Raw genomic sequence first — 115,343 nt, 5'->3', positions numbered from 1 at the left:
GTTCTGCCGGCGATCCATGTAGGTTTCGATGGCTTCCCACATGCGCATGACACGGCCATCCGGTTCCACGCGGGCGAGGGAGCCTTGCTTCACCTCACCGTTAACCACGGCCATTTCGTTGATCAGCTGAGGATTGGCAAAGGTGGCGCGTTGCGCGGTCAGGTGATCCCCCCGGTGCGTTGCATAAGAGTTGAAATCCTCTTCCGGCACGCCCATTTTCGCCAGATATTCACCCGAGGCCGAGTTGGCCATGATCGCGTTCGACGGCGACAAATGATCAGTGGTGATGTTGTCCGGCAATACGGCCAACGGACGCATCCCTTTCAAGGTCCGAACGCCGGCCAGTGCGCCTTCCCAGTAAGGGGGGCGGCGGATGTAGGTGGACATAGGACGCCAGTCGTACAAGGGGCTTTTCGCCACTTCAATTTTGCCCAGATCAAACATCGGAATGTAAATCTGCCGGAACTGTTCAGGCTTGACGCAGGAAGCCACAATCGCGTCGATCGCGTCGTCGGACGGCCAGATGTCTTTCAACATGACAGGCTTACCCGACTTGTCCATACCCAGTGCATCCTGCTCGATGTCGAGGCGGATCGTACCCGCAATCGCATAAGCCACCACCAGCGGCGGGGACGCCAAAAAGGCCTGCTTCGCGTAGGGGTGAATACGACCGTCGAAGTTACGGTTGCCGGACAGCACGGCGGTGGCGTACAGGTCGCGGTCAATAATCTCCTGTTGAATCTTAGGGTCGAGTGCGCCGGACATGCCGTTACAGGTGGTACAGGCAAATCCGACGATACCGAAGCCCAGCTTTTCGAGTTCCGAGAGCAGGCCCGCTTCTTTCAGGTACAGCTCGGCAACTTTGGAGCCGGGCGCAAAGGAGGTCTTAACCCAGGGCTTGCGCAGCAACCCCAGTTCGTTGGCTTTCTTGGCAAGCAAGGCGGCGGCAACCACGTTACGCGGGTTGGAGGTGTTGGTGCAGGACGTGATGGCCGCGATGATAACGGCACCATCGGGCATCAGGCCTTGCGCCTCACTGGCACGACCGGCATCCAGCTTTGCTTCGTCAGAAATACCGCGTTCATGCAATGCAGAGGTTGGCAGACGACGGTGCGGATTGGACGGGCCCGCCATGTTGCGCACCACGGTCGACAGATCGAATTCCAGCTCGCGCTCGTATTCGGCGGCGACCATCTGATCCGCCCACAGACCGGTGGTCCTAGCGTAGTTCTCCACGAGAGCGACCTGCTCGGGCTCGCGGCCGGTCAGCTTCAAATAGGTGATGGTCTGGGCGTCGATATAGAACATCGCCGCCGTCGCACCAAATTCCGGACACATATTGGAGATGGTCGCGCGATCGCCGATAGTGAGGCTATCAGCGCCTGCGCCGAAGAATTCCACATAGGCACCCACCACACGTTCACGACGCAAAAACTCGGTCAGCGCCAGCACGATGTCGGTGGCCGTGATACCCGGCTGACGCTGACCTGTCAATTTGACGCCCGCGATATCCGGCAGACGCATCATGGAAGGTAGGCCCAGCATGACGGTTTCGGCTTCCAGACCGCCGACACCGATCGCCAGTACGCCCAGCGAGTCGACGTGCGGGGTATGTGAGTCAGTGCCGACACAGGTATCAGGAAAGGCCACGCCATCCCGCGCCTGGATCACCGGCGACATCTTTTCCAGATTGATCTGGTGCATGATGCCGTTCCCGGCGGGGATCACGTCTACATTCTTGAACGCCGTCTTGGTCCACTCGATAAAGTGGAAGCGATCTTCGTTACGCCGGTCTTCAATCTCGCGGTTTTTGCGAAAGGCATCCGGGTCGAAACCGGCCGCTTCCACAGACAAAGAGTGATCAACGATCAGCTGAGTCGGCACGACCGGGTTGACCAGGGATGGATCACCGCCCTGATCGGCGATCGCGTCACGCAGACCTGCCAAATCCACCAAGGCGGTCTGGCCTAAGATATCGTGGCAAACAACACGAGCGGGATACCAGGGAAAATCCAGATCGCGCTTGCGTTCGATTAACTGTTTCAACGCATCCGTTAGGGCTTCAGGTTCGCAGCGACGCACCAGTTGTTCTGCCAGCACTTTGGACGTGTAAGGCAGTTTGGCATAAGCACCGGACTCGATGGCGTCCACGGCCTCCCGGGTGTCGAAGTAGTCTAAGCGGCTCCCGGCTAACGGCTTACGGTATTGGGTATTCATAATGTCTTTCTAAAACTATTTGCCACAGAGCACACAGAGCGGAAAGTGACGGCTTTCAACGCGATGCTTTGAATGTTGATGCTGTTTTCTCTGTGATCTCTGTGGCTGAAATTGTTTTCAGGGTTTAACGCTTTTCAATCGGCGTCCAAGCCAGATTCTCAGGCCCGACGTAATTGGCGCTCGGACGAATGATCTTGCCGTCGATGCGCTGCTCCATGACGTGTGCACCCCAGCCTGTGACACGCGAGATCACGAACAGCGGCGTAAACATCATGGTCGGCACGCCCATCAGGTGATAGGACACGGCAGAGAACCAGTCGAGATTCGGGAACATCCTCTTGGTTTCCCACATCACGGATTCCAGACGCGCGGCGATGTCGTACAGACGCGTATCGCCCGCTTCATCGGCCAGCTGCTTGGCCACGCGTTTGATCACTTCGTTGCGCGGGTCGGCGATGGTGTAGACCGGATGACCGAAACCGATGACGATTTCTTTTCTTGCCACGCGCTCGCGGATGTCGACTTCCGCCGCATCTGCGTCTTTGTAACGGTTCTGGATGCGGAACGCTTCTTCGTTGGCGCCGCCGTGTTTAGGGCCGCGCAACGCGCCGATCGCGCCGGTAATGCAGGAATACAGATCGGAATTGGTGCCGGCAATCACGCGGGCTGTGAAGGTCGAGGCGTTAAATTCATGTTCTGCATACAGAATCAGCGAGGTATGCATCGCGCGCACCCAAGAGGCTTGCGCAGGTTTGCCGTGCAGTAGATGCAGAATATGTGCGCCTATCGTATCGTCATCGGTTTCAACGTCGATGCGTTTTCCACTGGTCGTAAAGTGATGCCAGTACAACAGCATCGAACCGAAACAGGCCAGCTGACGGTCGATCAGCTCTTTGGTGTCCGCCTCGCTGTGCGCTTGGGGTTCCTGTTCACAGGTACCCAGCACCGAGCAACCGGTGCGCATCACATCCATCGGGTGCGCATTGCCCGGAATCGCTTCGAGCACCTGTTTAACCGCATCGGGCAAACCGCGCAGCGATTTGAGTTTCGCCTTGTAGGCCGCCAGTTGCGCGGCATCGGGCAGGTTGCCGTGTATCAGCAAATGAGCGATTTCCTCGAATTCGGCTTTTTCCGCAAAATCCAGAATGTCATAGCCGCGATAATGCAGATCGTTGCCCGTGCGGCCGACCGTACAGATCGCGGTGTTGCCGGCGACCGTGCCAGATAGTGCGACTGATTTCTTGGGCTTCGGTAATGTGGTGTCTTCTGCCATGTTGATCTCCCTGAAATAAATTACTCGGCGCCTTGCTCGGCAAACAACCGATCCAGTTTCTGCTCATAGGCGTGATAGCCTAGATAATCGTAGAGTTCCATGCGCGGCTGCATCTTGTCGATCACCTGCGCTTGCGTGCCGTCCGCCAGAATGTGCTGGTAGACATTAAGCGCGGCCTGGCTCATCGCACGAAACGCCGACAGCGGGTAGAGCACAAGTTTGATGCCGACACTGGCCAGTTGTTCGGTCGTGTAGAGCGGCGTTGCGCCAAACTCGGTGATGTTAGCCAGCACAGGCACGGACACCACACGGGTAAATTCCGCGTATTGCTCCAGCGTAATCATCGCCTCGGGGAAGATCATATCTGCACCGGCTTCCACACAGGCCTGCGCGCGCTCGATCGCGGAGGACATGCCTTCGACAGCCAGCGCATCGGTACGCGCCATGATCACGAAGCTCGAATCAACCCGCGCATCCACCGCCGCTTTGATGCGATCGACCATTTCGGCCTGTGAGACGATCGCCTTGTTGGGGCGATGACCGCAACGTTTTTGCATCACCTGATCTTCGATGTGAAAACCTGCCGCACCCGCTTGCGCGATTTCACGCGTGGCGCGTGCGATATTGAAGGAACCGCCCCAACCGGTGTCGATGTCCACCAGCAGCGGCAGTGAGCTCACCGCCGTGATGCGGCGTGCGTCTTCGCAAACATCGTGCAGCGTCGTGATACCCAGATCCGGAATACCGAGCGAGGAGGCTGCCACACCACCACCGGATAAATACAGCGCCTTGTGGCCTGTTTTTTCCGCCAGAATGGCGCAATAGGCGGTTACCGCGCCCACCACCTGCAACGGCTGATTCTGTTCAACTGCGAGGCGAAATTTCTGTCCGGGTGTTGGGTGTGTCATGCTTACTCCTCCTTAGCGATCGTTTCACTGATGCTGCGCCATGCGCCCTGAATATGGCGACGCATCAGCATCTCAGCCAGCTCCGGGTCGCGCTGTGCCAGCGCTTCGACAATCTGACGGTGCTGTTGCAGTGCAGGGTAGGTACGCTGCGCGTTGCGGCTGGTGCGGAACCGGCACATACGCTGCAACTGGTATTGTTCGCTGCCCAGCATATCCATCAGCATCTCATTACGGCTGCCGCGCACAATCTGATAATGAAAATCCAGATCGCCTTCGCTCTGCGCATAAATCCCGCCGCCTTCCTGCTTAATCTGAGTTTCATGCGTATCGAGCAGACGGCTTAATTGTTCGATTTCCTGCGTGGTCATTTTCGTTGCGGCAAGGCGGCAGGCCATCCCTTCGAGCGCCTCGCGCACCGCATACAGATCGGACATAGTTTTATAATCGAGCACTACCACGCGCGCGCCGGCATTTGGTATCCGCTTGACCAGCCGCATACCTTCCAGATGGCGCAGCGCTTCGCGCAACGGACCGCGCCCCATGCCGAAGCGCTCGGCAAGTTCGGCTTCGTTGAGCTTCTGGCCTTGTGCAAATTCGCCGGTCACGATACTGTGTGCCAGACGATGCGAGGCAATATCTGCAAGCGTGCCTTGCTGTGGGGTGTTGGGCAACATCAAATAACTCCGATTGTCGACAATTTCTTGAAATATTAGCACTAATAACAGAAACATGCATAATATATTTTAATTATGTCGACAATCACCCCAAAAGACGGGGCTACACCCCCGCAAATATGACAACTTGCACTCATTCCTACCGGAAAGTTAGCGATGACCCATCTGTTCGAACCGCTCAAGCTGCGCAACCTCACCCTGAAAAACCGCATCGGAATTCCCCCCATGTGCCAGTATTCCGCACAGGACGGCATCGCGTCTGACTGGCATTTCGTCCATTACGGCAGCCTGGCTGCGGGCGGCGCGGCGCTGATGATCGTTGAGGCTACCGCCGTTTCCCCCGAGGGACGCATCAGCCCGGGCGATCTTGGATTATGGGACGACAAACAGATCGAGCCACTGGCGCGCATCGCACAATTTTCCAAGACGCAAGGCTGCGTACCCGCCCTCCAACTGGCGCATGCCGGTCGAAAAGCCAGCGTAACACTCGGCTGGCAGGCGCAGCATACGTTGACGGAAGATGAAGGCGGCTGGCCTGTCATCGCGCCCTCGCCGGTAAGCTTTGGCGACGGCTATGCCATTCCCTGCGAACTTGACGAGACGGGCATCAACCAAGTGATCGAGCAGTTTGTCGCGGCGGCACAACGCGCGCTGGCAGCAGGATTTGAAGCGGTTGAAATTCATGCCGCACACGGCTATCTACTGCATCAGTTCCTCTCACCGCTGTCCAACCTGCGCACCGATCGCTACGGCGGCAGCTTCGAGAATCGCAGCCGTCTGGTACGCGAGATTGTCAGCGCCGTTCGCCTCGTTTGGCCGGATCATCTGCCGCTGCTGGTTCGCCTGTCGGCGACAGACTGGATGGAGGGCGGCTGGAATGCGGATGAGACCGTTGCCCTATGCCAGCAGCTCAAAACACTCGGCGTTGATCTGATCGATGTCTCAACCGCAGGGCTGATACCTGCGGCAATCGTTCCGGCCGCCGCAGGGTTTCAGGTCGAATTCGCAGCCCGCGTACGCAATGAGGCCTTCATTCCCAGTGCCGCCGTCGGCCTAATCACCTCACCTGAGCAGGCCGATCAGATTATCCGCACAGGACGAGCCGATCTGGTGCTGCTCGGCCGCGAAATGTTGCGCAATCATCAGTGGCCGCTGAATGCGGCAACAGCGCTGGGACAAACGATCAGTTGGCCAGTGCAGTATCTACGCGCCGCACCACCAGGAACGATGGCGCGCTAAACAGGCACGGATAAGACCCTCCCGGTAAAGCGGGTTAAAGCGGCAAAAGCAGGAAACTAGCTGCAAAATGCCTGAGCGTTTCTCGAAATTAAGATTCTCATCAGCATACAATGCTGCACCAGCTAGTGAAAATGAATTAGCTGGCTTTTGCATGAAACATTTTTAAACCTTGAATTGTTCAACTATATCCTGTAATTCAGCAGCGATCTTGGCAACTTCATCAGCCATTCTTCCAACATGCTGAATACTCGATTCGTTCTGTTCCGAAACGGCTGAAATATCTTGGAGATTATGTGCCACATTTTCAGTAACAGATGCCTGATCTTTGGTACTTGAAACAATATTGCCCACAGATTGCGTTGCATTACTTGCCGCAGCGACAATTTTCTGCAAAACCTCTCCGGTCATCTCGCTTAAATGAACACCTTTTTTAACTTCTGATTCAATATTGTTCATGGCGACCACCGCACTATCTGTTTCAGTGCGAATTGAATTGATCACACCAGAAATTTCTTGGGTGCTGGATGAAGTCCGTTCAGCCAGTTTTCTGACTTCATCGGCAACAACAGCAAAACCACGACCCTGTTCACCCGCACGCGCGGCTTCAATCGCTGCATTGAGCGCCAAAAGATTGGTCTGATCAGCAATTTCTTTGATGACGATAGCGATTTGGCCTATTTTCTGTATAGAAGTATTGAGTTGACCAACAATACTGACTGAATCGTTCACAATATTTACCACATTCCCGATAACAGTCATATTTTCAGTAACATTTGCGTTGCCACTACGGGCTAACTCCTCGTTACGATTAACAGCATCCGCCGCACTGTTCGCCATCACAGCAACCTCTGAATTGGCAAAGGTAATTTCTTCCATGTTAGCTGCAACGGTGGTTACTTTTGCGCTGAACTGCTTATCGCTCGCGATCAGCACTTCAACCTGCTCAGACAGTGATGCTGAATGTTGCACAGCACTTTCAGCGGCTGATTTGACGCTCGCCACAATTTGTTGCAAACGACTAGCCGTTGCTTCTAGTGATTTTGCCATCTGACCAAATTCATCTTGGCTATCATAGCCGATGTGTATAAGCAGATTGCCCTGAGCGATTTGGGAAAACGCGGATTGCAGCGCATTAAAGCCGCGATTAATACTCGCCAATACTCGCCAGCCAAATAGCGTAAGAAGTAGTAGACTGATGCTGAAAATAGCAATACCCACTATCACAAGACGATTACCATCAGCCTTGCTTTTTTCATATGTCTGTTTTACCGCAAGCTGTTGTTCAGGAAGCAGCAGTGAAATGGGCTTGATCAAACCGGCATGAAATGACGGCCATTCATCTTCCAGCAAGGGCGTAATGAGTGTTTTTTGCTCATTTGCATAGGCTTCATTCAGCTTATCCAAGAAGGCCGGCAGCAAAACAATCTGCTTATCTATTTTTTCTATCTGTTTTTTAGCGTCGTCACTAAAAGCATTATCCTTTGTGCCACGCTTAAATGCAGTCCAATCATCTATTATTCTACCTCGCACTTCCTTGAGGTGAATTCGAGAACCCACCGCGGGCATTTGATCCAGCAAAACGCCAGCCATCCGGAAGCGAATCTCTTTAATCGAACTGTCCATGTCCTGCAATGCAGACGTGGGTTGCATCTGGTTAGCGTAAACATACTGCAACGCAGTATTGCTTTTAGTTACGCTATAAACGTCAACAATCATCAACACCAGTGACGAGAAAACAGCAAGCACAAAACCGGCGATCAGTTTAAATTTAAGTGTATTTGGATTCATAAAAAATTTTCAGGTACACAAGGACTTAATAATCAGCAAAAATTTACCGATTAGCAATTCATGCAGTAAACTGGCGACACTGAACGATGTCGCCAGCAGCATCTGCTCTTACTCTATCGGATATCCTTTAGCCTTCCAGTCAGGAATCCCAAGTCGCAACCAGTAAACAGCCTTGTAACCGGCTTTAACAGCAACGGTTGCCTCTTTATAACCCTTCCAGCATTCCGCGCCATTGCAGTAGAAAATAATGCCGGCATTCTTATCAACAGGCAGCTTACTCATATCCACACTGTCTTGGGTTACATCAAAATCTGCTGATTTAGCACTCTTTTCCTTGTAAGGAACACTAAGTGCGCCTTTGATATGCGCTTCGGCATACTCATTGGCAACGCGCGCATCGATTATCTTGACACCTGAATCAACTAGTGATTTTGCTTTAACCGCATCAACTACAGTCGCACCTTTCAAGCTTGCGGGAGTATCCGCAGCAAATACGGCACTGCTAAATAACAGAACTGCTGCACTTGTTAAAGTAATCCCGGTTTTTCTGACAAAACTTCCAGCATTTAAATCCATAGCAATTCTCCTGTAACAGTTCATAAAACGAAAATAGTTATTTAATCACCCAACATAAAAGCACGGTTAATTTGTGTACTTATATTCCTCCAAGAAGTTTTCCAACAAAAAACTTTTCAAATTATACGCCCGTTCTTTCGCTATTTTATCGATTGCAGACAGCCTTATATATCTTTAGTTCTGCCATCGAAAATGCTGCCTTGCCGCCGGCGGATATTAATAATATCCCTTCACTAAATAAGTCTCTCGATATTTTTCACCACTTAATATTTTTGAAAATCGAAAATAGGGTCAGACTCGATTTAACCCTCAAAAAGCTTACCGGCGAGGAGGCCGAATCAACAGTAACTGACTGATTATAGGCAATCTATCCTACATACTCAACCCATCGCTACCTATCGACACCGTCAGCTCTATTCCCGACTATTATTGTCAGCGCCTATGAAATTCAATGAATATTAAATAGCTGCCATACATTATGCGTCGCGAGGGCATTGGGCGCTATTGGGAAATTCTTATACTGACCTAGGAATATTGGCGCGATACGACATCAACTGGATTAAAAATTACCGCTTGGGGGATACTGCTTTAGTCGTCATCCCCACGATGTATCTAGCGAAGAACGTCTACTTTCTTGACTAATTCAAGCACCGACTTCACATCCATTTTGTGAAAGATAGCTGCACGGTGTGTCTTTACCGTATTGATCGAAATGCTCAGCACCATGCCAATTTCACGGTTTGTCTTTCCTCCTGCGACCAGCCAGAAGACTTGACGTTGGGCGGGCGAGAGCGACTCAAAGCGTCCGCGAGCTTCAAGCTTTTCCCCCTCCAATGCCATGCCGATTTTCAAAGATGCCTTTGACATCGTGGGGCGACTGGGGAATACATACTCGTCAAGCATTGCGACCAGTTCACCATCAAAATCGATCTTAGACGAATCGAATTTACCGAGACGAACTAGCCGAGTATCAAACGATGTGGAATGATCGCCCAGCCAATCTCCAACTATTCGCCTCATCCTAGTGCTTACCTCACGCGGATTTTCGTTGGCGACCAGCAACGAGAGCTTCTTCAGTTGCTTCGCAATTCCTTGATGGGCGGACTTGTGTGCCTTTATATGTTGAGAGCAAATGGGTGTGTCGGGCAATAATTCCATCATTTTTTCTTCGTAAGCAGCATGGCCGGTGAGAAAACCAGCCAATTGGCTTGCGATTAATACGAGCGTCACACGGCAGTGTTTTTGCTTGAAAGCATTGCACCCGTCGCACGTGGCATCCTGATTGTGCTTTGCTTCAGAACAGAAAAGCGCCAACTGCCCGACGGTACTTTCGAGCAGCTCATGCTGTTGATCTATTTCGGCGTGACCGGTGAAATTGATTGTCATCTTATCCAGAGGTGATAGTTTTTGCTAACTCATTGCATTATAGGTCGAAATTTTTTTGCATGTATCACCCCATGGGGTGATGACGAATGTGGTCGTTACCTCTAAAGTTAAGTAATGAGGAGAGATAGCAAGTGTCGAAACTTGTTTAGCCTGCCCTTCCCTTGATATTGCTACATGAAATAACTTCGATGTGCGCTTAACGACACGTCAAAGAGGATAAAAATGCAAGAGTTTGAACATCAATTACAACTTAGCGATTTAGATACTCACCATACTCTTTCAAAAAAAATATCATATATTCATGACATTGTCTGTCAAAATTACCCGCACATTGATCGCCTCGCCATTGCCAAGTATGACCGGCATGACGACATTCTGCGCACTTATGTTGGGAGCAGGAAGGGGAATAACCCTCTCACCCTTTATGAGGCAAAACTAAGCGAAGTTCCTTCACTGCTCAAATTGGCGCGCAACCGTGAGACGCGCATTATTAATGACCTGCGGGTATTTCCCGACAGCAAATCGACACACTCGAGGCGAATCCTCGACAGAGGTTTTCGTTCAAGTTATACCATTCCGTTGTATAACGATGGTCAATTCATTGGCATGCTTTTTTTTAATTCCAATCAATGCGATGCATTTAATGAATCTAACCTGACTTATCTGGACATGATTGCCCATTTGTTGACGAGTTTGTTGGCTACGGAATTGAATCAATTTATCACCCTTTATGGCGCCATGAAGACAGCCACTCAGTTCACGCACCATCGCGACCCAGAAACGGGCATGCATTTAGAGCGGATGGCTCGCTATTCACGATTGATTGCCTTTACGCTAGGCGCTGCGCACTCGATTGATGATGAGTTTGTAGAACGAATTCTCCGGCACGCACCCTTGCATGATGTCGGCAAGATATCCATCCCCGACAGAATTCTCCTTAAGCCTGGCCCTTTGACCATTGAGGAATTTAGCGAGATGAAAACTCATACAACGAAAGGTCGAAAAATCATTGATGCGATGCTGCTCAACTTCAATATTAAATGTGTCAATGACATTGAAATGATCCGCAATATCGTCGCTTACCATCACGAAAGCATGGATGGCAACGGTTACCCGGAGGGATTGGCGGGTAAAAATATTCCGCTTGAGGCTCGCATCGTTGCCGTCGCAGACGTATTTGATGCACTTACTTCAGTGCGCCCCTATAAGGCTGCGTGGAGCAATGCTCAGGCATTCGCTGAACTTGAACGTATGAGTCATTTCAAGCTAGACCCAGATTGCGTAGCAGCCCTGCTAGGCTGTCAAGGTGAGATACTGAAAATTCAGTCGGATTTTGCCGACTAAGATTAACCGCGCCACACTGTATATGTGTGCCAAATTTGTCGTGAATGTATTCAATCGAAAGGTATGAGCATTGTCGAAATTTAATATCAATTTGCATGAAGCCATTTATTCACTGTCTGATGCGCTCGACCTTGTGGGGGTGACTCACATTCATCATGGTAAGCATGTCGCCTATATGGCCGCTGAATGCGGAAAAGGAATGGGCTGGTCGGGGCAACGGATGAAAGAGCTGTTTAAAGCCGCGATGTTGCACGATTGCGGCGTTTCAAAGACAACGGTACATAGCAGACTGGCACAATTCGAATGGGAAAAAGAAAACGATCATTGCCTGATAGGTGCTTCCCTGCTATTTACCTGCCCGTTAATGGCAAATCTTGCGCCTATCGTCCGTCACCATCATACGCATTGGTCTGAGCTGAAGGAGATGGATCTTCCTCTGGAGGTTAAGCTCAGCGCGAATTGCATTTACATGGTAGATCGTGTTGATGTACTAGCGTTGGGGTTTTTGGTGGATCAGTCCAATTTACTACTTGGCAGTGAAAACATCCGAAAGAAGATTCTGGATAAACGCGGCGACTGGTTCTGCCCTGAGCTTGTCGATGCTTTTATGGATATATCAAGATCCGAGGCCTTTTGGCTTTCTCTGGAAAATGAGCATGTTCACGGATACCTGTCGAGTTGGCTGACTGAGACGACCATTCAGGAAATGGATTTTCAAGACCTTCGCAGTATCGTGAGTATTTTCTCTCATGTGGTCGATGCCAAAAGTTCCTTTACCAAGGAGCACTCCGATGGTGTCGCCAGGCTATCAAGATGCATTGGTCAGCTCCTGTCACTTTCCGAGAGGACGTGCGACATGCTGGAACTTGCTGGCTTATTACATGACATTGGTAAACTCAGGCAGCCGGACGCGTTGCTAAATAACCCCGGCAAGCTATCCGCTGAGGAAACAGCGCAAATGCATCGGCACAGCTTCGACACTTACACCATTATCAAAAATATTCATGGTTTAGAGGAAATATCTTTATGGGCAGCACAACACCATGAGCGCGTGGATGGTACTGGCTATCCCTATCATCTTGGTGATGGGGGCGTGTCGTTGGAAGCGCGAATTGTGGCTGTGGCTGACGTGTTTCAGGCTCTAGCACAGGAGCGCCCTTATCGCGGTGCGCTGCCGCCAAATGAAATTGTGAAAATATTAAATGGCATGGTCGAAGACGGAAAGTTGGACCGCACAGTGGTCATGCACGTCGATCAAAATCTGGCGATTTGTTGGAATGCCGCCGTAGGTGCATTAGATCACCCACATACATAGCTGACGCATGATGATCGAACACCATGAATGCCAATACAAAGTTAACAATGCCTAAAACCACGACTTTCTTTCCAAAAGCTGGCGAGATAACTCACCACGACGTAGTGCTAGCCCTCGGAGCGGCCACAATTGATGAGGCTGTTGCGTTAATGGAGGCCAATAATTTAAGTGATGTCATCTACAGCGTAGGTCAAGCGCATGCGATCTTTACCGTTGAAGCTTTGATGATATATCGTCATCAAGGCAGAAATATGTCAGCAAGCCTTAGTGACCTTACACATCATCAATTAATTTACGTTAATGAAGATGACAATATCCTGAATTTATTGTCCATTTTTGAGGATGATCGCTGCCGCTACCTGGGTGTAAAAAATGCTGCAGGGGATTTAGGCGGGATCATTTCTTACACCGATGTTTTAGCCTCTGTTGACCCTGTAGTCATGATGGAGCACAAAACCTTAGCCGATGTGTTAGGTACAAGTCGCGTCGAAATGGTCAATGCATCGACCAAAACGCAAGCTGTATTAGAGCAGTTAATCTATGCTGAAGATGCCATGCTCATTGTCGAAAACCGTAAGCTAATCGGCATTGTCACGGCGAAGGATGTCATCAAAATGATTTGCGACTGTGTGGATATGTCACTCCCCATTCGCAACTACATGACACAGCACGTTAAAACAATCAATCAGCGTGCGACGATTAAAGCGGCGATTGAACACCTCAAAGTGAATCACTTTAAACGTGCGATCGTAGTTGATGATCACAATGATGTGGTCGGACGCATCACACAGCGCGAACTGATTGGCATTACCTACGGACGCTGGGCTGAGTTAATGAAGCTACACGCCCATGAGCTCGGTGAACTAGTTCAAGTCTTAGAATCAAAAAATATTCAGCTGCAAGAGGAGTCCGTCACCGACCCACTCACTGGCGCGGGTAATCGTCGCTTATTCAACCAGGTAACCGAGGCAGAAATTGGTCGTTTTTATCGACATCAGATGGCTACATTTTCTGTACTTATGCTTGATATCGATTTCTTTAAAAAAATTAACGATGTTTTTGGTCACCCATTTGGCGACGAGGTACTCAAAACACTCAGTAACCGGGTAAAAAGGCGGTTGCGAACCTCAGATGTTTTTGCACGATGGGGAGGAGAGGAGTTCGTCGTTTTATTACCCACCGCAGATATCAATGCAGCGAGTGTCCTGGCAGAGAGAATTCGTGCAGAAATTGCAGATAGTCCGGTCTTTGAACATCAAGTCACTGTGAGCATAGGCGTGGCGGAATACCAGCGAGGTGAGTCGCAAGAGGCCTTGTTACAACGTGTCGACATTGCTCTTTATGAAGCAAAGAATTCTGGGCGCAACAAAGTGGTGAAAGCAGAATAATCCGTGGGCGAATGGATTGTAGTGGCCGTCAGTGTCTGTTGACGCCATTAACAAAACCAATCGTGCTTTTCTGTTAGGACATCGGTATCAAGCAAAAGAGTCCGGACGAAATCAGATTCTGTTTTACGAAGCGCAAAAGGATTGCGACTCGACGCTTAAAGTGCGTATCTAATTGATGGCTGTCACACATTGGATAGCAAAGGAATTGGTGTATGCCAGAACTGAATGATCAGCATTATTTACAGGCGGTAACCGAGCTTGGGAATACCCGCATGATCGTCGCTGATCGCGATATCTACTCACAAAACAGAATCAAGCTGATTGCATCCGGTATGCGCATCAACAGCCAACTGTATGATCGGCTAATTAAACACAAGCTGCTCGAGCTGGACAAGACATTATCCATCGACAATATGCTTAATGCTGACAGGATACGGGATGATGTGGCGTCACTGCTGCAGGAAAATGCCAAGCTGGCCAAGATGCAGGCAATTATCGGCAAGAATTTTTTATACAGCCGGGTTCTTGCCATTCAGCTACCCTCTCCGCTCGCTTTCAAGCTGACAGTGGCTAGGGATAAATACAACCACATTTATCGTCATAGCCTGATGTTGATGATTATTGTTGTATATCTTGCGCATTGCAACGGTATGAATTCGGCTGAGCAAGAATGTGCCGCCACAGCAGCACTGTTCCACGACATTGGTCTGCTGCATATTGATCCTAAACTACTCGCGCCGAGCCATGTAATGAGCGACACCGAAAGACACCACCTTTACAGTCACCCGCTGACAGCCTATCTATTGTTATGTGAATTTCCGGAACTCCCCCGGTGTATTGCAGAGGCTGTGCTCGTACATCACGAGCGAATGGACGGCAGCGGCTATCCTCGCGGTTTGCGGGGCGATAAAATTAGCCGCTACGGGCAAATTCTGGCTGTAGCAGAGATTGCCGCGAAGGCGTTTGATTCCAACCATCCCAAGGTGTCCTGGAAAAATCTGGAGGTAATGCTCAAGCTGAATTTCAGACAATACGGACAAGGCTTGATCGGTCACTTAAATATTTTTCGCGAAAATGATGCACCGACTGCCCTTTCGGACAATATGTCCCATCTTATTACAAAGGTTAATCTGATCGCACAGTTGTTCGAGAATTTCAACCAGCATGCGAATGCCATAAGCTGCGACCAGATGTTCGATCTAGCTAAAACACGAATGGTTGCGCTTAGATTGAAGCTGTTAGAAGCCGGATTCGACCCCCATGATCCGGCTCGACTGATACAGATTTTTACTGATGACCTAGAATCTAGGTCCGATTATTCACCCTTACTGAATGAGGCCCTTTGGCAATTTAAGGCGTTATTGCGGGAAATTTCACGACGCTGGCCGGAGGTATCTGTTGACGAAGCTCAGCCTAAAAGAGCGGAAAACGAATGGCTAAATAATATGAAGCGCTCATTACTTTCTGCGGATATTAACAAGTAGCATGCTGCTCGCAATGGCTGTTTTGACGAATAAACCAGTGCGCGCTCAGGATCATCAAACGCCGGTGAGTTTTCGCTGCTCCAATTGATGCGTGCAATCTAAGGCTGCCAGCTTGTAACACTCGGCCAGTGTCGGATAGTTAAAGACGTTGGCTACCAGATCGCGCACCGTGCCATTGAGATTCATCACCAGCTGGCCAATATGGACCAGTTCGCTCGCCTGCTCGCCGACAATATGCACGCCGAGCAGTTTCTCGTTGCGCGTATCAATGATCAGTTTAAGCAACCCTTGCGCATCGCCGATAATCTGCCCGCGCGCGCTATCTTTAAAATAGGCGCGACCGATCAGATAGGGGATATTTTCCTGCTGCACTTCCCGTTCGGTTTTACCGACGTAGGATATTTCAGGGATGGTATAGACCGCCATCGGCAGATTATCTGCCGTCACATGTGCCTCGCCGCCAAACGCATACAGCACCGCAGCTCGCCCCTGCTCCATGCCAGTGGACGCGAGCGCCGGGCGACCGATCAAATCGCCCACTGCAAAGATATTCGGCACGCTGGTCTGAAAATGCTGATTGACCGCGATCCAGCCATCCTTCGCGGCGATGCCGGCACGCGCCACCTGCAATCCCTCGCTGTTGGGCTCACGCCCCTGCGCATACAAAACGGCATCGGCACGGATCTGAGCTCCGCTCACCAAGGTCGTCAATGTGCCGCTGTCATCGCAACTGATTTGGGCGACGCGCTCCTGCATATAAAATTTGACGCCCATATCCAGAAAACTGTCGGCCAGCACAGCGACCACGTCTTCACTCAGATATTCGAGCAGTTGCGCATGACTGTCCACGACCGAGACCGCGACGCCCAGTGCCGCAAAAATGGAGACGAATTCGCAGGCAATCACCCCGCCGCCCACCACCAGCAGACTGTCCGGCAAATGACGCAAATTTAGGATAGAGGTCGAATCGAGGACGCTTTTTTTATTGAATGGCACGTCAGCCGGACGGCGCGGACGGGAACCTGCCGCCAGCACGATCACATCGGCAGTAATCTGGCGCGTATTTCCGGCCTGATCGGTCACGGCAATGGTATGTGCATCGACAAAACAGGCCTCGCCCGGAATCAAGGCGACACCGGAGCGCAATATCCGCTGCAATATCACCGATTCCTGCTGGGCGATCACCCCCTCTTTCCTGCGCACCGCATCCGCCAGCAGCCCGTGCCGGGAACGGCCATCATGGGCCTGACGCATGCCACCCGAGCGCGTTAGCTGATAGGCCACTTCGCGCATCGCCTTGCTGGGTATCGTACCCGTCTGCAAGCCGGCGCCTCCCAGATTGGGTTTACGCTCGATGATGGCGGCACGCTTGCCCATGCGCGCGGCCTGCCATGCAGCATGCTGTCCGGCTGGGCCTGAACCGATGATGATAACGTCGTAGTTCATGATAAATTCCTAACTGTGCAGGCCATAGCATACACGCACTTGCCCTTGGGCTGATTTAAATCAGGATACTTCCGCGCCTGCTGCTGCGGTGAGCAATGCCACATTTTCGCGCGTAAAAAACCCCTGAAAATCGCCATAGCGCTGCACGTATTCAATGATCAGCGCAGAAAATTGCGAGGCATTAGAAAACACCTGCTTTAAGCCTTCTTCACGGGAACCCACCACTTCGAGCAGAAATCCTTTGCCCTGCCCCGCAATCGCATCGACCAGAAATTCGATATTCTCTTTACCCTCACGCTCACCGTCCTTTACCGACAGCGCGATGTGATGCAACCGGGCGCCGTAATTCCTGACAAAGTTTTCTGTGGGCGAGGGTAATCTGTCCAGATGATTCACACAATACGGCAGGTTATTGGCGGTAAAAACTTTGGCCGGACTTAAAGACTCCGGAACAGGCCGTACACTTTTGCACACATTGGTTGAGGAATTCTGATCGACAATGTCATAACTGCCCCAATAGTAATAACTCGACAACGCTAAATACTCGAGGAGCGCAGCTTCCCGGTTTTGACAATAAACGCGCGTTGCCAGATGATCAACCGGCAAGATCAAGTCGGCAATATTCAACGATTGCTGCTGCAACTTGGCGTTTTCATAAGCCTTCTGAATTTTAGGCAGGATGCTGCATTTTCCGAGCGGATGATAGACACGAGGCTCGCCGATCGCGCGCTCCATGTAGCCGAGTACATTTTGCGTATAAGGCGAAGGTTTGCTGATACTGACATTGGATGGCAAATCAAGCGCGCTAAGCGCCGCAGGTGAAAAGAAGCGGAATTCTCGCTCACACTGCAGGGCCAATACGCTTTCACGATCGGTAACCCGCAATATTTCCCCTAAATAACGGCTGTGCGGACGCTTTGATCCGACAGGATGCAGATCATTTAAACTGCGGAAAATATCGTAATACTCCGGATTTTTGACCTCACGCAATAAAATATCGGGGGAATCCATATCGATGCGCAAAATATGCGTCCAGTGCCTCGGGCTCTCTAACGTCACCAGATAATGGTAAGGCGTCATCAACGCCAGCTCGGCGATATATTCAAGCGCATTGCCAGGCTCTACCGTAATCATCAGTGCTTCGATTTCACCTATCATTTCTGTCAGGCCACAGGCATCGCGCGCGTCGAGCAGCCGCTTTAAATAAATTTCAAAAAATTCTGAATTAACTTTGTCGCCATTTCGTAAAAATTCGGTGGATTTCAATTTGGTTTGGTTTTTCATAATCTCAGCATAGTAAATTTCAGTGGAATCCGGCAGCGGCTGACTCATTTGAGCCACGCCCGCTGTCAATACCTAGCAATTTAGATGCCACCACAATAAAATTTTAATCTGACGAATAATCATCAAGTTGAGTGACTATGATCGGACAACCCCGCCACTGCCGCACCGGCATCTTACGATGCTCGGGCGCGATGCACGGTTATCGTGCATGAATGAGCAACGAAGCCAATGAGCGGCACGATTTAAAGCTGGTTTGCCGATTCTCAATAACCGTGTTAATGTTTTGCTGCTAAATCACACACGCCGCTGCCATTCATATACCGCTGAAATTCAAATGACCTATTGCCTTGCCATTAACACCGAAACGGGATTTGTCCTGTGTTCCGACTCCCGCACCAATGCCGGATTTGACAACGTCTCGAGCTATTCGAAAATGCACACCTTTGCATGGCCGGGAAACCGGGTGTTTGGCCTGTTATCTGCGGGAAATCTGGCCACGACACAGCTAGTCATCAAACGACTGCAGGCGGATCTCGATAGCGGCACGATTCCCAATCTGCTCAGCGTCAGCAATATGCAGCAAGCCGTTGATTATGTTGCGACGGTCAGCACCCATGTACAAAATTTGCATGTCGTACGAGACAGCGGCAATGTCAATTTTGAAGCGAGTTTTATTCTGGCCGGACAAATCGGTAACGCACGCCACGAAACCCTGATGATCTATCCGCAGGGCAACTATATACACGAGTCAGGCGAACACCCCTTTTTACAGATTGGTGAAATCAAATACGGGAAACCGATCCTGGATCGCGTGATTAATCGCACTATCTCGCTGGAAGCCGCCGCCCGTTGCGCACTGGTGTCAATGAATTCGACCGTGCGCAGCAACCTGACCGTCGCTCCCCCCATTGAATTGCTGGTTTACAACAAAGACAGTCTTCGCATCACCCATCAACTCTGCCTCAACGAATCGGATCCTTTTTCCAAAGAATTGTCACAAGCCTGGAATCAGGGCCTGGTGATTGCACTGCAAAATTTACCCAAGTTCTACTGGGAAACTCCCGGCTTGCCGGAAATCGCAGAATTTCAATCCGCAAAATAACCACGAGCACGCCTCTTCCTGCCAGACAAACGCACCAGCCTGTCGCACCGCGCACCAATGCGGTGCTTTTTTCGTTTTGAAATGTACTTCATGCCATTGATTTTTAAATAAAATTTACATGGCATGATTCATGCTTTGATAAGTTCGAACCTTTCGAGCGAAGTCAACCATGAAAACAGCTTATAACGAGATGTATGCCACTGACGGATCGGTGCGCGAAAATTACCGCAACTATGCAGACTGGCTATCCGCCACTCCTGAGGAGGTCATCGTTCGCAAACGCGAAGCCGCAGACATCGCCTTTCATCGTGCCGGCATTACCTTCGCTGTCTATGGCGAGACAAACAGTCAGGAGCGGCTCATTCCTTTCGATATCGTGCCGCGCATTATTCCGGCGCGCGAATGGACGCGGCTTGAACAGGGCTTACGTCAGCGCGTCCGTGCGCTGAACGCTTTCCTGCACGACATTTATCACGGGCAGGAGATCCTCAAAGCCGGTCGCATCCCTGCCCGTCAGGTGCTGGGCAACAGCCAGTTCCGTCAGGAAATGGTCGGCGTAGACGTTCCGGAAAACATCTACGCGCATATCGCAGGCGTCGATCTGGTACGCGCCGACCACGGCAGCCAACTCGGCGAGTACTACGTGCTCGAAGATAATTTGCGCACCCCGTCCGGCGTATCGTATATGCTGGAAAACCGCAAAATGATGATGCGATTATTCCCCGACTTGTTTTCAGGTCAAAAGATTGCACCCGTCGAACACTATCCTGATTTGTTGCTCAACAATCTGCGCTCGGTAGCGCCAGAGGGCGTCACCAATCCGAATGTCGTTGTGCTCACACCGGGTCAATACAACAGCGCCTATTTTGAACACGCCTTTCTGGCCCAGCAAATGGGCGTTGAACTGGTCGATGGCAACGATCTGTTTGTTAAAAACGAGACCGTGTATATGCGCACCACGGAAGGGCCGTTGCGCGTGGATGTCATTTACCGTCGCATTGACGATGATTTTTTAGATCCGCTGACCTTTAACAAAACCTCCATGCTGGGAGTCCCGGGCTTATTCTCAGCTTACCGGGCAGGCAATGTCACACTGGCCAATGCCGTCGGCACAGGTATTGCGGACGACAAGGCCATTTATATACACGTGCCTGAAATGATTCGGTTTTATTGTTCAGAAGAGCCGATCTTAGCGAATGTCCCAACCTGGGAATTGAGTAAGCCTGACGACCAGGCTTATGTTCTAGCGCATCTGCCCGAACTAGTCGTCAAGGAGGTGCATGGCTCAGGCGGCTACGGCATGCTGGTCGGCCCCACCTCGACAAAAAATGAAATCAATCTGTTTCGCGACAAGATCCTGGCAAACCCAGATCACTATATCGCGCAGCCCACGCTCGCCCTTTCAACCTGCCCCACGTTTGTTGAAAGCGGCGTCGCACCGCGCCATATCGACCTGCGGCCTTATGTGCTGTCTGGCAAGGATATCACCATGGTGCCAGGCGGCCTGACACGCGTAGCGCTCAAAGAAGGCTCGCTGGTGGTCAACTCATCGCAAGGCGGCGGCACCAAAGACACCTGGGTACTCGAAGGAGACAACTAATATGCTTTCATCAACCGCAGACCACCTGTTCTGGATGGCTCGCAGCATGGAGCGTGCAGAAAATACGGCACGCATGCTGGATGTCACCTACCGCATGTCTTTACTCAAAAGGGCATTGATCGAGCCGCATCACGAATGGCGCGCCATGCTGTCCATCAGCGGGCTGCATGAAGATTTCGAGGCGCGTTACGATATGCCCTGTGCCGAGAACGTATTGCACTTCATGGCGCTGGATGAAAAAAATCCGGGCAGCATCTACAACAGTATTTTCAAAGCGCGTGAAAATGCACGTGCCGTGCGCGGCTCCATCACGTCAGAGATGTGGGAGACGCTCAACTCCACCTGGCTGGAAATGCGCCGAATACAGGGCGATGGCATCGCAGCCGATGGGGTCTCACGGTTTTTCGACTGGGTAAAAGAGCGTTCGCATTTGTCACGCGGCATCGCACACGGCACCATGCTGCGCGACAATACCTTCCGTTTTATCAGGCTGGGAAATTTCCTCGAACGCGCTGACAACACCGCACGCATACTGGATGTGAAATACCACATTTTATTGCCCAGCCCAAAGGACATCGGCGGCGCGGCAGACTATTACCAGTGGAGTTCGGTGCTTCGTTCGGTATCGGCCTTTGAATCCTATCGCCGCGTGTATCGCGACCAGATCACCCCTAAGCGCGTGGCCGAATTGCTGGTCCTGCGGCCCGACATGGCAAGATCGCTGATCACCTGCGTGGACGAAGTCAACCGATTGTTGCATGAAATCGACGGGCCGCGCGCCAACGAGCTGCTCCGTCGCTGCGGCTTGCTGCGCACCAGTTTGCATGCTGAAACCATAGACGGGATTTTCGATTACGGCCTGCATGAATACCTCTCCGAATTTCTTGAGCAGATTTATGAACTGGGCAACCTGATCAACACCGCCTATTTCTGGTCAACCGATGAATTAAGCGTGCCTGACATAATCGGCCATTGAACTACGAAAGAAGAACGCCATGACTTATTGCGTCGCGACTATGATTGATGCCGGCATCGTTTTTGCCTCGGACTCCCGCACCAATGCGGGGGTCGACAATATTTCCACTTTCCGCAAAATGAAAACCTTCGAACGAAAGGGCGACCGGGTGCTGGTGGTCGTTAACTCGGGCAATCTGGCCATCACACAGGCCACGCTCAATTATCTTGAACAGGAAATCAGGCACAGTACCGAAGCAAATTTGATGAGCGTCTGCTCAATGTACGAAGTCGCCGAATTGATCGGCTCGGCACTTCGGGAAGTACGCCATCGGGACGGCCCGTATTTGGCAGAAAATAACGTAGATTGCAGCGCAAATTTCATCGTCGGCGGGCAAATTACCGGCGAACCCCAGCGCCTGTTTCTAATTTATGCGGAAGGCAATTTTATCGAGGCCACCCCCGAAACGCCCTATTTCCAGATCGGCGAAGTGAAATACGGCAAGCCTATCATCGACCGAATTATTCGTGCAGACACCAGCATGAACGATGCTATCAAATCGGTTCTGGTCTCATTCGATTCAACGATGCGCTCCAATCTATCGGTGGGTCTGCCAATCGATATGGCCTGTTACGAACGCGATACGCTGCAACTCAATCACGTTCATCGCTTCGATGATCAAAACGACTACATGCAGCGACTGCACAAAAGCTGGGGGGATGGTGTAAGGCAAGCCTTCGCCCAACTACCGAATTTTGATTACTGAATCTATTGAAAACATTGAAAGGTTTCCCATGACCATCCGCGTTGCACTAAATCACCAGACCAGTTATGTGTTTGACCGTGCTGTGAAGCTCTGGCCGCATGAGATCCGGCTGCGTCCCGCCGCACATTGCCGCACGCCGATTTTAAGCTATTCGCTGAATGTTGAACCGGCAGGTCATTTCCTTAACTGGCAGCAGGATCCATTCGGCAACTGGGTCGCACGGCTGGTATTTCCCGACAAAGCTGAGTCGCTGAAAATCACGGTCGATCTGGTGGCCGACATGACGGTGATCAATCCCTTCGATTTTTTCATGGACGAATATGCCGAGTGTTTTCCCTTTGCTTATCCGGAATCGCTCAAGCGGGAGCTCGGCCCCTATCTTGAAGCTGACTTGCTCACGCCACTGCTGTCCGACTGGCTCGCCCGCACCCGCATCGAGCTGCTTGCAAAACCCCTGCGCACCATCGACATGCTGGTCGGCATCAACCAGCGACTAAAAGACGACATCAACTATATTGTCAGACTAGAAGCCGGTGTTCAGACGCCGGAGCAAACGCTCGAACTTAAACTGGGTTCCTGCCGCGACTCCGCCTGGCTCTTGGTGCAGACGCTGCGCCATCTGGGATTGGCAGCGCGCTTTGCCTCAGGTTACCTGATCCAGCTCAAAGCGGATGTTAAGGCGCTCGATGGGCCATCCGGTGCACTTCATGACTTCACCGATCTGCATGCCTGGGCCGAAGTGTACATTCCGGGGGCGGGCTGGATCGGTCTTGATGCGACCTCCGGCCTGTTGGCCGGTGAAGGACATATCCCGCTTGCCTGTACCGCAATGCCCTCCTCAGCGGCACCGGTCATCGGCGGCACCGAAGTCTGTGAAAGCCAATTTGAATTTTCAATGTCGGTGACGCGCATTCACGAAGATCCTCGGGTCACCCGGCCTTACAGCGAAGCCCAATGGCAAGCGATCCTCGATCTGGGTCATCAGGTCGATGTTGAGCTCGATAAAAATGACGTACGCCTGACCATGGGCGGCGAACCCACTTTTGTCTCGATCGACGATATGGAAGGACCAGAGTGGAATTTCACGGCCTTGTCGGATACGAAGCTAACCCTTGCGGGCGAGCTGCTCACGCGCATGCAGATGCAATATGCACCGGGTGCCTTGCTGCATTTCGGTCAGGGGAAGTGGTATCCGGGTGAGCCGTTACCCCGCTGGGCACTGGGCTGCTACTGGCGCACCGACGGCACACCGCTGTGGAATGACCGCAGCCTGCTCGTCAGCTCCGATGGAGAAGGAACACGCGAGACAGCCGATGCAAAGCGCTTCATGCAACGTCTAACACAAGAGTTAGCCCTGGATGAACGCTTTGTGATCACGGCCTTTGAAGATGTCGCCCAGGTGATCAACGACGAACTGCGCTGGCCGGACAATCTGGATCCGTTAACCGCCGACCTTAAAAACAGCGATGAGCGGCGGCGTCTCGCCCGTTTGCTCGAGCAGGGTCTTGGCGAACCCGCGGGCTACGTGTTGCCACTCAAGGCGCTGCCGCCCAACAAACCTGTGCTTGCCAAAAAGGGCCTGATTTCTGCCGGATTTCGCTCCAGCCCCTGGCCGCTGCGCCGCGAGCACTTGTATCTGATCGCAGGCGATTCACCATTAGGACTGCGTCTGCCCTTAGACTCCCTGCCTTGGCTGCCTCCTGAGGACCAGGACACCGATTCTGGCCGGGACCCGTTCGATTGCACCGTTGACGCACCCGACACGCCCCCTGAAAAAAAGAAATTTCAAACGCTCAAAGCGCGTTACGACCCGCGTGAAATCATCCATACAGCGCTGTGCTGTGAAGTCCGTGCCGGCGTATTGTGCCTCTTCCTGCCGCCCGTGCCTATACTCGAAGACTTCATCACGCTAATCCGTGCAATCGAAGCCACCGCGAACGCACTGAAACTGCCCGTACGTCTTGAAGGCTATACCCCGCCTGCCGACCCGCGCGTCAAAGCGTTCCGCATCACGCCCGATCCGGGCGTCATCGAAGTGAACATTCATCCGTGCTCGAGTTGGGCGCAACTGGTCGAAAACACACAAATTCTCTATGAAGCGGCTAGACTAACGCGTCTGGGCGCAGAAAAATTCATGCTCGACGGTCGTCACACCGGCACCGGCGGCGGCAATCATGTGACGCTAGGTGCCGCAACGCCGGCCGATTCACCCTGCCTGCGCCGTCCGGACATACTCGCCAGCCTGATCACTTACTGGCAACATCATCCGGCGTTGTCGTATCTGTTCTCCGGCATGTTCATCGGGCCTACCAGTCAGGCACCGCGTGTCGATGAGGCGCGTCATGAAAGCCTTTACGAATTGGAGATCGCCTTCCAGCAAATGTCCGAGCATCTCAAACCGGGCGCGGAAAGCGAGCAACCGTGGCTGGTCGATCGCCTGTTGCGCAACCTGCTGGTAGATTTGTCCGGCAACACCCACCGCGCAGAATTCTGCATCGACAAGCTCTATTCGCCTGACAGTGCGACCGGGCGCCTAGGCTTACTGGAATTCAGAGGATTTGAGATGCCACCGCATGCGCAGATGTCGCTGCTGCAGATGCTGCTGCTGCGCGCGCTGGTAGTACGCTTCTGGCAAAAACCCTATCAGGGCAGTCTGAACCGCTGGGGGACCGAACTGCATGATCGCTATATGTTGCCGCACTTCGTAGCTCAGGACATGAAAGACGTGGTGCTTGATTTGCAGCGTGCAGGTTACGCTTTTGAGTTTGAATGGTTCACACCATTCCTTGAATTTCGCTTCCCGCGCTTCGGTACAGTGGTATATCACGGCATCGAAATTGAACTGCGCCAGGCCATTGAACCCTGGCATGTGCTAGGCGAAGAAGTCGCTGCCGGCGGCACCGCACGCTATGTCGACTCCTCCATCGAACGCATGCAGGTGAAAGTGCGCAATATGAATGACAACCGGCACATCCTGACCTGCAATGGCCGGCCACTGCCGATGACAAGCACCGGCACGCGAGGGGAGTTTGTCGCTGCCGTGCGCTATCGCGCCTGGGCGCCCCCGTCCGGTCTGCATCCCACCATCGGAGTACAGGCGCCTCTCGTATTTGATTTGGTCGACAGCTGGAGCGGACGCTCAATTGGCGGGTGTACTTATCACGTTGTCCATCCGGGGGGACGCAGCTATGACACGTTCCCGGTCAATGCCAACGAAGCGGAGGCACGTCGCGTTGCGCGGTTTTGGAATCACGGTCACACACCGGGTTTACTGCATGTTCGTCGCGAGGGACGCAACCCGGATTATCCGCTGACGCTGGATCTGCGCCGCGCCCCCGAACCGGCAATGGAAGGAATGCCAGAGAGTCCGAGCGAATTGATGCAGCAAAACCAGCAGCAATGATAACGGCGGGGGTGAACTTCAACCGCCGCCCCCTTCGTCATTACACGTTAAAACTCCTGCCATTCGTCACCGGCTTTATCGACCACTTTAGCTACCTTGTTAGCAGGCTTTGCAAGGCCGGTGCTGGCAGGAATTTTCGCACGCTGCGATTCCATCTTAAAAACGCTAACGGAACGCACAAGGCTATTTGCCTCCTCTTCAAGTGATTCCGCAGCGGCTGCAGCCTCTTCCACGAGCGCTGCATTCTGCTGGGTCACTTGATCCATTTGGGTGATTGCCTGATTAACCTGCTCAATACCCTGACTTTGTTCGGTCGAGGCGGCACTAATTTCCGCCATAATATCGGTAACGCGTTTAACCGCAGTGACCACCTCTTGCATTGTTTTTCCGGCATTATCAACCAGTTTCGTCCCTGTTTCGACCTTGTCAACGGAGTCGCTGATCAATTCTTTGATCTCTTTCGCCGCGGCAGCCGACCTTTGTGCAAGCGTGCGGACTTCCGTTGCGACAACGGCAAAGCCACGCCCCTGCTCACCAGCCCGTGCGGCCTCTACCGCCGCATTTAACGCCAGAATATTGGTCTGAAACGCAATGCCATCGATCACGCTGATGATATCGACGATTTTACGAGATGACGCATTGATCGCACTCATGGTATCTACAACATCATTTACAACGCCACCTCCCTTAATAGCGATCGTACTGGCACTCAGGGCCAATTGGTTTGCTTGTCGGGCATTATCCGCATTTTGTTTCACGGTAGAGGTAATTTGCTCCATGCTGGATGCCGTTTTCTCGAGACTGGATGCCTGCTCCTCAGTACGTTGTGACAGATCCGTATTACCAGACGCAATTTCTTTAGCGGCAGTCTCAATCGAATCTACCGTCACCTTGATATCACCTACCAACGTCTTCAGGTTTTCCACGGTTGCGTTGACAGAACTCTTGGTCTGACCGAATAAGCCCGGATAATCCGCACTGATCTTATGGGTCAAATCGCCTTCGGCCAGGGCTTGAGAGACACGCATCACATCGCGCAGCCCCGTATCAGTAACAGTGGACAACTGGTTGAGCAGTTCAGCCAAGGTACGTACAAAGCCTAGCTTACCCTGCATTTGCATTTTGACGCTAAAGTCACCCTGAGCAGCGGCGGCTTCTACAACCTGTTGAATTTCTGCAACGACCTTGGTCAACGCGTCTACCGTGCTATTCACCGCATTTTTAGTCTGCCCGAACACCCCGGGATAATCACGGGTAATGGTCTGCGATAAATCGCCACTCGCCAGCGCGGTTGTCACGCGCATAAAATCATTCAATACGGTTTCGGATACATCGGATAGGTCGTTGAGCAAGGAGGATAACTCCTCGGTATAGCCGGACTTCCCGTTCAGGGTCATCTTGACACTGAAATCGCCGCGTTGCGCCGCCGCTTCCACGATATTCTTGATTTCTGCGACGATATTACGCAAGCTGTCCTGCATCATTTTCATGGAATAGAGCAGGCTGCTGGTGTCCCCAGCTTCAACAACCAATTCGACTGAAAGATCTCCGCTAGCGATTTTTTCAACCACCTCAACCGCATAGGCCGGCTCCCCCCCCAACTGCTTCAGTAAGCTTTTAGTAATCCGCAACGAAATGACGATACCCAACAATAAAAAGCCCAGAATAATCGCGGTTGCAACAATGGTTTTAAATGCGATCAGCTCTTTGGCTTGTGCTTCTTCTATACCTGCCTGAGCACTTGCTAGCCCGACCAGCTTGTCAATTGCCATTCGATGCTGCAAATATTTTTGTTCCAGTTGCGGGCGCAAACTGTCAGCCGTTTTCAGGTCGCCACCCATTAAAGCGGGAATGAGATTTGATTGCTGTAAAGTCAAAAAATCTTTACCGGACTTATAAACATCACCGCCGATCAGCGCTTTAATGTCGCCATCAGGAAGCCCCTGCTGCCAGTACTGAGAACGATCGTCAAAGTCCTTTAACAACGCGCGGCTTTTATCAATCAAAGTCGGCAAGCCCGCTTTATCCGCAACAAACATCTGCTGCGTCACCAGATAAGACTCAATCAAATATTCCGGGGGCGGCAGGATGTCTGCGAGTAAATCTTTTTGCTGCACGATACCCTGATAAATCGGGCCGTTTACCTTGACCTGATTCAGGGTAAGCAACAAAAACAAACCAGAAAGCACAAAACCCGAAGAGAAAATGCCAATCAACAAAAAGAGCTTGGATTTCATAGATAAATTATTCATATAGACCTGATTCATTTCGTTGATTAAACACCGGATACCACACTATCCCGCAGTATCATGCCATAGGGGCAATTATCAAGGAAAACTTTAAATTACGATACACTTAGTCCATCTAGCAGTGTGACCTGAAAACGGAATACACTCCCAACGCCAAGCTGGCTTTCAACCGTAATTCGGCCATGCATCATCTGTGCCAGATTACGCGCAATCACCAGCCCCAGTCCTGTTCCGCCAAAGCGCCGCGTTATAGAGTTATCAGCCTGCACGAAGGGCTGAAATAGGTTTTTGATCGTCTCAGCGCTCATACCAATGCCGGTATCCTGGATAGAAAATTCCAGCCTGACTTTTCCGTCAGGAACACGGATTTGCTTCACTTCAAGCGAAGTCTCTCCTTGCGATGTAAATTTCACGGCATTGCCGAGCAGGATGGTCAAAATTTGCCGCAAGCGCAATACATCACCCAGAAACACCCGCCCTGACTCACCTAACCGGAGCAAAGTAAACCCAAGTCCCGCCTCTTGGGCGCGCAATGCAAACGACCGCTCGATACTGCCTAACAACTCATCAAAATCAAACGAGGCCACATCGAGCATCATCCGTCCTGATTCTATTTTTGACAGATCAAGGATGTCGTTCAGTATCCCCAGCAGCATGTTTGACGACTCAAGAATTTGTGACAGAAATATCTGCTGATCCTTGGGATCGGGATTATCCAGCGCAAGCTCAGAAAAGCCGATAATGGAATTCATCGGCGTGCGAATTTCATGACTCATATTGGCCAAAAAATCGCTCTTGGCACGACTGGCGGCCTCCGCTGCGACATGGGCAAGTTGAACACTTTCGATCAACTCATTAAATATTCGTGCTGTATCCCCTGCCTCATCATCGCTGCTGACAACCAGCCGGCGTGAAAAGTCACCGCTATTTGTGATGTCTTTCATCGCCTGTTGCAGACTCTGCAACGGACCGATGACGGAACGCGAAATCAGATACGCAAGTAATACCGTCAGGCTGACCGTACAAACCAAAATAAACAGCATTAAATACGTCGCAAAATTTATTTGCTGGCTTGCTCGCGCCTCGTCTAACACAACACGATGGCTGGCAATTTTGACGGCGCGATCGATGGCCTCGCGATGTAACGCGTAGGACGATTTCATTTTTTTCATCGCCGCTACCACCGCAGGCCTGTTTTCATGCAGCAAAGCAGGCACGAACTCATCGGACACAACTGCGTAAAACCGCATAGCAGGTTCATGTGCCCCTGCCAGCAACGTCGTAGTCAACTCATCACCTAAGCGGTGTTTCTGCCAGAACTCATGTCGATTCACGTATTCACGCTGTAAATTCAGCAAGCGTTCAATCAAATGCGCTTGTTCGGATGGCTCACATTCGACAAGTTGCAAACTCACAAGATACGACTCAATGATGTACCCCGGCGGTGGCAGGATATCTGCAACGAAATCTTTTCCTTGTGCAATTTCCTTGTAGATCGGACCGTTAACCTTGAGTTCACCCAGCGTCTTAAACGACCACAGACCGTAGAGTAAAAACCCCGCCACCACGCAAAAGATCAAAATGGCAAAGCGTTGCCGAAGTTTCAAATTTACCAAGCGTTCCATATCAACTCCAAGCGTGTTTGCTCGTTAGTTTAAACCAGATTGGTCATGACCAATCCAGATCAAGACAAGCAACCAGCATCCCGCAGGGGGTATTGACCAGCGCAGAAATGGTGATGCACTGACTTTTTCCGGTCAGCGAGCGATAAGGGCGGGTGATCTGTATTTCTCCCGGATTTAAAACGGCCTGCCTGAAATAATAGCGTCTCGACCAGTTAGCCTCGGCCGCTTCGGCCAGCGGCTTATAACGAGGATCGATATACTCTGACTGCTGTTTCTGGATATTGTCGCCAATCTGATAGCCGGCCTCATCCAAAAAGTAAACGCGCATCACATTGGGCAAGGCGAGCAATTTCTCACAAGCCAACATTTGCGGAGCACACCCTGAAGTGAGGGTATGTAAAATCGCTTTGAATTCGATCAGACACTGGTCTACTGCATCGCGGTATCGTGTTCTGATCGACGCAGAAAACTCAATATGTTTACCGCGCAACTTAAGCAGCATGTTGTTCGGGTCGTCCGTTTCCACCAATTGCTCGCGGGGAAACCCAAAGTAATAGCCCTGCACCAGATCGACATTTGAATCGATCGCGATCAAGGCCTGCTGCTCAGTCTCAACCCCTTCCATCAGGGCAATGCAGCCCAGCTCCTGAATTAACCCGACTAGACTTGGCAACGCTTTACGCACGACGACACTCGATTCCGCCTGAACGATAATTGAGCGATCAAATTTCACAATATCGGGCTGAATATTCCAAATCCGGTCGAAGTTGGAATGCGATGCACCGAAATCATCGATTGCCACCAGGCAGCCCAGATTCTTGTAGTAGTTAATCGCAGCCGACAGGATCGATTCATCATAAATGCCTTTTTCCAAAATTTCGACCACCACCTGACTCGGTGAAATGCCGTTCTGATCGAGCATCTCCTTAAAAAACGAGCCATAACTTTTGCCCAGGACCGTGACCAGCGGATTGACATTCAGAAAAATCCACGACGTGTCAGAAAATCTCGAGAAATTCTGCACATGAACGGCACGGCATAAGCGGTCGAGCAGCACATTATCCGACTCATCTTTGACCTGCCCGAACAAGGCGAGCGGCGACACCGGCAGTCCATCCTTCTTTTTAGCACGACACAGGGCTTCGTAGCCGACCGGATTTCTGTGTGACAAACTGAAAATGGGCTGAAATGCACTGCCTATACTGTAATCGCGGAACTGTCCGGTGTTGCCACTGACCCGCTGGTTAACAGCGTTAAAGTTATGTGTCTTCATCTTAATTTATTGATTGTGAACATCTGTAATTTGGAACTGATTAACCAGCAGACGTAACTTTTGTGTGCCTTCACGATTGCTCGCAATGGCAAAATTCAATTCTCCCACCGCAGCACTCATCGAGTCGGCCGTACGCGCCACACCTTGCACTTTACTCCCGCTTTCAGCTGCACTCATCGATATCTGTGAAATCGTAGCAAACATCCGTTCAATAATCTCGGCAGAACCAGAATTGTCAGCAGCAGAGGCCTCTGCCAGCCGCAACCCTTCCTCCATACCGGTCGCACCGTGTTCCATAATGGCGACCGCATCACGCGCCTTGTCCTGAACGGATGCAATCATCAGATTGATTTCATGTGTCGCGCTGCTGGTGCGTTCAGCCAGTTTACGCACTTCATCGGCGACCACTGAAAAACCGCGGCCAAATTCACCTGCACGCGCGGCCTCAATGGCTGCATTCAACGCCAGTAAATTAGTCTGATCGGCAATGCCCTTGATGACCTCAGCAATCTCACCGATCTTTTCGGTACTCTCTCCCAGCGAGCGGATACGCAACGAAGACGCCTTGATCGATTCGCGGATATCCTGAGTACGGCTTTGCACCATGCTGACTTGCGCGCGAGCGCGATCGGTTGCCAGTTGCATGGCTTGCCGCATTTCGCTGGTGGTCAGATTTGCCAGGTCAATGTCACTCATCTGTTTTTCCAGCGCCTGCAAAATATCCTGCACCGCGATCAGCACTTCGCCTGTAGCGGCGGTTGCCTCTTTGTTACGCACATCCATGTGTGCCTGATTATTGACCATGCCGTCCGTGCCACGTCTGACGTTGCCGACCGTGCGGTCGATATTATCAATCAGGCTATTGATCCATTGAGACAACACCCCGGCTTCATCGCGACTGGCATCGCCCCGGTCCAGACGCTGGGACAGATTGCCATGCCCTTCCGCGACATTCCGAACCACGCTCACCATGCTGCGCAATCGTTGCCCGACAGGTTTTGCAACAAAGCGATGAAGCACGAGACCACCGGTTAAGAATAATCCGCAACAAATACTCGCCATCACCTGCGCGTCAGGTTTGAAAGCCAGTGCAATACCTGAAATGACGGCCATCATGGCAACCCACATAGCCAAATAAACAGACATCATCCTGAAGTTAAGACTGCGGAAACGATACACCTCCTCGAGGTCGGCTTCGCACATCATCCCCCAGCTATCTATGGAACCCGGCAGTGTGAATGTAATACCGCGCCCTATCACTGGAATATGGCGATAATCGGAATAGCCGGGATAGGTCACAAACGTATTCTGACCACAGCGTATCGTCTCCCGCACGCCGGGATGCAACTGACCTGTCGCAGGGTCATTGAAGATCAGCTCAAATTCCGTGTGATTCCGAACCGATACGACTCCGAAATCGGTACGCACGCCTTGCTTTAAGTTGTCGCCCATACTAAAAGTAGCATCTTCGAACCGGGAACGGGACAACGCAGTGCCCGCTTTGATTGCCGTATCAAATCCCGCTTTCACCATGAATAAATAGTTATCCCCGGACTCGTGAAAAATATGTCCGGCTTCACGCTGAATCAAGTCACCCAGCACATCGTTCGGCACCCGGCCGCAAACCGCACCGAGCAACACCCCGTCTTTTTGCAGCGGGTAGTAAAACATCAGCGTCACCGCATCGTGAAACCGCGAACTGCTCGCGCCCAGAGCACCGGTTGCAGCGTCAAGATAAGGGCCATGCAGAAATTTACCGGCAAGCCCCAGCGTGACCGCTTTTGCGTTCAGATCATTTTTTCCGACTCTGCTCCGGCAACTCGAATACAAGGTGACAGCCTGAGCGTTAATCACGAATAATTCCGTGAAGTCGCCATCGAGGCGCAGATTTTCCGCAAGTAGCTCTGCGTCAAATTTTGGCCAGTCGTGCGCAATCTGCGCCGACATACCCGAGAGCGCTGACCACTTTTGCTCGGCCCATTCAGATAAAATTCGGACCCGCGTGGTGGCAATGGAGTCGAAGATTTCTTCGAGAATAGGATATCGCCATTGATTTAGATAACAGGCCCACCCCATCGCCAAGCGGCCGCACTTGCCAAAATAGGGAAGCCAGAATCGCTCGCTGTTGCTCAAATTCATCTGTTGGCTTTTTAACATGTCAGTATCCCCTTTGTGTGTACCGAAAATTAAAGCAATAATCATGCCAATAAAAAACCCTTACAAAACCAACTGGAATTAATTGATCCGACTGCGCCATGCACCAAAATCGGGCACAGATGTACCTGCTTGCAACAGCAATGCACGAAGTTGGCAGGAGTAACGATGGAGCAGGGTTTGACCCCAAGCTGTAGCGCGAGAACCGCAGGGGGCCTCCCATGAAATATGGTCGCACTGTGTGCTTGTATTTCATGTGAAAAAAAGGGCACCATGCGGTGCCCTAAAAATGGAGCCGGAGGATGGCTCCTGGGAGGAGAAGTTAAACTTAGTAGTTGTAAGCGCGTTCGCCGTGAGATGAAGTATCCAGCCCTTCACGCTCTTCTTCTGCTGCGACACGCAGGCCGATGGTCAGGTCAACGATCTTGTAGCAGACGAAAGCCACCACACCCGACCAGATCACCGTGGTCAACACAGCCTGGGCCTGAATCCAGACCTGATCCGCAATGACCGTGTCCACAATGGTATTGTTTGCATAGTCAGCGATACCGGTGCCACCCATGCTCCAGCTGTTGAACACACCGGTGAGCAGCGCACCCAAGATACCGCCGATACCATGAATACCGAACACGTCGAGCGCATCATCTGCACCCAGCAATTTCTTGAGACCCGTTACACCCCAGAAGCACACGACGCCAGACAGCGCACCGATCACCAGACCGCCACCGATACCCACCCAACCACAGGCCGGCGTGATGGCAACCAGACCGGCAACTGCACCGGATGCAGCACCCAACAGGCTTGGCTTACCCTTAAGCAGCCATTCCGCAGCCAACCAAGTCAGTACCGCAGCAGCCGTTGCAATCAACGTATTAGCGAAAGCAAGCGTTGCTGTTCCACCCGCTTCCAGCGCAGAGCCTGCGTTGAAACCGAACCAGCCCACCCACAACAGCGCAGCGCCGATCATGGTCATCACGAGATTGTGCGGTGCCATCGGCTCTTTGCCATAACCGATACGTTTGCCAACCATAAATGCGCCGACCAGACCAGCAACCGCTGCGTTGATATGCACCACGGTACCGCCCGCAAAGTCCAACGCACCCTTTTGGAACAACCAGCCCGCTTTTACGGTTTCAACAGCCAGTGTCGCGGCATCCTTGATTGCATCGGGACCGGTCCAGAACCACACCATGTGTGCGATCGGCAAGTAAGCAAAAGTAAACCACAGACCTGAGAACAGCATCACGGCAGAAAACTTCATCCGTTCAGCAAAAGCACCGACGATCAACGCCACAGTGATGGCGGCAAAGGTAGCCTGAAACGCGACAAAGACAAACTCCGGAATCACGACACCCTTGCTAAAGGTTGCCGCATTAGCTACGGAACCCGTCATCGGATCAAAGATGCCCTTGAGGAACAGTCGATCAAAGCCACCGATGAATGCATTGCCTTCGGTAAATGCCAGCGAATAACCGTAGATCGCCCAGAGCACTGTGATCAACGCAAAGATACTGAACACCTGCATCAGGATAGACAGCATATTTTTGCTGCGTACCAAACCGCCGTAGAACAGCGCAAGGCCGGGGATTGACATCATAATCACCAGCAAGGTTGCCACCAGCATCCATGAGGTATCGCCCTTGTTAGGCACGGGTGCCACAACCGGAGCCGCCTCCACAACCGCTTCAGCCACAACAGCCATAACAGGCGCCGCTTCCGTAGCAGAAACGACAGCAGACGCAACTTCCGTAGCCGATACGACAGCGGACGCCGCCTCTTCCGCGAAGCCGGACGCCGACAGTCCGCACAACGCGGCTATCAGCATAAATGAAGCGAATATTTTTCTCATTTCGATCTCCTTAAAGCGCGTCCGAACCGGTTTCGCCGGTACGAATACGAATCACTTGTTCGATTTCCTGCACAAAAATTTTGCCATCGCCGATCTTGCCGGTTTGAGCCGCTTTTTCGATGACTTCAAGCACACTGTCCAGCTGGTCAGCAGCAATGGCCGCTTCCAGCTTAACCTTAGGCAGAAAATCCACTACATATTCCGCGCCGCGATACAACTCGGTATGCCCCTTTTGCCGGCCAAACCCTTTGACTTCAGTGACGGTGATACCCTGCACGCCAATCGCGGAGAGGGCTTCACGCACTTCGTCAAGCTTGAACGGCTTGATAATCGCTGTGACCATTTTCATCATATTCTCCTGGTGAGGGGCGGCATTTACACCGCCCCGATATCAATTAAAATGCGTGAGTCAAAGTCAGTGCAGCAGTACCTTTACCTAACTGAGAGTTAGTCGTGGCAACGGGTGTCGTATAGAACGAACTGACATTGGTACTGGTGTAAGCCAAGCCAAGTACATAACCACTGATATCCTTAGTGATGCCGACTTTGTAGTCGGAATAAGTCGGGGTACCTGTGCCTGGCGCACCCGTCGTAATGGCTGCGGCAGCATCAGCACCAGCTCCCTTGTAAGTTTGTCGACCCACGTGCGCAGTCACCGTAAATCCGCTATCAGCCAAGGGCACACTGGCATTCAGCTCAAGATAATTCGTGCCTTTCGCGCCGGGAACTGTCAGGAAGTCGCCCAGACCGTAGGAATACTTAGCCGTGAACCACTTGTAGCCGATCGCACCATAAACTTCATCGGTATCCGCTTTAGCGTAACCACCCGCCGCAGTGTAGGTACCCAGATAGTTGTAACGGACGAAACCTACGTCATAACTAAAATCTTCCGCGAAAGCATTCTTGAAACCCAAATAGGTATCGAGCTCCATCGAAGGACTACCACTGGCAGTTGCAGCCGTATCGTAAATCCAGCTCACGTTTGATCCCCACACCCCTGCGTAAAAGCCGCTTGCATGTGCATAGTCAACGCCGCCTTGTATCGCTGAGTTATGAGAGGTTTGTGAAATACCACGGAAAACGTAGTCACTCACGATCCCGACATTTGCAGAAACCGTATGCGGAGACGCTGGCGCATCTTCAGCCATTGCCACACAAGGAACAGCCATTGCAGCCAGGATAAGGGTATTCAGTAATTTGCTTTTCAACATGATGATTCCTTCATAAAGTTTAAAAAAATATTTCCCGCGCATTTCTATAAGCAGGATGCGTGCCACAATTATTTGTTTGTTTTAATTCATCACATTACAAATAAATGACTGGATTCTACACTCGCGCTGCGCACCATATGCGCACAGCATTTTCCCAATATGCACTGATTTTGTGCCTGCCTGCACCAGTTTTGCTACACTGGCAAAAATGTCGATTCAAACTGCAATAGACTTCCCTGCGCAGTGATGACGCTATGTAGCATAGTTATTGCGAAAAAGAATCAAAAAGCCATTACCCATACCAAGGAGCTCCACCATGCTGAATGCGAAAATTTTCGATGACATCTCCGCCAAGTTAAGTCAGGCGGCAGAAAGCGGCCCCGCCAAAGATATCGAGAAGAATGTGCGCGCCCTGCTCACGCAAGGGTTTAGCAAACTCGATCTGGTCACCCGCGAAGAGTTTGATATCCAGTCTCAAGTGCTTCTGCGTACCCGCGAACAACTCACCGCACTCGAAGCACGCGTAGCAGAACTGGAAGCGCAACAACCCCCTAAATAACATGAGCCTCGCGGTACTCTACAGCCGCGCACTCGAAGGGATGGAAGCCGATCTGGTGACTGTCGAGGTGCACTTGGCCAATGGATTACCCGGCTTTACCATCGTTGGACTGCCGGAAACGGAAGTCAAGGAAAGTCGTGAACGGGTGCGTGCCGCGCTGCAGAACTGCCAGTTTGACTTTCCGGCCAGACGAATCACCGTCAACTTAGCCCCCGCCGATCTGCCCAAAGAAAGCGGACGTTACGATCTGCCGATTGCACTAGGCATACTGGCTGCAACCGGACAAATCCCCGCCGACAAACTCGGCTTATATGAATATGCGGGCGAGCTCGCACTGACCGGTGAAGTACGCCCGGTACGCGGCACGCTGGCAATGACCTGTCGCGCAGTTACCTCCGGACGCGCCTTCATCCTGCCGGAAGTGAATGCCGCAGAAGCCGCGCTTGTGGAACACGCCGTGATTTATCCGGCGAAAACGCTGCTGCAAGTGGCAGCGCATCTATCAGGGCGCGAATCCATTGCACCCTTCAAGAGCCAGCCACAGACCGTTAAGCCACACTATCCCGACTTCAGCGAAGTGAAAGGTCAGGAGCAAGTCAAACGTGCGCTGGAAATTGCCGCAGCAGGCGGCCATAGTGTCCTGATGATCGGGCCGCCTGGCACCGGAAAGTCCATGCTGGCGGCGCGCTTTCCCGGCATTTTGCCGCAAATGACAGACAAGGAAGCGCTGGAGAGCGCGGCCTTGCAGTCTCTGGGCGGCAATTTCGACATCGCGAACTGGAAAACGCGCCCCTATCGAGCACCGCACCATACGGCGTCAGGCGTCGCTCTGGTTGGAGGAGGAAGCAACCCGCGCCCCGGGGAAATTTCAATGGCAATGCATGGCGTGCTATTTCTCGATGAATTGCCGGAGTTTGAGCGCAGCGTGCTCGAAGTATTGCGCGAACCGCTCGAATCCGGACACATCACCATCTCGCGCGCCGCGCGCCACGCTGAGTTTCCCGCACAGTTTCAGCTGATTGCCGCGATGAATCCCTGCCCCTGCGGCTATTTTGGCCACTACAACGGGCGATGCCACTGCACGCCTGATCAGATTGCACGCTATCGCGGCAAAATTTCCGGCCCGCTGCTCGACCGCATCGACATTCAAATTGAAGTGCCCGCCGTGCCGCAGCAAGATTTACTGAAAAAATCCGCGGGCGAATGCAGTTCAGACATTCAGGCGCGCGTGGAGGCGGCGCGCCAGCGCCAGATTGACCGGCAGCATAAACCCAATGCACAGCTCTCCGTCACGGAACTGGATGAACTGTGTACGCCCGACGCCGAAGGGCAAACACTGCTCAAACGGGCCATTACGCGACTTGACCTGTCCGCTCGCGCCTATCATCGCGTCCTTAAAATGGCACGCACCATCGCTGATCTAGCCGGCAGCGATGCCCTGCAGACAGCCCACATCGCCGAAGCCGTACAATACCGGCGCATGGATAAATAAATTTAACAAGGAGACGCCCGGTGTTCGAACAAAAACTGATCAACAGCATGAAAAACTTCAACCAGTTCATCCACGTGCTGCTGGCACTGGCACTGGGCATCGCCTGCATCATGGTGATCTGGGATTTCGGCGCGCGAGCCTTAGACGCATGGAATGCAGGCAATGCGACCAGCGGATTTTTTCATGCCTTAGGTTCACTGTTCATCCTCTGGACGCTCTCAACGCTGATTTCAGCGGAAATGCATTACCTGCAGACGGGGCGAACCTCGGTGCGCGTATTTGTCGAAGTCGCCATGATTTCGGTGATCCGCGAAATGATCGTGCAACCGGTACAAGTGATCAGCGCACCCGGCGGATCAGGCCCCATATTCAGCCCGCTGCATTACGGACTTCTGCTGGCCGCCTTACTGGTGATCGGCGTCGTATACAAACTGATCAGCTCCACCGAACCTGTCGAAACAGTTGAACACGTCACAAATAAATAACCCTATCCAAATTAAGAAGTAAATCCAACGGCTTACCGCATCGCACGCCGCGTGGTAAAATGCCCGACTCATTTTCGCAAGTTACCTGCTATGACCCGACACCTGATTGAAGACATCATCCAGCAACGCATCCTGATTCTGGACGGCGCGATGGGCACCATGATCCAGCGCTACAAACTGAACGAGGCGGATTATCGGGGCGAGCGTTTTGCTCAGTGGCCGCAGGATCTAAAAGGCAATAACGACCTGCTGGTGCTGACCAAACCCGAGGTAATCCGCGCAATACACAGCGAATATCTGGCAGCGGGTGCGGACATCGTCGAGACCAATACCTTCGGCGCGAACGCGACGACGCTCAAAGCGTACGGCATGGCAGAACTCAACTACGAGCTAAATGTCGCCGGCGCACGTCTGGCGCGCGAGGCGTGCGACGCTTACAGCACCCCTGACAAACCGCGTTTTGTCGCAGGCGTATTAGGCCCCACCGACAAGACCGCGACCATTTCACCGGACGTGAACGATCCGGCCGCGCGCAACATCAGCTTCGACCAGCTGGTAGCTGACTATTCGGACGCGACGCGCGGCTTGATGGACGGCGGCGCGGATACCATCCTGATCGAAACCATTTTCGACACCCTGAACGCCAAGGCCGCCATCTTCGCCGTGCAATCGGTATTCACCGAGCGCGGCACACGCCTGCCCATCATGATCTCGGGCACCATCACCGATGCGTCGGGACGCACGCTGACAGGGCAGGTGACTGAAGCGTTTTATAATTCGCTCGCCCATGCACAGCCTTTGTCGATCGGCCTCAACTGCGCACTGGGCGCGGAAGAGTTACGCCAGTACGTGGCTGAATTGTCGCGTGTAGCGAACTGTTACGTTTCCGCTCACCCCAACGCAGGCCTGCCCAATCCGCTGGCCGAAACAGGATATGACGACACGCCGGAGAATATGGCGGGCCACATCAAAGAATGGGCTGCCAGCGGTTTTCTGAACATCATCGGCGGCTGCTGCGGCACGTCCCCCGCCTTCATCAAGGCGATCGCCGAAACAGTCCAAGGCATCGCGCCGCGTAAAATCCCTGAAAATCCGGTCGAATGCCGCCTCTCGGGTCTGGAGCCGTTCAACATCAGCGACAGCTCGCTGTTCGTCAATGTCGGCGAGCGCGCCAACGTCACAGGTTCAGCCAAATTCAAGCGACTGATCCTGGAGGGCAAGTACGACGAAGCGCTCGAGGTTGCCAAGCAGCAGGTGGAAACCGGCGCTCAGGTGATCGACGTCAATATGGACGAGGCGATGCTGGACGGCGAAGCCGCGATGGTGCGCTTCCTCAATCTGATCGCCTCCGAACCCGATATCTCCAAAGTACCGCTGATGATCGACTCCTCCAAGTGGAGCATCATCGAAGCGGGCCTCAAATGCGTGCAGGGCAAGTCCATCGTCAATTCGATTTCGCTCAAAGAAGGCGAAGAGAACTTCATCAAGTATGCGACGCTGGTTCGAAAATACGGCGCGGCAGCAGTCGTGATGGCCTTCGATGAGGCGGGCCAGGCCGACACCTATGCCCGCAAGATCGAGATCTGCAAACGCAGCTATGACATTCTGGTGAACAAGGTCGGCTTCCCGCCTGAGGACATCATCTTCGACCCGAACATCTTCGCGATTGCGACCGGTATCGAGGAGCACAACAACTACGCGGTGGATTTCATCGAGGCCTGCAAGTGGATCAGGGCCAATCTGCCCTATGCCAAAATTTCCGGCGGCGTATCGAACGTGTCATTCTCGTTCCGCGGCAACGAGCCGGTACGTGAAGCCATACACACCGTATTTTTGTACCACGCCATTGGCGCCGGCATGAATATGGGCATCGTCAACGCAGGTCAATTGGGCGTATACGAAGAGATTCCGCGCGAGCTGCGCGATGCCGTCGAGGACGTGGTGCTCAACCGCCATCCGGATGCCGGCGAAAAACTGGTCAAAATCGCTGAGAGCGTCAAAGGCGGCGGCAAGGAAATCATCGAGGATCTCGAATGGCGTAAAGGCACGGTGCAGGAGCGTTTAACCCACGCACTGGTGCGCGGCATCACAACCTTCATCGTGGAAGACACTGAAGAGGCGCGTCTGGCAGCTAAATTCCCGGTCGAAGTCATCGAAGATTCGCTGATGAGCGGCATGAACGTGGTGGGCGATCTGTTCGGCGCAGGCAAGATGTTTTTGCCGCAGGTGGTCAAATCCGCCCGCGTGATGAAACAGGCGGTCGCGCACCTGATCCCCTACATCGAGGCGGAAAAACTGCGTTCGGGCGACACCAGCACCAAGGGTAAAATCCTGATGGCGACCGTAAAGGGCGACGTACATGACATCGGCAAGAACATCGTCACCGTAGTGTTGCAGTGCAACAACTTCGAGGTAGTGAACATGGGCGTGATGGTGCCGTGCCAGCAAATTCTGGACGCCGCACGCGAACACAAGGTCGACGTCATCGGCCTGTCCGGATTAATTACGCCCTCGCTGGAAGAAATGGCGCATGTCGCAAAAGAAATGGAACGCCAGGGCTTCAAGATTCCGCTCCTGATCGGCGGCGCGACAACTTCGCGCGTACATACGGCGGTGAAGATTGAGCCCAACTATCCTTCAGGCACGGTCATCTATGTCACCGACGCCTCGCGTGCGGTCGGCGTATGCAGCAATTTGCTCTCCGACACTTTACGTGACGACTATGTCGCATCGATCAAAGCCGACTACATTGAGGCGCGCGAAACGCATGAAGCCCGCCAATCCAAAGCCGTCTACGTTACACTTGAAGCAGCGCGTGCACACGGCATGAAAACCGACTGGAATGCCTATACGCCGCCCAAACCAAAGTTTACCGGCGTGAAAGAACTGCGCGACTACAGCTTGTCCGAGATTGCTGAATACATCGACTGGACGCCATTCTTTCAGGCGTGGGAACTGGCCGGACGCTATCCGAAGATTTTGCAGGACGAAGTAGTCGGTGAAGAGTCACGCAAACTGTTCGCCGATGCACAGGCAATGTTAAAGCAGATCATCGACGGAAAATGGCTCACCGCCAATGCGGTGTATGGACTGTTTCCGGCTAACACCATCAACGGTGATGATATCGAAATCTATACGGACGAGACGCGTTCTGAATGCGCCATGACCTGGCACAATCTGCGCCAGCAAACCAAAAAGCCTGCATCCATCCCGAACTATTGTCTGGCTGATTACATTGCGCCTAAGGGCGTGGCCGATTATATCGGTGGATTCGCGGTGACGACCGGCATCGGCATCGATGCGCGCGTGGCCGAATTTGAAGCACAGAACGACGACTACAACGCGATCATGTTAAAAGCGCTGGCCGATCGTCTGGCAGAAGCCTTCGCCGAATTGCTGCACGCACGCGTGCGCCGCGAATTCTGGGGCTATGCGAGCGACGAAGGTCTGGACAACGACGCACTGATCGCTGAGAAATATCGCGGCATCCGTCCGGCTCCCGGTTATCCGGCTTGTCCTGAACACAGCGAAAAGGGTCCGCTGTTTGCGATGCTGGATGCGACTCGCCGCGCCGGAATTTCTATCACCGACAGTTTTGCGATGCTGCCCACCGCCGCCGTTTCCGGCTTCTACTTCTCGCACCCGGAGGCAAAATACTTCGCGACCGGCAAGATAGACCGCGATCAGGTGGCAAGTTATGCCGAGCGCAAGGGCTGGGACATCGAAACCGCGGAACGCTGGCTAGCTCCCGTATTAAGCTACTAATAAGGAAACATCCGACATGACTACACTCATCAAAATCGACACAAGCTTGGGCGAAGGCGCAGAGGCTCAAGCAGGACAAACCGTGATCGTGCATTACACCGGCTGGCTGTATGACGATGCCGCACCGGACAACAAGGGCAGCAAGTTCGACAGTTCGCTCGACCGCAACGACCCGTTCGACTTTCCCTTAGGTGCCGGGCGCGTCATTCAAGGCTGGGACGAGGGTGTCGCGGGCATGAAGGAAGGCGGAACACGCACGCTGCTGATTCCTCCTGAAATGGGCTATGGCGCACAAGGCGCGGGCGACGATATTCCACCGAATGCAACGCTAGTGTTCGAAGTAAAACTGCTTAAGGTGATCAGAACCGAAATCGTGGACAATAAAGTCGGCGAAGGCGATGAGGCGCAGGCGGGACAAACGGTGACCGTCCATTACACCGGCTGGCTGTTCGATAAAAAATCTCCCGAAAACAAAGGGGTAAAATTCGATAGCTCACGCGACCGCAACGATCCATTCGAATTTCCACTCGGCATGGGTCGTGTTATTTCCGGATGGGACACGGGCGTTGCGGGCATGAAAGTGGGCGGCAGCCGCACACTGACCATTCCCCCTGAAATGGGCTACGGACGGCGCGGTGCGGGCGGGGTTATTCCTGCGAACGCGACGCTGGTGTTCGACGTCGAATTGCTTGGCCTGCGATAATCCATTTCTAATTATTTACATCGAGATATAAATGAAGCTGATTCCGAAGCTGACGATAGCCCTGCTGTTAGCAGCGGCCTTTTCAACCACCGCGTGCTCTGAACAAGCCGCACCCCCCGCACCTAAAATGGAGAAGAGCAACATGAGTGAACTGATCAAGAACGACGTCAAACTGGGCACCGGTGCAGAAGCCGTCGCCGGACAAAACGTATCCGTACATTACACAGGCTGGCTGTTTGATGAAGCCGCAGCCGACCACAAAGGCAAAAAGTTCGACAGTTCGCGCGATCGCGGCCAGCCGTTCCAATTTCCGCTCGGTGCAGGTCACGTCATTAAGGGCTGGGATGTCGGCGTCGCGGGCATGAAAGTCGGCGGTCAGCGTACATTGACCATCCCGTCCGACATGGGCTACGGTGCACGCGGCGCAGGCGGCGTCATTCCAGCGAATGCAACTTTAGTATTTGATGTGGAACTGTTGGGCGTAAACTAAACCTTTCTGCCGGAACTGGCGTAGAATTCTTCGCCAGTCAATACACAGGAGTGTCGCATGTTCCAGATTCGTGTTCACGGGCGCGGCGGACAGGGGGTCGTCACCGCTGCTGAGATGTTATCCGTCGCGGCATTCGAAGAAGGACGTCATGCACAGGCCTTCCCCAGCTTCGGCTCAGAGCGCACCGGCGCGCCGGTGGTGGCCTTCTGCCGGATTTCGGATAAAGAAATCCGCTTGCGTGAACCGATCATGGAGCCCGATGCGATCATCATTCAGGATCCCACTCTGCTGCATCAGATCGACGTGTTCGCCGGATTAAAACCCGATGGCTACGTGCTACTCAATTCGCATCACAGCATTGAAGCGCTGGGACTCGCCGAACTTGTCAAAGGCCGACAGCCTGAACGATTCTGCACCTTGCCGGCCTCTGAGCTTGGCCTCAAACATGTCGGACGCCCCATCCCTAACGTCCCCCTTTTAGCGGGATTCGCAGCCCTCTCCGGCATCATTCGCTTGGAATCGGTGATCCTCGCGATCAATGAACGGTTCACCGGCAAAATCGCTGCAGGTAACATCACCGCCGCAACGGAAGCCTATGAACGGGTACAGCAACAAATGAAGGAGCAGGCACATGCTAAAGCAGACTGAAGGCTCAAAAGCGGTCGCCGAAGCCATCGCACTGTGCCGCCCTGAAGTCATCTGCGCCTATCCGATTTCCCCGCAGACGCACATCGTCGAGGCGCTGGGCGAGAGCGTCAAATCAGGCGAACTCACCCCCTGCGAATTTATCAACGTCGAGAGTGAATTTGCCGCCATGTCGGTGGCGATAGGTGCTTCCGCTGCCGGTGCGCGCGCCTACACCGCGACCGCATCGCAAGGCCTGCTGTTCATGGCAGAGGCGGTCTACAACGCATCGGGGCTGGGGCTGCCGATTGTCATGACGGTCGCCAATCGTGCCATCGGTGCACCGATCAATATCTGGAACGATCACTCCGACTCGCTCTCGCAGCGTGAATCGGGCTGGATGCAGTTGTTTGCCGAGACCAATCAGGAAGCGGTTGATCTGCACATACAGGCGTTTCGGCTGGCCGAAGAACTCTCCATGCCGATCATGGTGTGCATGGACGGTTTCATCCTGACGCACGCCTTCGAACGCGTCGATATTCCGTCGCAAGCACAGGTAGACGCCTATCTGCCACCGTTCGAGCCGCGTCAGGTACTCGACCCTGCCGAGCCGGTTTCCATCGGCGCGATGGTCGGCCCCGAAGCCTTTATGGAGGTGCGCTATCTTGCGCACGCCAAACAGATGCAAGCCATCGAGCGCATTCCGCAACTGGCCAGCGAATTTCGCGAGATTTTCGGGCGGGACAGCGGCGGGCTAATCCGCACGTATTGCACGGAAGACGCCGACACCATCATTATCGCCATGGGCTCGGTGCTCGGCACCATCAAAGACACGGTGGATGAAATGCGTGCAGAAGGCCACAAAATCGGCGTGCTGGGCATTATCAGTTATCGCCCCTTCCCGCTGGAACAGGTCAAGGCGGCGCTGATCAACTGCCGTCGCTTTGTCGTACTCGAAAAAAGTCTGGCGGTCGGCATGGGCGGCATCGTGGCGACCGATGTGCGCATGGCAGTGACCGGCACCGGCCTCAAAGGTTTTACCGCGATCGCGGGTCTGGGGGGGCGCCCCATCACAAAAGCCTCGCTGCACAAACTGTTCAGAGAGGCCGAAGCCGAAACGCTGCCGCCGGTGACCTTCCTCGATCTGGACTGGGATGCGGTTAACAAACAGCTGGCGCGGGAGAAACAAACCCGCCGCTCCGGGCCTGTCGCCGAAAACATCCTGCACGACAAAGGCATCGTTTCAGCAAAGTTCGGTTAAGGAGATCAGCGTGGGATTTCAACCAGTAAAATTCTATCAGACCGGCACCTACACCGTCGGCAACCGTCTGCTCTCCGACACGGAGCGCAGCGTGCAAGCCGGCGAGTTACGCAGCAATTCAATCAACTCCGGTCACCGCGCTTGTCAAGGGTGCGGCGAAGCGCTCGGTGCACGCTACGCGATTGATGCTGCGATGGCCGGGAGTAACAATCAACTCATTGCCGTGAATGCCACTGGCTGTCTGGAGGTTTTCTCAACGCCCTACCCTGAATCCTCATGGCAGGTGCCGTGGATCCATTCGCTGTTCGGCAATGCGCCGGCGGTTGCAACCGGGGTCGCCGCAGCAATGAAAGTAAAGGGGCGCACTGAGGTGCGCGTGGTGGCGCAAGGTGGTGATGGCAGCACGACGGACATCGGTTTTGGCTGTCTGTCCGGGATGTTCGAGCGCAACGACGATGTGCTGTATATCTGCTACGACAACGAGGCCTACATGAACACCGGTGTGCAACGATCGAGCGCGACGCCACCTGCCGCCCGCACCGCCACCACCATGCCGGTAGGCGCAGAACCCGGCAACCTCTTCGGACAGGGCAAGAACCTGCCTGAAATCGCGATGGCGCACGGTATTCCTTATGTTGCCACCGCCACCGTCGCTGACTTGCGCGATCTGGAATACAAAGTGCGACGCGCCATGACCATACGTGGCGCGCGCTACATTCATCTGTCCGTGCCCTGTCCTTTAGGCTGGGGCACCGCCTCTGCCGACACCATCCGCATCGCGCGACTGGCCAAAGAGTGCGGCCTGTTCCCGGTGTTCGAAGCCGAACATGGCGAGGTCACGGGCGTATCGAAAATCCGCCATCAGGTTGCCGTGGAAGACTATCTAAAGCCGCAAAAGCGTTTTGCACATTTGTTCGGCAAGACGCCACACCCCGAAACCGTGGCACGTATTCAGGCGATTGCCGACCGCAACATCCGCAAGTACGGATTGCTCGAAGAAGGAGGGAACTGACATGTCCAACCGACCTTTTGCAATCACCTTAAAACCCGGCACTTCGCTTGCCAACCTGACCGGCACCTGGCGCACCGAGCGCCCTGTCTATCTTAACCGCCTGCCACCCTGCAACAACGCGTGTCCTGCGGGCGAAAACATTCAGGGCTGGCTGTTCCACGCCGAATCAGGCGACTACGAACAGGCCTGGCGCGTGCTGGTGCAAGACAATCCGCTTCCCGCCGTCATGGGACGCGTGTGCTACCACCCTTGCGAGAATGCGTGCAATCGCGGCCAGCTCGACAGTTCAGTCGGCATCAATTCCGTAGAACGTTTTTTGGGGGACGAAGCGATCAAGCAGGGCTGGAAATTCGACGCACCTCAGGCCGCAACAGGTAAACGCGTACTGGTTGTAGGAGCCGGGCCCTCCGGTTTGTCAGCGGCCTACCATCTGACGCGCGCGGGACATTGCGTGGAAATCCACGAAGCCGGCCCGCAGGCTGGCGGCATGATGCGTTTCGGGATCCCGAAATACCGGCTGCCAAGGTTCGTACTGGACGCCGAAGTTCAGCGCATACTCGATTTGGGCGTAACGTTAAAACTGAACACCCGCATCGAAAATATCGAACAAAGCATGCAAGACGGCCATTTCGATGCGGCATTTTTAGCGGTCGGGGCACATATCGCCAAACGCACCTATATCCCGTCCGGGGATGCCGCGCACATCGTCGATGCCGTCTCAGTGCTGCGTTCAATGGAAGGTGAAGACAAACCGATGCTAGGTCGCCGCGTGGTGGTATATGGCGGCGGCAACACCGCGATTGACGTGGCGCGCACCGCGAAGCGTCTTGGAGCGACAGAAGCCATCATCGTCTATCGCCGCACCCGCGAGAAAATGCCCGCACATGATTTCGAAGTGGAAGAAGCGCTGCAAGAAGGCGTGATGATCAAGTGGCTGTCCACAATCAAACAGGCCGAGGTAGGCAGTCTGACCGTTGAAAAAATGGAGCTGGACGAACAGGGCGTGCCGCAGCCGACCGGAGAATTCGAGACCATGGAAGCCGATTCACTGGTGCTCGCGCTGGGTCAGGACGTCGATCTATCCTTGCTTGAAGGCGTATCCGGCCTTGAGATCATCAACGGCACGGTGCAGGTTTCAAACAACATGATGACCGGTCACCCCGGCATCTTCGCGGGCGGTGACATGGTGCCGTCCGAGCGCACCGTCACCGTGGCAGTAGGACATGGCAAAAAGGCTGCGCGCCACATTGATGCCTGGCTACATGGCGCGAGTTTCACCCCCGCCCCCAAGCCTGAGATCGCTACCTTCGACAAGCTCAACCCGTGGTATTACTCCGATGCTGACAAGACCGTACGGCCGATGCTCGATATCATCCGTCGCCAGACCAGTTTCGATGAGGTTCAAGGCGGACTTAACGAGACCAATGCCTTGTTCGAAGCGCGCCGCTGTCTATCGTGCGGCAACTGTTTCGAATGCGACAACTGCTACGGCGTCTGCCCCGATAACGCGGTGATTAAACTCGGGCCCGGCAAAGGATTTCAGTTTAACTACGACTACTGCAAGGGCTGCGGCTTGTGCGTGGCCGAATGCCCCTGCGGTGCGATCGCGATGGTGCCTGAAGAAACCTGATGGGTCTGATTTCTCAACCGCTGCTGGTCACCATTCTGATGCTGGCCATCTCCAACCTGTTCATGACCTTCGCGTGGTATGGCCACCTGAAGAATATGTCGGCATCGCCCTGGTATGTGGCCGCGCTGGTCAGCTGGGGCATCGCGCTGTTCGAATATCTGATACAGGTGCCGGCCAACCGTATCGGCTATAGCGAGCTTAATCTCGGCCAGTTGAAAATCCTGCAGGAAGTTATCACGCTGCTCGTATTCGTACCGTTTGCGGTACTGTATATGAACCAGCCGTTAAAATGGGACTATCTGTATGCCGCGCTTTGCATGATGGGCGCGGTTTATTTTATTTTTAGAAATTGAAAACGATGAGCAAACCAACACATATCCATATCCTCGGCATCTGCGGCACGTTCATGGGCGGCATCGCGGCGATCGCCAAACAATCGGGCTTCCGCGTCACGGGGTGCGATACCAACGTCTATCCGCCGATGAGCACGCAGCTGGAGGCGCAAGACATAGAACTGATCACAGGCTTTGGCGTGGAGCAGCTGGAACTGAACCCGGATATCTACGTCATCGGCAATGTCGTTACGCGCGGCAATCTGCTGATGGAAGAAATTCTCAACCGCAACCTGCCCTATGTCTCAGGCCCGCAGTGGCTGTCTGACACGCTGCTCAGAGATCGCTGGGTACTGGGCGTGGCGGGCACGCACGGCAAAACCACCACAGCCTCAATGCTCGCTTGGATACTGGAACATGCAGGGCTTAATCCCGGCTTTCTGATCGGCGGGGTGCCGCAGAATTTCGACATCTCGGCACGCATCACCGAATCGCCCTTTTTCGTCATCGAGGCCGACGAATACGACACGGCCTTTTTCGACAAGCGCTCCAAATTCGTGCATTACCATCCGCGCACTGCGATTTTAAACAACCTTGAATTCGATCACGCGGATATTTTTGCCGACCTCTTTGCAATCGAAACCCAGTTTCACCATCTGGTGCGCACCGTACCCGGCAACGGCCTAGTAGTCTCAAATGGACGCGAAGCGGCGTTGCAGCGCGTCATCGAGCGCGGTTGCTGGACGCCGGTAGAGGCGTTCGGCGGCGACACCGGCTGGAACATCGACACCGGCAACCAAGTAACACTGAATGGCGTTGCACAAGGCGAACTTAAATGGGAATTGCTGGGTGAACACAACAGGATGAACGCACTGGCAGCCTTGGCCGCCGCGCGCCATGCCGGCGTTCCGGTAGCCCTTGGGCTGGCGGCATTAAGCGAATTCAAAAACGTCAAGCGGCGCATGGAAGTGAAGGGCATCGTCAACGGCATCACCGTTTATGATGATTTCGCCCATCACCCGACCGCCATCGATACCACGGTTGCGGGCCTGCGTCACAAGGTGGGGGCTGCGCGCATCTTGGCCGTACTGGAACCGCGCTCAAACACGATGAAGCTGGGCGTCATGAAGGACGCATTGCCCGGCAGCTTAAAGGATGCCGATCAGGTGTTCTGCTATTCTGGAAATCTGGGCTGGGATGCCAAGAGCGCGCTGGCCGTGATGGGCGACAAGGCTGTGGTGATCGACGATCTCGACACGCTGATCGACGTCATTGCCAAATCAGCCATGCCAGGCGACCATATTCTGGTGATGAGTAACGGCGGATTCGGCGGCATACACGACAAACTGCTCAAAAAATTGGCGTAGTGCGCATACTTGAATGCCTGCTTTGCGGCAGGCATTCCTTACTCAGCAATCCCTTTTACGGCGGCGACTAATGTCCTACAATTGAACTGGGACGCATTGCATCTGACCACTATTCAAACTGCTTAAGAAGCATTTTTTTTAAATTCTCCGGCATTTCATAGGTCGTTAAATCCCACCCTTCCAGGCGCAGAACAACCTCAAGACAAGCTTCCATTGCGGCATGGCTTTGCATCACCGCATCGGCGATGCACTTATGCACGGCACGGTCAGTATCCGTCATGTTAATGCAGTTCTGCTGATAAACGTACAAAGCCCGCTGCTCGTTGATGTTTTTGCAAACCTGTGCTGGACAAGCACATTGATAAAGCATTGATTGTTCGAGAATCCTGCTAATTATTTCAGTCGAAAATTTTATTTCCATAACCAACTTCCTCCCGCTTTTTGGTAGAACTGCATACGACTCAAACAGGATGCTCACAGCCTTCACCGCAAGCTTTCCTGACCGATGCCAGCAGAACCCAGCTAAAATCAGGCTGCATAATACACGGCCTTACACCTGCACTTAAAAATTTCCCACCCGTGGTATCGTTAGGCTAACCCAGAAAGCCTGCTTGCCGACAGAAATTCGAGGGGCTGAAAAACACGAATCGAGACAAAACAGACGTACAACTAAAGGCCGGGCGCGCCTGCAACCGTAGCATTTGCGCGCTATGTTAAGCGTTTTGAGGTTTTGCACCTGGAAACCATTCAATGTGCTGGTCACCGCCACGCCCCCAATAAGTAACACGCTTGCCGCGCAAGAACGCAATGTAACCCTGAACACCTGCATTCATAGCCCGCTTGGTGAAATCGCGATAATGCTGACCATTTTGCTGGCTGTCGAAAATTGCAGCGCGAAGCTTCTCAAGATTGAACTCACTGGCAACAGACGGCAAATCGTCATAATGGATCGGGGTTTTAATAACCTCGCCGGAAGCGCTGTAATAAGTTTTTTGTAGTGCCACATAATCAACGTGGTAATACTCAACACCTGTTTCTAACAACCTGCGTACAACTTCTGAAAAAGGGATGCTTCCATCAAGGGTGGCGCGGGCAGCATCAGCAACAATTTTAGATTCCATATCGTTTCCTATTTTCTATACGGGATAAATCGTCAATAAGACTGCCGTTAACCCGCATCTGCACACCAAAAACAACCACCAAGTTATGCCTCCTGTTCGTCCAGTCCCAACTCCTGTATCTTGCGCGTCAGGGTGTTTCGTCCAATGCCAAGCAGCGTGGCAGCTTCAATCCGCCGCCCGTTGGTATGCTGCAACGCCTGCAATATCAGCGTGCGTTCGAACTGCGCGACAAAGCGATCCATAATGCTTTCATCTCCGCGTTGCAAAGCCGCCTCAACCTGACCTGCCAGCACTGAGCTCCAGTCGCCGGATTTTTCCACCGCGCTTTCATTCTCTCTCCATTCGGGCGGCAGATCGGCGATTTCGATTACCTGGGACGGCGTCATCACGGTCAGCCAGTGGCACAGGTTTTCCAGTTGACGGACGTTGCCGGGGAAGTCTTGCGCGCTCAAGTGCTGCAAAGTGGCCTCGCCAAACTGTTTACATTCCACAGCCAATTCTTGCGCACTTTTTTGCAGAAAAAATTTCGCCAGTAATGGAATATCTTCGCTGCGCTCGCGTAAGGGTGGCAGGCGCAGACGTATCACGTTCAGCCTGTGAAACAGATCCTCACGGAACAATCCCAACTTGACGCGCTCTTCGAGATTCTGGTGCGTCGCGGTGATGATGCGCACATTTGCCTTGATCGGCTGATGCCCGCCTACCCGGTAATAGTTGCCATCCGACAAAACGCGCAGCAAACGGGTTTGCAACTCCGATGGCATATCACCGATTTCATCGAGAAACAGCGTACCGCCCTCGGCCTGTTCGAAACGACCGTGCCGGACAGCGGCCGCGCCCGTAAAAGCACCGCGCTCATGCCCAAACAATTCGGACTCAAGCAAATCCTTAGGAATGGCTGCTGTATTGATCGCAATGAAGGGTTTTTCAGCACGCGGACTATGTCGGTGCAACGCGCGCGCAACCAACTCCTTGCCGGTTCCTGACTCTCCGTTGATCAGTACCGTCGCGTGAGATTGTGACAGCCGTCCAATAGCACGAAACACATCCTGCATGGCCGGTGCATGCCCCAGAATATCGGCAACAACGTCAATCTGGCCTATTTCGGCTGATTTACGACGGCTTTGTTCAAGTGCGCGACGTATCAGGTCAACCGCATGGTTGATATCGAACGGTTTGGGCAAATATTCAAATGCCCCGCCCTGAAAGGCTGAAACGGCGCTTTCCAGATCGGAATAGGCAGTCATGATGATGACCGGAATCAGCGGATGACGTTCGTGCAACGTCTGCAAAAAATCCAGCCCGGAAATGCCCGGCATGCGAATATCGCTCACCACAACTTGTGGCATGTCATGGCTCAGGGCGCGTTGCGCATCATCCGCAGATTGAAAACTCTCGAATTCAATGTTGGCCCGCGCAAGGGATTTTTCCAGCACCCAGCGTATCGAGCGATCGTCGTCAATTATCCAGACAGGTTTCATAAGGTGCTCGATCAATAGAATTATTTATTTTTCAGATGGTTACATTAGTTTACCGCTCACACTGCCGAACTTTACGGCAAGGGGAGCATCACCGTGAATCGCGTGCATCCGGGCTCACTTTCGAATTCTATCGTGCCATGATGCTGGCTGATGAAATCCTGTGCCAGCGTCAAACCCAATCCATGCCCGTCAGCTCGCCCGGACACCAACGGATAAAATATTTTATCGCGCAATTCGGGCAGTATCCCCGGGCCGTTATCGATGATCTGCACCATCACCGCCAGCCGATGGCGCTGTTTGAACAGCGTAACCTGACGCGCAATGCGGGTGCGCAAAATAATCCTGCCCTGCCCGTGCATCGCTTGTACGGCATTGCGCACGATGTTGAGGATCACCTGTATCAATTGCTCCTTGTCCCCGACCAGCGCGGGTAGACTGATGTCGTAATCGCGCTGAATCTTCAAGCCTTCCGGCACCTCGGCCATCACGACCGAACGCACACGTTCAAGCACCTCGTGAATATTCAGTGCACTGTGTTGCATCTTACCTTGCGGCGTCAGCAATTTTTCCATCAAACTGCGCAGGCGATCCGCTTCCTGAATAATGACCTGGGTATATTCGTGTAGCGCGGGTTTATCCAGCTCCTGCTCCAATAACTGGGCTGCACCGCGAATCCCACCCAGCGGATTCTTGATTTCGTGCGCCAGATTGCGCAACAGTAGACGATTGGCTTGCGTCTGATCGAGCATCTGCTCCTCACGCGCGAGCTTGAGCGGCCTGTCTACCGGGTGAAATTCCAGCAACAACTGTCCTGTCTGCAATGGAGTGACCGTACAGCGCACATACAACTTGTTGTGCGTATGTGTCACCAGCATCAAGTCATGCTCGATATAGCTGGCGTTATTTTCAAGCGCAAGCAGCATCGCCATATCGAGCCGCCCCGCATCACTGAACAGTTGTTTTAGCGGATTACCCGACATATTTTTACCGCTCACCTCAAAAAGGTTTTCCGCAGCGGGATTCAGATAAATGACGCGCGACTGATCATCCATCAGGATAATGGCTGTCGCAAGATAATCGAGTGTAAGATAATGAGAGTCAGGCATAGTGTGTATTATCTAGCAACAATCATGCCCGGATTGCCATTTATTTAAGCTTAGACAACTCAGTCTTGAGTGCGGCAATATTTCCCTGATGCAAATCAAGCTGGCGGGTCAGCCCTTTTATTTTTTCCGCATCTCTCGGACGATGCGCCTCTGCCACCTGCAGGCTTTGTTTAGCGGCCTCCATCAAGCCAACTTCCGCTTTTAATTCATCTTCAAGAATTTTGCGCCGGGATCCATCCCGCCCCTTCTGAGCTTCATCCGTCACACGGGGGAAATCATGCGGTGTAGCGCTAGCCCGAACGTGATTCGGTGTATTTTGTGTAGGCGCGGACAGCACGATCCGTTTTCCGCCCTTGATTGGTGCACTGGAATAAGTGACATGCCCGTCTGCATCGACTGATTTGTATATGTCTGCCAACACCAACGATGGGCTCAGGCACAACAGTAGAATCCAGAACTTCATATGATACTCCCGCAAAATAGCTGATCGAGTATAGGGCATGCACCTCTGCGTGACAAACAGTTACTGCCTAACTCGTGATCGCTAAACGAAAAAAACGGGGCGCTTGGCCCCGTTTTATTTTGCTGCTCAGCAAATAATTAAATGCTGTAATACATTTCAAACTCAACTGGATGAGTCGTCATGCGCAGACGGGTCACTTCTTCCATCTTCAATGCGATGTAAGCATCGAGGAAGTCGTTAGAGAACACGCCGCCACGGGTCAGGAACTCGCGATCCTTATCCAGAGCTGCCAGCGCTTCGTCCAGCGAAGTACATACGGTTGGGATCTTCGCATCTTCTTCCGGTGGCAAGTCATACAGATTCTTGTCAGCTGGATCGCCAGGGTGAATCTTGTTAGCGATACCGTCCAGACCCGCCATCATCAGTGCCGCGAAGCACAAGTATGGATTGGCAGTAGGATCAGGGAAACGAGTCTCAATACGGCGTGCCTTGTCGCTCGCAACGTGAGGAATACGGATCGAAGCAGAACGATTCTTGGCAGAATAAGCCAGCTTGGTTGGTGCCTCGTAGTGAGGAACCAGACGCTTGTAGGAGTTCGTGCCAGGATTAGTGATCGCGTTCAGCGCCTTAGCGTGCTTGATGATACCGCCGATGTAGTACAGCGCGGTTTCAGACAGGCCGGCATAGCCATTACCTGCGAACAGGTTCTTGCCGTCTTTCCAGATCGACTGATGCACGTGCATACCGGAACCGTTGTCGCCAACGATAGGCTTAGGCATGAAAGTTGCGGTCTTACCGTGCTGGTGAGCCACGTTATGAACCACGTATTTCAGCGCTTGAGTCTGATCGGCGCGACGCACCAGTGTGTCGAACTTGGTACCGATTTCGCATTGACCGGCGGTTGCCACTTCGTGGTGATGCACTTCAACTTCAATGCCGATATCTTCCAGAATCAGACACATCGCAGCGCGAATGTCGTTCAGGCTGTCAACCGGAGGAACCGGGAAGTAACCCCCCTTAACCACTGGACGGTGACCGGTATTGCCGCCGTCGTACTTCTCATCGGAAGACCATGCAGCTTCTTCGGAATTGATCTTGACCGAACAACCGGACATGTCGATCTTCCAGTTTACCGAATCAAAGATAAAGAATTCCGGCTCAGGACCGAAGTAAGCGGTATCGCCCACGCCGGAGGATTGCAGGTAAGCTTCAGCGCGCTTGGCGATAGAGCGTGGATCGCGGTCATAGCCCTTGCCATCGGTAGGTTCTACCACGTCGCAAGTGATAATCAACGTCACATCTTCAGTGAACGGATCAAGGAAAGCGGTGGCAGGATCCGGCATCAACAGCATGTCTGAGGCTTGAATACCCTTCCAGCCGGCGATTGAAGAACCGTCAAATGCATGACCTTCTTCAAACTTGTCCAGACCTACGTATTTCGCAGGAACGCCAACGTGCTGTTCTTTGCCGCGCGTATCGGTAAAACGAAAATCCACGAACTTCACGTCGTGGTCTTTAATCATTTGCAACACATCATTTGCCGACAACGACATAACTCTCTCCCAAAGTATCAATCAAACAGTGAATTACAACAAAAATTTCCGATGCAGAGGGCGTAGCTACCCTGTCTGCGTATCAAGTCAGCATTGTGCCATAAGCCTGCGCCGTTACACAAAAATAAATAGCACCAAACAGGTGCAAAGCGCGCCCCAAAGCGGTGCGCATTATTGGCGCGCTACGCCATGATTGCTGTGAACATGAATGGCGCGAAACAGAGATGAACCATTCACCAGCACGTCGCAACGCGCCTGCAGCGATTTAACCTGCTCCTCATTCAGCTCACCTGCCGTTAAATAAAGCTCCACATCCACCTGACCATCCAGATAATGAAATATCACGCGGTTGTCTTGCACAACGGGCTTGCCGAGCTGTTCGGCAAGCTGTTCCAGCAGTACGGGCCTGCTCGGCAACTTAGCATTGTGCCCCGCTTGCATATCGTCTTCAGGATCGATATGCACCATGACATCCAGCACGTGATGACTGTTTAACACCGCATGACGCGCCAGTTCAGCGATGTAATGCCCTTCGGATACGCTGATTTTCGGATCGACCAGAATATGCGCGTCGACCAGCGCGTTATCCGCCATCTTGCGTGTACGCAAGTCATGCAAGCCCAGCACGCCGTGCGTATTGAGCAAAGTCTGGCGGATCGCCTCGACTTCTTCGGCATCGAGGCCTGTATCGATCAATTCTGACAACGCTTCGAGCGCAAGCTTGCCGCCCATGTGGGAAATCATCACGCCAACCACCGCAGCGGCAACCAGATCGAGAAAGGTGTAACCCAACATATTCCCGATAATGCCGACCACCACAACCAGAGACGACGCGGCATCAGAACGGGCATGCCACGCATTGGCGACCAGCATTTGCGAACGCACCCGCATCGCGACAGCCAGCATGTAACGGAACATTCCCTCTTTAGCGAGCAGCGCGAACACCGCGATCGCCAGACCTAGCGGGCTCACCGCCTGCAAAGCGCTAGGATGCTGCAGGCGCATCGCGGCAGCCACCAGCAATCCGACGCCCAGCGCTGCCAAAAACACGCCCAGTATCAGGGTCGCCGCAGTCTCAACCCGCGCATGACCATAAGGATGATTCGCATCGGCGTGCCGGTTACCGTGCCGGTTGGCATACAACACCAGCACATCGGAGAGCAAATCCGACAGGGAGTGCAGCCCATCGGCCATCAAGGCCTGCGAGTGCGCGAAAAATCCGCCCACCACCTGAAACAAGGTCAGCAGCAAGTTAATGACAATGCTGACCCAAGTGCTTTTTTGTGCCGCCGCGTAGCGCTCCGGATGCGCGGGTTCGAAAGCTTCTTTCTCTGTGTGTGAATGATGAGTGTGATTTTTCATTTCGATTGGGCTAGTATGCTGCTGTGATGCACAGCATAACATTTGTGTACGATTCGTTGAAGAATACCCAAAATCAATATCTGACAATATTTCAAAGGAAGCGACATCATGGGAAAGATAACCTCCATACTGCAAGCGGCTCAACAACGCGCAAAAGACCAGAATCTACCCTACGAGGGCGCGCTGTATCCCGAGGAAGCTTATGAAATTCTTCAATCCGCACCCGGCGCAAAACTGGTAGATGTGCGCTGCCGCGCTGAACTAGACTGGGTAGGACGCATCCCCGATGCGGTCGAAATCGAATGGCTGACCTATCCGGGCATGAAGGCCAACCCTAATTTCGCAGCCTCCCTCACTCAGCAAGTCGACAAGGAAGCGCTGGTACTCTTCATCTGCCGCAGTGGCGCACGTTCCAACGCGGCAACAATTGCGGCCATGCAGTCGGGTTTTCGCGACTGCTACAATATTTTGCAAGGCTTTGAGGGCGACAAGGATAGCAATGAACACCGCAACACCGTCGACGGCTGGCGCGCGGCAGGCCTGCCCTGGGTACAAAGCTAAAAAGTCAGCTTATCGCGATCGATGCAACCAGGTGAAATCTTCCGCCCCCCCCGGAAATTTCTCCCGGCGGCGCGACATCCCAGCGCCATGTCTTTAATAACGTGCCGGTAAAGCGCAGGCGTGTCGAAAAATCAACTACGCTCAAAATTTCACCGCTACGCTGATAACTCGTTTGCTCATAATCCGTCAGCAAACAAACCGGTACGCCAAAGGCGGCGAGATAGTCCAGATGTTGCTGCATAATCCTGTCGCCCCACGCCTCAAGCTTCTGTTCATCGATTTTTGGAAACTGCGCCCTCAGCCAGTCCTGTGGCAATAAGGGCAACTGGGACAGCAGATTGACCGACGCCACCCAATCTATACTCGCCTCGTCAAGAAACTGCACGGGATCAGACAAATCCAGCCCACCCTCCGAAAGAACCGCCCTCTGTTCCCTAAATCCGCTGACATCGTGCTCAATGCAGCGCACATTGGTATAGCGCCGAACGGCGCGCCGCACTTCCGGCAGATGCACCAGATCGACCAGCCACACGTTTTCAAAGCGCGCGGCCAGCTCGTCGATCGGAATATCCAGCAAAACACCGGAACCCAGTACCAGCGCAGTGCGGTGACTGCGACAGGAATTAAGCGACACCCGTATGGCAGACCGGCTATTTTCCAGATGCGACTGCCATGCGCTTTGACAGCGCCGGTAGCGCGAACGGATTCCGATAGATTCCCGCAGATAGCCTGATTTGCGCGAAAAAGTACAGCAGTCGGCGGCAAGATAGGTCAACCATTCACTCAGCATGACGGCCCGTCACGAGGATGATTTACAGGCCATATTCCACAGCATTTCTTCAACACTATCGGATTGAACCGCTTGCCATTTTTCACGCGCATTGTTGCTGTAAATCAATTCGCCCTCACCCATGTTTTTGGCATAGGCCTGCATCGCGACGATCCGGGATTTTTTATCCCGGCAATGATATTCGCGCTGAATTTTCATCGACAGATAAGCCATATCACCAAAGGCGTGCGCCGCTTTTAGATCAAACAGCGCCCACATTTTGACGCGGTCTCGATCGCGATGAACAACGGAGTCGACATAAGCCGATTCATCCTTGTCACCGCCGACATGCTGCCATGCGGCCGAGGCATTGGTACAGACCAGCAGCAAAACCAGTAAATATTTAAACATAGCTACTGAGGATTCCCGGGCTGCCTGCAATTGGACTCCATAAAGGGTCCCTGATAGATTTGCCAGGTATCGCCGGGAGAATTTTGCGAACACATGATGGTTTGATCGTAGATATTTTGCCACTTATACCAAGGCGCACCCGAAGCAAATGCCAGACCGCAGACCAACATCAACAACACAGCAAATTTCATTTGAGAATCTCCGCAAAGAATCTCATTCTAGCGCAAGCGGGCCGGCGGATGTTCGGCTCAATAAAGCGAAATTCTGCTGGTCTTAATGCGCCGTATCTTTACTTTGCAGTAGTCTCGACCGTAACGCGCCGGTCAGGCTGCAAACAGGTGATCAGTCTCTCACCCCTCATTCCGCGGCAACTTACTCCGGTATTGGATACAGGATCAGGCTCTGACTCACCCTTCCCTTGAACGCTCAAGCGCTGAGCGCCCACACCCTGCTCAACCAGATAATCTCTAACCGCATTCGCCCGGCGTTCAGACAAACGCTGGTTGTAGCGTTCGCTGCCGATACGGTCCGCATGTCCGATGATCAGCAGCGGCCCGGTATCCGTATGCAGTTTCATGCCGGTGACAATTTTCTCATCCAGTACGGTCTTACCTTCGGGCTTCACTTCCGCGCGATCGAAATCAAATAGCGTTCCAGCATTTAACCGCACGATTGCGGGCGGAACTATTTTTTCCGGGATCACCGGAATCTCTTTTTGCTGCGGCACAATGGCGACTTCCTTTTTGACCAGATCAGGATCGCATTCGCTAATCGCCATCGCAGGCGTCCAATATCCGGTACGCCAGCAATCGCCATAGGCATTTCTGACCACATTGCCCGCACTATCCGTTAAATATCCCGACTTATCCGCAACTTCCTGAGCACAAACCAGAGACGATACGAAGACTGCTGTCAGCCCGAAAAGGCATATAAAAGTTTTCACGATTATTCTCCTTACAAAACTCAATGCGCCCAATTCACCCGCAAAAGATTCTCTTCAGGGTTATAGTGATATTCCAGCTCGCCCTGATAAGCGTGATGCAGCGCCTCCCCCATACCCCGCGCCAAATGGATATCGGTAGTACTCACCAGCGTTTCACCCGGTTTTTCTTCAATGGCGATGATCCGCTTGAGCGGATGTTCCGCACGTTCATGCTTTTCGTGGTGATGCAACAACTGCATGATTTCATCACGATGCGAACTGAAAAAGGATCCTTTCAGGCTGAGATATCCGGCCGGATAATGATCGCGAATACGGTGACAGGCAGGGCAGGTTTCCTGATGCGCATCGGCTGGCGCTTGCAGCCATTGCCAGCGCCCTGCATGAAAGACTGCACCGCACTCTGAACACACCGAAGGCTCGTGTAATTTACCCCGACTCTTGTAGGCATCATGCACACGCTCCTGAAAGAGGTTGTCGTGCCGAGAAATTTTACTGAATCCTGAATAGCTCACAATATTCCCCTCTCACCTAATCTGAATATTTTCCGGTACTCAGCCAGCGTCAATGCCAGCCCCCGTTGTGATAGACAACTTTGACGCCAGAGGAATATACGTGAAATATTTTGCCGTCCATATATGCCTGATAGCCTATATATTTCGGCCTAATATATTGATTACAATCCTTGTGTAGACTTGTAAAATTATCAATTTCAGCCGGCCTGAAGAACATGCAGATACGAAAAAATCAAACTGATTCAGACCGTAGGGAATCGTCAAAGATAGTCGATGATCAGGGGCGCGTGGTCGGAAAAACGCTGTTCCTTGTAGATGGAAGCGGATGTCGCACGGCCGGCAATAGCGGGGGTCGCGATCTGATAGTCGATACGCCAGCCGACGTTTTTAGCCCAGGCCTGACCGCGATTTGACCACCAGGTGTAGGCTTCCAGTTCAGGGTGCACACGGCGGAACACATCAACAAAACCGACCTCATCAAACAATTGTGTCAGCCATGCCCGTTCTTCGGGAAGAAACCCTGAGTTTTTCTTGTTGCCGCGCCAGTTTTTCAGATCAATCTCTTTATGCGCAATATTCCAGTCGCCACAGACGATAACTTCCCGGCCGCTTGCGCGAAGCTCGCGTAAATGCGGCAAAAATGCCTCCATAAAGCTGAACTTGACCCCCTGCCTCTCCTCGCCGCTGGACCCCGACGGCAAGTACAACGACACCACGCTGTAATCGGCAAAATCTGCGCAAAGGTAACGCCCCTCCGCATCAAACTGTTCAATGCCCAGCCCGACAATCACGTTTTTCGGTAATTCACGGCAATAGATGCCGACGCCGCTGTAGCCTTTTTTTTCCGCGTAATGGAAATAGCCGTGATACCCCAAAGGAGTGAGCATGTGTTCCGTCATGTCGGCGGCCTGCGCCTTGAGTTCCTGAAGACAGATCACATCCGCATCCTGTTGTGCCAGCCACTCATAAAAACCTTTGCTGCTGGCCGAACGTATGCCATTTAAATTGACAGAGATAATGCGCATGAAATATCCAATGTGTGAGGGCGTTTGATTATAATGTTTATCTCTGTGATCTCCCAACCCGTGCCTACGCCATGTTCAATTTCAGACAAGATTTCATCCGTTTCGCCGTCCAAAAACAAGTGCTGCGCTTCGGCGAGTTTCAAACCAAAGCCGGACGCCTGTCCCCGTATTTTTTCAATGCCGGACTGTTCAACGATGGCGACTCGATGCGCAATCTGTCGCAGTTTTACGCGCAGGCCATCATCGCATCCGACATTCCCTTCGACATGATTTTCGGCCCCGCGTACAAGGGAATCCCGCTGGCGACAGGCGCGGCAATCGCGCTATCTGAACAAGGCCGCAATGTGCCGTACAGCTACAACCGCAAGGAAGCCAAAGACCACGGCGAAGGCGGCACAACCGTCGGCGCGACGCTACAGGGGCGCGTGCTGATTATCGACGATGTGATTTCTGCCGGCACCTCGGTCAGAGAATCCATTGAACTGATACGGGCCGCCGGTGCCGAGCCTTGTGCCGTTGTCATTGCGCTTGATCGCATGGAGCGAGGCTTAGGCGATTTATCCGCCGTGCAGGAAGTGCGCGAGAACTACGGCATTCCGGTGATCGCGATTGCGACGCTCAACGACCTGCTCGGTTTCTTGCAAAACGAGCCGGAAATGATAGCCAATTTGGATGCGGTGCGTGCTTACCGTGATCTTTTCGGAGTCGAAAATGACTAAAAAAATATTGTTGTTAGCACTGATTGCCTGCTGCTCGCAGCAGGTTATGGCAAAAACCTACAAATGGGTCGATGACAAGGGGGTCACCCATATGGGAGACACCATTCCGCCCGAGTATGCCGGCAAAGATCGCGCAGAGCTTAACAAATCCGGGCGTACGGTCAGCACAAAAGACATACTGACCATTGAAGAGCGCCGCGCAAAAGAAGCCGAACAGCTAAAAGCAAGCGTGCAAGAAACATCCGCCCGCGATCAAAAACTGCACGACAAGTCGCTCACTGACACCTACAGCAGCGTTCAGGAAATTGAGTTATCGCGCACTCGCAGCCTGCAGCAGGTCGATGCCCGAATCAACAGCATCAATTCACAGCTCAAGATGAACGGCAACAGTCTTGCCAGCCTGCAAAAGGACGCGGATAACAGGATAAAATCAAACGGCAAAATACCCGTTTCACTGCAAGAGGACATCAAGTCAGCACAGGAACGCGATCGCCGCTTGCAACATGATCTGGAAAAATATCTGGCTGAAAAATCTGCCGTCAATACGCGTTACGATGCTGACAAGGCAAGGTTTCGTGAATTGACGGGGAAATAACTACAGCGGTTCGAATTCCCCGGTCGCATCGTTGTAGCCGAGCAACTGGCCCTGTTTGATATCGAAGTACCAGCCGTGTATGCGCAAGGCTCGCTCCGCTACGCGCTGCGCAATCCACGGGAAGGTCAGCAAGTTTTTCAAAGAGACCAGAATCGCCCGCTGCTCGCATGCGCGACCGCGCACTTCTTCCGTTGCATGGACATAATCCCGCTCAACGCTCACGCGCGCAGATTCAACCAGACGCATCCAGTCATCAATAAATGAATCCGGATTCCCTGCGCCGCGTGTTTTCAACAGATTCTGTATCCCCCCGCAGTGCTCATGTCCCAACACCACGATGTGCTCGACCCCCAGATTGCATACACCATACTCAATCGCTGCCGTCGTACCGTGATGGCCGATACGTGCCTCATTGGGCGGCACGATATTGGCCACATTGCGCACGACAAATAACTCTCCAGGTGCGCAGTTAAATATGAGAGCGGGATCAACCCTTGAATCGCAGCATCCCACAATCAAAAACTTTGGCTTCTGCCCTTCTGAAAACAACCTGAGATACTCAATATCATCGCTGGGGAAATGATTGTCGCGAAAGCGCAAAAAGCCTTCAATCAAGGGCTGCGGCCACCGACGGTCTGCCGCTGCTGCGCTCGCGCGATGAGCTAAGGCAGACGAATTCATTTCATCACCCCCCTCAGACATTGTCAGCGGTTCCTTCATTCAGCCGTCAAACGCTGCAATGCTTCATGGTATTTGTCTGCTGTTTTTTGCAATACATCCTGCGGCACACGCGGCGCGGGCGCTTGCTTGTTCCAATCAGATGCCTCCAGCCAGTCACGCACGAATTGCTTGTCAAAGCTGGGTGGATTGCTACCCACCTGATAGGATTCTGCTGGCCAAAAACGCGAAGAATCCGGCGTCAATGCTTCATCGATCAGATACAGCGTACCTGCTTCATCCACGCCGAATTCAAACTTGGTATCCGCGATGATAATGCCGCGGCTCGCTGCATAATTTGCCGCTTCCACGTATAAAGCCACCGTGGCATCCCGCACCTGGGCAGCACGCGCCTCGCCCAGTAATTCAACAGCCTGCGCATACGAAATATTTTCATCATGGTCACCCACAGCAGCCTTAGTAGAAGGCGTAAACAACGGCTCGGGCAACTTCTGTGCTTCACGCAATCCGGCAGGCAGGGCAAGTCCACAGATCGTGCCTGTTTTTTGATAATCTTTCCAGCCGGAACCGACCAGATAACCGCGCACAATTGCCTCAATCGGCAACGGTTTGAGCTTCTTAGTGACAAAAGAGCGGCCACGTACCTGCGCCTGCTCCGCATCACCCTTAACCACCGATTCCGGCGCAATGCCGGAGAGATGATTCGGAATGATGTGACCCAACTTTTTAAACCAGAAATTCGACAAGGTGGTGAGCACTTCGCCCTTGCCCGGAATCGGATCATCCAGAATCACGTCGAATGCAGACAGCCGGTCGGTTTGAACGATCAGCAAATGTTGCGCATCGACTTCGTAAAGATCGCGCACCTTGCCGCGATGCAACAACGGCAGACTGGTCAAATTGGATTCGTGCAGAGCAGACATGATGTTTCCTTGTAAAGAATAAACGGCTGACAGCGGTGTCGTTAAGCTAATTCGGGTAAAGTTGTTTCGGCAATCTTGATTGCCTGTTGGGCGCGATATTCGGTTAAGCGTTCAGCTAATGCGACATCATTCAAGGCCAACATAGCAATAGCAAACAGACCGGCATTCGCGGCACCCGCCTCACCGATGGCAAACGTGGCAACCGGGATACCCTTAGGCATTTGCACGATGGATAACAATGAATCCATACCCTTAAGATACTTAGAGGGGATGGGCACGCCTAATACAGGCAAAGTCGTCTTGCCGGCAATCACGCCTGCCAGATGAGCCGCACCGCCCGCACCGGCGATAAAGCATTGCACGCCTTGCGCACTGACTTCCTTGATGTAATCGAACAGCAAATCGGGCGAACGGTGTGCAGAAATGACGCGCGCATCATACGCCACACCAAAATCTTTTAGTTGCTGTGCCGCCTGACTCATAATATCCCAGTCATTGCTGCTGCCCATGATGATGGAAACTAAAGGTTTGCTCATATTAATCCTTATGTTGCAGACGTAGCTACGCCCCCGTTACCGGGGGCGTAGCAGTGTATTACGCGCCCTTGTGGTAACCCACTACACGCTCAACTTCGTTCTTGGAACCCATGATGACAGGCACACGCTGATGCAGGCCGGTAGGTTGCAGCTCCATGATACGTTCGCGGCCTGTAGAACATACGCCGCCTGCCTGCTCAACGATGAAAGACATCGGATTAGCTTCGTACATCAGACGCAGCTTACCTGCTTTACCGGCTTCCTTGTTATCGAACGGATACAAGAAGATACCGCCGCGAGTCAGAATACGATGAATTTCTGCAACCATGGAAGCCACCCAACGCATGTTGAAGTTCTTCTCACGACCGCCGTCCTTGCCCTTCACGCACTCTTCGATGTAACGCTGAACAGGCTCTTCCCAGTAGCGACGATTCGACATGTTGATTGCAAATTCTTGCGTATCAACGGGAATCTGCATATCAGGGTGAGTCAGGAAGAAGTCGCCTACATCGCGATCCAGCGTGAAGCCGTTCACACCGTGACCAGTCGTGATGACCATCATCGTGTTCGGGCCGTACAGTGCGTAACCTGCACAAACCTGCTTGGTGCCCGGCTGCATGAAGTCAGCTGCAGTCGGATTGGTGACGCCTTCAGGACAACGCAGGATGGAGAAAATCGTACCGACTGAAATATTTACGTCGATATTCGATGAACCGTCCAATGGATCGAATGTAATCAGATACTTACCACGAGGATATTGCTTAGGAATCTCGTAGATATCATCCATTTCTTCAGAAGCCATCGCTGCCAAATGGCCGCTCCACTCGTTGGCCTTGATAAATACTTCGTTCGTGATGATGTCGAGCTTCTTTTGCGTCTCACCCTGAATATTTTCGCTACCCGCACTGCCCAGCACGCCAATCAGCGCACCTTTGTTCACGTCATGAGCAATTTGTTTGCAGGCTGATATGATGTCGCTCAGCAGACCGGTAAAATCGCCACTGGCGTTAGGAATATGACGTTGTTCTTCAATGATGAATTGAATCAGACTCTTGCTCATGTTTTCTCCTCGTTTATTAAAGTAGTACTGTTATGAAATTTTAGACTCGTGATTCTACCGCTTTTCAGGCTTACCCTGCAGCTTAATCAGGGATTTATGCTTACTTAGTCAATGAAATGAACAGCTGCGGTAATTTGGCCGGCAGATCCGCTACCTTGTCGATAATAGTGTACTGCTTGCCAAAAATATCTTTCACATACTCATCCGCCTTAGGATCCAGATTGATGCAGTAGGCGTAAATACCTTTTTGATCCAGCTCAGTGACAGCCTTTCTCGCGTCCTCAATCAGGATACGACCATCCCTGCTGTCAATATCCGCAGGCTCACCGTCCGTCAAAATCAGCATCAGCTTTTTATCGGCCTGCTGCTGCTCCAGATAGTGGGAGGCGTGACGCATCGCCGCGCCCATCCGCGTTGAATAACTCGCCTGCATTGCCGCCAGACGCCCCTTCACCTCATCATCCCATTTTTCGGAGAACCCCTTGATATGCATGAAGCGCACATCATGACGCGTGTTTGAATGAAAACCCGAAATAGCGAAAGGATCGCCGAGCTTTTCGATCGCCCAGGCCAGCAGGGACACCGCCTCCTGACTCAGTTCGAGGATCGTCTGCGTACTACCAGCCGCTTTTTCATTCAACGACTCGGATAGATCCAGCACCACGCTCACCGCAATATTACGCCCATCGTTGCGATGACTCATGTTGATACGCGGATCCGGTGACGAGCCCCCCTTGAAGTCGATTAAAGAGCGTATCGCCACATCCAGATCAAGCTCGCTACCCTCTTCCTGATAGCGTATGCGCACCTTGTCCTGTGGTTTTAAAAGATCGAGCATCTTCTTTAAGCGCTTAGCCAGTGCCGCATGCTTGGCCAGCAGATTGTCAATCACAGCCGGATTTCCACGCGGATGCAATGCTTCATACACGCTCACCCAGTCCGGGCGATAGCTTTTCGTGTTGTAGTCCCATTCGTCGTAGTGGCGAGGGGGCAACGCCTGCAATTCAACTTCCGAATTTTTGCGCTGATCGAGATGCTCGAACATTTCGTCTTCATCGCTCTCTTCGATATAAATCCACAGATGCCGGTTATCGTCGCGGTAGTCCACTTCGGTATTGTCGAAATACATATTGGCCGACAAATCGCGTTGGCCGCGTGTGCGCGCAATGAAGGCTAGGGCAACCGATGCCATCGCCGCGCTGGTTGATTGCCCCCCTGCCATCAGCTCATGGAAACGTTTTGTGAATTCCCTGACATGCTCGTTCTGGCATATGTAAGCCGGATCGAGGATGGCACGCGACAGCATGGCCAGTCTTAATCTGAATACCGAGATGCCTTGCTCTTCGAGCTGAAGGTCTTCCTCTTTTGGGATCGGATGCAGCGCAAGGAACAGTTTTCGCAGGCCCGGATATTTCTGGCAGGCCAGGTACTCCACGCGGGAGTCCTCGAAAATTTCTACGCTAGCGCGCTGAAACGGACTCCAGTTGTCCACGATCATCTTTTGCGACCAGCGACGATGTGCGGCCATATGCGCAAGCGCGGCACGATAACGATCGATGCCGGACACACCGTTAAAATCGTCATAAACATCGGGCAAGCGTATACCGTCATCAGTGTAGTAAGGCATCGGCTTGCGCTGTTCATCGAACGCAACCGAGTAGGGAATCAGATAGTCACTGTCGTTCCACAACGCGCGGATATAGGTATCCAGTTTGCGTTCATTGTTTACCAGCAAGGTGCCGTGCCGCTCGCGTTGCATGACTGCGACCGCATCGGCAGATTCCAGCCGGAAATACTCTTCCTGCCGTTCCGGGTGATGATTGTAGTACTTGATTCCGTACTCGATCCAGTTTTGCAATCCCTGCAATGACAGCACACCCAGCAACTTAGGCGCCTGCTTGAGCAGTTCTGGCAACCCCGGACTGGCAAAGGTCGTGTGATGACCATGAATCGAACCCGAGGTGCGATCCAGCATGTCGCGGATCAGCTCAATGTAGCGCCCGTACATCTTGTCGTTGTTCAAGCGGCGGGCAACTGCACCGCTATACTGCAGGAACGGCACGATTGCCTTAAAGTTGGTATGCGTAGACAGGTACTCAGAGAATTCCCTCAGCTTAATCAGCGCATGCTCCCCAATGATGCTGGCCACACCCGGCGCCTCTTCCAGATAGATCAGCAACGGCTCCGCACCACGCCCCATCTTGCCGATGATGCGAGCATTCTCGATATAGGCCTCCAGGCCCGCCTTCGAGAGCAGCGCCTGTGCTTCCTTCATGCACTCATCAAAGACGGCATCCACCCTGGCGAATCTGCAGCTCAGTTTCTCCCAGTACATCGAGAGCTCTTCCGTTCTCTGTGTCACGATCTCAGTCATCGCTCAGCCCCTTCGAAGATTTAATCGCGCGAGGTTCAGGCGAACGAAGCATCAATCGCGTGATCGAGCGTGTCGCGAATATCCGCATCGTCGGTAATCGGGCGCACCAACGCCATACGACATGCGGCCTTAGCATCGACACCGTTCTTGATTAGGATCGCCGCATAAACCAGCAGGCGCGTGGAAATACCTTCATCCAGACCGTGCCCCTTAAGATTACGAGCCGCCTGACCGATCTGCACCAGCTTGCCGCACACCTCAATATCCAGCCCTGTTTCCTTGGCCAGAATTTCCGATTCCAGGGCAGCATCCGGGTAATCGAACTCAAAACCGGTGAAACGCTGCTTGGTCGATTGCTTCAGATCCTTCATCAGGCTCTGATAGCCAGGATTGTAGGAGATGACCAATTGAAAATCAGGATGAGCCTCAATCAGTTCGCCCTTCTTATCCAATGGCAGCGTGCGCCTGTGATCGGTCAGCGGGTGGATCACCACGGTGGTGTCCTGACGCGCCTCAACGATTTCATCGAGATAGCAGATCGCACCGATGCGTGCTGCCGTGGTCAGCGGACCATCCAGCCAGCGGGTGCCGTTCGCATCCAGCAAATAACGTCCGACCAGGTCGGATGCGGTCATGTCTTCATTGCACGCAACGGTGATCAGCGGCTTATTCAGTTTCCACGCCATATATTCAATGAAGCGCGACTTACCGCAACCGGTTGGCCCTTTCACCATCACCGGCAGACGCGCCGCGTAGGCCGCTTCATAGAGAGCAACCTCATCGCCTTGCGCCTGATAGAACGGTTCTTTGCTAACGGTGTACTGGTTCTTGTTTGTCATCACTAAACTCCTAAACGCTCCCCTTACAAAGGGGAATTGAGAGGGGGGAGGACTTTTACCACCCCCGCCTAGCCCTCTTCCTGGAAGAAAGAGGGAATTGGAATCTTGGAAAAAAACACCCCCATCGTGTGGGGGCGCATTTTTGTCACTTCGATGCTGCCGTACGATGCTTACTTGTGCACGCCCAACTTTTCGCGCCAGCCAGCGAACAACTTGTCGCCATCTTTCGGGAAAGATTCGAACGCACGGGCGAATTCCTTGTGAGTCTTCGCGTATTCGATAGGATCTGAACCTGATTTCCAGCAATCGTATGCCTGACCGAGTGAAATACCACCCGCTGCCGGGCTGTCGATGTGACCGAAGGCACCGCCGCCGCAGGTATTGATCACGTTGCCGTGGCCGAGGTTCTGGAAGAAGCCAGGCAGACGCAGTGCGTTCATACCGCCGGAGATGATCGGCGTAGTCGCCTTCATGCCGTACCACTTCTGGTAGAAATAAGGACCTTGGCACTCATCGCGTTCCAGCATGTAAGCCAGCACAGTTTCCTTGCCGTGACCTTCCATCTTGCCGTAACCCATAGTACCGGTATGCATACCGGACGCACCCATCAAACGCACCAGCTTCATGTAGCACAGTGGATCCATGCCCATTGGCGACTTGTAGGAAGTAACGGCACCGTGGCCTGCGCGGTGGAAGTGCAAGAAGGTATCCGGAAACTCGCGGCGGCAAGTGGTCACACCAGCCGGGCCAGTCACGAAGCCGTCCACCAAGAAGGCGACATGGCTAGCGGAATTGTACTTGGCAAATGTTTCCAGCACGAAGTCACCGCGATGGATCATTTCCTTATAGTAATCGGCTGTGATGTTAGCTGAGAACAGCTTAGCTTGGCCGGTTTCCTGTTGAGCGCGATCCATAGCTTCTGCCACTTTCGGCATAACCACTTCCATCGGACAGAATGGTTGGTTAGCTTGCGGTTCATCGTTCTTGATGAAATCGCCACCCAACCAGAAGTCGTAGCAGGCTTTAGCGAATGGCTCAGGACGCAGACCCAACTTAGGCTTGATGATGGTACCGGCGATGTAACCACCGTCTGTTTCCGAACGACCCAGCACCTTCCACAGGTTGCTGATATTGGCGGACGGGCCATCGAATTTCCTGACCATCATTTCTGGAACCAAGAAGTCCAGCATACGCAGACCTTGATGATCGCCCATACCCTGGTTGTTGCCCAGGATCAGAGACCACATATGGGAGATGTTATAAGTGCCATCAGTCAGGTTCGGGTCGAACAATTCAACTGGATAAGCGACCTTAAACAAGCCGCCACCCTTAACAATGTCGTCACCAAACGCGGTTTCGTCTATTTCGTACACCAGGGCATCTACACCACGAGTAAAGTCGTCGGTGGTGGACACTTCCACATTGGTGCCGGTAGAAGATTCAGCTGCAACGTGAGCAGCGACTTCCAGGAATCCGTGGCCTTTGGCCGGGATCAGTTTATAAGCGACCAACAGGTGCTTGCCATTTTTAATCAAATCTTCTTCTTTGAGATTCAGATTTGCATAACGATTAGATTGATCCATAGTTTACCTCTCCTGTGTGTTAACGATAAATTCACTAACTACCAACGAAACAACGTGTAACAGGTCGCCACTATAGGGCCGCAACCCCATAAGCGATAGTCAATTATTTTTATTGGAACCATAAGAAAAACTTATAGCTGTGTATAATCGCGCAATCCTGATACCGTCTTAACCGCCACCTGACCATGCTCCACTTCACATTACGACAATTACAAGTCTTTGAGAAAGTGGCCAGTCTTTTAAATTACTCGCGAGCGGCCGAAGAACTATACCTTTCTCAACCTGCTGTGTCTATGCAAATCAAGCAACTGGAAGGACATATCGGACTGCCGCTTTTCGAGCAAATGGGCAAGAAAATTTATCTTACCGCGGCCGGCATTGAATTATTTCATTACGCACGAAACATCGCTCAGCAACTTGAAGAAATGGAAGTGGTTTTTGATGAAATGAAAGGGATGGCACGCGGCAAGCTCACCTTATCGGTTGTCAACACCGCCAACTATTTCACCCCCAAGTTACTGGCCAGATTCAGCCAGCGCTACCCGACCATCAACATGATTCTTCAGGTTGCGAATCGCGATGCCGTACTCAGCCAGCTTGCCGACAACAGCACAGATCTTGCTATCATGGGTCAACCGCCAGAGGGGCTCGATATCACCGCGCAATTATTTATGGACAATCCTCTGGTTGTCATTGCCAATCCATCTCACCCGTTTTCTGCCCTCAAGCGCATTAAGTTTTCTCAACTTGCAGGTGAGACATTTCTGTCACGTGAAAAGGGATCCGGTACGCGCAGTGCGATGGAACGGGTTTTCGCAAAACACGGGGTGCAACCCCGCATCAGCATGGAGATGGAAACCAATGAAGCCATCAAGCAAGCGGTGCAAGCGGGCATGGGATTAGGTATTTTGTCGCTGCACAGTATTGAACTGGAGCTTGAGACGCACCGACTGGTGGTGCTTGATGTTGAACACTTCCCGTTACTCCGCCACTGGTTCGTCGCCCACCGGAGCAACAAACGCTTAACCAGTGCGGCGTTGGCATTCAAGGAATTTCTATTGAACGAGGCCTGAATTGCATTCAAACAGACAATAAAAAAGCGACCCGGAAGGTCGCTTTTTTATTGTTCAGAACAACAATCGATTACTTAATGATCGCGTTCAATTCACCCTTAGCATAGCGGTTAGCCATGGCTTCAAGAGAAATTGGCTTAATTTTGGAAGCCTGACCAGCACAACCAAATGCTTCATAGCGAGCCTTGCAGATTGCCTTCATTGCAACGGTCGTTGCAGCGAGGAACTTGCGAGGATCGAAGTCTTTGGTGTTTTGCGCCAGATAGCGACGGGTCGCACCTGTTGATGCCATACGCAGATCGGTGTCGATATTCACTTTACGAACGCCGTTTTTGATCCCTTCAACGATTTCTTCAACTGGAACGCCGTAGGTTTCACCCATGGTGCCGCCGAATTCGTTGATGATCTTCAACCATTCTTGAGGCACGGAGGACGAGCCGTGCATAACAAGGTGGGTATTTGGCAGACGTTCGTGAATTTCGCGGATACGGTCAATACGCAATACAGCGCCGGTAGGAGGACGGGTGAACTTGTACGCGCCGTGTGAAGTGCCGATGGCGATAGCCAGTGCATCCACGCCGGTTTGACGAACGAATTCAGCGGCTTCTTCTGGATCTGTCAGCAATTGATCGTGACTCAAAACGCCTTCAGCGCCGTGACCGTCTTCTTTTTCACCTTCGCCAGATTCCAACGAACCCAGACAACCCAACTCACCTTCAACAGAAACGCCCACTGCGTGTGACATTTCAGCCACGCGACGGGAGATGTTTACGTTGTATTCGAATGAAGAAGGTGTCTTGCCGTCAGCCAGCAAAGAACCGTCCATCATTACGCTTGAAAAACCTGAACGGATCGCATTGATACAAACCGCTTCTGACGCGCCGTGATCCTGATGCATAACGACGGGGATATGCGGATACATTTCTACTGCTGCTTCGATCAAGTGACGCAGGAACGGTTCGCCTGCATATTTACGTGCGCCGGCAGAACCCTGCATGATGACCGGGCTGTTGCATTCGTCAGCCGCTTCCATGATCGCCTTAACCTGTTCGAGGTTATTGACGTTGAAAGCCGGCAAACCGTAGCTGTGTTCTGCTGCGTGATCGAGAAGTTGACGCAATGATACTAATGCCATTTTTATCTCCTGATGATTAGATTACAAACTTTAATCTGCTACAGATTTATTCTTAAAGACTATTTTTGTGATGATCGCCAATGCGCACGATCTTCAGTGTATTGGTATGGCCTGACTGACCGACCGATTCGCCGACGGTCACAACGATGAGATCACCGTCCTGAACACACCCCATCTCTACGAGTTTTTGTTCTGCATCGATCAGTTCCTGTGCCGTATTTTTAACATCACGACTCGGGAACAATACCGGATGCACACCGCTAAACAATGTGACTTTAGTCAAGGTGGCATGCACGGGCGTCAGCGCAAAAATGGGCACCCCGGCATTGACACGCGACATCCACAAAGCGGTTGAACCCGATTGTGTCAGAGCGACGATCGCCTTCACCTTGAAGTGAGAAGCAGCAAACAAAGCCGACATCGCAATGGATTGGTCGATGCGGGTGAACTTATGCGCTACGGCACGTTGATCAATCGCATGATCATCAACCTGCTGTTCGGCATTGATACAAATACGCGCCATTGCTTCGATCGTTTCTACCGGATAGTCACCTACGGCCGTTTCTGCTGATAGCATCACCGCATCGGTGCCATCCAATACCGCATTCGCCACGTCTGATACTTCGGCACGAGTCGGAATCGGATTAGTAATCATGGACTCCATCATCTGAGTCGCCGTAATGACCAGACGATTTTTAGCACGCGCCATCTTGATCATGCGCTTTTGCAGGCCAGGCACGGCCGCATCGCCCACTTCGACACTCAAATCGCCGCGCGCCACCATGATGGCATCGGATGCTTCGATGATGTCAGCCAGCGCAGGAATCGCTTCAGCGCGTTCGATCTTTGCCATCAGCAGGCTTTGACCACCGGCCTCATGCATCAGTTTGCGTGCGAAACGCATGTCTTCGCCGCTGCGAGGGAAGGAGATCGCCAGATAGTCAGCCTTGATCAGCGCTGCTGTCTTGATGTCTTCCATATCCTTCTCGGTCAGAGCAGGCGCAGTCAAGCCACCACCTTTACGGTTGATACCCTTGTTGTTGGACAATACACCGCCGCGTATAACCTTGCAGATAACCCTTGAACCCTGAACTTCGAGCACATCAAATTCCAGCATGCCGTCGTTGAGCAACAACACGGAGCCGGGACTTACATCATTCGGCAATTCCTTGTAGTCGAGTCCGACACACTGCTGATTACCCAAGCCTTCGAGTTCCGCATCGAGAATAAACGTATCGCCTTTTTCAAGCACAATTTTACTATTTTCGAATTTGCCAACACGAATTTTCGGGCCTTGAAGATCGGCCAGGATACCCACGGTACGACCGACTGCCGTTGCCGCGGCCCGTACGACTTCCGCACGTTTGACGTGATCGGCAGCTGAACCGTGTGAGAAATTCATACGCACCAGATCTACTCCGGCGCGGATCATTTCCTCCAGGACTTTTTGATCGCTGGAAGCAGGCCCCAGCGTTGCAACTATTTTGGTTCTACGAAGCATATGTACCTTATTTTGTTTGGCTTGTACTTTGTAGCAGAACCGGATTAACTACCGGTTCTAAACTACTCACTACTAGCTGTTTTTAGCGCGTTCTTCCAGAATCGCAACAGCCGGCAGCGTCTTGCCTTCAAGGAATTCCAAGAATGCGCCACCCGCGGTTGAAATGTAGGAAACCTTGTCGAAGATGTCATACTTTTGAATTGCCGCAATCGTGTCGCCACCACCAGCCAGCGTGAAAGCCTTGGTGCTGGCAATCGCGTTCGCAATCGCCTTGGTGCCTTCGCCAAACTGATCGAATTCGAATACGCCAACCGGGCCGTTCCATACGACTGTACCGGCATTCATGATGATATCGCAAATTTCCTGGGCTGATTTTGGACCGATGTCGAAAATCATATCTTCATCAGCCACGTCTTTGGCATCTTTCAAAATTGCCGGGGTATTTTCATTGCCCGGGATAAAAGGTGCGGCTGTTCCAACGACGACATCGGTTGCGATAGGAATGATCGCACCGCGTGCAGTCATCTTAGCGATCAACGCTTGCGCAGTTGGCACCAGATCATTCTCACACAGCGATTTACCGACAGGGTGACCGGTCGCCTTCAGGAAGGTGTTAGCGATACCGCCGCCGACAACCAACTGTTCGCATTTTTCAGACAGCGATTCCAGCACGGTGAGTTTGGTGGAAACTTTTGAACCGCCCACAATCGCTACCATCGGACGCGCAGGTGACAGCAAGGCCTTGGTCAGCGCTTCGAGTTCTTCAGTCAACAGGATACCGGCAGCGGCAACAGGCGCAAATTTTGCCACGCCGTGTGTTGAAGCTTCAGCACGGTGAGCAGTACCAAATGCATCCATCACAAAGATATCGCACAGCGCTGCGTATTTTTTAGCCAGTTCGTCGGTGCTTTTTTTCTCACCTTTGTTAAAGCGGCAATTTTCCAGCAAAACCAATTCGCCTTCTGCGACATCGAAACCGCCGTCGATCCAGTCTTTGATCAAACGAACCGGCTTGCCTAATTTATTAGCGATCGTATCGGCAACTGGTTTAAGTGAATTTTCTTCTGAATATTCACCTTCGGTCGGGCGCCCCAGATGCGAGGTAACCATGACACGAGCGCCAGCCTTGATCGCCGCGTTGATTGTTGACATCGATGCAGTGATACGCGCATCGGACGTCACTTTGCCGTCTTTGACAGGCACATTCAAATCGGAACGGATCAGGACGCGTTTGCCCTTGAGATCCAGATCGGTCATTTTAATTACGGACATTTTTTTCCCTTTGATTTTAACTTTAAAGGCAAAAGGGCTGGCACCAGCCAGCCCCTTGTCGAACGTATTACGCGATATGACGAACCATACGCATCAGGTTGCAGGTGTAACCGTATTCATTGTCATACCAGGCCACAACCTTAACGAAGGTAGGATCCAGTGCGATACCGGCTTCAGCATCAAACACGGACGGGCAGGTATAACCACGGAAATCAGTAGAAACCACTTTCTCTGCGGTGAAACCCAACACACCCTTCAGCGGACCGCTTTCAGATGCAGCCTTCATCGCAGCTACGATTTCAGCGTAAGTCGCTTCCTTGTTCAATTCAACGGTCAGATCCACAACAGACACGTCAGAAGTAGGTACGCGGAAAGCCATACCTGTCAGCTTACCCTTCAGTTCCGGCAATACCACGCCCACCGCCTTGGCAGCGCCAGTCGAAGAAGGAATGATGTTTTCCAGAATACCGCGACCGCCGCGCCAGTCTTTGTTAGATGGGCCGTCAACCGTCTTTTGAGTCGCTGTTGCAGCATGCACCGTAGTCATCAGACCGCGCTTGATACCGAACGTATCGTTCAGTACTTTAGCAACCGGTGCCAAAGCGTTCGTTGTGCAAGACGCTGCCGATACGATCGCTTCGCCCTTGTAAGTCTCGTGATTCACGCCGTAGACGAACATCGGTGAGGTATCTTTGCAAGGCGCTGACATGACCACTTTTTTCGCGCCAGCTTGAATATGCTTCTGACAGCTTTCCTGATCAAGGAAGAAACCGGTACATTCAATAACGATGTCCACGCCTGCTTCATTCCACTTCAGGTTCGCAGGATCGCGTTCGGCTGTCAGGCGAATTTCTTTGCCGTTAACGACCAGATTACTGCCCTTCACTGCTACATCACCATTGAAACGACCGTGTACCGAGTCATATTTCAGCATGTAAGCCAGATAATCAGGCTCGAGCAAGTCATTGATTGCTACGACTTCGATTTCTGGAAAATCTTTGGTTGCTGCGCGAAATACCATACGACCAATACGACCAAAACCGTTAATGCCAACTTTAATTGCCATGTTTTTTCTCCCGTTATTAGTTATTTAAAATCGTCTTGCAATCTTGTGTTCAGCAGAGGCGGCGCGAGCCAAATACCCGCGCACACCGTGAGCGTTCCGGTTACAGAACGCCCTTAACTGCCTGAACAACATTTGCTACCGTAAAGCCGAAGTGCTTGAACAACTCAGGCGCAGGTGCTGATTCGCCGAAGCAATCCATACCTACTACCGCGCCATCCAGACCGACATACTTGTACCATCCGCCGGTCACACCCGCTTCAACCGCAACGCGATTTACGCCGCGCGGCAATACGCTGTCCTTGTAAGCTTGATCTTGTTTATCAAACACATTAGTCGAAGGCATAGAAACCACACGAACATTGATACCGGCTTCGGCCAGCGCTTTTTGCGCATCCAGTGCCAGCGTCACTTCGGAACCCGTTGCAATAATCACAGCTTGTGGCTTACCACCCGCAGCTTCTGACAAAACATACGCACCCTTACGGATATCGGCGATTTGCGCCTCAGTACGCTTCTGGAATTGCAGATTCTGACGACTGAAAATCAGACTCGACGGACCATCTTTGCGTTCAACGGCAGCAACCCACGACACGATAGATTCAACGGTGTCGCAAGGACGCCACACTTCCATATTAGGAATGTGACGCAGCGTTGCTGTTTGCTCAACAGGCTGGTGAGTCGGGCCATCTTCACCCAAACCGATGGAATCATGGGTAAATACATAAATCACGCGCTGCTTCATCAATGCGGACATACGCAATGCATTGCGAGCATATTCAGAGAACATCAGGAAGGTGCCGCCAAATGGCAGCAAACCGCCATGCAACGCCATACCGTTCATGATGTGCGACATACCGAATTCGCGTACGCCGTAGCTGATGTAATTACCCGTGGTTTTGCCGTGAACATGCTTGCAACCTGTCCAGTTAGTCAGGTTAGAACCCGTCAAGTCGGCTGATCCACCCAAAAATTCTGGCAATGCAGAAGCCAGTGCATTGATGGCATTTTGCGATGCCTTGCGTGTTGCAATGGTTTCGCCCTTAGCATTGGTCGCTGCGATGGCAGCGGCTGCGTGCGCGGCCCAACCGGATGGCAATTCGTTCTTAGTGCGGCGTGTAAATTCTGCCGCTTCTGCAGGATAAGCTGCGCTGTATTCGGCGAATTTGTTGTTCCACAACTGTTCCAGACCCGCACCCTTAGTGCGTGCATCCCATGCTTCGTACACGTGCTGCGGGATTTCGAACGGGGCGTAAGGCCAGTTGATGTGCGCACGGGTAGCCGCAACTTCGGCGTCGCCCAGTGCTGCACCGTGAACGTCATGCGTACCTTCCTTGTTAGGAGAGCCGGCACCGATAACGGTCTTGCAGCAAATCAGACTAGGCTTATCGGTAACGGCTTTAGCCGCTTCGATCGCAGCGTTAATCGCTTCAGGGTCGTGCCCTTCAACATTCGCAACAACGTGCCAGCCATACGCTTCAAAGCGCTTTGCGGTATCGTCAGTAAACCAGCCGTTGGTATGGCCATCGATCGAGATTTCATTGTCATCCCAGAATGCAGTCAGCTTGCCCAGACCCCAAGTACCAGCCAGCGCACACGCTTCGTGTGAAATCCCTTCCATCATGCAACCATCGCCCATGAATACATAGGTGCGATGATCGACAATTTCATGACCCGGCTTGTTGAATTCAGCCGCCAGCAATTTTTCAGCCATCGCCATACCGACTGCATTGGTAATCCCTTGACCGAGCGGGCCGCCAGTGGTTTCAACACCTGCGGTGTAACCGTATTCAGGATGACCCGGTGTCTTGGAGTGCATCTGGCGGAAACGCTTCAACTCGTCGATAGGCAAATCGTAACCGGACAAGTGCAATAACGCATAAACCAGCATGGAACCATGCCCGTTGGACATCATGAAACGATCACGACCTGGCCACTTAGGATTTGCCGGATTGTGACGCAGATGGTGATTCCACAGTACGTCAGCGATTTCTGCCATGCCCATAGGTGCACCCGGGTGACCCGAGTTGGCTTTTTGAACGGCGTCCACGGCCAGCATGCGAATTGCGCCGGTTATGTCGTTATATTTTGGTGGGGTAATGCTACGATCTGCTGTCATGTACTGACTCCTCCGAAACATCCCAAAGGGATGGGTTTATGTTTAACGCCTAATATTTATAATGAGAATGAAATTTTTTAATGTCGGAATTATGCCGCACACCCTGCAATACATCAACCTGCTTACCGATTTAATACATCCACTTCAGCAGATTAACCCGTCAAACTAGCAAAAAATTCGCTTACGATTCACTTTCACCGCTCTTTTTGATGACTTTTATACCCAACTGTTTCAGTTTACGATGCAAATGGGTACGCTCCACGCCGATTTTTTCAGCAACGCGCGATACATTGCCCGCTTCCATTTGCAAATGATAGTCAAAATAGATTGCATCGAAATGCTCGCGTGCTTCGCGCAGCGGCAAGTCCAACGGCAGTAAGAACTGCTTGGTTGCGCCACCAATTTCTACCGTAAATTTTTGCGACACTTCCGTTTCGGCAACGACCATCGGTGGCCTGGGCGCCCCTTCCCTGATTGCTTTCGCTACCGTATTCAGCAATTTTTGCATCGAAATCGGCTTTTCCAGAAAATCTACTGCGCCGATCAGCGTGGCTTCAACAGCCGTTTCTATTGTGCCATGGCCTGACATCATCACCACCGGCATCGTCAGCAAATCCTGTTCGACCCATTCTTTTAAAAGCGTTACACCATCTGTGTCCGGCATCCAAATGTCCAACAACACCAAATCAGGTTCGTGTTCATGGCGAAATGCCCGCGCCTGCTCTGCATTCTCGGCCAGATGGATCTGATACCCCTCGTCAAATAAAATTTCCGCCAGCAGTTCACGGATGCCAACCTCATCGTCTACAACCAAAATCTGTTTGCTCATACTTGCACCTCCTGTATCAACGGCAGGCTGATATTCACACACGCACCGCCGCTTGCATTGTTTTCGACGCGGATCTGTCCACCGTGCTCCTCAATGATTTTTTTAACAATAGCTAACCCAAGCCCCGTACCTTTGGTTTTGGTCGTCATATAAGGCTCGAACACCCGCGATAGCGCGTTTTCAGAAAAACCCGTGCCGTTATCGAGCACGCGCAAATGAATTTCTCCCTGCACGATTTGGCTGCTCAATATAATTTTCGGCTGTTCGACGCCACTAAGCGCATCTTGCGCGTTTTGCAGCAAATTGTGCAATACCTGACGCAAGCGCGTTGCATCACCGTTGACCTCAGCGCGCCCCTCGCTCAAATCCAAGGAAATCGGTACTGCATTCGCCTCATACAGACCCAACACCTCTTTAATCAATTTGTGCACATCGAGCCTCAACAATTTCAGCACCGGGCCTCGCGCGTAATCGGCAAAATCAGTCACCATATTTTTCATCGCACCCACCTGACTGACAATCGTTTGGGTTGCGCGCTGCAACAATTTCGCATCAGTCTCGTCCAGCTTGCTGCTTAACTTGTATTGCAATCGTTCTGCTGACAACTGGATCGGCGTGAGCGGATTCTTGATTTCATGAGCCAGTCGCCGCGCCACTTCGCCCCAGGCTGCTTGACGTTCAGTTTGCAGTAGATGACTGATATCGTCGAACACTACCACATAACCCGCATCCGAACCCTGCGGCAAACTAGTGCCACGCATCAGCAAAATCTGGGTGCCGTTACGGCTCAAGCGCTCAATCTGACGCTGCCACTCACCGTTTTGCGCAAAGGCTTCGGTAATAGTCTGACAAAAAGAATGCAACAGGCTGTATTTTTCGGCGATCTGCTGCAAAGGCATACGCTGCAACTCCTGCAAGGGTGCCCCCAGAATCTGAGCGGCGCTGGTATTGACCGAGCGCAGGCGAAACTCGTCATCGAGCGCCAAGACTCCAGAAGACAAATGGGTCAGCACGCTTTCCAAATAGCCCTTGGCGCTTTCGACCTCACGCTGCTGTTGCTCGCTTGCACGCCTTGCGTCAGCGAGCTGTCGCGTCATCTGATTGAACAAGCCCGTCAATGCCCCCAACTCATCACTGCTTCGAATCGGATGCTGGCCACTAAAATCTCCCTGCGCGACCGCACGCGTACCTACCGCCAGCGCCTCGAGCGAAGAGCCGATACGCTCACTGATAAAAAAAGCCGCCGATATCGCGGTCAACAGCACGACCAGCAAAGCCAGCGTCAGCGTGATGCCGTACAGCCGTTTTAATCCCAGCCTCGACAGTGTCAACTCCTGATAGTCGCGATAAACTGCCTGAACCGTTTCCGCATCGGCTGCGATTTGCTTGGGCACCAGCTGGTTAAATTGCAGCACATAGCTGGCCTTCGAATAACTATTGACGCTGACTAACGCCAGCACCCGCAGACTCAGCGCACGACTAGGTGTTGCCTCAATCGCTGAATACAGGCCTTTTTCCCGAACCTGCCGCATCAGCTTGTCGCTGGGAATGTCCGGTAACAAGGCGCTGTCGCTGGCAGAAAAAGCAATCATCTTATCGCCCGCACCAAACAATGCAGCCTCCTGAGCGACCCCTTCATCGATCAACTGATCGAGCGTATTTTTAAACTGCGCAGGATTTTTTTCGGTCAGTAACAAGGCAATAAACTGAGTTTTCTGGGTTAATTCCTTCAGGCTGTTATCGAGCCCGCTGCGCCCCAGATTCAGACCGCCCTCCAGTGCTTTTTCAACGCGCACATCAAACCAGGATTCAATGCTTTTGGACAAAAAGTTAACCGATACGGCATACACCAGAATGCCCGGCAGCACGGCAATCAGGGTAAAAAACAACACCAGTCGCAAGGTGAGTTTCGCGCCGAATATCTTGTTTTTCAGCTTCACGCGCAAGCGCCAGACCTGATAGACCACCAGACCCAACAAGCCCGCGGCCAGTAGCCCCATCAATCCGAGCAAGCCGTAATAGTTGATCGAAAAAACTTCCGTGTTCACGCTGCTGCTCGATAGCATAAACAGCAATGCGGCTCCGGCAATGACGCTCAGTATGATGAGGTATTTCACCGCTACTCCGTCTTCCCGCGCAGCGCAGCATCCTGAGAACGAATCAACCAGCGATACCAGCCCGAATCAAAATCCCAGTCACGGCTTGTCAGCACATTGACCTGCATCAATTTCGGCAATTGCTTGGTATCCAGACGCAGCCGTACCGAGGCGATGTAATTGCCATCTTTTTTCATCGCATCGATAGGAATATAACCCGAGTTTTGCCGCGCGAGTATTCTCATCAGGTCTTCCAAACTGGCAAAATTCTGGAATAAAGAACCGCGGGAAATACGATACTGGCGGGTCAGCACGTTATAGGACAATTTGACCGAATGCTCGTTTTGATAAACCTGCTCATCCAGCCAATACCAGCGTGAACGCGTGAGCGTAAATTCGCCGATGAAATAAAGCGGCACGCCCAGCGACAGCGCCTGCTGTACCACATTATTGAGGTTGACATTAAAATCGGCTGACAACTGATAACCGTCTTCGGAGGCGTGAATCTCGGCCTTGTTCACTTCGATGCCGTCCGCCCGCGCAGCAGTAGCGTATAGCCACACAGGCAAAGTCAGCAGCAGCAGAACTTTAAACAGTTTTTTGCAGCAAGGCATAGAAAAACCCGTCGTGCTCGTCATCCGGCAGCAACATCCCGCCCGGCAACCCGGTATCACGTTGTTGTGCCGCCGGTGTTTGCGCCAAGAATTTATCCACCACCTGCTGATTTTCCTGTTTGAATACCGAGCAGGTCGCATAGAGCAGCAGACCGCCCGGTGCCAGCAGCGGCCACAACGCGTTCAGTATTTCAAACTGCTGTTCGGCAAACGAGGCGAGGTCCTTTTTCCGGCGCAGCCATTTGATGTCCGGATGGCGGCGCACCACGCCCGTGGCGGAGCAGGGCACATCGGCCAGAATACGCTCGAACAGCCGACCGTCCCACCAGTCGGACGGGCTGGCGGCGTCCCCCGTCAGCAGCGCCGCATTCAGCGTCAGTCGCTGTAAATTCTCTTTGACACGCGACAACCGCGCGGCGTCTTTGTCCAGCGCGAGCAACTCAACGTCCGCGCGCTCCAGGATATGCGCAGTCTTGCCGCCGGGCGCGGCACAGGCATCGAGCACGCGCATACCCGCTTTGGCGTCCAGCAGGCGAGCCGCATACTGCGCACCCGCATCCTGCACCGACACCAGCCCATCAAAGAAACCGGGCAATTTGTCGACCGACACCGGCTTTTCCAGCTGCAACGCCTCAGCACCGATCAAGCGGGCAGGGATGTCTTGTGCCGCCAGTTGCGCCAGATAATCCGGCGTACTGCCGCGCTGTGCATTCACCCGCAGCGTCATCGGCGGATGCCCGTTGCCCGCGATCAGGATCGCATCGGCCGCATCCCCGTACTGGGCACGCAGCTCGTCTATCCACCATTGCGGATGACTGTAGTGCCCTTCGTCTTTGAGCGCGGCCTGCGTGAGCAAATCCGCCTGATTTCGCAAGAAATTACGCAAAATCGCGTTGACCAGCCCGCGAATTTTCGGATTCAGAATATCGGCCGAGCGCACCGCATGATCCACCACCGCATGCTGGGCGGCACGGCTGTATTGCAGCTGATACAGCGCCACCAGCAGCAAATACGAGATGCGATGATCGGTCATGTGCTTATGCAATAGCAATTCGAGTATGGCATTAAGCTGACCGTAAAAACGCAGTGTGCCGTAACTTAAATCCTGCAAGGCGGCGCGCTGAGCCGGCGTCCATACCGATTTTCTGCGCAACGACTCATCGAGCACCTGATTCAGGTTGCGACCGTCCTCCATGACTTGCTGGACGATCTGAGTAGCTGCGAGTTGAATATTGTGCATTTAGTGAACCTGAAAATTATCGCCGGCACGAACCGGCATCGCCTGCAAAAATTGCACAGCGGGTTGCGACTTACCACCCGGGCGTTGCAACATCTGCAATTTTAGCGCCCCCCGTCCGCAGGCGACGGTAATTCCCGACTTATCAACAGCCAGGACTTCGCCGGGATGGCCGGACATGGCGTCGCAAGCTTCGGCCTGCCACAGCTTCAACACCACGTCGTTGAATTTGGCCTGACACACCGGAAACGGATTGTACGCCCGCACGGCCCGTTCAATCTGCACCGCGTCCTGTGTCCAGTCGATCAAGGCCTCGCCTTTGAGCAGTTTGGCCGCATAGCAGGCCGCATCATTATCCTGCGCCACCGGCGTCAAGACGTTATCAGCCCGCAGCGCCTCGACAATGCTGGCCGCACCCAATGCTGCGAGCTTATCGTGCAGCGTCTGAGCATTATCGTGCGCATCGATCGTGCAGCGGCGGGTGAGTAGTATATCGCCTGTATCGAGTCCCACATCCATCTGCATGATGGTAATGCCGGTCTCAGTATCCCCCGCGAGGATGGCCCGCTGTATGGGTGCCGCACCGCGCCAGCGTGGCAGCAGGGACGCGTGTATATTCAGGCAACCCAGCCGCGGGAGTTCCAGCACTGCTTTGGGCAGGATCAGCCCGTAGGCGGCAACCACCATCACGTCGGCGTCCAGCGCTTTGATGTCAGACTGCGCCTGTTCGGTCTTCAACGATTCCGGCTGTAACACCGGTATCCCGTGCGCTAATGCGAGCAGCTTCACGGGACTTGCGGTCAACTGCATGCCGCGCCCCGAAGGTCTGTCCGGCTGCGTCAGCACGGCTGCGACCTGATGTTCTTTGAGCAACGCCTCGAGTGCGCTTGCCGCAAAGTGCGGCGTACCGGCAAAAATGATTTTCACTTAATATCCCTACATCGCCTCGCGGCGGCGCTTTTTGAGTTTAGCGCGCAAGCGGCTTTGTTTGAGTTGCGACAAATATTCGACGAACACGCGGCCGTGCAGGTGATCGACTTCATGCTGTATGCATACCGCCAAAAACCCCTCGGCATCCAGTGTAAAGGACTCGCCCTGCTGGTTGAGCGCCCGCACCGAAATTTTATCGGCGCGTCGCACGTTTTCATAAATACCCGGCACCGACAGACAGCCTTCTTCACCTTCCTGTTCGCCTGAACGATGCAAAATTTCCGGATTGATGAACACCAGCAACTCGTCGTGCGTCTCGGACACATCCACGACAATGATCTGTTCGTGCACATTGACCTGTGTCGCGGCAAGCCCCACGCCCGGCGCAGCATACATGGTTTCGGCCATGTCCTGCACCAGCTTGCGGGTAACATCATTCACCTGCACCACCTTTTTGGCGATTGTATGCAGGCGTTCATCGGGGTACTGCAATATTTGTAAGATTGCCATAATGCTTGCTAATTTAATTGACTGGATGCAGAATTTGACGGGCCACGGTGCACCGTGCGCCTTTGTCATTGATTCTTTCGGGGTTACCCATGCGCAAGATTATATCGCTGATTTGCTTTTTAATGCCTGTCTTGGCATTTGCCGGCCAACCCGATGCCTCACCGCAGATACGCAGCGATGCGCCAGACCAGTACATGATAGTCAAAGGAGACACCCTGTGGGGGATCTCGGGCAAGTTCTTCAAAGATCCCTGGAAATGGCCTTTTATCTGGGGAATGAACAAAGACGCCATCAAGGATCCACACTGGATTTATCCGGGCGCGACGCTCTATCTTGACCGCACCAGCGGCACCCTGAGCCTGACAAAACAATCGGCCGCCGTCACAGGCAATGGAGAAACAGTCAGACTTTCCCCGCAAATTCGCACCGAGGACAGCACCCAAAATGCCATACCGAGCATTCCATCCCGCGTAATCGAACCGTTTTTAAGTCAGCCCCTGATCGTTTCCGATAAACTGCTGAACGAAGCACCGACGCTGATCGGCTTGCCTGAAGAGCGCGTCATTGCAGGTCCGGGGGACGTCGTCTACGTAAAAGGCTTGAGCGCGGCTGATACGAAAAGCTGGCAGATCTACCGCCCGGGGAAAACGTTTACTGATCCAGACACTCACGAAGTGCTGGGTCATGAAGCGATCTATCTGGGTACCCTCGAGGTCAGGGAGTTTGGCCCGACCAGCATCGCGGTGGTAACTGAAGCAAAACAGGAGATCAATCTGGGCGACCGCCTGATTCCAGCTACCGCTTATATTGCCAACACTTACTTGCCCCGCGCGCCTGAGACTCAGATCAACGCACGCGTCATTTCCATCTACGGCGGCGTCACGCAAGCCGGACAAAACACCGTCATCACCCTCAACAAGGGCGAGCGGGATGGCGTGCAAAGCGGCCATGTACTGGCCGTGAGCAGCAAAGGCCGCACGGTACAAAGAGAAGGGAAATCGCTGACGCTGCCGGATGAACGCTTTGGTCTGCTGTTCGTCTTCCGCGTATTCGAAAAAGTCTCTTACGCACTGGTCATGCAGACACGCCTGCCGGTTCAACTTCTGGACAGCGCACAAACCCCCTAGCCATGCCCGGTGACACCTCGATCCAGGCTTGGCTGACACTGGGCCTGATTCGAGGACTGGGAGGCGAGGGCGCACGGCATCTGCTACGCGAATTCGGTTCTCCCGAAGCCGTATTAGCCGCCCCCACCGAGCGTCTCAAATCCGTGGTTAAACCGGAAGTCGCTCAGGCGGTGAACAAAGGGGCGGATGAGGTCGCGCTCAACGCCGCCCTCCTCTGGCTGACTGATGAGCAAAACCACCTGGTGACTCTAGCGGACAGCGACTACCCGGAAGCACTGCTCAACATCATTGATCCGCCCATATTGCTCTACGTCAAAGGGCGTCGTGATTTATTAAACGCAAAATCGCTTGCTATCGTCGGCAGCCGCCATGCCACACCGCAGGGCATCGACAATGCAGAGCAGTTCGCCAATGTTTTGAGCGATGCCGGGCTGTGCATCATCAGCGGCATGGCGCACGGCATCGATGCCGCAGCCCACCGGGGCGCGCTGCGCGGGACGGGTAGCAGTATCGCCGTGGTGGGCACAGGACTCGACAAGGTGTATCCGGCGGCCAACAGGGAACTGGCGCATCGTCTTGCCAAAGCCGGCACGTTAATTTCAGAATTTCCACTCGGCACACCGCCTATGGCGGGTAATTTCCCCAGACGCAACCGCCTGATCAGCGGCATGAGCTTGGGCTGCCTGGTTGTTGAAGCCTCATTGCAGAGCGGCTCGCTGATCACCGCGCGTCAGGCGATGGAGCAGGGACGGGATGTCTTTGCGATCCCGGGTTCTATCCATTCTCCGCAAAGCAGGGGTTGCCATAAACTGATCAAACAGGGTGCCAAGTTGGTTGAAACGGCACAAGATATTCTGGAGGAACTAACCGGCTTGCTCACGCCCCCACCTGTTCAGGCAGCCAAACCCACTCCTGCCCCGCATGCCGTTTTACTGGAACAAATGGGCTTTGATCCGGTCGGCATCGACGCGCTTTGTTTGCGCAGTGGCTTGACGGTTAGCCAGCTATCCGCCATGCTGTTAACGCTTGAACTGGAAGGTTGCATAGCGACACTTCCCGGCGGTTTGTTCCAACGCATACATTAAAGACTTAAATATTATGTTCGAAATCCTGATGTACCTGTTTGAAAGCTATATCGATGCGGGCAGCTATCCGGCACCGGATAAACTGTCGCGCAAACTTTCTGCCGCCGGTTTCGAGGGCGAGGACATCGACGAAGCACTGAATTGGCTGTCCGCGTTGCGCGAGCAAAATTCCGACAGCTATCCTGTGGTTCTGGCGCATTCCGGAATGCGTTTTTTTGCCGAACTGGAATTTTCCCTGATCGGCGCCGAGGCGCGTCAGTTCCTGCTGTTCGCTGAACAGCAAAAGATGATTACGGCCATCGAACGCGAGATCATCATTGATCGCGCACTGGCGCTGCAACAAAAAGACTTAGGGCTGGACAAGCTAAAACTGATCATGCTGATCGTGCTGTGGGATCGTCACCATGACTTAAGCCCGCTGCTGGTCGAAGAGTTGCTCGTCCCGATCACTTCCACTCAATTACACTAATAAACACCACGCATGGCAATCAATCTTCTCATCGTCGAATCTCCGGCCAAAGCCAAAACGCTCAAGAAATATCTGGGCAATGATTACGAGGTGCTCGCCTCCTACGGCCACGTACGGGATCTGGTTCCCAAAACAGGCGCCGTCGATACCGAAAACGGCTTTGCGATGAACTACGAGACCATCGCGCGTAACAGCAAGCATATGGATGCGATTGCCAAGGCGGCAGCAAGCGCTGAGAACATCCTGCTCGCACCCGATCCCGACCGCGAAGGGGAAGCGATTGCCTGGCACATCGCGGAACTGCTCAAAGCCAAGCGCGGTTTTAAAGGAAAGAACATGAAGCGCGTGGTGTTCTATGAAATCACGCAATCGGCCGTTCAGGCGGCGGTAGCCAATCCGCGTGAAATCGCAATGCCTCTGGTTAATGCACAGCAGGCGCGCCGGGCCCTCGATTATCTGGTAGGCTTTAATCTGTCGCCCCTGTTGTGGCGCAAAATCCGTCCGGGCTTGTCGGCCGGGCGCGTACAAAGCCCGGCGCTGCGCCTGATCGTCGAGCGTGAACTGCAAATCGAAGCGTTCAAAACGCAGGAATACTGGTCAGTACATCTGGACACGCAGAAAAATCACCAGTCATTTTCCGCACGTCTGATTCAATATCAGGGTAAGAAACTCGAACAACTGTCGATTGCCAGCCAGTCTGAATACGACGCAATTTATGCCAAACTGAATGATGCAAAGCTGCCTCCTAAGGTCGTAAAAGTTGAGAAGAAGGCCAAGCAGCGTTATGCCGCAGCCCCTTTCACTACCTCAACCCTGCAACAGGAAGCCGTTCGCAAGCTCGGCATGTCTGCCGAACGCACCATGCGTACCGCGCAGTCGCTGTATGAAGGCGTGGATATCGGCGGCCAGACGGTCGGTCTGATTTCCTATATGCGTACCGATTCGGTTAGTCTGGCAAATGAAGCGGTTGCCGAAATCCGCAACTACATCGGTGACCATTTCTCATCCGAGTATCTGCCCGGCACGCCGCCGACTTACAAAAGCAAGACCAAAAATGCGCAGGAGTCGCACGAAGCGATACGCCCGACGTCGATCGTGCGCACCCCGGACAGTTTGCAAGACCGCCTGACGGTTGATCAGGCACGGCTGTACGAGATGATCTGGAAGCGCACTTTAGCCTGCCAGATGACTGCCGCACGCTATGACACAGTCAGTGCCGACATCCGTTTAGGCGGCGATGACACACTGTTCCGCGCCAACGGTCAGGTGCTGGTATTTCCGGGCTTCATCAGCGTTTACATGGAAGACGTGGACGATGCAGAAGAAGAGCAGGGCAGTCGCCTGCCGCCGCTCGTCGAGGGCGATATTTTGCCGGTGGACAAACTGTTCGGTGAACAGCATTTCACCCAGCCGCCGCCGCGCTTTACCGAAGCGAGTCTGGTCAAATCACTGGAAGAATACGGCATCGGTCGTCCATCGACCTATGCCACAATTATTTCCACGCTGCAAACCCGTGAATACGCCATTCTCGACAAGAAACGCTTCATGCCGACCGATGTGGGTCGCGTCGTCACGCGCTTTTTGACGGATCATTTCACCCGTTACGTCGATTACAACTTCACTGCCTCGTTAGAAGACGAGCTCGATGAAGTCTCAGACGGAAAACGTGACTGGATCGGGGTGATGGATGAGTTCTGGAAGGGATTTTCGGCGCTGATCAAAGAAAAAACCAACATCGAGCGTCCGCAGGAATTACTTGATGAGGCCTGCCCCGAGTGCGGTAAGCCGCTGGCCAAAAAATTAAGCCGCTACGGCAGCTTCATCAGTTGTACCAACTATCCTGAGTGTAAGTACAAACGCAGCGTAGGCGGCGAGACGCAGGAAGAGGTCCGCGTCGAACTGGGTGTGCATCCGGAGTCGGCGCAAGCCGTGCTGCTGTTGCGCGGCCCTTACGGTCACTATGTGCAGCTGGGTGAAGTCATCGAAGGTGAAAAAGCGAAACCGAAGCGCGTGTCATGGCCCAAGGAAATGGCGGTCGATCAGGCGGATCTGGAAAGCGCCCTGAAACTGCTCTCGCTGCCGAAAGACTTGGGGTTGCATCCTGAAACGAACAAAAAGGTCATCGTCAACATCGGCCGTTTCGGGCCTTACATCGGCCACGACGGCAAGTTCAAATCGATACCGCGCACCGACAGCATCTTCGATGTAACCCTAGACCGTGCAGTCGAGTTGCTCGCGCAAGCCAAAGATGGCAACACCGTGTTACGCACGCTGGGCGATCATCCGGTGGACAAGACGACGGTTGAGATTTGCAGCGGGCGCTATGGCCCTTACGCGCGTCACGGCAAAATCAATGCGACATTGCCCAAAGATGTGTCACCGGATGAAATCACGCTGGAACAGGCGCTCGAATTGATTGCGGCCAAAGCGGCTAAGGGCGACACCAAACCTGCCAGAAAATCGGCGGCCAAGCCGAAAGCGACGGCTAAGCCTAAGGCCGCAGCGAAACCGAAGGCTGCTGCTAAACCGAAGGCCGCCCCCAAAGCTGAAGCCAAGCCGAAAGCAGCGGCAAAACCTAAAGCAGCTCCAAAAGCGGCTGCGAAACCTAAAGCTGCCGCAAAGAAAGCCTGATTTGCTGACTCCGTAGCGGATACTTCCGCTACGGCAGCACAATACGAAAAATACCGCCCTGTACGCCGTTGTAAAGCGAAATATAACCGTGCCGGTCGCCCAGTTTATGCAGGGCGGCAATTTTCTGTGCCAGATACAGACCTAAGCCCGTACCGGTACCCGTGACGGAAGCGGGCAACTGGCCGCCAGAACTTAGCACGCTATCGGGAAACCCCGTACCATCATCGCGCACCTCAAGAAATAAAAGATCGTTCTGCTGGAAGGCGGCGAGCGTGACCTTTTCATGGGCATAACGACAGGCATTATGCAGCGCATTGCCCAATGCCAGACGCACCAGCGCATCGTCAAAAAACACGCACTCAGGCGCACGCGCCACGTCGAGCTTAATTTCAATATCCGGAAACAGCTCGGCATACTCCGCAGCCAGCACCTCCAAAAAATCGGCCGGATTCACCGTATCGGCACTAACCCATAGCTGATTGCTCTCTTCGCGACCCAGCAGCAGCATCTCGGTCAGGCGACGCGAGGCATTCATCGCAATTTCCATCTCGGCACGCGCATCTCCGCGTTTTTTTAAACGCAACGCCAGTTCTGCCAGCTGGTTTTTCACGTCATGCATCACCGCAGCAGCAAGATCGTTCATCGCGCCCCCAGTCAGGATTTCAGTTGCTTGAGCATGCCGTCGATTTGCTCAAGCTTGGCATGATTGCGCGACTTCTTAGTCAATGCTTCACGATACCCCAGACACATAGCCAATTTTGCAGGATCACGCCCGTTACGAACCAGATCAAGCGCGATCACGAGCGCCGCATTGCCAAGAATCTGCAAATTGTTCGGCAGCCGGTTAGCCGCTTCGCTGAGCAAGGCGATCGCCTCATCCAGTTTGCCGGCCTGAGCGTGCCGCACCCCCTCGTTGTTCAGTGCAATCACCTCACCGGCGCTCGCTTCAATCAGCGCAGAGGCCTCAGATGCATCTTTTCCGGCGGCAACCAGTACGGCGTGCACCTTACCCTTGATTTCGTCACTCTCATGATGGTTTTGCACCGCATGGTGCAGCAAACGGGTGGCATCTTCAGATTTTCCCAGCGAAAAGCAGGCATCAGCCAGCGCAACCAGCGCATCCGCAGAAAAACTGCCCATCTCGCCGCTGTTCATCGCCTGCTCCAGTACGGCATGCGCCAGCTCCTCGTTGCCGGCGGCGCGGTGCACCGAGCTTTCCGTAACAGAGAGCACCACGTTGCTGTGACTATCGGTAAAACTTTTTCTGGCATCCTGCACGACGCTCAGCGCATCCGCCGTCTTGCCCTGATCGGTCAGCGCACGCGATAACACCACGTAATCATTGGCCTGACGCACCGGGGAATATTTATGCTTGATCAGCGTCTCGCGCATGATTTTCTCGGCAATCTCAGGCTGCCCGGTGCTCACCGCCAGCGTACTCAACTCGCGGATGCGGCTCATAGTGCCGGGAGAAATACTTCTTGCTTGTTGCAACACGTCCAGCGCACCTTTTTTGTCGCCGGATTCAGCCATCAGCTTGCCTAAAAAATCATAGGCGGCCATGAATTGCGGGGTCTCAACCAGAATTTCGCGCAGCAATTCGATGGCCTCTCCCTGCTTGCCTAATCTGGCCAGCGCGCGCGCCAGACCCAGCCGCGCCCAGCCTAACGGTCGCAGGGAAATAATTTCACGGTACAAATCCGCTGCTTGTTGCACTTGCTCGTTACGCACCAGCGCCACGCCTTTGATCTTGCACAAATCAAAGTAATGCTTGTCGCGACCGGCCAACAGCTTGTCGCATTCTGCAATCATTTTCGACCAGTTTTTCTTGTCGGCCGCCTGATCAATCGCGCGGAAATATTCCTGACGCTCCAGCAGTTTTTCAAGTCGTGTGGTGAATTGCGCCGACGTAAAAGGCTTCAGCAGATAATCATCCGGTGCACATTCGGATGCCGCAACCACCTTTGCATAGGACTGCTCGGCGGTAATCATGACGAAAATGGTATTACGCCCGATCAGATCATTCGTGCGCAGATATTCAAGGAATTGCTGCCCGTCGGTACTGTCGCCCAGCGAATAGTCGCATAGAATCACATCGTAGTGATTTGCGGACAGACGCTCCAGCGCCTCCTTGATGCTGCCCACCACATGCAACTTGGCAAACCCTGAGCTCGACAACGACATGCGCAACTGCGAACGCATCCCTTCCATATCATCGATAACCAACACCCACTTGTCTGAAACATTGTTAACAGTCGCCAATTCAACCGCTCCGGTAGGTAATCACTGCGAATCCGGCACACTTTACACGCCGGCGAAAATGGGTAAAACCAACAAGAAAACATCATACACTATCAGGCAAACCGACTGAGCAGAGGGACACCGCCTTGTTCAGAAAATTTCCCGTCACCTGCCGCATATTCAACAATCAACTAAGCAATCAAATTTTAATTGCTTCGCGCAACAAGACAAACTCATTAGGATGCACGCCCTCTGCACGAGAGGCATGAGCCCAACGAATGATTGCACTGCGAAAGCGCGCCGGAAAAAACCGTACCGCCTCATTGCGGGCGATTTGTAGTGATCGGATGAACCGTATCGGGTGGCAGGCAGCCCCGTTTTATTGCATCCTGCCGAGTTTCGTTTGCTAGAACAACGGATGCACCAGTCAGGCCGGGTTCAGCGCCATCGTGATCAATCGGATACCCTTCGGTGCCGGAACGGCTTCCTAATAACGAGTTGAGCGCCTAGCATGCACCAAAGTAGCATTACATTAAATATGCAGATAGAATGCATGTAAAACAATAAACATACCGTTTGATCCGCTTAATTATCGCTATCTTGTTAATCGAGTCCGCACACAAAAATGAAAATCTGGTGGGGTAAACTTTCCATTTCCAGCAAGCTACAACTCCCCATCCAGCTTTGTTTGCTGGTGGTGATGCTGCTGGCACAGCGCATGGCGCTCGACACCTACGAAAAAACCATCCTGGACGGCACAAAGGACAAGGCGGTACTGTCGGCAGACGGGTTGCTGGTTGCTCTGAACATGATGATGATCAACGGCGAGATACACGACGCCGGGCAGCGCGCCCTGTATGTGCAAAAAATGGGGGCTGCATCTGCAATGCTGGAATTGCGCGTCATTCGCGGTCAGTCGGTTCAGAATCAATTCGGCCCTGGCTTGCCATCGGAGCAGCCTGTCGATGAAATGGACCGGCGCGTTTTGCGTGACGGTCAACTGCAAAGCAATTTGCTGGAATTTGAAGGAAAACACGCACTGCGCGTTGTGATTCCCTTTATTGCCCAAAACGAGTTTCGCGGCACCAAGTGCCTCTCCTGCCATAACGTCCCTGCGGGCACGGTCAATGGCGCGGCGAGCATGACGATCGACTTGAACGACGATCTGGTGCTGATGCGTCGCGCCAATTACATCTTGTGGGGTTTGCAAGTCATCGTGCAGATCTTTCTGTATCTTGGCATAGGCTGGCTGATCCGCCGCACGCTGCGACCGGCGCAACAAATTCAGCTCAACCTGGAAAAAATGAGTACGGGTGATTTTACCGGCCAAATTCTTGTCTCTAACAACGATGAAATATCCGCCATTGCAAAGTCTTCGCGCCTGCTGAACGATGAACTGGGAAAGCTCATCGGCAACATCAAGCTGGCGGCAAATCATTTGTCCGGCACAGCGCAACGCGTCGCGATGGTTTCAAATATGACTAGCGAAGGCATCAAGTCACAAAGGGAAGAGACGACGCATGCCAGCGAATCGGTAACGCAGATTGCCCACTCCCTGAACGAGTCCGTTACCGGTTCCAGAAATGCGGTTTCTGTTGCCGAGACCATCGCAGAGCAAGCCGGAGAGGCAAAAATCATCGTATCGGATGCGATCATTACCATACACACGTTGGCCGAAGAAGTAAAAGCGGCCACCGAAGTAATTCAGGCGCTGCATAAAGAGAGCGACGACATCCGCGGGGTGACCAATATCATCAACGATATTGCCAACCAGACCAATTTGCTGGCACTCAACGCCGCGATTGAAGCCGCGCGGGCAGGCGAACAAGGGCGCGGCTTTGCAGTCGTAGCCGATGAAGTGCGCAAGCTTGCACAGCGCACTCAGGACGCTACGCGTGAAATCGAGAAAAAGATTGAAACGCTGCTCAAAGGTGTCGAGTCAGCCACATCCGTCATGAAATCCGGAACCAACCGGGCCGATGACAGTGTCGTACAAATCAACAAAACCAATTTGTCACTGGAAGAAATTATCCAGTCCATCACCAAAATTCGCGAAGTGAATATGCGAATTGCTGATTCAGTCGAAAATCAGAGCCTGATTGCAACGAATATCAACGACACCATCGTCAATATACGCCATGTTGCAGATCAGACTGCTTTCAGTTCTAAAAACACTTCTGCCGAAATTGAAAAAGTTGCCGAGGCGGCAGTGGAGTTGAACAAGCTCGTTGAAAAGTTCGCTGTACACGAAACGACACAAACCTTTAAAGACGCAACAAACTCGAAGAAAACAGATTCCAGTGACGTGCTATTTTAAATGCAGCGATCAATAAGGTTAGAATCGTGAAATTTTCTAGTTTTAGTGTCATGTCGTTAAAGCGGGTCTTTAAGCCGTCCGACTTTGCCGCAATCGCGCTACTGCTAGGAATTTTTCTGCTACTTGAGCTTTCCCGCTCCATTCATTACTTATTTTTTCACACAATGGTTGAGTTGTTATCCATTGTAGTCAGCATTTCCATTTTTATCTTGATATGGGCTAGTCACCGGCAACTGGCGAACGGCTATCTGATCATTCTTGGCGGCGCTTACGGCGCTATCGGATTGATCGATGTGTTTCATACGCTCACCTTCAAGGGCATGAATTTATTTCCCGCTATTGACGTAAATTACACAAACCAGTTCTGGTTGACGGCACGCTTTTTGGAAGCGGCAGCGCTGCTCGTCGCACCGTTATACATCAACAAAAAACCTAATTTATTTCATGTCAGCCTGATCTTTTTTCTGCTTGCAGCTGTCGCTGGCATTGCTGTAATTAATCGATGGTTTCCAGCCACTTTCGTCACTGGAACGGGTTTAACACCGTTCAAAATTTACAGCGAAATCATTATCATCGCGGTCATGTTAAGTGCTTTATTCCTGCTCTACCAGCGCCGAGAACATTTTGACCGACGAATATTTTTTCTGCTACAACTGTCATTGATTTTGGCGATTGTTGGCGAATTTTGTTTTACGCTCTATGCCGGATTTTATGACTTCACCCATGCCTTGGGACACTACATTCGCTTCGTTTCTGTCGCAGCAGCCCTAGCTGCACTCGTCATTTCCGGTATACGTCGCCCGCTAAATTTACTGTTTCGCGAACTATCGGAACACAGGAAAAGCCAAGATGAACTCAATCATAAGCTTGCCAAATCAGTATCCTTGCTCAATGCCACAGTAGAGTCCACTGATGATGCCATTTTGGTCGTTGACCTAGATGGCACCTGGGTTTTGCACAACAAGCGATTTGATGAATTATGGGATATCAGCGATGAACTCATCGCAAGTCAGGATGATCGCGCTGCGCTCACATACGTACTCGATCAGCTACAGGATCCCGACAGCTTCCTCGCCCACGTAGGCGAGTTATATGCCACACCAGATGCAAACTCATTCGATACGCTTGAATTCAAGAACGGGAAAACGATAGAGCGCTATTCATTCCCGCAAAAAGTTGATGGCAGGGTGGTGGGACGTGTATGGCGTTTTCGTGACATCACCGAGCGTAAAGCAATGGAGGATAAGCTGCGTTACAGTGAACAACGCTTTCAGGATGTCAGCAATGCTGCAGGTGAATATGTGTGGGAGATTGACATCAATTTGATTTACACTTATGTGTCGCTGCGCTCTATCGAAGTCAAGGGCTATCTGCCCGAGCAATTAATTGGCCACACGCCGGTAGAATTTATGCATCCGGACGATATAAATACCGTCGGCGAAATCGTCAATCACGCCATTTCAAACAAATCCGCGTTTAACTTACAACACCGCGACATTACGCCATCAGGTGAAGTGGTTTGGGAGGAAGTAAACGGCACACCATATTACGACCACAAAGGCAATGTAATCGGTCTTCGCGGCACCGGGCTCAACATCACTGACCGCAAGTCGCGCGAGAATCAAATTCATCGACTTGCCTTTTACGACCCCCTCACCAAACTACCTAACCGGCGCTTACTGAATGAACGCCTGCTTCATACACTCGCTACCATCAAGCGAAATGATCGGTATGGTGCACTGATGTTTCTGGATTTAGATCACTTCAAACCGCTCAATGATGCATATGGCCATGTTGCCGGAGACCTGCTGCTAATTGAGGCTACCCGCCGTATGGAGGAGTCCGTGCGTGCAATTGACACCATTGCAAGATTCGGCGGAGATGAGTTCGTGGTCTTACTAAGCGATCTTGAGACAAATCTGCAGGCAACTTTGTCAGATGCGCATGCCATTGCCGAAAAAATTCGTACGACACTGTCAGTCCCTTACCAGCTGACTATTTTAGATGAAAAAAATATGAATTTAACGGTAGAACATACGTGTTCTGCCAGCATCGGCATCTGTATCTTTAACGCGACCAATAGCAACGCGGACGAAATACTCCAAAGAGCAGATGAAGCCATGTATCAGGCAAAAAAATCAGGACGGAATTGCATTCGCATTCATAGCAGCACTGACGAACTGTTAAAGTGAACCAGCGCCTTCTGGATATATTCACGAATAAATAAAGCGGGGGCATTGATCAATCGTGCCTATACTCCGCAGATAATCAATGAGTTTCTGATCCCAAATCCTTTCTACTTGCCTGTATGAGGCCGTCAACATATGCTCAGACCGGCTGTTCTGCTGGCCTTGACTCTTCGGCGGAACTCAAATTACTGTGCAAGAAAGCCCTGAATGTAATTATTTTCTCAGCACAAAATTTCATATTTCCCCGCTGACAATTTTCATCTCTCCGTCCAAACTATCCACGATGGATACCTCCAGTGTTATCCGGTGCATAGGCGTAGAATGTCTCGTCAAACGAAACACGAGGCAATTGATATGACCATCACCATGCTCACTCCTGCGTTCATCCCGCCCCAGCAACTCGCCGAAGCCGTGAAGCGGCAAGGCTACGGCGTTCTCAATGCAGAGGGATTATCCCGCCTGACCGGAATCGCTTTATCAGACATGAATGCGATTCAGGCTGACTGGAACGATCTGCCGCCTGATAATTTCCTGAAAGATGGCGGGCGTTACCGCAGAAGGCGGCATTCCTGCTTCATCGCAAGCGGCGATACGCTGCTGCAAGCCCCCCACAGGGCGCACTACCAGCCACTGGAATACAACGCGCTGCACGGCGGCATGCATCGCCTGTTCGAACCGATGTCAGCTCAGCTCCTGCAATGCCCGCTGTGGCCCGCGCTGCTGCTCGCTGCGGCCGGTATCTGTTCTACTGTGAAAGGCATTCGCCCCTGGTATATCGAAGCGCACCAGTTTCGCATCGACACCAGCAACGGCATCGGGCGACCGACACCGGAAGGCGCACACCGCGACGGTGTCGATTTTGTCGCCATCGTGCTGGTCAATCGGCACAACGTCAACGGCGGAGAGAGCCGGATTTTCGAGGCGGATGGCCCTAACGGGCAGCGCTTCACGCTGAGCGAACCCTGGACGATGCTATTACTTGACGACCAACGCGTCCTCCATGAATCAACGCCCATTCAGCCCACTGCAGAGGGCGGATACCGGGACACGCTGGTGCTGACTTTCCGCTCCGGCGCTTTTCTGGACGCGGTGTAAATTAAATCCCGGGAGTATTGGCAATGAAAATCGGCGTACCTAAAGAGATCAAAACCAATGAGAACCGCATCGCGCTCGCACCATCCGGGGCTGCCGCGCTCGTTGTTGCGGGCCATCAGGTGTGGGTCGAGCAAGGCGCGGGGGAGGGCAGCGGATTTTCCGACCAGCTCTATCTCGATGCAGGCGCACAAATCGCCCCTGATGCGGAGATGCTCTGGTTGCAAGCTGAGCTCATCGTCAAGGTCAAGGAACCCCTACGCGCCGAATGGCCGCGGATACGCCCGGGGCAAATCCTGTTCACCTATTTCCACTTTGCCGCCAGCCGGGAACTGACCGACGCACATCTGGCCTCAGGCGCCATTTGCATCGCCTATGAGACTGTGGCACAGCCGTCGGGTGAATTGCCGCTGCTCACACCTATGTCGGAGGTAGCCGGGCGCATGGCGGTCCAGGAAGGCGCCAAGTATCTGGAAAAACTCTATGGTGGACGCGGTGTGCTGCTGGGCGGCGTACCGGGCGTCGCACCAGCCCATGTGGTCGTGCTGGGCGGCGGAATAGTCGGTAGCAATGCCGCACGCATGGCGGCAGGATTAGGCGCGCGCGTCACGCTGCTGGATGTGTCACTCGATCGTCTTCGCCATCTGTCCCAAACGCTGCCCGCCAACGTGCAGACGCTGTACTCCAACCGGCATAATCTACTCGAACAACTCACCAGCGCGGATCTGATCATCGGCGGCGTGCTGATCCCGGGCGCGGCGGCCCCCAAACTGCTGCGCGCTGAAGATTTAAAACTGATGCAGCCGGGTACTGTCATCGTCGATGTTGCAGTCGATCAGGGCGGCTGTTTTGAAACCACCCGCCCGACCACCCATGAGAAACCGGTCTATATCGTCGATGGTGTACTTCACTATGCGGTCGCCAATATGCCGGGCGGCGTGCCGCGCACCTCCACGCTGGCGCTCACCAATGCGACATTCCCCTATTTGCTGCAACTGGCCAGCAAGGGCTGGCAACAGGCGCTGCGCGACAGTAGCGCGCTGCGGTTCGGGCTCAATATCATCGATGGCAAGATCACCTATCGTGCAGTCGCTAATGCCTTTGATCTGGCTTACACATCACCGGAAAATTTCCTTTAACAACACCCAGATAGTATGTCCCACGCAATGTTCCTTATTACCAGTATAATTTTGCAAAGACTTCGGGATAGATAAATGAAAACCAAATTACTGTGGATCGCGCTCGCATTATTTAACAGCACACTGGCAGCCGTTGAACTGGCTCCGCTGCCGCTGCAGCCGCAAACTGCACTTTTATCTGCGCAGGTGCTCAACCGCTATCACTACAAACACGTACCGCTGGATGAAGCCACCTCCGCGAAAGTGTTCGACAACTATCTCAAAGGGCTCGACAGCGAAAGGTTTTTTTTTCTGCAAGCCGACATCAACCGGTTTGAAGCGGAACGCCCCCGTTTGGTTGATGCGGTACTCAAAGAAAACCTCAGCACCCCCTTTGCAATTTACAATCTTTATCAGCAACGCGTCACCGAGCGAATAGTCTATGCACGTTCACTACTAAGTCAGGGCTTCGATTTCGACACCCTGGACAGCTACCAATATCTGCGTAAACACGCGGCATGGCCGAAATCTGAGGAGGAGATCAACGAGTTATGGCGTCGCCGCGTCAAAAATGACTGGTTGCGTCTCAAACTAACCGGGAAAGATGACAAAGACATCAGCAACACGCTAAACAAACGCTACGACAACACACTGAACAGCCTCGCCAAAGTTAAAAGTGACGACGTGTTCCAGCGCTTCATGAGCGCTTACGCCATGACCATTGATCCGCATACGGACTATTTTGGCACCCGTGCGTCAGAAGACTTCGACATTTCGATGCGACTTTCTCTGGTCGGCATCGGCGCGGTACTGCAGGATAAGGACGACTTCACCACCATACGCGAATTGGTGGCGGGGGGGCCTGCAGCCTTGTCTGGCAGACTCAAGGTAGGCGACCGTATCGTCGGTGTCGGGCAGGGCAACAGTCCAATTACCGAAGTACAAGGGCAACGGCTGGATGACACCGTTGCACTGATACGCGGGGCTGAAGATACAGTCGTGCGGCTGGACATACTGCCTGCAGAGGCAACACCTGACGGCAAACACAAACTCATCACGCTGATTCGGAAAAAAATTACGCTGGATAAACAAGCTGCAAAAAAATCCATTCTTGATGTCACTGATGGGGGCGCAACCCGCCACATCGGCGTGATCACCCTGCCAGGATTTTATCTCGATTTTGCCGCACGCCAACGGGGTGACAAAAATTTTAAAAGCGCATCCCGCGATGTCTCCCAACTGTTGAAGGAATTCAAAAAGAACAAGGTCGACAGCGTGCTGATCGACTTGCGCAACAATGGCGGCGGCTCGCTGGACGAAGCGATCGAACTGACCGGCTTATTCATCGACAAAGGGCCCGTGGTGCAGCAGCGCGATTCCAAAGGCAAGATCAGCGTGTCCAGCGATCTGAATTCAGGCATGGCTTGGCAGGGTCCGTTAGGTGTGCTGATCAATCGCGGCTCGGCATCCGCCTCGGAGATTTTTGCCGCCGCTATCCAAGATTACGGCCGGGGCATCGTGATCGGAGAAACCAGCTTCGGCAAAGGTACCGTTCAATCGGTCGTCGATCTGGACAGTCTGTTTAAAAGTCCCCAGCCTAAATTTGGCGAACTCAAGATGACCATCGCCCAGTTCTTTCGTATTAATGGCGGCACCACACAGTTGCGCGGTGTCATACCCGACATTACGCTGCCCAGCATGATTGATGAAGAGGAGTTTGGCGAGTCCAGCTATGACAATGCGCTGCCGTGGTCACAAATCAAGGCGGCTGATTACACCAAAGCCGGTGACCTCGCGCCAGTCGTACCCTTATTGATCCGCAAGCACGATCAGCGTGTCGCCACCGACCAGGAATTCAAGTACCTGCAGGAGGATATCAATGAATTCAACACCCGCCGCCGTGAAAACCGGATTTCACTCAATGAAACAGAGCGGCGTCACGAGCGCGAAGTGCAGGAAGCGCGTATTAAACTGCGTGATAAATTCCGGGGCGATAAATCAGAACCCGCTGGCACAGGCTTCCAAGATGACGGCCTGCAAGCCAATGAGCGCAATCTGGAAGCGGACATTGCCCTTGAAAATACCCGCAAGAATGCTAAAGACGTGCTGCTCAATGAGGCCGTGCATATACTCAGTGATGAGGTCGCCTTGTTAAAATCAAAATCCAGACTCGCCGCTAGCGCCTTACCCGAAATTCAGTAGTTCTAACAAACATATATCATTTGTTGCAAAGGCCTGGATACGCAAGCATCCAGGCCTTTGCATTTCGAAACTACAGTCGATTCGATACAATCACGCTGGGACGCGCGCTGATGCGAGAGAACCAAACCGCCAAATTTGCGTGCGCGCTGCGCCAATCTCGCGCTGCCTGACGCAAATCCAAATAGAGCAGGGCGCTGACCAGCGCAAGATCCGCCAGCGTAATCGCATCCCCCTCGCACCATTCACGTTCGCCCAGCAATTGAGCCGCATAATCCAGTGCGTGCGTGACCGCCAGATTATGCATATCGAGGACGGCCTGACTTTGTTTGTCCTCAGCTCGCAGGCTTTCATTGCGCACCACGATCGCCGAATCCATGATGCCGTCAGCCAAGGCCTCCCATCGTTTGACGCGCAGACGGGCGAGGGGGTCGGTGCGCGGAATCAGCACGGGTGCATCGTTCAGCGTGTCGGCATAGTCGGCTATCACAGACGAATCGAATACGCAAAAACCATCATCGAGTATCAGCGCGGGAATGCGCCCCAGCGGATTTACCTGCAACACTAAGCTTCCCGGTTCGCTCGGCGGATCGATAACATATTCGTGAGGGATGTTCTTTTCCAGCAGAACCAGTCGCGCCTTGCGCACGTAGGGACTGGTGTGAGTACCGAGCAGCTTCATGTCATTCCTTTATCCGATTGAAGCGGCATACTTTAGCACCGGCTGGGTGATGCCGTGCTGGCATTTTTTCATAAACTAATCGCCTAATTTGATTTGCGGGTAAATTGTCATCTTCAGATGTTTCACGTGAAACAATTTTAAATCCCCCGGCGAGGCTGCGCCACGACCACTATCTGCGCACGCTTGATCAAACTGTGCTCGCCGAAACTCACCGAAGCCAGCATACGCGCAAAACTGATACTGACGCCGGTCGATCAATATTGTGACGCATGCCTGCCGGCTTTTGCCTCCACAGGTACGCGCATCACCTGCATTCAATATAAACCTTTATTTTCAAACACTTGAGAACCTAGTTTTCTATAACGCGGTACAATCGATTTATTCACTTCGCTCGAGGCTTACCCCTTGCCCGCACAACAACAGGCGATTGTAGCGATTTTTGAGAGGCCACCTCTGCAAGTCACGTATTCATTGGGCTGCAGGGCAGGAGGCCTAAGAATTTATAATTTGGCGCTATACAGGGCAAAAAAAAACAGCACCGTAGGGGTGCTGTTTTTTCAGGCTCGAAATATTATCGACTGATGGATTTGGCAATTGCGATGGAGGGATTGACCTCACGTCGTAAAATTTTGCCATTTTTAGTACGCGGAAAATCGGTCGCGATATAAATCGTTTTGGGCGCCTTGTACGCGGCAAGATGTTCCCGCCCGAATGCCAGCAACTCATCGGCCGTGGTCGTGCTACCCGGATGCAAAATGAGATAAGCCACCACCAGCACCTTATCCTTTTCGATCTCCTCACCGACCGAGGCGCAATCGGCAACCGCCGGATGCGATTTCAACACCCGCTCGATTTCATAGGGAGAAACCCGATATCCGAAACTCTTGATGATGTCGTCCTTACGCCCGAGAAACCAGATGTAACCGTCCGCATCATAGCGCGCGTAGTCGCCTGTGAAGAACCAGCCGTCATGCACAAGCTTAGCCGTTTCCTCAACCATGTTCCAGTATCTCAGAAATAACCCGGGATCATTATCCGGCACGCAGATCATACCTTCTTCGCCGGATGCGACCGGCTGCAGTGTTTCCGGATCGAGCAGCTGAATGTTGTGGCCGGGCTGCGCAAATCCTGCCGAACCCGGGCGGATAGGGCGCGACTTGGTCTGGCACAGATAATAAGAGAACTCGGACATGCCGACCGCCTCGTAAATATCCACCCCGAAACGCTCGCGCCACTGAGAGAGCACCTCATCCGACAAATGTTCTCCCGCGCTCATGCAATAACGCAGGCTGGGAACATCCGTCTTGGTAAAGTCGCTTTTTTGCACGATCTGGCGGTAAATGGTCGGTACGCCGACAAAGATCGTCGCACTATGTTTCTTGATCAGCCGTGGCCAGGTATTGGCGTCATTGCGCCCTTCATGCACGATCACCGTCTTGCCCAAATACAGGGGGTCCATCAGACCGGAGCCCAACACATAGGTCCAGTTAAATTTCCCCGAATGCATGATGCGATCATTTACGTCTGAAAAATCAAACCAGTAAGTCGATGCCGGCGTACGACCTATCATGGAGCGGTGAGAATGCAACACCCCCTTGGGATAGCCGGTTGTTCCCGAGGTGTAAACCAGATAGGCAGGATCGGTCGCTTTGGACGGATAGGGTGCCTCAAATGAGTTGATCGCAGATAACGCCGAATCCAGATCAAGAATATCCAGGCCTGCCACCTCCAGCGCCTCTCCCGGGCCTGACAGCAAGACGTGACGCAGATTGGGCGCGCTGTGCAGACTGTCTTTCAACGTCGCCCATGCCGCCTTGTCAGTGACCAGCACGGAAGCCCCTGAATCCTGCGCCAGATAAGAAACTTCCTCGGATGTGAGCAGCGTTGAGGTCGGTACGGCAATCGTACCGCGCTTCATTGCCCCCAAAAAGGCGGTCGGATAATCCAGGCAATTAGGCAGCCGGATCAAAATGCATTCGCCATCGCCCACATCGAGATTGCGCAACAGCTGGGCAAAACGACTGGTGCGCTCGGCAAGTTCCGCAAAGGTTATTTGCGAGGTACCGAGCTTGTCGTCTTCGACGATCATCGCAATGTTGCCGGCCGCAGGCGTACCCAGATGCGCATCGGTACAGGCAACGCCTATATTGAAATTTTCCGGCACTTGCCAGACCCAGGGTTTAAACGGTGCAAAGTTTGACATAGTGCCTCCTAAAGAATGACGCCATATGGCCAGTTTTCGCGAACTACCTGCGTGGGCATCAGGTGCAGTACGGTCATGGCGAAATCGCTGTCTTTTGCACTCAACGCTCGCAGCGAATGCGCCCTGAGCAGTGTTTGCAGCGCCTTGCCGAACATCGGCGGATCGAGCATTTCGCCATCGATACGGATCGCGCCGCCCAGCAGCGCATCCGCTTCGATAGCCGCTTTCAGGATGCGCACCTTTTGTGCGATGTCGGTAGGCGAGGGGGTATAAGCGACCTTACACAAATGAATATGCCCCGGATGGATGACCTGCTTACCGGTCAACCCCATCGCGGCTTCCTGGCAGGCATGCTTATAGACGATGCGCGATTCATTCTCACCGTGCAGGTCCAGCCAGCGCCGCACATCGTGCGGCTCGATATATTTCTCCGGCATGCTGCTCGAACCAATCAAGGTTTCCACGCCGCCGATCACACCTTTACCGGCGATACGCGCTTCGAACATGATCTGATTGAGGAAATATTTGAGCTCTTCCGTCCAGTTTTCCGGGGTAATTTGAATACCCATCGCCTTGGAGAAATCGTGAATGCCGAATACCACGTGCTTGACGGTGTTGTACTGCATCAGGTCAGGCGCAATTTTGAGCGATTTGGGATGCTCGATAATGGGCTGTATCGAAATCGGATGATTGAGCCCCGCCAGAAAACTGGATAAATCGCGCACTTCCGCCGCGCCATACGCTTCGCCCGCTTTTGCGAGCATCACGACATCGATGTGTTCTGCCAGATCTCGAACCAGCGCCATGTCGTGTTCATATTCTTCGGTACGAAACGGATTGACCCGTATCGCGATAGCCACTTCATTGCGGCGTTTAAACTGCGGCAACTCCAGCCTTAACAGCGTACGACTCATTTCCTTTTGCCGACAACCGTCTTCCAGATCGAAGATCAGCGTATGCGCATGGGTCTGGTGCGCATATTTTTTCATGCGCTGCCCGGCCGCCTCCAGATCTTCATAAATACCCTGAGCGGGGGAATATTTTACCGGCGGATAATACAACTGAATTCCAGGCCAGTAACCACCCAGCATGTTAGCCCCTGCCTCTTCGGCACCACCTTGACTACCCGTCGTATTCATATATCCCCCGGTATTATTGTCGCGTTACTCCGTCGCAATTCTCACCATTACTGATTTATTCAAACTGATTCAAATAATGATGATCGTCTGTCAAACACAGACCAAGACGCCACTCCATCGGCTTATCGCCATAGGTATAAGACACCCGCTCTATACTCAGCAAGGGCGTACCTTGTAGCAGGCCAAGCGCCGTTGCAACCTCCCCGTCCGCACCTATCGCAGTGAGTTTTTCTTCGGCGCGCACCATGCGTATGCCCAGTTGCGTTTCATATAAGCGGTACATGGAACCTTTTAACGCTTCGATGCGCTCGGTCGTCACGCCCTTGAACAGCGCGGCAGGAAGGATGATACGATCCAATATCAGTGGCTTGCCCGAAAACAGCAACAGGCGTCTGATTTCAATGACAGAGCTTCCCGTCCTAATGTTGAGTGCCCTTGCGATTGCCGCTGTCGCCTTAGACTTTTCGCAGGACAGCAGCCTGTTATCGAGCAATTCTTTACTGCCATCGGCGGCTACCAGACGCAAGAAGCGTAACTTGACAACTTCTTCGGTGTGCGTTGCGACAAACGTGCCTTTACCCTGCCTTCTCACTACGATATTTTCTGCAGCCAGCTCATCGATCGCTTTGCGCACAGTGCCCTGACTGACACCAAAGCGCGCCGCAAGATCCATTTCACTCGGTATGGCTGCACCCGGCACCCACTCCCCGGTAATCAGGCTTTGCGTCAGCAACGCCTTGATCTGCCGGTACAGCGGCTGAAAACTGGGATGAGTCGGTGATGATTTCATTTTTCGTGCACCAAAATTACGTTAAGGTAATTAAATCACGCCGCTATTTTTAAGTCTAGTGTTTTATATCTTATATAAGACATAAGAATATCATTGACACTGAATTTTTACACCGATAGAATCCGGCTGTGTGTCAACTTAAACACCCAGCGCACCATGGCACTTCAAACAGGGAGCATCATGAACAACTATTTTCGACCTCGCCGCTCTATGCTCTATGTTCCGGGTTGCAATACCCGCTATCTGGAAAAAGCGCGCAGCCTGCCCGCAGATTCGGTCATCCTCGATTTGGGCGATCCGATACTGATATCCGCCAAGGAAACCTCCCGTCACAACGTCGTAGATGCAGTCAAACAAGGCGGCTATCGCGCAAGTGAAGTAGTGATACGCGTCAACGACCTTGAATCGCCGTGGGGGTATGATGACATCAAGGCTGTCGCCAATATTGGTGCCGATGCCATCCTGTTTTCCCACATTGAGAGCCGAGCCGGACTGTTACGCGCGCTGGAAGCATTAGATCAAGCCGGCGGGCACAATATGCCGGTGATGGTGATGATCGAAAGCCCGCTTGCCGTACTTCACGCCGAAGCAATCGCCAGCGCATCAGATCGTATCGCCTGTCTGGTGATGGCCACTTCCGACTTAACCTCTCAGTTGCACGCACACACTACCCGGGATCGCATTCCACTGCTAACCAGTCTGTCTATGGTTATACTAGCTGCCCGCGCCTATAACCGCGCCGTTGTCGATGGTATCAACAGCCATTTTAAGGACATCGAATCCTTTGAGTATGCCTGCCGGCTCGGGCGCGACATGGGCTTTGACGGGAAATCGATGATTCATCCGCTGCAATTAACCTATGCCAACGATGCCTTTACGCCCAAACCCTCAGAAGTTAAAACAGCCCGCGAAATTATCAGCGCACTGTCAGAAGCCAATGCTGCAGGCCGGGGCACCGTGGTGGTTAATGACAGGCTGGTTGAACGGCATAATATTGAGGCAGCTGAAAGGCTGCTTGAATTAAGCGAAATGATTGCAAAACTGGAGGAGGATCATGCATAAGTCAACTGCCAATACTGAGCCCGGTCGAGGTAATTTCTTTGAAGACTTCCATTTCGGTCAGGTCTTGCATCATGCGACGCCGCGCACGATCACAGACGGCGATTGCTCGCTGTATATCGCATTAACAGGTAGCCGGCAGCCCATGCACTGCGCACAACCTGTCGCTCATGCGCTGGGTTATCGCGATCGCACGGTGGATGATTTACTCGCTTTTCACATCGCGTTTGGCAAAACCGTGCCTGACATCTCCGTTAACGCGGTGGCGAATTTAGGCTATGCGAACGTAAAGTTTGTTCGTCCTGTGTATCCTGGCGATACCCTGAGCACGACGTCCACCGTAATTGGACTCAAGCAAAATTCCAACGGTGCAAATGGCGTGGTGTATGTGCATTCGGTGTCACATAACCAGAACCGTCAGCCCATACTCGAATGGGTCCGATGGGTCATGGTACACAAACAAAACACCAGCCTGCCCGCACCTGCGACCGTGATTCCAGAACTGGATGCCTACGTAGCGCCAGATACGCTGAGCATCCCCGATTTCGCCGATTTTCACCGCTTTGAAACCAAGGTAACCGGCAGCCAAAAACTGTGGAATGATTATCAGCGCAGTGAGCGTATCAATCACCCGGCGGGCATGACGGTAGATGACAGCGATCACACCATGGCAACCCGCCTGTATCAGAATAACGCAAGACTACATTTTGATGCGCTGATGATGAAAGACACCCAGTTCGGACGCCGTCTGATGTACGGCGGACATGTGATTTCACTGTGCAGGGCACTATCCTACGACGGACTTGAAAATGCCATCGGCATCGCGGCCATCAATGCGGGTACCCACAGCAATCCCTGTTTCGGTGGTGACACAATCTATACATGGACAGAAGTACTCGATTGCTGGGAACTGCCTGGCAGGCAGGATTTGGGTGCACTGCGTCTACGCATGGTGGGACTCAAAAACCTCCCTGCACGCGAGTTGCAGAATACGCATACAGAACAAAACGGCCGACAGGTCTATCACCCGAATGTGGTGCTTGATCTCGATTACACCGTCTTAATGCCACGCAGATAAGGAATATCACTATGTCACTCCTCACACACCCGAACGATGCACTGTTTAACGGCGAAAAATCTTTCCCGGTCATTCCCAGCTGCGAGCATTTTGCTGGCAGCGAAAAGCTGATCCTCAAAGCAATGTCGCTGCAAGATACATTAGGACCCATTTTCGACATCACCTGCGATTGCGAGGATGGGGCTGCAGCAGGTCAGGAAAGGGAACACGCTGAAATGATCGTACGCGTGCTGAATTCGCCCGCCAATAAGCATAAAATGGCAGGCGCACGCATCCACGATTACACGCATGCAGCTTGGCGTCAGGATGTGGATATACTGGTAGGCGGCGCAGGACAATTGCTGACGTACATCACGATCCCAAAATGCACTAAAGCAGCACAAGCTGCTGAAATGATAGGCTATATTCAGTCTGTTGCGAGCGCTTGTGGCATCGGTCTGGAAATTCCCATCCATATTCTGATTGAGACCCACGGCGCACTGCACGATGCCTATGAATTAGCCAGCCTGCCCTGGCTGCAGGTACTGGATTTTGGCCTAATGGACTTTGTCAGCGGCCACTATGGTGCAATTCCGGCATCCGCCATGCGCAGTCCCGGCCAGTTCGAGCACCGTTTACTGGCGCGCGCCAAGGCGGAAGTTGTCGCAGCCGCATTAGCGCACGGTGTTGTTCCCGCGCACAACGTGACGTTGGATCTGAAAAATACCGAAACAACCTTTAGCGATGCGAGCCGTGCCCGCAACGAATTCGGGTTCATGCGTATGTGGAGTATTTATCCGACCCAAATACAGGCCATTGTCGATGCCATGAAGCCGAATTACGACGAGGTGACGATTTCAGCCAACATTTTGCTTGCAGCGCAAGCGGCAGAATGGGGTCCGATTCAATATGACGGCGAACTGCACGACAGAGCGACTTACCGATATTTTTGGGAAGTGCTGCAAAAAGCGCGTGTTACCGGCGTTACAATTCCGGAGAGTGCAGTGAACGCATTTTTTAGTTAGTCAAACGGCCTGCACACCCTCGGCGTGCAGGCCGTCAAAAAAGCTTCAAACATGCCAATTTCCCACCTGCAACAAATCGCTGTCCACCCCATCAAAAACGCATTGCAATCGGTTCTAAGGCCGTTTAAACACTCCTAACAGTCAGACATAACCCACATTGCAACAAGTTTTAGGAAAATGTCATCACAACGGACTTATACATCCAGATTTTTAGCACCCAAAGCGTTTTTCTCGATAAATGCGCGGCGTGGTTCAACCAGATCGCCCATCAGTGTCGTGAACACCTCATCAGCAGCAATCGTGTCTTCGATACGTACCTTGAGCAAAATACGGTTTTTCACAAACATGGTGGTTTCCCACAATTGTTCCGGATTCATCTCGCCCAACCCTTTGTAACGCTGGATACTTAAACCGCGCTTAGCTTCTTCTAGCAGCCACTCGATGGCCTGTTTAAAACTGGCAACACCGCGTTTTTGTTCGCCACGTGTAACATAGGCAGTTGGCGACATTAAGCCGTCAAGCGCATCAGCGGTTTGACGGATCTGTTTATAATCACCGCCTTGCAGGAAATCCTTGTCCAGAAAACTGATTGAATAATTGCCGTAGTAGAGCTTTTCAAGACGCAATCTCAACTCACCCTGCTCATCATCCTCTACAGTGACTTTAATGACACCGCCACTGGCAGATTCTAGCAACTGAGCGCTTTTTTGCGCTTCGGTTGCATCATCCAGAGAAAGGGTAGGTAAAATCAGCAAGGCGTGACTGGCTTCAGGCGCAATAAAATGGGTCAAACGGTCAATCACTGCTTCCGCCAGGAAATACTGTTTGGCGATCTGTTCCAGCGTCTCACCCTGTATGGGTGCTGCATCCAATGCAGAATACAGCGAAGCATCTTTCAATGCATTGCCCAGCAGATAGCTCTTCATCTCCAGATCATCCTTGAGATAACGCTCTTCGCGGCCTTGCTTGATCTTGTACAGTGGTGGCTGAGCGATATAGATGTGGCCACGTTCAACCAGTTCAGGCATTTGACGATAGAAAAAGGTCAGCAGCAATGTGCGGATATGCGAACCGTCGACGTCCGCATCGGTCATGATGATAATGCGGTGATAACGCAGCTTGTCAGCGTTATATTCGTCCTTACCGATACCAGTACCGAGCACCGTGATCAGCGTGGCGATTTCTTGTGAGCTGATCAGTTTTTCGAAACGTGCTTTTTCAACGTTCAGAATCTTACCTTTAAGCGGCAAAATCGCCTGAAATTTACGGTCGCGCCCTTGCTTAGCTGAACCACCCGCGGAATCACCTTCGACTAAATAAAGTTCAGACAGGGCGGGATCTTTTTCCTGACAATCAGCCAATTTACCTGGCAACCCCATGCCATCGAGTACCCCCTTGCGACGGGTCAAATCCCGCGCTTTTCGCGCCGCCTCGCGCGCGCGCGCCGCCTCAATGATTTTGCCTACAATAATTTTTGCATCGTTAGGCCGTTCAAGCAAAAATGCGCTCATCTGCTGACCGATCAGTTCTTCGATAACCGGGCGCACTTCAGAAGAAACCAGTTTATCTTTAGTTTGTGAAGAAAATTTCGGGTCAGGCAACTTAACCGACAAAACAGCCGTCAAGCCTTCACGCATATCATCGCCAGTAGGCTCAACCTTAGCCTTTTTCGCAAGCTGTTCGGCTTCAATGTAATTGTTCAGTGTGCGCGTCATTGCGGCGCGCATCGCAGTAAGGTGAGTTCCTCCGTCGCGTTGAGGAATATTATTGGTAAAACACTGCACACTTTCCTGGTAGGTATCATTCCATTGCATGGCGATTTCAGCCGTCATACCGTCTTTTTCGCCGATTGCATGAAAAACAGTCGGATGTAACGCGGTCTTGTTACGATTCATGTAATCGACAAAACCTTTGATCCCGCCGGTAAAAGAAAAATTTTCTTCCTTACCGTTACGGTGATCGATCAGCGCAATTTTTACGCCATTGTTCAAAAAAGACAATTCGCGCAAGCGCTTAGCCAGAATATCGAAATGAAATTCGATCAAGCCGAAAGTTTCTTTCGCTGCCAAAAAGTGTACTACCGTACCTTTTTTCTTGGATTCACCGATCACCTTGAGCGGGGCTACCGGATCACCATGGCGGAATTCCATGAAATGCTCTTTACCTTCACGATAAATAGTCAGTTTCAACCATTCTGACAACGCATTAACCACCGATACACCCACACCGTGCAAACCACCTGAAACCTTATATGAATTACTGTCAAATTTTCCGCCGGCATGGAGAATTGTCATAATAACTTCAGCAGCAGAACGGCCTTCTTCCTTGTGAATATCGGTAGGAATCCCGCGACCATTGTCGCTGACGCTGATTGAATTATCAGCATGAATAATCACATTGATTTCATTGCAATGTCCAGCCAGCGCTTCATCGACCGCATTATCGACCGCTTCAAAAACCATATGGTGTAAACCAGTACCGTCATTCGTGTCGCCGATATACATACCGGGACGTTTACGGACGGCCTCCAGGCCTTTAAGCACCTTGATACTGGTTGAATCGTATTCACTCATGGGTTTCTTTCCTGCTGTTAGGTTGTTTCACGTGAAACATTACAAAATCTTCAGATACTGTTCATTTTACAACTAAATTCGCATCGGCATCACAACGTATCTGAACTCTAAGTCATCAGGCGATGTGATAAGAATACTACTGTTCGGATTGCCAAAAGAAAATATTGCCATCTCACTATGTACGCTGCTCAAACCATCCATCAGATAATTGACATTAAAACCAATATCAATAGCTTCACCATGGTAATCCGTTTCAATTTCAACCTGAGCCTCTTCCTGTTCGCTGTTGCTGCTGATAATACAAAGATTTTTCTCAGTCAGAACAAAACGGACGCCGCGAAATTTTTCGTTAGAAAGAATCGCAGCTCTTTGCAACGCCTGCTGCACCAAGGTCCGGTTGATACTTAGATGATTGGTATAATTTGGTATAACTCTTTGATAATCTGGAAATTTTCCTTCAATCAGCTTGGTAGTAAGTTCGATTCCAGAAAAAGTAGCTTTCAATTGCTGTGATGAAAATTCAAGCTCAATGAGCTGGTCGTCATCGCTCAATAATTTGGAAAGTTCAACAATCGCTTTACGAGGAATGATAATTTCAATTTTTTCAGAACTAGATTCAATCGCTATAGCGTTATACGCCAAACGGTGACCGTCCGTAGCAACGGCTCTGAAAATATTGTCTTCGATGACAAAAAGAACACCGTTTAGATAATAACGCACATCCTGCTGTGCCATCGCAAATTGAACAGAACTAAATAATGCTTTCAAAGCACGCTGACTCAACGAAATTTTTCTAGCGTCAGCGAGTTGATTGCTCAAAGTAGGAAAATCCTGCGCTGGCAATGATTGCAGATTAAATTTGCTTTTGTTTGATTTGATCTGAGCCTTATTTTCTTTAACTTCGATAGAAACCTTGCTCTGATCTGGGAGTATACGCAAAATTTCTTGTAATTTTTTCCCGCCGACTGTAATTGCAGCGTTCGATTCATGGTCTGCACCAGTTTCAATTGTAGTCGTAATCTGAATTTCTAAATCTGTAGCAGTAAAGCGAATTTTACCTAATTCTTTTTCAATCAATACGTTAGATAAAATTGGCATCGTTTGTTTACGTTCGACGATACCAATGACGACCTGTAAAGGTTTGAGTAAAGTTTCTTTTTCTATCTTTTCAATAAACATAATATATATACCTAATAAGACTAATAAATAGCTTCTATTTTGGTGGATAAGTCTAATATATTAAAATATACAATGACTTATGAATAAAAAATGGGTGTCGCATAACTGTTCGCGCAGTGTGAGTAAATTGTGAATAACTTTAGTCGATTCATTTAATTCAAAGATATGCACATTTTATCTACATCTAAAACACAAGGTTATCAAAAGCTGAAATTGCAACTGAAAATTTTACGAATAACCAAAAATGCAGAAATTGAGAAAAAATTCAGTTGAAATTTAGAAATCGCCTTATGTTAAGAATGTAATATATATACATAACAACAATAATAATGTTTACTTTATCTGTGGATAAACAAAAATAATCATTTAAAAACAGTATGTTAATTAAAATAAATGGTTGTCGGTAGATTGTTCATTCATCAACTGTTCAATGTTGATAAGTTTATCATTTTATGAAATGTGTAAAAAAATACACAACTTATCCACAAGAAAATCACAATGTTATCCCGTGAGCGTTTGAAGCAATATTTTATAGTCGGCATCAATCGTTGTATCACCCGCCCTGAGTGTTGCGATCGTTTGGCAGGCGTGAATTACTGTCGAATGGTCTTTTCCGCCAAAGGCATTGCCAATTTCAGGCAGGCTCATCGTTGTCAACTCACGCGCTAAGCTCATTGCGATTTGCCTGGGGCGGGTTAAGTTGCGCGTACGCTTTTTGGATAGCATATCGATAATTTTAATGCGGAAATAATCAGCAACCGTTTTCTGGATGTTATCAATGGAAATCTGGCGACTTTGTGCGACCAGAATATCCTTTAGCGCTTCTTTTGCAGTATCGACGGAAATAATACGCTTGTGAAATTTGGTGTAGGCCTCAACACGCTTGAGTGCGCCTTCTAGTTCACGAACATTGGAATTGACGTGTTTTGCAATAAAAAAGGCAACAGCATCATCCAGAACATAACCACTAATGGCGGCTTTTTTAAGCAATATGGCAACCCGCATTTCCAGTTCGGGCGGCTCGATAGCTATCGTTAAACCCCAGCCAAACCGTGAAACCAGACGACTTTCGAGCCCCGTGAGCTCCTTAGGAAAGGTATCGCTGGTTAAAATAACCTGCTTGTGGGAGTCAACCAGGGTGTTAAAGGCATAGAAAAACTCTTCCTGTGTCTTGTTTTTACCGGCGAAAAATTGAATGTCATCAATGAGCAGTACATCCAGAGAATGGTAATACTGTTTGAATTCCTCAAACTTATTGGTTTGGTAGGCGCGAACGACGTCTGCGACGTAGCGCTCGGCATGCATATAGCAAACTTTAGCCTGAGGGCGATTGATTAGAATTTGATTGCCAATAGCTTGAGTCAAATGAGTTTTTCCAAGGCCAACGCCGCCGTAAATGAACAGGGGATTGTAGGAAACACCTGGTAATTCAGCTACCTGAGTGGCAGCGGCGAAGGCTAACTGATTTGCTTTCCCGATAACAAAATTGTCAAAAGTTAAGCTTTGATTGAGTTTTCCATAACCTCTGAAAGAGGTTTCAATTTTAGGTTTTAAATCGCTAGTTGTAATTTTTTTCTCAGGCGGTGGTGCGATAGGCATTGAATTGGCTGTAGTCGATTCGACTACGCGAAATTCAAATTGTGGAACAACCGGATAAGTGAGCTTTGCCTGTCGATTAATTTCCGGAAAAAAACGATCCTGTAAAATTTTCAGGGCAAAAGAGCTGGGCGCTGTCAAAATGAAACAGCTATCCTCGCAGGTAAGTTTGAGAGGTTTGATCCACGAATTGAATTGCTGGGGTGGCAGGCTCTTTTCAAAAGAGCTGAGACAGGCATCCCAAAAGGCTTTTTCTTGCATATATACCTAATATGGACGTGCAAAGTAGCAACAGGTAAGCGCTATTCTACAGATCAGAACAAAACTTATCCACAGGCAATCAACAGTTA

The 115,343-nt window shown here is 52.4% G+C and carries 94 protein-coding genes and 1 pseudogene (1 of these 95 running past the window's edge); 38 read left to right on the top strand and 57 right to left on the bottom strand.

Translation table 11 applies throughout. The features are described 5' to 3' along the window. The 4 genes from acnD to GALF_RS00465 all read right to left on the bottom strand — a co-directional run. On the bottom strand, positions 1 to 2,217 hold the 5' portion of the coding sequence (acnD, locus tag GALF_RS00480; protein WP_013292083.1) for a Fe/S-dependent 2-methylisocitrate dehydratase AcnD. It extends 390 nt beyond the left edge of the window; the window shows 2,217 of its 2,607 coding nt (coding positions 1-2,217); its start codon is at positions 2,215 to 2,217; its stop codon lies beyond the left edge, outside the window. A gap of 124 nt (positions 2,218 to 2,341) precedes the next feature. Further along, complete coding sequence (gene prpC, locus GALF_RS00475; RefSeq protein ID WP_013292082.1) at positions 2,342 to 3,490, bottom strand: bifunctional 2-methylcitrate synthase/citrate synthase; 1,149 nt, start codon at positions 3,488 to 3,490, stop codon at positions 2,342 to 2,344. 20 nt (positions 3,491 to 3,510) lie between these two features. Next, a complete protein-coding gene (gene prpB, locus GALF_RS00470; protein ID WP_013292081.1) occupies positions 3,511 to 4,398 on the bottom strand; it encodes a methylisocitrate lyase in 888 nt (295 codons plus the stop codon). Between the two features lie 2 nt (positions 4,399 to 4,400). Further along, positions 4,401 to 5,072 (bottom strand): GntR family transcriptional regulator, encoded by a 672-nt coding sequence (locus tag GALF_RS00465; RefSeq protein ID WP_013292080.1) that lies wholly within the window; start codon positions 5,070 to 5,072, stop codon positions 4,401 to 4,403. Positions 5,073 to 5,228: 156 nt separating this feature from the next. Between GALF_RS00465 and GALF_RS00460 the strand changes: the two genes are divergently transcribed. Beyond that, complete coding sequence (locus tag GALF_RS00460) at positions 5,229 to 6,311, top strand: NADH:flavin oxidoreductase/NADH oxidase (protein WP_013292079.1); 1,083 nt, start codon at positions 5,229 to 5,231, stop codon at positions 6,309 to 6,311. Between the two features lie 162 nt (positions 6,312 to 6,473). Here GALF_RS00460 and GALF_RS00455 read toward each other — a convergent pair whose 3' ends face one another. The 3 genes from GALF_RS00455 to GALF_RS14725 form a co-directional block, all read right to left on the bottom strand. After that, positions 6,474 to 8,099 carry a methyl-accepting chemotaxis protein gene (locus GALF_RS00455; RefSeq protein WP_013292078.1) on the bottom strand — a complete coding sequence of 542 codons (1,626 nt, stop codon included), beginning with the start codon at positions 8,097 to 8,099 and terminating at the stop codon, positions 6,474 to 6,476. Positions 8,100 to 8,207: 108 nt separating this feature from the next. Beyond that, entirely contained in the window at positions 8,208 to 8,675 is a 468-nt protein-coding gene (locus GALF_RS00450) for a rhodanese-like domain-containing protein (protein WP_013292076.1), read from the bottom strand. Between the two features lie 612 nt (positions 8,676 to 9,287). Beyond that, positions 9,288 to 10,061, bottom strand: coding sequence for a LuxR C-terminal-related transcriptional regulator (locus tag GALF_RS14725; RefSeq protein WP_013292075.1), 774 nt, complete (start codon positions 10,059 to 10,061; stop codon positions 9,288 to 9,290). A gap of 222 nt (positions 10,062 to 10,283) precedes the next feature. On the opposite strand from GALF_RS14725, the gene GALF_RS00440 reads away from it, so the two are divergent. From GALF_RS00440 to GALF_RS00425, 4 genes are all read left to right on the top strand, one after another. Further along, on the top strand, positions 10,284 to 11,405 hold the full coding sequence (locus GALF_RS00440; RefSeq protein ID WP_013292074.1) for an HD domain-containing phosphohydrolase: 1,122 nt from the start codon (positions 10,284 to 10,286) through the stop codon (positions 11,403 to 11,405). A gap of 70 nt (positions 11,406 to 11,475) precedes the next feature. Beyond that, positions 11,476 to 12,720, top strand: coding sequence for an HD domain-containing phosphohydrolase (locus GALF_RS00435; protein ID WP_013292073.1), 1,245 nt, complete (start codon positions 11,476 to 11,478; stop codon positions 12,718 to 12,720). Positions 12,721 to 12,743: 23 nt separating this feature from the next. Next, entirely contained in the window at positions 12,744 to 14,108 is a 1,365-nt protein-coding gene (locus tag GALF_RS14720) for a diguanylate cyclase (RefSeq protein ID WP_013292072.1), read from the top strand. Between the two features lie 212 nt (positions 14,109 to 14,320). Further along, on the top strand, positions 14,321 to 15,592 hold the full coding sequence (locus GALF_RS00425) for an HD-GYP domain-containing protein (protein WP_013292071.1): 1,272 nt from the start codon (positions 14,321 to 14,323) through the stop codon (positions 15,590 to 15,592). A 54-nt stretch (positions 15,593 to 15,646) separates the two neighbouring features. Here the strand turns inward: GALF_RS00425 and sthA are convergent, their stop codons facing one another. Together sthA and GALF_RS00415 are read right to left on the bottom strand one after the other, a co-directional pair. Then, positions 15,647 to 17,038 carry a Si-specific NAD(P)(+) transhydrogenase gene (gene sthA, locus GALF_RS00420; RefSeq protein ID WP_013292070.1) on the bottom strand — a complete coding sequence of 464 codons (1,392 nt, stop codon included), beginning with the start codon at positions 17,036 to 17,038 and terminating at the stop codon, positions 15,647 to 15,649. A 60-nt stretch (positions 17,039 to 17,098) separates the two neighbouring features. Further along, the gene (locus GALF_RS00415) at positions 17,099 to 18,322 is read right to left on the bottom strand and encodes a hypothetical protein (RefSeq protein ID WP_041938132.1); all 1,224 of its coding nucleotides are present in this window, start codon (positions 18,320 to 18,322) and stop codon (positions 17,099 to 17,101) included. Positions 18,323 to 18,656: 334 nt separating this feature from the next. Here GALF_RS00415 and GALF_RS00410 point away from each other — a divergent pair, with 334 nt between their 5' ends. The 5 genes from GALF_RS00410 to GALF_RS00390 all read left to right on the top strand — a co-directional run bounded on the left by GALF_RS00410 (position 18,657) and on the right by GALF_RS00390 (position 26,148). Continuing rightward, complete coding sequence (locus GALF_RS00410; protein WP_013292068.1) at positions 18,657 to 19,424, top strand: hypothetical protein; 768 nt, start codon at positions 18,657 to 18,659, stop codon at positions 19,422 to 19,424. A gap of 169 nt (positions 19,425 to 19,593) precedes the next feature. Beyond that, on the top strand, positions 19,594 to 21,024 hold the full coding sequence (locus tag GALF_RS00405) for a circularly permuted type 2 ATP-grasp protein (protein WP_013292067.1): 1,431 nt from the start codon (positions 19,594 to 19,596) through the stop codon (positions 21,022 to 21,024). 1 nt (position 21,025) lies between these two features. Continuing rightward, positions 21,026 to 22,000: an alpha-E domain-containing protein gene (locus GALF_RS00400; protein WP_013292066.1), complete on the top strand. Its 975-nt coding sequence runs from the start codon at positions 21,026 to 21,028 to the stop codon at positions 21,998 to 22,000. A 19-nt stretch (positions 22,001 to 22,019) separates the two neighbouring features. Beyond that, the gene (locus GALF_RS00395; RefSeq protein ID WP_013292065.1) at positions 22,020 to 22,745 is read left to right on the top strand and encodes a proteasome-type protease; all 726 of its coding nucleotides are present in this window, start codon (positions 22,020 to 22,022) and stop codon (positions 22,743 to 22,745) included. Positions 22,746 to 22,773: 28 nt separating this feature from the next. Then, positions 22,774 to 26,148 (top strand): transglutaminase family protein, encoded by a 3,375-nt coding sequence (locus GALF_RS00390; protein WP_013292064.1) that lies wholly within the window; start codon positions 22,774 to 22,776, stop codon positions 26,146 to 26,148. Between the two features lie 47 nt (positions 26,149 to 26,195). On the opposite strand, the gene GALF_RS16060 is transcribed toward GALF_RS00390, so the two are convergent. The 7 genes from GALF_RS16060 to GALF_RS00355 all read right to left on the bottom strand — a co-directional run bounded on the left by GALF_RS16060 (position 26,196) and on the right by GALF_RS00355 (position 36,509). Continuing rightward, positions 26,196 to 28,400: a methyl-accepting chemotaxis protein gene (locus GALF_RS16060; RefSeq protein ID WP_013292063.1), complete on the bottom strand. Its 2,205-nt coding sequence runs from the start codon at positions 28,398 to 28,400 to the stop codon at positions 26,196 to 26,198. A 92-nt stretch (positions 28,401 to 28,492) separates the two neighbouring features. After that, positions 28,493 to 30,022, bottom strand: coding sequence for a sensor histidine kinase (locus GALF_RS14715; RefSeq protein WP_013292062.1), 1,530 nt, complete (start codon positions 30,020 to 30,022; stop codon positions 28,493 to 28,495). Between the two features lie 43 nt (positions 30,023 to 30,065). Beyond that, positions 30,066 to 31,295, bottom strand: coding sequence for a sensor domain-containing phosphodiesterase (locus GALF_RS00375; protein ID WP_013292061.1), 1,230 nt, complete (start codon positions 31,293 to 31,295; stop codon positions 30,066 to 30,068). A 6-nt stretch (positions 31,296 to 31,301) separates the two neighbouring features. Continuing rightward, a complete protein-coding gene (locus tag GALF_RS15630; RefSeq protein WP_013292060.1) occupies positions 31,302 to 33,452 on the bottom strand; it encodes a methyl-accepting chemotaxis protein in 2,151 nt (716 codons plus the stop codon). A 325-nt stretch (positions 33,453 to 33,777) separates the two neighbouring features. Next, positions 33,778 to 35,298 (bottom strand): ammonium transporter, encoded by a 1,521-nt coding sequence (locus tag GALF_RS00365; RefSeq protein WP_013292059.1) that lies wholly within the window; start codon positions 35,296 to 35,298, stop codon positions 33,778 to 33,780. A gap of 10 nt (positions 35,299 to 35,308) precedes the next feature. After that, positions 35,309 to 35,647 (bottom strand): P-II family nitrogen regulator, encoded by a 339-nt coding sequence (gene glnK, locus GALF_RS00360; RefSeq protein ID WP_013292058.1) that lies wholly within the window; start codon positions 35,645 to 35,647, stop codon positions 35,309 to 35,311. A gap of 46 nt (positions 35,648 to 35,693) precedes the next feature. Then, positions 35,694 to 36,509 carry a TorF family putative porin gene (locus tag GALF_RS00355; protein ID WP_013292057.1) on the bottom strand — a complete coding sequence of 272 codons (816 nt, stop codon included), beginning with the start codon at positions 36,507 to 36,509 and terminating at the stop codon, positions 35,694 to 35,696. A 316-nt stretch (positions 36,510 to 36,825) separates the two neighbouring features. Between GALF_RS00355 and GALF_RS00350 the strand changes: the two genes are divergently transcribed. The 12 genes from GALF_RS00350 (at position 36,826) to mpl (ending at position 50,229) form a co-directional block, all read left to right on the top strand. After that, entirely contained in the window at positions 36,826 to 37,068 is a 243-nt protein-coding gene (locus tag GALF_RS00350) for an accessory factor UbiK family protein (protein WP_013292056.1), read from the top strand. 1 nt (position 37,069) lies between these two features. Continuing rightward, positions 37,070 to 38,560, top strand: coding sequence for a YifB family Mg chelatase-like AAA ATPase (locus GALF_RS00345; RefSeq protein ID WP_013292055.1), 1,491 nt, complete (start codon positions 37,070 to 37,072; stop codon positions 38,558 to 38,560). A 20-nt stretch (positions 38,561 to 38,580) separates the two neighbouring features. Further along, complete coding sequence (locus GALF_RS00340) at positions 38,581 to 39,045, top strand: phosphate-starvation-inducible PsiE family protein (protein ID WP_013292054.1); 465 nt, start codon at positions 38,581 to 38,583, stop codon at positions 39,043 to 39,045. Positions 39,046 to 39,135: 90 nt separating this feature from the next. After that, a complete protein-coding gene (metH, locus tag GALF_RS00335; RefSeq protein ID WP_013292053.1) occupies positions 39,136 to 42,810 on the top strand; it encodes a methionine synthase in 3,675 nt (1,224 codons plus the stop codon). Positions 42,811 to 42,826: 16 nt separating this feature from the next. Continuing rightward, the gene (locus GALF_RS16055; RefSeq protein WP_013292052.1) at positions 42,827 to 43,513 is read left to right on the top strand and encodes an FKBP-type peptidyl-prolyl cis-trans isomerase; all 687 of its coding nucleotides are present in this window, start codon (positions 42,827 to 42,829) and stop codon (positions 43,511 to 43,513) included. Positions 43,514 to 43,544: 31 nt separating this feature from the next. Next, entirely contained in the window at positions 43,545 to 44,003 is a 459-nt protein-coding gene (locus tag GALF_RS00325) for an FKBP-type peptidyl-prolyl cis-trans isomerase (RefSeq protein WP_013292051.1), read from the top strand. A gap of 57 nt (positions 44,004 to 44,060) precedes the next feature. Further along, entirely contained in the window at positions 44,061 to 44,651 is a 591-nt protein-coding gene (locus tag GALF_RS00320) for a 2-oxoacid:acceptor oxidoreductase family protein (RefSeq protein ID WP_013292050.1), read from the top strand. After that, the gene (gene porA, locus GALF_RS00315) at positions 44,635 to 45,888 is read left to right on the top strand and encodes a 2-ketoisovalerate ferredoxin oxidoreductase subunit alpha (protein ID WP_013292049.1); all 1,254 of its coding nucleotides are present in this window, start codon (positions 44,635 to 44,637) and stop codon (positions 45,886 to 45,888) included. Before GALF_RS00320 ends, porA begins: the two co-directional genes overlap by 17 nt. Positions 45,889 to 45,898: 10 nt before the next feature. Continuing rightward, a complete protein-coding gene (locus GALF_RS00310; protein ID WP_013292048.1) occupies positions 45,899 to 46,900 on the top strand; it encodes a thiamine pyrophosphate-dependent enzyme in 1,002 nt (333 codons plus the stop codon). Between the two features lies 1 nt (position 46,901). Beyond that, on the top strand, positions 46,902 to 48,530 hold the full coding sequence (locus tag GALF_RS00305) for an NAD(P)-binding protein (protein WP_013292047.1): 1,629 nt from the start codon (positions 46,902 to 46,904) through the stop codon (positions 48,528 to 48,530). After that, the gene (locus GALF_RS00300; protein ID WP_013292046.1) at positions 48,530 to 48,883 is read left to right on the top strand and encodes a DMT family protein; all 354 of its coding nucleotides are present in this window, start codon (positions 48,530 to 48,532) and stop codon (positions 48,881 to 48,883) included. The genes GALF_RS00305 and GALF_RS00300 overlap by 1 nt, the downstream gene beginning before the upstream one ends. A gap of 5 nt (positions 48,884 to 48,888) precedes the next feature. Beyond that, the gene (gene mpl, locus GALF_RS00295; protein WP_013292045.1) at positions 48,889 to 50,229 is read left to right on the top strand and encodes a UDP-N-acetylmuramate:L-alanyl-gamma-D-glutamyl-meso-diaminopimelate ligase; all 1,341 of its coding nucleotides are present in this window, start codon (positions 48,889 to 48,891) and stop codon (positions 50,227 to 50,229) included. A gap of 109 nt (positions 50,230 to 50,338) precedes the next feature. On the opposite strand, the gene GALF_RS00290 is transcribed toward mpl, so the two are convergent. The 7 genes from GALF_RS00290 to GALF_RS00260 form a co-directional block, all read right to left on the bottom strand. Beyond that, positions 50,339 to 50,650 carry a hypothetical protein gene (locus GALF_RS00290; RefSeq protein WP_013292044.1) on the bottom strand — a complete coding sequence of 104 codons (312 nt, stop codon included), beginning with the start codon at positions 50,648 to 50,650 and terminating at the stop codon, positions 50,339 to 50,341. 292 nt (positions 50,651 to 50,942) lie between these two features. Continuing rightward, complete coding sequence (locus tag GALF_RS00285; RefSeq protein WP_013292043.1) at positions 50,943 to 51,350, bottom strand: DUF1398 domain-containing protein; 408 nt, start codon at positions 51,348 to 51,350, stop codon at positions 50,943 to 50,945. Between the two features lie 83 nt (positions 51,351 to 51,433). Then, complete coding sequence (gene ntrC, locus GALF_RS00280; protein ID WP_013292042.1) at positions 51,434 to 52,831, bottom strand: nitrogen regulation protein NR(I); 1,398 nt, start codon at positions 52,829 to 52,831, stop codon at positions 51,434 to 51,436. A gap of 71 nt (positions 52,832 to 52,902) precedes the next feature. Then, complete coding sequence (gene glnL, locus GALF_RS00275) at positions 52,903 to 53,937, bottom strand: nitrogen regulation protein NR(II) (RefSeq protein ID WP_013292041.1); 1,035 nt, start codon at positions 53,935 to 53,937, stop codon at positions 52,903 to 52,905. A 40-nt stretch (positions 53,938 to 53,977) separates the two neighbouring features. Then, positions 53,978 to 54,400, bottom strand: coding sequence for a DUF4124 domain-containing protein (locus GALF_RS00270; RefSeq protein WP_013292040.1), 423 nt, complete (start codon positions 54,398 to 54,400; stop codon positions 53,978 to 53,980). 137 nt (positions 54,401 to 54,537) lie between these two features. Then, positions 54,538 to 55,953 carry a glutamate--ammonia ligase gene (glnA, locus tag GALF_RS00265; RefSeq protein ID WP_013292039.1) on the bottom strand — a complete coding sequence of 472 codons (1,416 nt, stop codon included), beginning with the start codon at positions 55,951 to 55,953 and terminating at the stop codon, positions 54,538 to 54,540. Positions 55,954 to 56,124: 171 nt separating this feature from the next. Next, positions 56,125 to 57,315 carry a cation diffusion facilitator family transporter gene (locus tag GALF_RS00260; RefSeq protein WP_013292038.1) on the bottom strand — a complete coding sequence of 397 codons (1,191 nt, stop codon included), beginning with the start codon at positions 57,313 to 57,315 and terminating at the stop codon, positions 56,125 to 56,127. 108 nt (positions 57,316 to 57,423) lie between these two features. Between GALF_RS00260 and GALF_RS00255 the strand changes: the two genes are divergently transcribed. Next, positions 57,424 to 57,876, top strand: a complete 453-nt coding sequence (locus GALF_RS00255) for a rhodanese-like domain-containing protein (RefSeq protein WP_013292037.1) — start codon at positions 57,424 to 57,426, stop codon at positions 57,874 to 57,876. A 4-nt stretch (positions 57,877 to 57,880) separates the two neighbouring features. Here the strand turns inward: GALF_RS00255 and GALF_RS00250 are convergent, their stop codons facing one another. The 6 genes from GALF_RS00250 to GALF_RS00225 form a co-directional block, all read right to left on the bottom strand. Next, on the bottom strand, positions 57,881 to 58,666 hold the full coding sequence (locus GALF_RS00250) for a hypothetical protein (RefSeq protein WP_013292036.1): 786 nt from the start codon (positions 58,664 to 58,666) through the stop codon (positions 57,881 to 57,883). A 9-nt stretch (positions 58,667 to 58,675) separates the two neighbouring features. Next, a complete protein-coding gene (locus GALF_RS00245) occupies positions 58,676 to 59,056 on the bottom strand; it encodes a surface-adhesin E family protein (RefSeq protein ID WP_041937920.1) in 381 nt (126 codons plus the stop codon). A gap of 2 nt (positions 59,057 to 59,058) precedes the next feature. Beyond that, positions 59,059 to 59,247: a hypothetical protein gene (locus tag GALF_RS00240; RefSeq protein WP_013292034.1), complete on the bottom strand. Its 189-nt coding sequence runs from the start codon at positions 59,245 to 59,247 to the stop codon at positions 59,059 to 59,061. 98 nt (positions 59,248 to 59,345) lie between these two features. Next, positions 59,346 to 59,999: an OmpA family protein gene (locus GALF_RS00235; RefSeq protein WP_013292033.1), complete on the bottom strand. Its 654-nt coding sequence runs from the start codon at positions 59,997 to 59,999 to the stop codon at positions 59,346 to 59,348. A gap of 20 nt (positions 60,000 to 60,019) precedes the next feature. Beyond that, positions 60,020 to 60,511, bottom strand: a complete 492-nt coding sequence (locus GALF_RS00230) for a BCAM0308 family protein (protein WP_013292032.1) — start codon at positions 60,509 to 60,511, stop codon at positions 60,020 to 60,022. Positions 60,512 to 60,771: 260 nt separating this feature from the next. Next, positions 60,772 to 61,536 (bottom strand): exodeoxyribonuclease III, encoded by a 765-nt coding sequence (locus GALF_RS00225; protein WP_013292031.1) that lies wholly within the window; start codon positions 61,534 to 61,536, stop codon positions 60,772 to 60,774. A gap of 71 nt (positions 61,537 to 61,607) precedes the next feature. Here GALF_RS00225 and pyrE point away from each other — a divergent pair, with 71 nt between their 5' ends. After that, positions 61,608 to 62,255, top strand: a complete 648-nt coding sequence (pyrE, locus tag GALF_RS00220) for an orotate phosphoribosyltransferase (protein ID WP_013292030.1) — start codon at positions 61,608 to 61,610, stop codon at positions 62,253 to 62,255. Next, positions 62,248 to 62,850, top strand: coding sequence for a DUF4124 domain-containing protein (locus tag GALF_RS14710; protein WP_013292029.1), 603 nt, complete (start codon positions 62,248 to 62,250; stop codon positions 62,848 to 62,850). Before pyrE ends, GALF_RS14710 begins: the two co-directional genes overlap by 8 nt. Here GALF_RS14710 and GALF_RS00210 read toward each other — a convergent pair whose 3' ends face one another. From GALF_RS00210 to GALF_RS00180, 7 genes are all read right to left on the bottom strand, one after another. Then, positions 62,851 to 63,531, bottom strand: coding sequence for a carbonic anhydrase (locus tag GALF_RS00210; RefSeq protein WP_150102541.1), 681 nt, complete (start codon positions 63,529 to 63,531; stop codon positions 62,851 to 62,853). A gap of 35 nt (positions 63,532 to 63,566) precedes the next feature. Then, the gene (locus GALF_RS00205; RefSeq protein WP_013292027.1) at positions 63,567 to 64,451 is read right to left on the bottom strand and encodes a phosphoribosylaminoimidazolesuccinocarboxamide synthase; all 885 of its coding nucleotides are present in this window, start codon (positions 64,449 to 64,451) and stop codon (positions 63,567 to 63,569) included. Positions 64,452 to 64,492: 41 nt separating this feature from the next. Beyond that, a complete protein-coding gene (gene purE / locus GALF_RS00200) occupies positions 64,493 to 64,987 on the bottom strand; it encodes a 5-(carboxyamino)imidazole ribonucleotide mutase (RefSeq protein ID WP_013292026.1) in 495 nt (164 codons plus the stop codon). 58 nt (positions 64,988 to 65,045) lie between these two features. Beyond that, entirely contained in the window at positions 65,046 to 66,047 is a 1,002-nt protein-coding gene (locus tag GALF_RS00195) for a class 1 fructose-bisphosphatase (protein ID WP_013292025.1), read from the bottom strand. A gap of 100 nt (positions 66,048 to 66,147) precedes the next feature. Beyond that, positions 66,148 to 68,421, bottom strand: a complete 2,274-nt coding sequence (locus tag GALF_RS00190) for a nitric oxide reductase activation protein NorD (RefSeq protein WP_013292024.1) — start codon at positions 68,419 to 68,421, stop codon at positions 66,148 to 66,150. A gap of 35 nt (positions 68,422 to 68,456) precedes the next feature. Continuing rightward, positions 68,457 to 69,260 carry a CbbQ/NirQ/NorQ/GpvN family protein gene (locus tag GALF_RS00185; protein ID WP_013292023.1) on the bottom strand — a complete coding sequence of 268 codons (804 nt, stop codon included), beginning with the start codon at positions 69,258 to 69,260 and terminating at the stop codon, positions 68,457 to 68,459. Between the two features lie 170 nt (positions 69,261 to 69,430). Further along, positions 69,431 to 70,843: a ribulose-bisphosphate carboxylase gene (locus tag GALF_RS00180; RefSeq protein ID WP_013292022.1), complete on the bottom strand. Its 1,413-nt coding sequence runs from the start codon at positions 70,841 to 70,843 to the stop codon at positions 69,431 to 69,433. 185 nt (positions 70,844 to 71,028) lie between these two features. Here GALF_RS00180 and GALF_RS00175 point away from each other — a divergent pair, with 185 nt between their 5' ends. Next, complete coding sequence (locus GALF_RS00175) at positions 71,029 to 71,916, top strand: LysR family transcriptional regulator (RefSeq protein ID WP_013292021.1); 888 nt, start codon at positions 71,029 to 71,031, stop codon at positions 71,914 to 71,916. Positions 71,917 to 71,986: 70 nt separating this feature from the next. Here the strand turns inward: GALF_RS00175 and fba are convergent, their stop codons facing one another. From fba to def, 12 genes and pseudogenes are all read right to left on the bottom strand, one after another. Continuing rightward, complete coding sequence (gene fba, locus GALF_RS00170) at positions 71,987 to 73,051, bottom strand: class II fructose-bisphosphate aldolase (protein ID WP_013292020.1); 1,065 nt, start codon at positions 73,049 to 73,051, stop codon at positions 71,987 to 71,989. Between the two features lie 52 nt (positions 73,052 to 73,103). Next, entirely contained in the window at positions 73,104 to 74,552 is a 1,449-nt protein-coding gene (gene pyk / locus GALF_RS00165; RefSeq protein ID WP_013292019.1) for a pyruvate kinase, read from the bottom strand. Positions 74,553 to 74,624: 72 nt separating this feature from the next. Beyond that, positions 74,625 to 75,824, bottom strand: coding sequence for a phosphoglycerate kinase (locus tag GALF_RS00160; protein WP_013292018.1), 1,200 nt, complete (start codon positions 75,822 to 75,824; stop codon positions 74,625 to 74,627). A 67-nt stretch (positions 75,825 to 75,891) separates the two neighbouring features. Beyond that, on the bottom strand, positions 75,892 to 76,890 hold the full coding sequence (gene gap, locus GALF_RS00155) for a type I glyceraldehyde-3-phosphate dehydrogenase (RefSeq protein WP_013292017.1): 999 nt from the start codon (positions 76,888 to 76,890) through the stop codon (positions 75,892 to 75,894). 100 nt (positions 76,891 to 76,990) lie between these two features. Continuing rightward, positions 76,991 to 79,006 carry a transketolase gene (gene tkt, locus GALF_RS00150; RefSeq protein ID WP_013292016.1) on the bottom strand — a complete coding sequence of 672 codons (2,016 nt, stop codon included), beginning with the start codon at positions 79,004 to 79,006 and terminating at the stop codon, positions 76,991 to 76,993. Between the two features lie 181 nt (positions 79,007 to 79,187). Continuing rightward, the gene (locus tag GALF_RS16110; RefSeq protein ID WP_396230364.1) at positions 79,188 to 79,310 is read right to left on the bottom strand and encodes a helix-turn-helix domain-containing protein; all 123 of its coding nucleotides are present in this window, start codon (positions 79,308 to 79,310) and stop codon (positions 79,188 to 79,190) included. A 156-nt stretch (positions 79,311 to 79,466) separates the two neighbouring features. Next, positions 79,467 to 79,835, bottom strand: a pseudogene (locus tag GALF_RS16105) (response regulator); the annotation flags it as partial. After that, positions 79,832 to 81,952 carry a sensor histidine kinase gene (locus GALF_RS00140; protein ID WP_013292014.1) on the bottom strand — a complete coding sequence of 707 codons (2,121 nt, stop codon included), beginning with the start codon at positions 81,950 to 81,952 and terminating at the stop codon, positions 79,832 to 79,834. The gene GALF_RS00140 and the pseudogene GALF_RS16105, both read right to left, overlap by 4 nt. A 2-nt stretch (positions 81,953 to 81,954) precedes the next feature. Next, a complete protein-coding gene (locus GALF_RS00135; RefSeq protein WP_013292013.1) occupies positions 81,955 to 82,545 on the bottom strand; it encodes a DUF4390 domain-containing protein in 591 nt (196 codons plus the stop codon). Then, positions 82,520 to 83,785: a 16S rRNA (cytosine(967)-C(5))-methyltransferase RsmB gene (gene rsmB / locus GALF_RS00130; RefSeq protein WP_013292012.1), complete on the bottom strand. Its 1,266-nt coding sequence runs from the start codon at positions 83,783 to 83,785 to the stop codon at positions 82,520 to 82,522. Before rsmB ends, GALF_RS00135 begins: the two co-directional genes overlap by 26 nt. Next, positions 83,786 to 84,709, bottom strand: coding sequence for a methionyl-tRNA formyltransferase (gene fmt / locus GALF_RS00125; protein ID WP_013292011.1), 924 nt, complete (start codon positions 84,707 to 84,709; stop codon positions 83,786 to 83,788). A 9-nt stretch (positions 84,710 to 84,718) separates the two neighbouring features. Beyond that, on the bottom strand, positions 84,719 to 85,222 hold the full coding sequence (gene def / locus GALF_RS00120) for a peptide deformylase (RefSeq protein ID WP_013292010.1): 504 nt from the start codon (positions 85,220 to 85,222) through the stop codon (positions 84,719 to 84,721). 89 nt (positions 85,223 to 85,311) lie between these two features. On the opposite strand from def, the gene GALF_RS00115 reads away from it, so the two are divergent. Genes GALF_RS00115 through topA form a run of 4 tightly spaced genes read left to right on the top strand, consistent with a single transcriptional unit; the run spans position 85,312 to position 90,534 of the window. Continuing rightward, complete coding sequence (locus tag GALF_RS00115) at positions 85,312 to 86,349, top strand: LysM peptidoglycan-binding domain-containing protein (protein WP_013292009.1); 1,038 nt, start codon at positions 85,312 to 85,314, stop codon at positions 86,347 to 86,349. Between the two features lie 2 nt (positions 86,350 to 86,351). Continuing rightward, positions 86,352 to 87,434, top strand: a complete 1,083-nt coding sequence (gene dprA / locus GALF_RS00110) for a DNA-processing protein DprA (protein WP_013292008.1) — start codon at positions 86,352 to 86,354, stop codon at positions 87,432 to 87,434. A 13-nt stretch (positions 87,435 to 87,447) separates the two neighbouring features. Further along, positions 87,448 to 87,903, top strand: coding sequence for a DUF494 family protein (locus tag GALF_RS00105; protein ID WP_013292007.1), 456 nt, complete (start codon positions 87,448 to 87,450; stop codon positions 87,901 to 87,903). 12 nt (positions 87,904 to 87,915) lie between these two features. Then, positions 87,916 to 90,534 carry a type I DNA topoisomerase gene (topA, locus tag GALF_RS00100; RefSeq protein WP_013292006.1) on the top strand — a complete coding sequence of 873 codons (2,619 nt, stop codon included), beginning with the start codon at positions 87,916 to 87,918 and terminating at the stop codon, positions 90,532 to 90,534. A gap of 28 nt (positions 90,535 to 90,562) precedes the next feature. On the opposite strand, the gene GALF_RS14705 is transcribed toward topA, so the two are convergent. Then, a complete protein-coding gene (locus GALF_RS14705) occupies positions 90,563 to 91,177 on the bottom strand; it encodes a sensor histidine kinase (protein ID WP_013292005.1) in 615 nt (204 codons plus the stop codon). 11 nt (positions 91,178 to 91,188) lie between these two features. Further along, positions 91,189 to 92,796 (bottom strand): tetratricopeptide repeat protein, encoded by a 1,608-nt coding sequence (locus GALF_RS00090; RefSeq protein ID WP_013292004.1) that lies wholly within the window; start codon positions 92,794 to 92,796, stop codon positions 91,189 to 91,191. Between the two features lie 604 nt (positions 92,797 to 93,400). Here GALF_RS00090 and GALF_RS00085 point away from each other — a divergent pair. The 5 genes from GALF_RS00085 to GALF_RS00065 all read left to right on the top strand — a co-directional run bounded on the left by GALF_RS00085 (position 93,401) and on the right by GALF_RS00065 (position 101,693). Then, positions 93,401 to 95,092: a methyl-accepting chemotaxis protein gene (locus GALF_RS00085; protein ID WP_013292003.1), complete on the top strand. Its 1,692-nt coding sequence runs from the start codon at positions 93,401 to 93,403 to the stop codon at positions 95,090 to 95,092. Positions 95,093 to 95,118: 26 nt separating this feature from the next. Continuing rightward, positions 95,119 to 97,284, top strand: a complete 2,166-nt coding sequence (locus GALF_RS14700; protein ID WP_150102540.1) for a sensor domain-containing diguanylate cyclase — start codon at positions 95,119 to 95,121, stop codon at positions 97,282 to 97,284. 318 nt (positions 97,285 to 97,602) lie between these two features. Beyond that, a complete protein-coding gene (locus GALF_RS00075; RefSeq protein ID WP_223293711.1) occupies positions 97,603 to 98,376 on the top strand; it encodes a 2OG-Fe dioxygenase family protein in 774 nt (257 codons plus the stop codon). A gap of 23 nt (positions 98,377 to 98,399) precedes the next feature. Beyond that, on the top strand, positions 98,400 to 99,512 hold the full coding sequence (gene ald / locus GALF_RS00070; protein WP_013292000.1) for an alanine dehydrogenase: 1,113 nt from the start codon (positions 98,400 to 98,402) through the stop codon (positions 99,510 to 99,512). Positions 99,513 to 99,587: 75 nt separating this feature from the next. Further along, positions 99,588 to 101,693 carry a carboxy terminal-processing peptidase gene (locus GALF_RS00065; RefSeq protein ID WP_013291999.1) on the top strand — a complete coding sequence of 702 codons (2,106 nt, stop codon included), beginning with the start codon at positions 99,588 to 99,590 and terminating at the stop codon, positions 101,691 to 101,693. A 70-nt stretch (positions 101,694 to 101,763) separates the two neighbouring features. Here GALF_RS00065 and GALF_RS00060 read toward each other — a convergent pair whose 3' ends face one another. The 4 genes from GALF_RS00060 to GALF_RS00040 all read right to left on the bottom strand — a co-directional run bounded on the left by GALF_RS00060 (position 101,764) and on the right by GALF_RS00040 (position 106,504). After that, positions 101,764 to 102,372: a glutathione S-transferase N-terminal domain-containing protein gene (locus GALF_RS00060; RefSeq protein WP_013291998.1), complete on the bottom strand. Its 609-nt coding sequence runs from the start codon at positions 102,370 to 102,372 to the stop codon at positions 101,764 to 101,766. Between the two features lie 571 nt (positions 102,373 to 102,943). Continuing rightward, on the bottom strand, positions 102,944 to 104,575 hold the full coding sequence (locus tag GALF_RS00050) for an acyl-CoA synthetase (protein WP_013291997.1): 1,632 nt from the start codon (positions 104,573 to 104,575) through the stop codon (positions 102,944 to 102,946). Positions 104,576 to 104,583: 8 nt separating this feature from the next. Beyond that, entirely contained in the window at positions 104,584 to 105,714 is a 1,131-nt protein-coding gene (locus GALF_RS00045; RefSeq protein ID WP_013291996.1) for an HpcH/HpaI aldolase/citrate lyase family protein, read from the bottom strand. Between the two features lie 55 nt (positions 105,715 to 105,769). Further along, on the bottom strand, positions 105,770 to 106,504 hold the full coding sequence (locus GALF_RS00040) for a GntR family transcriptional regulator (protein WP_013291995.1): 735 nt from the start codon (positions 106,502 to 106,504) through the stop codon (positions 105,770 to 105,772). Positions 106,505 to 106,684: 180 nt separating this feature from the next. Between GALF_RS00040 and GALF_RS00035 the strand changes: the two genes are divergently transcribed. The 3 genes from GALF_RS00035 to GALF_RS00025 are packed head-to-tail and all read left to right on the top strand — an operon-like array spanning position 106,685 to position 109,645. After that, positions 106,685 to 107,566, top strand: coding sequence for an HpcH/HpaI aldolase/citrate lyase family protein (locus GALF_RS00035; RefSeq protein ID WP_013291994.1), 882 nt, complete (start codon positions 106,685 to 106,687; stop codon positions 107,564 to 107,566). Next, positions 107,559 to 108,641, top strand: a complete 1,083-nt coding sequence (locus tag GALF_RS00030; RefSeq protein WP_013291993.1) for a MaoC family dehydratase — start codon at positions 107,559 to 107,561, stop codon at positions 108,639 to 108,641. Before GALF_RS00035 ends, GALF_RS00030 begins: the two co-directional genes overlap by 8 nt. An 11-nt stretch (positions 108,642 to 108,652) precedes the next feature. Then, positions 108,653 to 109,645 (top strand): HpcH/HpaI aldolase/citrate lyase family protein, encoded by a 993-nt coding sequence (locus tag GALF_RS00025; RefSeq protein WP_013291992.1) that lies wholly within the window; start codon positions 108,653 to 108,655, stop codon positions 109,643 to 109,645. Between the two features lie 194 nt (positions 109,646 to 109,839). Here GALF_RS00025 and gyrB read toward each other — a convergent pair whose 3' ends face one another. From gyrB to dnaA, 3 genes are all read right to left on the bottom strand, one after another. Continuing rightward, positions 109,840 to 112,218, bottom strand: coding sequence for a DNA topoisomerase (ATP-hydrolyzing) subunit B (gene gyrB / locus GALF_RS00020; protein ID WP_013291991.1), 2,379 nt, complete (start codon positions 112,216 to 112,218; stop codon positions 109,840 to 109,842). A gap of 72 nt (positions 112,219 to 112,290) precedes the next feature. Next, a complete protein-coding gene (gene dnaN, locus GALF_RS00015; protein WP_013291990.1) occupies positions 112,291 to 113,397 on the bottom strand; it encodes a DNA polymerase III subunit beta in 1,107 nt (368 codons plus the stop codon). A gap of 501 nt (positions 113,398 to 113,898) precedes the next feature. Then, on the bottom strand, positions 113,899 to 115,254 hold the full coding sequence (dnaA, locus tag GALF_RS00010; RefSeq protein ID WP_013291989.1) for a chromosomal replication initiator protein DnaA: 1,356 nt from the start codon (positions 115,252 to 115,254) through the stop codon (positions 113,899 to 113,901). Between the last annotated feature and the right edge of the window lie 89 nt (positions 115,255 to 115,343).

Origin of the sequence: Gallionella capsiferriformans ES-2 (genome assembly GCF_000145255.1) — a bacterium.
GTDB classification, from domain to species: domain Bacteria; phylum Pseudomonadota; class Gammaproteobacteria; order Burkholderiales; family Gallionellaceae; genus Gallionella; species Gallionella capsiferriformans.
This window is presented reverse-complemented; position numbering and strand designations above follow the sequence as displayed.

Coding starts and splice junctions, on each gene's coding strand:
- prpC (WP_013292082.1), bottom strand. CDS start 3,490: ATGGCAGAAGACACCACATTACCGAAGCCCAAGAAATCAGTCGCACTA.
- prpB (WP_013292081.1), bottom strand. CDS start 4,398: ATGACACACCCAACACCCGGACAGAAATTTCGCCTCGCAGTTGAACAG.
- GALF_RS00465 (WP_013292080.1), bottom strand. CDS start 5,072: ATGTTGCCCAACACCCCACAGCAAGGCACGCTTGCAGATATTGCCTCG.
- GALF_RS00460 (WP_013292079.1), top strand. CDS start 5,229: ATGACCCATCTGTTCGAACCGCTCAAGCTGCGCAACCTCACCCTGAAA.
- GALF_RS00455 (WP_013292078.1), bottom strand. CDS start 8,099: ATGAATCCAAATACACTTAAATTTAAACTGATCGCCGGTTTTGTGCTT.
- GALF_RS00450 (WP_013292076.1), bottom strand. CDS start 8,675: ATGGATTTAAATGCTGGAAGTTTTGTCAGAAAAACCGGGATTACTTTA.
- GALF_RS14725 (WP_013292075.1), bottom strand. CDS start 10,061: ATGACAATCAATTTCACCGGTCACGCCGAAATAGATCAACAGCATGAG.
- GALF_RS00440 (WP_013292074.1), top strand. CDS start 10,284: ATGCAAGAGTTTGAACATCAATTACAACTTAGCGATTTAGATACTCAC.
- GALF_RS14720 (WP_013292072.1), top strand. CDS start 12,744: ATGAATGCCAATACAAAGTTAACAATGCCTAAAACCACGACTTTCTTT.
- GALF_RS00425 (WP_013292071.1), top strand. CDS start 14,321: ATGCCAGAACTGAATGATCAGCATTATTTACAGGCGGTAACCGAGCTT.
- sthA (WP_013292070.1), bottom strand. CDS start 17,038: ATGAACTACGACGTTATCATCATCGGTTCAGGCCCAGCCGGACAGCAT.
- GALF_RS00415 (WP_041938132.1), bottom strand. CDS start 18,322: ATGAAAAACCAAACCAAATTGAAATCCACCGAATTTTTACGAAATGGC.
- GALF_RS00410 (WP_013292068.1), top strand. CDS start 18,657: ATGACCTATTGCCTTGCCATTAACACCGAAACGGGATTTGTCCTGTGT.
- GALF_RS00405 (WP_013292067.1), top strand. CDS start 19,594: ATGAAAACAGCTTATAACGAGATGTATGCCACTGACGGATCGGTGCGC.
- GALF_RS00400 (WP_013292066.1), top strand. CDS start 21,026: ATGCTTTCATCAACCGCAGACCACCTGTTCTGGATGGCTCGCAGCATG.
- GALF_RS00395 (WP_013292065.1), top strand. CDS start 22,020: ATGACTTATTGCGTCGCGACTATGATTGATGCCGGCATCGTTTTTGCC.
- GALF_RS00390 (WP_013292064.1), top strand. CDS start 22,774: ATGACCATCCGCGTTGCACTAAATCACCAGACCAGTTATGTGTTTGAC.
- GALF_RS16060 (WP_013292063.1), bottom strand. CDS start 28,400: ATGAATAATTTATCTATGAAATCCAAGCTCTTTTTGTTGATTGGCATT.
- GALF_RS14715 (WP_013292062.1), bottom strand. CDS start 30,022: ATGGAACGCTTGGTAAATTTGAAACTTCGGCAACGCTTTGCCATTTTG.
- GALF_RS00375 (WP_013292061.1), bottom strand. CDS start 31,295: ATGAAGACACATAACTTTAACGCTGTTAACCAGCGGGTCAGTGGCAAC.
- GALF_RS15630 (WP_013292060.1), bottom strand. CDS start 33,452: ATGTTAAAAAGCCAACAGATGAATTTGAGCAACAGCGAGCGATTCTGG.
- GALF_RS00365 (WP_013292059.1), bottom strand. CDS start 35,298: ATGAGAAAAATATTCGCTTCATTTATGCTGATAGCCGCGTTGTGCGGA.
- glnK (WP_013292058.1), bottom strand. CDS start 35,647: ATGAAAATGGTCACAGCGATTATCAAGCCGTTCAAGCTTGACGAAGTG.
- GALF_RS00355 (WP_013292057.1), bottom strand. CDS start 36,509: ATGTTGAAAAGCAAATTACTGAATACCCTTATCCTGGCTGCAATGGCT.
- GALF_RS00350 (WP_013292056.1), top strand. CDS start 36,826: ATGCTGAATGCGAAAATTTTCGATGACATCTCCGCCAAGTTAAGTCAG.
- GALF_RS00345 (WP_013292055.1), top strand. CDS start 37,070: ATGAGCCTCGCGGTACTCTACAGCCGCGCACTCGAAGGGATGGAAGCC.
- metH (WP_013292053.1), top strand. CDS start 39,136: ATGACCCGACACCTGATTGAAGACATCATCCAGCAACGCATCCTGATT.
- GALF_RS16055 (WP_013292052.1), top strand. CDS start 42,827: ATGACTACACTCATCAAAATCGACACAAGCTTGGGCGAAGGCGCAGAG.
- GALF_RS00325 (WP_013292051.1), top strand. CDS start 43,545: ATGAAGCTGATTCCGAAGCTGACGATAGCCCTGCTGTTAGCAGCGGCC.
- GALF_RS00320 (WP_013292050.1), top strand. CDS start 44,061: ATGTTCCAGATTCGTGTTCACGGGCGCGGCGGACAGGGGGTCGTCACC.
- porA (WP_013292049.1), top strand. CDS start 44,635: ATGCTAAAGCAGACTGAAGGCTCAAAAGCGGTCGCCGAAGCCATCGCA.
- GALF_RS00305 (WP_013292047.1), top strand. CDS start 46,902: ATGTCCAACCGACCTTTTGCAATCACCTTAAAACCCGGCACTTCGCTT.
- GALF_RS00300 (WP_013292046.1), top strand. CDS start 48,530: ATGGGTCTGATTTCTCAACCGCTGCTGGTCACCATTCTGATGCTGGCC.
- mpl (WP_013292045.1), top strand. CDS start 48,889: ATGAGCAAACCAACACATATCCATATCCTCGGCATCTGCGGCACGTTC.
- GALF_RS00290 (WP_013292044.1), bottom strand. CDS start 50,650: ATGGAAATAAAATTTTCGACTGAAATAATTAGCAGGATTCTCGAACAA.
- GALF_RS00285 (WP_013292043.1), bottom strand. CDS start 51,350: ATGGAATCTAAAATTGTTGCTGATGCTGCCCGCGCCACCCTTGATGGA.
- ntrC (WP_013292042.1), bottom strand. CDS start 52,831: ATGAAACCTGTCTGGATAATTGACGACGATCGCTCGATACGCTGGGTG.
- glnL (WP_013292041.1), bottom strand. CDS start 53,937: ATGCCTGACTCTCATTATCTTACACTCGATTATCTTGCGACAGCCATT.
- GALF_RS00270 (WP_013292040.1), bottom strand. CDS start 54,400: ATGAAGTTCTGGATTCTACTGTTGTGCCTGAGCCCATCGTTGGTGTTG.
- glnA (WP_013292039.1), bottom strand. CDS start 55,953: ATGTCGTTGTCGGCAAATGATGTGTTGCAAATGATTAAAGACCACGAC.
- GALF_RS00260 (WP_013292038.1), bottom strand. CDS start 57,315: ATGAAAAATCACACTCATCATTCACACACAGAGAAAGAAGCTTTCGAA.
- GALF_RS00255 (WP_013292037.1), top strand. CDS start 57,424: ATGGGAAAGATAACCTCCATACTGCAAGCGGCTCAACAACGCGCAAAA.
- GALF_RS00250 (WP_013292036.1), bottom strand. CDS start 58,666: ATGCTGAGTGAATGGTTGACCTATCTTGCCGCCGACTGCTGTACTTTT.
- GALF_RS00245 (WP_041937920.1), bottom strand. CDS start 59,056: ATGTTTAAATATTTACTGGTTTTGCTGCTGGTCTGTACCAATGCCTCG.
- GALF_RS00240 (WP_013292034.1), bottom strand. CDS start 59,247: ATGAAATTTGCTGTGTTGTTGATGTTGGTCTGCGGTCTGGCATTTGCT.
- GALF_RS00225 (WP_013292031.1), bottom strand. CDS start 61,536: ATGCGCATTATCTCTGTCAATTTAAATGGCATACGTTCGGCCAGCAGC.
- pyrE (WP_013292030.1), top strand. CDS start 61,608: ATGTTCAATTTCAGACAAGATTTCATCCGTTTCGCCGTCCAAAAACAA.
- GALF_RS14710 (WP_013292029.1), top strand. CDS start 62,248: ATGACTAAAAAAATATTGTTGTTAGCACTGATTGCCTGCTGCTCGCAG.
- GALF_RS00210 (WP_150102541.1), bottom strand. CDS start 63,531: ATGAATTCGTCTGCCTTAGCTCATCGCGCGAGCGCAGCAGCGGCAGAC.
- GALF_RS00205 (WP_013292027.1), bottom strand. CDS start 64,451: ATGTCTGCTCTGCACGAATCCAATTTGACCAGTCTGCCGTTGTTGCAT.
- purE (WP_013292026.1), bottom strand. CDS start 64,987: ATGAGCAAACCTTTAGTTTCCATCATCATGGGCAGCAGCAATGACTGG.
- GALF_RS00195 (WP_013292025.1), bottom strand. CDS start 66,047: ATGAGCAAGAGTCTGATTCAATTCATCATTGAAGAACAACGTCATATT.
- GALF_RS00190 (WP_013292024.1), bottom strand. CDS start 68,421: ATGACTGAGATCGTGACACAGAGAACGGAAGAGCTCTCGATGTACTGG.
- GALF_RS00185 (WP_013292023.1), bottom strand. CDS start 69,260: ATGACAAACAAGAACCAGTACACCGTTAGCAAAGAACCGTTCTATCAG.
- GALF_RS00180 (WP_013292022.1), bottom strand. CDS start 70,843: ATGGATCAATCTAATCGTTATGCAAATCTGAATCTCAAAGAAGAAGAT.
- GALF_RS00175 (WP_013292021.1), top strand. CDS start 71,029: ATGCTCCACTTCACATTACGACAATTACAAGTCTTTGAGAAAGTGGCC.
- fba (WP_013292020.1), bottom strand. CDS start 73,051: ATGGCATTAGTATCATTGCGTCAACTTCTCGATCACGCAGCAGAACAC.
- pyk (WP_013292019.1), bottom strand. CDS start 74,552: ATGCTTCGTAGAACCAAAATAGTTGCAACGCTGGGGCCTGCTTCCAGC.
- GALF_RS00160 (WP_013292018.1), bottom strand. CDS start 75,824: ATGTCCGTAATTAAAATGACCGATCTGGATCTCAAGGGCAAACGCGTC.
- gap (WP_013292017.1), bottom strand. CDS start 76,890: ATGGCAATTAAAGTTGGCATTAACGGTTTTGGTCGTATTGGTCGTATG.
- tkt (WP_013292016.1), bottom strand. CDS start 79,006: ATGACAGCAGATCGTAGCATTACCCCACCAAAATATAACGACATAACC.
- GALF_RS16110 (WP_396230364.1), bottom strand. CDS start 79,310: ATGGAAGCGGGCAATGTATCGCGCGTTGCTGAAAAAATCGGCGTGGAG.
- GALF_RS00135 (WP_013292013.1), bottom strand. CDS start 82,545: ATGCCTTGCTGCAAAAAACTGTTTAAAGTTCTGCTGCTGCTGACTTTG.
- rsmB (WP_013292012.1), bottom strand. CDS start 83,785: ATGCACAATATTCAACTCGCAGCTACTCAGATCGTCCAGCAAGTCATG.
- def (WP_013292010.1), bottom strand. CDS start 85,222: ATGGCAATCTTACAAATATTGCAGTACCCCGATGAACGCCTGCATACA.
- GALF_RS00115 (WP_013292009.1), top strand. CDS start 85,312: ATGCGCAAGATTATATCGCTGATTTGCTTTTTAATGCCTGTCTTGGCA.
- dprA (WP_013292008.1), top strand. CDS start 86,352: ATGCCCGGTGACACCTCGATCCAGGCTTGGCTGACACTGGGCCTGATT.
- GALF_RS00105 (WP_013292007.1), top strand. CDS start 87,448: ATGTTCGAAATCCTGATGTACCTGTTTGAAAGCTATATCGATGCGGGC.
- topA (WP_013292006.1), top strand. CDS start 87,916: ATGGCAATCAATCTTCTCATCGTCGAATCTCCGGCCAAAGCCAAAACG.
- GALF_RS14705 (WP_013292005.1), bottom strand. CDS start 91,177: ATGAACGATCTTGCTGCTGCGGTGATGCATGACGTGAAAAACCAGCTG.
- GALF_RS00085 (WP_013292003.1), top strand. CDS start 93,401: ATGAAAATCTGGTGGGGTAAACTTTCCATTTCCAGCAAGCTACAACTC.
- GALF_RS00075 (WP_223293711.1), top strand. CDS start 97,603: ATGTCTCGTCAAACGAAACACGAGGCAATTGATATGACCATCACCATG.
- ald (WP_013292000.1), top strand. CDS start 98,400: ATGAAAATCGGCGTACCTAAAGAGATCAAAACCAATGAGAACCGCATC.
- GALF_RS00065 (WP_013291999.1), top strand. CDS start 99,588: ATGAAAACCAAATTACTGTGGATCGCGCTCGCATTATTTAACAGCACA.
- GALF_RS00060 (WP_013291998.1), bottom strand. CDS start 102,372: ATGAAGCTGCTCGGTACTCACACCAGTCCCTACGTGCGCAAGGCGCGA.
- GALF_RS00050 (WP_013291997.1), bottom strand. CDS start 104,575: ATGTCAAACTTTGCACCGTTTAAACCCTGGGTCTGGCAAGTGCCGGAA.
- GALF_RS00045 (WP_013291996.1), bottom strand. CDS start 105,714: ATGAATACGACGGGTAGTCAAGGTGGTGCCGAAGAGGCAGGGGCTAAC.
- GALF_RS00040 (WP_013291995.1), bottom strand. CDS start 106,504: ATGAAATCATCACCGACTCATCCCAGTTTTCAGCCGCTGTACCGGCAG.
- GALF_RS00035 (WP_013291994.1), top strand. CDS start 106,685: ATGAACAACTATTTTCGACCTCGCCGCTCTATGCTCTATGTTCCGGGT.
- GALF_RS00030 (WP_013291993.1), top strand. CDS start 107,559: ATGCATAAGTCAACTGCCAATACTGAGCCCGGTCGAGGTAATTTCTTT.
- GALF_RS00025 (WP_013291992.1), top strand. CDS start 108,653: ATGTCACTCCTCACACACCCGAACGATGCACTGTTTAACGGCGAAAAA.
- gyrB (WP_013291991.1), bottom strand. CDS start 112,218: ATGAGTGAATACGATTCAACCAGTATCAAGGTGCTTAAAGGCCTGGAG.
- dnaN (WP_013291990.1), bottom strand. CDS start 113,397: ATGTTTATTGAAAAGATAGAAAAAGAAACTTTACTCAAACCTTTACAG.
- dnaA (WP_013291989.1), bottom strand. CDS start 115,254: ATGCAAGAAAAAGCCTTTTGGGATGCCTGTCTCAGCTCTTTTGAAAAG.